This window comes from Vibrio sp. MMH1-50 (assembly GCF_022347645.1).
Taxonomy (GTDB): domain Bacteria; phylum Pseudomonadota; class Gammaproteobacteria; order Enterobacterales; family Vibrionaceae; genus Vibrio; species Vibrio harveyi.
Genome location: NZ_JAKRGG010000013.1, coordinates 1 through 115,343 on the forward strand (window position 1 = coordinate 1; position 115,343 = coordinate 115,343).

Consider the following 115,343-nt stretch of genomic DNA (forward strand, 5'->3'; position numbering starts at 1 on the left):
TTCGATAAAGAAGTGACGACTCCAACAGGTTCAACTTTAGGTACTGCGGCGATCAACTGGACGCCACAGGTTGGCACTCACACCCAATGGGAAGGTTTAGTTCAAGTGGCAGCGGTAGCCGATTCAGTGAAGAGCGTGTCGTTAACGCTGCAAGGCTTTGAGGATGCAACTGGCAATGCTGGTGAATCGTTCACATCGAGTAAGGCGTTAACTATCACACCAACAATTACTCTCGAAACTATCAACGATGTATCAGGTGCGACAACGGTAATCGTCAATGGTACCAGTACTCGTTTTGAGGTAGATGACACAATCGAAATCAAAGCTGTTGATAGTGCTGGCGTAGAAGTAACAGGGAATACACTTGTGCTTGTCGGCGGAGCATGGACGATCGATTTAGACCTTTCAACCCTAAAAGATGGTGTCATTACTGTCTCCGCAAAAGGCACTAACGCGTTATCTGCTACAGCTGATGAGGAGAGCACAACATTCAATTACGACAGTACGACGGCTCTTGTTATTCCAACGTCTTGGGGTAAACATCATGGTGATATCCCCTTGCTTAATGCAGCCTAATTGAAAGCGAGCTCTTAGCTCGCTTTTTTTACCTAGATTTAAGTGATCTAAATCAAACGATTCGCTTTTTATAATAATTTAACCGGATGATTCAATGGTCTTTCTACAAGGTGAATTATCTAGAATACCTATAAGTATTTTGTTTTTAGATGGTGTTGGTGTGATTGTGGTGGTCAATTTAGATATGTAATGGTGAATATGCCACGTTGAGAATATGTCGCAATATTATATAGTTACGGCTGATTGCTATACCCCAAGTATAGAGTTCTGCAAACGATAGGGTACAACCTATCACTTGTGTAATCGTATTGAAGTGACACCAACCTAGCATCACGTCAAAACGGTTATGCGTTTTTGTGGGTGTGATAAGCACTCACCTTTTTATTCACGCTTTCTCAGTAGTAATTAACCAACGTATTGTTACTGGGGAAGCTGCTCCCTTTAGAGCCTTGGCTTGCCGCTATATTTTGGTCTATTGAAATTGTTAACTTCTGCCCAAAAACGAAAAAAAACCGATTTCTGAAAATATAACTTTTGAAAGGTTTGGGTGGTTATTGTGTCTTTATTGCTAGTGATAATTACCAATAAGCCTGTCTTTCTGTTGTTTTTAATGGTTTTAACCTTTTCGTCGTTTTCTCTATCTGATTGAATGTTATAAATTTAATTAGTAGCATTGAGCCACCAAATCGTACTTGTAAGCCTTATCAGCTTAAACGTCACCGCAACCATATTTACGATGTTGGTTGTGGAGAATCCAAATGCATTTAGTTTGCAAATTTATACCTAGCTCGAAGCTATCCTCCAACGAGCTATCTTATGTTCTTACGCCAGACGAGTGTATAGGGCAGCTTTCGCGTTTGCGAAATTCAGATGACATTCTTAGAAACCTCCCTAAAGAGTTTGCGCAAAAGATTTCTCTCTCTGCCAAGAAAACGACCAGCGGATTGTTAGCTGCGATCAGAGTCGAATTGGGCAAAGGTAGCTGGGTTCCATTATCTTCCTTCGCTCGTAGGTCGCCATTAACGGACTCTCAGTTGCAAAGTTTCCCTAGGCTTAAAACACTCGTTGACTCTGTTTCTGCTTCGAATGAAAGAAAAGTTTTCAAAGCGGGTTATAAGCAGGTTACTGATGATGTAGCTCTAGTCCGCAGTTACACGCATGTACCTTCTGAGCCAAGCCCAGAACAAAAAATCGTTGTCGAACTTGCAGGGCAGTGGGCTAGCAATGCAGCATGTTTGATGTTGGGTAAAACCGAAGCTCAAAAAGAAAAAGTGACTATAGGCAAGGCCGATACCGAGAGCAAACACCGCAGCCTCGCGACGTTTAAAGATCTCGATGCTGAAGGCAAAATGCTTTATATCAAAATCCCTTGTTCCGACCAGCCTCAGCCAATCTTGCTTAAACTCGCCGAAGACCTGCAGCCCGTTGATCAAGAAACTCAGATGGACGAGTGGGATAACGTGTTGGTGCCTTTGGTTCCAGTTCATAAAAGTGATTCAGGGTATGTATCTATTGAAAACGGTTATATTTATGTCGTTTGGCAATCAGAAGTTTGGCGAGAAATCCAAGTTCAAAATGACGGACGCTTTTCTGATGTCGATCTATCACTCTACCAAAGCACTAAGCCCTCGCCTCAAAGATCAGTCGATATTAGCTTATATGACGAAGACTCCGAAGCATTTCTGTCAGGGGAAGCGTTTCAGTTGTACCAAGACGGTAAAAAAGTCTATGAGGGTGTGTTGGACGAATATGCTTGCGCCCGTGTTTTTGGTCTTACTGCAGAAGAAGTTGAGGTAGTGGTCGCTGATTGGCCTAACGAAGGCGAAACATACACAGAATTACTTCAAACCGAGTTGAGTCCATTTAAGGCTGGAAGTAAAACTAAGAGAGAGCCGCTTGGTGTTCCTTTGCCTCATATTTGGCTTCCATACAAAATAAACGGCAGCGTACAAAGTGATGTTGCTCTTTATTATTCTCGGGCTCAACTCAATACTCAGCAACTCAATGAATTAAAGAGCGGGAATAACGAGAAAGCGATTAAAGTAGACCTCAGTGATTATTCTTCTGCTCATAACTTTGATGCGAGCTCCGAACCTGTGATTTCGCTGCCGAATCTAGATACTCAAGTGCTAAGCAAATCAGATTACAATGTCGTCAGTCAAAAAGAGCAGGGTGTTGCTGCTGCTGTTGTTAACTCCCCAAGTGAAGGCATTGTAATCACGTATAAAAGTAACCCTCAGTGCGATCAACCGGATGATTTTTTCCAACTGACGTGTGTTGATGAAACATGGAGCCAAAAGATTTTTTTGCGCGAGGCTGAGTTTGTTGATCAGTATTGTAAAGAAGTCGTGTTTAGTGGTTGGTTACCAGAAGTTAAAAGGGTCAATCTAACCCGTCATTGCCGATCTCATAACTCAGATAAAACGGTCTTAATGTCAGTAATTTATCAAGACATTGAACTCACGGAACTATTATAAAATGAAACGAACAACGTTAAGTATCATGCTTCTGTCGACAGCTATGTTATTAACAGGCTGTGGTGACGAAAGTAACCAAACTTCGAATACTGCAATAACACAATCCGTAGAAAAAGAACCCACTCAAAAGGCTTGTTACAATGTTGGTGAAACAACGTCATTCGAACGCAAAGATGTAACAGGACCACGCTGCCAATGGCAAAGTGAGCACAACTTTATTGTTTACTCTGAAGATCTGTCCAAGCCTGAATATCCAGGTACACTTCCCGTAAAACCAGGCTATGCTGTTCGCAGAGCAAAAGAGTGGCCCCGTGAAAATTTATCTGATGCGAGCTCTTATGACAAACCTCGAATTCAGTTTTGGTGGAATAATGTCAGCTCTCGAGACCCTCTCGTAAATGATTACGAAAATGGCTACAAGATTTGGAGCGTGAAAATTGATGGGACAGATTTACGTTTAGTTACGGATGATATGCCAAGTACGGCGTCACCACAGAATTTTACGATGAGTCGTTCACCTAACAATCGTTATGTGGCTTATGCATACAGTTATGGAGGGCCTTTGATAAAGGCAATCTTTGACTTAGAAACGCAACAGACCATTCAGCTGGGTAGCGCGAGTACTAAGCCATATTTGGTCTGGGCGGACGATTCTAGCTACATCTATTTCTCAGACGGTTTTAAGCGCTTTAAATACACACTCGCGACGGGAACCAAAGAAGAGGTAGATGTACCGTTGTCTGAAGATACGGTCATTGTAGATGGCAAGTTAATCAATGCCGCGGGCTTGGGGGTGGGAGTTTATGACGCCAAGACACTCAAACGCTTATACACGATTTTACCTGAAAAAGAGTTTGAAGACTCCATCGATATTGAGAAGCGCATCTATCGCCAAATTGCTATCAGCCCCAATGGTAAATATGTATGGGGCATAAACTCGTATCGTAAGGTGCTGATCAATGTTGAGGATCAAACTTGGCTTGCGTTTTCTAAGGAAGGCGATGAAAAGAACGTTTATGCGAAAGTTGTAAATATCAGTAACAACGGTAATGAAACACAGAGAGGAGCAGCAAAAATAACCATAAGACGTTATGGGGCAGATTACCGTTATGAAATGAATGGAAATGGCGCTCAGTCATGGAAGGTGATTCATTCTGGCAGAGTTGCTAAAACCCCGGTGCTTTATAATGCCGATGCTGACGGCGGGCGTTTTCTGGAGGTAGAAAACGATGAGTAATGACCTTAAGTATTTACCAACAGATGTCTATTTGTTTGGTGTCGATTTTCCTAATGTTGGGGATGCACAGAACCCTCGATATAAAGCACTCAATATCGAAAAAGACCTGACCTCATTGGAAGAGTTGAAAAATATCCGCCCTATGTCACGGCTTCCCATTGCAATAAATTTAGGTGAGGAAAGCGCAGCCCTTTGGGCGACAGACGATTTAGGTCGTTTACATGTACTGGGTGATTCTACTCAGAAAAACCAAAAAACCAATATCAATCAGGTTTTGGTACTGCGTTCGCCAGTACATGAGTTAGCACAGAAGACGTACAAGCTGTCTTTTCCTGAATGGTCAATGCTCACAGAGTTGGCGATTGGTGCGCAGAGTAATGCTCGCCCAATCAAAAAGGCGTGCTCAGATCTTGCCTCTATCTTAGGAAATCTAAAGGGAAATGGGAGCAAGAAAACACTGAACTCGCTAGAAAAAAAAGTGGAATACGCTGTCACAGAAGTAAAGCGCTCACAACTTGCGCCTAAATATGAAGCGGGCACTCAAGCACTAACTGATGAGCAAGTTGCGTATAACAAATGGTATGACTCTGTTCCTGAAGATAAGCCCATTCGTGGCTTTATTGTACCCACGTTCTCATTTCTCACCGTAGCATTTTCAACACAAGAGTATGCTGATGCAATTGTTAAAGTTACTCGTTTTGATGAGGAGAGCGGACAGCACCTCAACCTGCAAGACGAAGAAATCATAACGCAAGCACAACTTGACCGAAACAGTGATTCGCATCGTCCAATAGCTTTGTTTCCGTTGGCGTCGGAGGTTTTTACTGATGGCATGTACACCATTGAAGTGGTTTTTGATGTTGACCTCATCGATGAGATACCTGAGTTTGCACAGAATGCCACTAATGTAACCAAAGAGTATGATGAATTTGGTGATGCTACTAGAGTCAGCTACGAGCTACGAGAATACATCACGCTTAGCCAAACGACACCGTTTGGTAAGATCGCGGTTGTTGCGGGCGACATGATCTCACTTGAAGAGTCTTTGATATACCAATTTCCTACTCACTTTAAAGCTCTACAAGCCTTCCGGATGGGGGAGCTTGAAAACCTAGAGAATAGCGGAACGACTGCCAGTATGAGTGCAGCGCTGTGGGAGATTGGAACAAAAGTTACACCAAGTTTGGTTAATGCTGGCATTAATATTCATCAAAATCCCTCAAATAAACACGACGTGATTGGAAGTTTAGCAAATACGTTTTGGGGGCAAGTAGACAAGGGCGCTTTACCCCCAGCCATGATTTCGGCATTGGAGTTTTCATTTGGGGTATCGGCGACTGCAGCAGCTTACCAAACTCTTCAAGATTTACGCCAAGCAGCATCGGAATCTGAGCGTGCAGCTCAAGTGGGCTTAAAAACGCTTCTCAAAGAGAAAGGGTTTGATAAAAGTAAGTTCTTTACCAAGGTTATTGAACCTGCGAGAAATGGTAATGCCCACGTTGTGGCGGGGAGTGCTGCTAGAACGTGGTTGACAGGTAACGGCAGTGTCAAAAGCTTTTTGTCGCCCTTTGCTGGTGCCGGGCTCAATGCAATTAACACCTTCTATGAGATAAAAGAGATCACTGACAAAACCGAGCAATTTCGCTTAGCAGAAGAGAAAGCTAAACTCAGGAAAAGTTATTTTGAGCAGGTATCACGTGATTATCTGAACTGGGTACCAGTCTGGAAAGAAAGTCTGAAGAGCGGGGAATTACTACTTAAGCAAATCATAGATAAGTTAGGCGACAATGTAACGTTTACTGACAGCATTCCGAATGACGTTGCTGAAGACAGTGCAATGTTTGTTAAAGACCATAAAGGTGCCGGTTTACGCTTGGTTTTTCCTTTTGATAACAATCAGGTTCAAGCCCCTCACTTGTCATATTTGGCTGCTGTTGATAAAGAATTATCCAAGATTCCAAATGCCGTTGTTGAAATCGAAGGGCATGCCTGTCAAAACGGTGATTCAGAATATAACCAAAACCTTTCGCAACAGCGAGCACAGCATGTTGCTGAGTTCTTTTCTTCAGTCAGTGACATTCGATTTTTTGGCGAACGTCGACCGATAGTCGAGGTACCAAACAACGAAATCAAACGCGAAAACGCTCAACTTAATATTAACCGACGTGTTGAGGTTCGAATCTACCTACAAGAGTTTGCTGCGAGAATTCCACCGAGTCGACTCGGCTTTAAGGCTATGGAGCAAGCGCGTTTAGCTCAGTTAAATGCGAACTTGGGAGAAGAAGCAATTGCAAAAGAGCTCAAGCTAGCTATCTTCGAGATGATCGTTGGTATGGCTTGCTATGTTCCGATAATAGGACAGGCAGCAAGAGGCTTTTTCGTTGTCAAAGAAGGCGGGAAAATGCTGATGAGTGGCGCCCAGTTGCTAGACTCTGCGCTCTTCGATTATTACTTGTCTTCCTACAACGAAGTTAGAAAAAGCATATCTGCGATTGAACAACTTAGCCATGAAACCACAGAGATTATTGATTCATTGGCTGAAATTAATACTCAATTGACTGAGATGTATTTTACGTCTTCAGAGGCGTTAGTCGAGCACCTAGGAAAAGCAACGGGTGCAAAGGAGTTGATTAAGCGCTATCAACGCCGTGCACTTGCTATTAATGGTTTGGTACTTTTGATTCAAAGAGCTTGTGCTGAGGGCGAACAAGAGTTCACAAAGCAGTGGCAAGTATTAGCCATCGATGAATACATTCAGCGATATATCGAAACCGACGGCTGGATATTAAACACAGAGTTAAAAGAAAACTTGTGTAACTTGTGGCTCCAAGAACTCATGCGTCGTGAGGGACACAAGCAGTTAGTTGAAAGTTACGGTGAAGAAATCGCTGAACAAATCATCACTCGTAACAAAGCCAACTATATTGCTCCAAAAAGGAAAGACGTTTCTGGGGCGTTTAATGTCGCGTTTCCAGTGCAAGACAAGCTCTATAATCGTGATCAACAACGAGGCTTAGTGGAGTTTGCGACACAGTTTAATGTTGAGTCTAAAAAATTATCAGAAGAGGACCTAGGGTTCGTTAGGTTATTAGTCTCTGAGCCTCATGACAACTCTAAATGGGTCACCTTTGATGAGTGGGAGAAGGCACGATTAAAAGCAAATAAAAAGGTGCGATTATCGCCTTTCCACCGTTTGAAGTGGCAAATGGTGTTAGGCAAACAAAGTCTAAAACAGATGACGTCAAATGTGTTTCAGTGTGAGATGTCTTATCAGCGCACTGACGGTTTACTTAATACCAGTGGGCCTAAGTTTAATTTGATGTTCAAACCGATGAAACACGAGGAATTTAGTGTAGACCCCAAAGGTGAGTTGGCCGAATTTTTTGAGGCGGAAAAAGCAGATAGCAAAGTCCTTATTGGTTGTGAGTTTGAGCCGTATTTTTACTTTGGTGATGATGTCTTCTCTGGAGTGAAGCCTTTGATCGCCAAGCATGATTTAGTCGATTATAGCGGCTACTTATCTAAAGTTGCTCTCGGTCCGATTTTTGGGCAGGTGATAAAAATTGACTCTCAACAAGATGTACTCAAAGAATATGTAAACAGCGGTGGCTTCAAAAATATGACCTATGAGTTCACTCTCTCTGGAAGCAACTATAAGCTACCAGTACGAGTGGACAAGACAGTCGGACGATTTATTACATCACCTAGACAGATTCCTGTAGGGGTTGATACAAACCATAACTATACACTCTCTGCTAAATCGGGCTTTTTGGCGAACGGAAATAGTGTGTCAGAGAAAGATTTGTTAACGCTAGATTTTGTCTTACATAGTAAAGTTCATAAAGGCCCGACAAAGCCTGTTATCGATGACATTAAGCACAGTGCGATTGCGGTCAACTACGGGAATAAACGACAGTTTATGAACGAGGACAGTATGTTCACTACGGCAGATGAGCTAAAAGGCTTTGATTGGACTTCGAAGAAGTCATTCGCTATGGAAGTTATGCTCATTGGTGGCAAGCACAGAAAAGAGTCGTATCAGGGCCAAAATCTTGAATGGCAGAGTGTTCCAGTTTCACTAAAGCTCTCAACCACTTTTGATAATGAAGCCGTATTTGGATCTGAAACTACCTCTGGTCCTGAGCATCTAAGTAACCTTACTTATATTGGGATACTAAAGAAGGACGGTTCTAAATGGATGCTAGATGACAGCGATGTGATTAACAAAAATATAAGCGCAGATTTTGTCTCTGAGGCTCTATCCAACATAGACATGGAAGAAGATTTCGGTGGTAAGGTCGTCTACGCGTCTCGATTCGAGTTCGCATTTAAAGCGCTGAACGGGCAAGAAATCAAGGGACTTCGACCATTTGGCCCCGTTGTTTCGACATCTGGTAGATTCCAAGAAGCAGTTCTAAAGGTGTCCTCTCTAACACAACGCAATACAGCGGAAAAGACGCCGTTCAAACTTGGAAGCTTTGAGATGTCGTTAGGCAGGCAGTACAAAAATGTAGATGAATTATCTTATTTTTCTGATTGTGAAGACCCAAGCTATAAAGTTGATAAAGATATGTACATCAACTGGGCAAAACTGAAACCAGACGAGCGTACAGAACGTTTGGTAACTTGGATTAGAGACCCATACTTGGCAACCATAATTGAAGCGTCGATTCTCAACAAATAAAAAAACCGCCTTCGGGCGGTTTTTCTTTTCTTATCAATGAAAACTGAAGTAGGAGTTCTCGCTTCTCCAATCAACCCGCTGCAGAAATATCGTATTTCTTCATCTTATGGTTGAGGGTACTCATTGGTAGAGCTAACTGTTCGGCGGCTTTCTTGGTGTGCCAGTTGCAGGCATTTAAGCAGTCGATGATCACTGTGCGCTCGTACTGACTGACCACTTCCTTAAGACCCATCAAGCCATCGTCAGAATCAGAACGCCTTGGTTCTTGAACTGGCTGTTCAGGTTGCTCGGTAGCAGGGGAGACAGCATTAACTTCGAAGCTTGGCACATCTTCTAGTATTTGTTCACCAAACTCAATGTGAGTGATGGTTTCAAAATCGGACAGTAGCACTGAGCGTTCGATGATGTTTTTAAGCTCACGCACGTTACCCGGGTATGGGTAGGCAAGAAGCTGCTTTCGTACGTTGGCACTTAAGCCTGGTGCCTGTGGTAAACCTAACGTGTTAGTCGTGTGCTGAACAAAATGTTCCGCAAGTGGAATAATGTCCGACTGACGTGCTCTCAGCGGTGGTAAGGTAATCGGGAATACATTCAAACGGTAGAACAAATCGGCACGGAATTGGCCATCTTTGATTTGCTGCATGAGATTACAGTGGGTGGCCGCGATTACGCGAACGTCTACCTCAATCTCTTTGCTAGCACCGATAGGGCGAACCTTACGCTCTTGTAGCACACGCAAAAGCTTTGCTTGCAGTAGCATTGGCATATCGCCGATCTCATCTAAGAAAAGCGTACCACCATTGGCTGCTTCAAACAGACCGACTTTGTCTTTATCTGCACCAGTGAATGAGCCTTTCTTATGACCGAAGAGTTCCGATTCTAATAATTGCTCTGGGATTGCGGCACAGTTCTGAACGATCAAAGGTTGCTCTGCTCGGTTAGAGTTTTCGTGAATGTATTTCGCGATCACTTCTTTACCAGCGCCCGTTTCACCACGCAATAACACATCGACAGGAAGGGATAACACCTTATCAAGTCGATTCAAGACATTGAGCATTTCTTCGCTCTCTGCAATAGGACCCTGATAGGTTTTTTGGGTACGCTTTTTGAGTTGAGTGTTCTCACGAAGCAGTGCTTGGTTATCGGCACTCAGGCTTTTGATCACTTGCCCATATTGCTCTAACCAAACCGCTTGGCGAATATTGCTTGCGGCCATGCGACAGAACTCGGTGAGTGCGGCTTCGTTGTCGATAACACTTAAGTCGAGCAAGACCAAGAGTCCAATGGTCTTACTTTCGCTATCAATCAAAGGCCAAGCCAGTAAATTCTCGCTCTTTAATCCAAGCGTCTGCTCAGTTAGATAAATGCTGTCACAGTCGTAGCCGTTGTACTTATACAACTCGTTAATCAACACCACCTCACCATTGCGAATGGCAAAGTTAAATGGGTCGTTCTCACTAGCGGAATCTATCTGCAATGCCTCCCAAGGGTGGGAAACAATCGTTTTATCGTTATGGTGAGCGGTACTTGGAATCAACGCCTGGCCAGTCTGATCCAAAACATAAATGATGCCGTGCTTTGCGAGGGTCATTTGTCTCGCAGCAGTCAACACGGCATCTAAGGTTTGGGTAAGCTGGCTGCGATCAGCCAAAGATTGACTGATCGCAAGTAGGGCGTTGCTAAGTTCGCTATGGTTAGCTGAACGCATAGGTTAGTGTTCCTTGCTCATCGACAGACACTTCGATTTGCGTATGTGAATCATCCTTGTCATGCACTAGTAGCTGAGTCGATAGCTGAGGCAATAACTGACGGTTGATGACCGCATCAATGTTACGCGCACCTGTTTCAGCAAGACGACAGTTACCAAGTACGAACTCAACCAAGTTATCTTCGTAGCTCAAAGACAATTTATGATGGCTCTGTAGACGCTGAGAAACTTTGTTTAGCTTGTGGTGAATGATTTCTGTCATTGCTTCATCAGACAGCGGAACAAATGGTAGTACCGACATACGTGCCAATAGCGCTGGTTTGAAATGCTGGTTCAAAGTAGGGCGGATAGCCTCTGCGATGATGTTGGCATCAATGTCTTTTGATTGATGAACCAAAGATTCAATCTCATGCGTCGCAAGGTTGCTGGTCATGATGATTAGCGTGTTCTTGAAGTCGATAGTACGACCTTCACCGTCGTTCAGTGTGCCTTTATCGAACACTTGGTAGAACAGGTTCAATACTTCTGGATCCGCTTTTTCAACTTCATCAAGCAGTACAACTGAGTATGGACGTTGACGAACGGCTTCTGTGAGCATGCCACCTTCACCGTAGCCTACATAACCCGGAGGTGAACCGATTAGGCGAGATACCGTGTGCTTCTCTTGAAACTCAGACATGTTGATGGTCGTCATGAAGCGCTCACCACCAAACATTTGGTCGGCAATTGCACGAGCGGTTTCGGTTTTACCCACACCGCTTGGACCAACGAGCAGGAATACACCTGTCGGTGCGTCTGGGTTTCCTAGACCGGCTTTTGCAGTTTGGATACCTTCAGACAGTGCATCGATAGCGTATTCTTGACCTTTGATGCTTTGTGTTAGGCTTTCTTTTAGTTTAAGAGTGGTTTCTGCTTCGTCTTGAAGCATCTTACCCATTGGGATTCCAGTCCAGTCCGAGATCACGTGGCTGACTTCATCTGGACCCACTTCAAAGTGAACCAGTGGGTTGTCATTGCGGATTGCGTCTAGCTGTTCTTGGCAGGCTGAAATTGCAATGCGAACCGCTTCTTCATCCATTTCTGCGCATGGAGAAATGTCTTGCTCATGTTCTGATTCTTCATCAGTAATCTGCTGTTCTTCGTCGGTTTCACCAGACACTAACTCATGTAAACGAGAACGTAGTGCAATCATTTCTTCGATTTGCTCTTTCTCTTTGTGCCATTGTGCTTCTTGTTCTGCTAATTCTTCTTTTGTTGCTTCCATTGCCAGTTTTAGGTCTGGAATATTAGCAAGACTGTGTTTATCGCCTGTTTGTTGTAGCGCATCTCGCTCAAGGGCTTCGAGCTCGCGCTGTTGTGCAGCAAGTTCTTGTTGAAGTGTTTCTACAGACGCCGGAATGGCATTTAGGCTGATGTTCACACGTGCGCATGCTGTATCTAGAACATCAATGGCTTTATCTGGCAGTTGGCGACCCGAAATGTAACGAGCTGAGAGCGCTGCAGCTGCGGTGATGGCATCATCGCGAACATATACATTGTGTGATTTTTCGTAAGCAGGGCGCAAACCACGGATGATCAATGCTGCTTGTTCCGGAGAAGGCTCGTCGAGTTTCACAAGTTGGAAACGACGCGCAAGGGCAGGATCTTTCTCGAAGTACTTTTTGTATTCCGACCAGGTTGTTGCTGCGATTGTCTTGACTTCACCACGGGCTAGTGCAGGCTTTAGCAAGTTTGCAGCATCGCTGCCGCCTGCTTGGTTACCACCACCAACAAGTGTGTGTGCTTCATCGATGAAAAGAATGATAGGGGTTGGCGAGTTTTTCACTTCATCCAATACAGCGTTTAGGCGTTTCTCGAATTCACCTTTTACGCTTGCCCCGGCTTGTAGAAGTCCCATATCCAAGCCATAAAGCTCGACACCTTTTAGGTTGTCAGGCACATCGCCTTGCACGATCTTAAGTGCTAGTCCTTCAACGACGGCTGTTTTACCAACGCCAGGCTCACCAACCGCAATAGGGTTGTTTTTGCGACGACGGGCAAGAATGTCCACAATTTGGCGGATCTCTTGGTCACGGCAGAATACTGGATCGATTTCGCCTTTGCGTGCTTTACCAGTGAAGTCGGTCGTGAACTTGCTCAGTGCTGAGCCATCTTCACGAGCTTGAGTGTTTTCTGACGTGGCGACTTGCGCTTCGATAGAGTGGCTCGTTAGCTCTGCAAAGTTGCGTTTGAGACTATCAGGATTTAGGGCTTCAAGGATAGAGGCGTAACCGTGTTGACCGTAACGTAGAGGGTTGCTAACAAGAGTAAGGAGCAGAGCACCGGAGCGGATTTGTGTTTCAGACAGATCTAAAGAAGAAACCAGCCAGCTTTCTTGTAACCATTCAATTAATAAAGCAGAAAAAACGGGTTTGCTGCCATTCCCTTTGGCGTTGGTATCGAGAGTAGATAGAACCGATTGTCTTAATAAGTTCTCTGAACAATCAAAATGACTTAATAAGACGTCAAAATCACTATTTGGTCTTTCTAATAGACTCAATAAATAGTGCTCAATTTGAACTTCGTTTGCTTTTTCAGAAACTGCAAGTGCAGCTGCGTCTTCTAGTGCAACTTTTGCTATCGGGTGTAGACGCTGAATTAATGAAGAAAGGTTTATATTTATCATGACCATTTAATTCTTTAGAGGAAAAGATGTAATGGCTATTATACTAAAAGTGACAATGTTCTTTTTTTATCAAGATATTTTAACTAGCGTTTATTGGTGATTTTAATGAGAGTATTAGTGGTAATATTTATCGTGGCGAATCATACTTTGTTATTTTGAATTAATTATTAGTGAATATAACTAAAAGGCTAGGTTTATTAACTTTATTGTCTTGTTGTTATATGGTTATTTCCACTTTTTATATTCGAAACAATTTATTATTATTTGAATCCAATTTTTTGGTTTTTCAACCAATAAATTGTACTTAACAAATAGGTAAATAATGGCTAATTTCTTGTAAGTTATTGTATTTTATTGTTTATTTTAGTTGGCATGGAGTTTGAATATACCAAGTAGTCGCGGTGATAAGCGATTTGGTGATTAAACAAAACAGATTTTAGAAAAGGAAATAGCGATGCCAACTCCAGCATATATGTCTATCAACGGTGAAACTCAAGGTCACATTACAAAAGATACTTACTCTGCGGACTCTGTAGGTAACACATGGCAAGAAGCTCACGTTGATGAGTTCCTAGTGCAAGAGCTTGATCACGTGCTAACTGTTCCACGTGACCCACAAAGCGGTCAGCCAACTGGTCAGCGTGTACACCGCCCACTTGTTGTAACTAAAGTTCAAGACCGTTCTTCTCCACTACTATTCAACGCACTAGTATCTGGTGAAAAACTTCCTGAATGTGTGATTCGTTTCTACCGCACTTCAGTTCAAGGCAAGCAAGAGCACTACTACTCAATCAAACTGATTGATGCGCTACTTGTAGATATCCAAACTCGTATGAACCACTGTCAAGACGCAGCAACCGCTGACCGTGTGACAGAAGAAGTACTTAAGTTCACTTACCGTGCAATTGAAGTGACTCACGAAAACTGTGGTACAGCGGGTAACGACGACTGGCGTGCTCCACGCGAAGCTTAATTGCTCTTTGCGTAAAGATTCAGGGCCAACAATTGTTGGCCCTAATCCGATTATTTGTATCAGGTAAAAGATATGGTGAATGACGTAGAATTTAAATTTGAAGTGCCTGGATGTGGGCATGAATTTCGAGTAGAAAGTTTTCAAGTGAATGAAGAGCTTTCGAAACCTTTTCACATCAGTCTCTCATTACTTTCACTTGATCCAGATATCTCTTTTGATGCGTTAATACGAAAAGCGGGCACATTAACCCTTTATGGACAAGGTGTTGGTGCTGCACGTGTATTTAACGGTGTCGTGAATGAAGTTCGCTATTTGGGGACTGGGCGCCGTTTCTCTCGATACCAATTGGTTTTGGTGCCGCAAGCTTGGTTTTTATCTCAGCGTCAAGATTGTCGAATTTTCCAGCAGAAGTCTGCGCAAGATATTATTACTGAAGTGCTGGATGATGGGGCTGTCACCGATTATCGCTTCGAGCTTTCAGGCATATATCCTCCCAAAGAATACGTTCTTCAATATCGTGAATCGGACTTGCATTTCGTTCAGCGCATGATGGCTGAGCACGGTATGTGGTACTACTTCGACCATACTGATGCAAATCACACCATGGTAATAGTGGATAGTAATGATGCGATTGCACCTTTGGTGAGTTCGCCAATCAATGCTTCTTACATTGGACCGATTGTTTATCATGCTGATGGTGGTGGCGTTGCCGATCGTGAGCACATCTCCGATCTAGAGTTAGTTAACCGGGTGCGAACGGGTCAGGTTACGTACACGGATTATAACTATGAGCAACCAAAGATCCCGCAAGAGATGACGCATGCGGGCGATCTTGACCAAGACTTGAAGCAGTTTGATTACCCTGGTCGTTACGTGGATCCTGCGATGGGGCAGGTAAGAACGACGGAATGGATGTCTGAACATATTGTTGATAATCAACAGGTTGAAGCGAGCAGTGATGTGATGCGTTTAGCATCTGGTTACAGCTTTAATGTCAGTGAACATCCTCGCGCTGAAATCAACCGTGACTACCTCATGTTATCTGTCATGCACACAGGGCAAGATCCACAGGTGCATGAAGACGAAACGAGTGGTATGCCAACCACTTACTACAACCAGTTCTCTTGTATTCCACGCGATGTGGTATTTAGAGCGCCTAAATTGGCTGCACCTGTTGTTGATGGTCCACAAACCGCTGTTGTGGTTGGTCCTGCTGGTGAGGAGATCTACACCGATAAACTCGGACGAATTAAAGTTCAGTTCCATTGGGATCGCTATGGTGATAACGATGAGCACTCAAGCTGTTGGATTCGTGTAAGTCAATCGATGGCAGCGCCAACTTGGGGGGCTGTGTATTTGCCGCGTATTGGTCATGAAGTGGTCGTCACGTTCCTTGAGGGTGACCCAGATCGTCCGTTAGTGACTGGGGCTGTGTACAACGGTCTGCATTTCCCTCCTTATGCGCTACCTGAGAACAAAACGCGTACTACGTTTCGTACCCAAACACACAAGGGGACAGGCTACAACGAGCTGAGTTTTGAAGACGAAGCAAACCAAGAAGAAGTTTACATTCATGCTCAAAAAGATATGTCGACTAAAGTACTCAACAACCGTTACCGCGATATCGGTCAGGATGAGTTCTTAAAGGTAGCGCGTCATCAAACCAACGAAGTGCATGGCGACCACAAAGAAACCATTGATGGTCATAAGACTACGCAAGTAAACAGCACATTTACCGAGACTGTAGAGCAAGATGTAACCGTCACTTACAACGCCAACGAAACTCAGTATGTAAAGAATAACTCTGATTTAGAAATTGGCGATAACCGCACAACTAAGATCGGTAAAAACGACGATTTGGACGTGGGTGAAAACAGTAACCTGACGGTAGGGGCGTCTAAGAGTTCGGACATCGGTGCCGATGACAATCAAACCGTAGGCGGCAATTTAACGGTATCGGTCAAAGGTAACACATCATACAAAGCCGACGGTGCGACGCAAATCATCAGTGGTGACAAGATTGTGTTGAAAACAGGCGGCTCTTCATTAGTGATGAACAGTGATGGCTCAATCAAGCTGTCTGGCTCTTCAATCACCATTGAGGGCAGCGGTAAAGTCGTCGTGAAGGGTGGTAACGTAGCGATTAACTAATGATGGAAAAACAACCACTTACTACAGAAACCATCACGAAACAGCAAGCCGATACTCCGGCTTGCTTTTCGCGCTTTGGAACCATAGTCGCCATCAACGAATCCACAGGCAGTGTTCGAGTTGATTTTGATGGAAATCCATTTAACCAGCCACTTACCGCAAGGTTAGGGCGTGGCTTTCGTCGTTCTGAGTTACAAATGGCCATCGATAACCAGTTAAGTTGTCGAATTGAATTCCTGAACGAAGACTTAAGCTTGCCATTCGTGACGGACATATTCTTTTCCATTTTGGATGATTCTGACGAATTTGTATTAAGAGCCAAAAAGATGGTGATTGAGACAGAACAGGAGCTGATCGTTAAAAGCGGAGAGACAGAAACTCGCTATAGCGGGCGCGATGGTCGTATCACCACAAAAGCTAAGTACGTCACCTCTCAAGCAGAAAAAGCACAAAAAATTCAAGGTGGAACGATAGCAATTAACTGAGCACAACGAGCTGATTGTTAATAACTAACTAACCATTACTAACTAATTGCTACTAGTTGACTGCTATCGCGTTCTCGTACGCTAACAATGGATAAGTAGATGCGACAAAGAATCGGTGTCGAGCACCTAAAGGCACCTATAACCAATCAAGACGTTGAAGGTGCGTTGGCGAAAGCCGAACGTGCAGTGAGCGACCTTTCCCAACTGCCAGCAACATGGCTGACCTTTTGCAACGAAAAGCTTTCTATCGCCTCAGAGAGCCTCGGATTCTTAATTAGGCAAAGAGTCCAAATTCATAAACGTGGTTATCCAAGCCGTGAATTGGAGTATCTCAAGCTCATTGAGCGCCAAATTGCCGAGCTCAAGCAGGTGTACTTGTCGTTCTATCGATTAGCACCGGGGTTGATTCATCAATTAAGAAACCAAGAGCCAGAAATCTATACCTGGATCATGCTTCAAGGAGAGTTAGGCTCAGAGCTTGATAACCTTTTGTGTGGTCTGAGTTTACTCGAAGAGCTAGACAGGCATACCGCTATGGTGATTGTTACGCAATCGCCAGTAGAGCATATCGATAGTGTGATGTCTGAACTTATCGAAGGTAAAGTGAAAGCCAGCGCGTATTATTTTGAGTGCCTACGTGTCCGCCAAGCATTGAGTGTTGCATTGATTAAACGTTGGCACAAAGCGGAAATCATCCTTTCCAATATCGCTTTGCCATTACTGGCGTTGCAGGATGTGGAAGAGGGTATTGAATGGATCAACGACAATGCTAATGGCGAACAGTATCTGTTTGAACGTTTGATTACTAAACGCGACCGAGGCACTTGGTTCCGTCAGTATTTTGGTACTGAACGGAGTCAGTTGCCTTCTGATCAAATACTCACTTTTGCAAAATTATTGGAGCTTAGAGAGTTTGAAGTGTTTGATATTTCTTCTTCGTTAGCTCCTGTCGATTTTGCACTGAGTGGGGATCACAGGCTAGTACCTAGAATCATCGATCACTTGCAAAGTTTAGAAGAAGATGAAGGCGAAGTTTGGATTCAAGCATTGTATGTGGTCTACGGAAAACTTCTTCCCCTGACTCCGCAAGACATTGGCGTTGAGCATGAGTGGGGAGAGATTATCGATTTGCTTAACGAGTGGGTGGAAGATGAAAAGTATGTCCAAAACCTACCCAGTCGTATGGGTTATGCATTGAGCTTCGAATCTACTTTAGCGGCGATGCAAGATGCCAATGTTGATGTCATGTTCCGCGATTGGTTATGGCGTCAAATCTGTATTCAATCAAGAGCTTATGTGCCATGGGATATGGCTATGCCGATCCATCAGCAAGACTGGAACTTTAACAATTTAAAAGCCGCACCTTCGGCGATCGAACGATTCAACTTAAGGAATGGCAATGCAGTTATGGGATATTGAAGCGCACCCAGAGCTATCACTTAAAGGGCGTTTTCAACGTGATGAAAACGGCGATGAGGTGTGGGTTGTTGTCGCTAAACGTACTTGGCAATTCGATGGAGTGGTTTGGCACGAATTAGGTGAAAGTGAAATCTTCGATGATCCCCAATATTTGGGCGAAGAAGGCTTCTCTGCGATGAAAGTTGACCACGAGTTTGCGTATACCAAAGACAACACAGATGTACTTGTTTACGGCAAAGCGCGCAGCTACGCGAAAAAGCCAGTGACATACCAAGAGTGCCGAGTTCTGATTGATGGTCATATCGATAAGACTCTCGCTATCCACGGAGAGCGCGTGTGGGTTGAACACGGGGGGAGTATCACACTCAGTAAACCGACGCCCTTTATAGAAAGAGATATTGATTACACCTGCGCGATCGGTGGTGACTTACGTAACCGAATTGGCGGTGGTGTCGCTGATTCCAATAAAGCGTTACTTGAGCAGAAAGTGCCCTCGGTTTTCTACCCGAGAGAAGAGTGGAGTGCTACTTCAAAAAATCTGCGAGTGGCGGGCTTTGGACCTATTCCCCCATTTTTTGAGTCTCGCCAAAAACTGGCTGGCACGTTTGATGAAGATTGGATTGAAAATCGCAAACCAATGCTACCGCTGGACTTCGATAGGCGCTTTTTTCAAAGCGCGCCCACCGACCAACAATGCAAAGGTTTTCTTCATGGAGGCGAGCGTTTAATGATGAGCGGCTTTTGTCATGATGACACGCTTTCATTTCGCATTCCTAAAGAGAAGTATCGTGCAACCGCCACTTTTAAAGACGGCAGCTACCAGGTCGATATGGCGATGTATACCTTGTTCGTTGATACTGAAAAGCAAGCCGTATCAATCACTTATACAGCCGCGTTTCCCTGTCAAGGCAAAGAACATTTGTTGGTCTCTACGTCTATCACCCTATTAGAAGAGGTAAGCGAGCATGCCTAATTCAACCGGTCGTTACGTGTTAGGCATGGAAGTCATGACGCCTACAGGAATGAACCTGGACGTTGCTACTAGCGTGGCAAAGGCGGACTTAGCTAGGTTTGATCAAATGGTTGGTAAAGACGGTATTGAACGATTTACGTTTGCCACAATCGAATACACGAAAGAGAGCGAATTATTTGGAAAAACCTGTGAGCTAACGGCTCACTTACTGGATTCCCTTTTGGTTCAACTACCTCGCTCCTTGAAGCCGATTCCGTTACTTATTTCTGTGCCAACGACAATTTCATTAGTGAAGATACAAGAGTGGCTCGGTGAAAGTGACTATTCTGACTTTCTTTCTGTGGTTGAAGCCGTGCATGCAAGCGGTCCTAGCTTCGTGCTACAGGCAATGAAGTCTATGGATAAATACGACGCCATGATGTGCATTAGCGTGGACTCTACGGTGAGTTCGATACAAGAGCTTATTGACGATGCGATGGTAATGAGTACGAATAACCCATGGGGTGTTATTCCGAGTGAGGGGGGAGCGGGGTTAATTCTTTGCAGAAGAAATACTTTAGAAACGTTGAAACTTAAGCCTCAAGCACAGCTTGGTTATATCGACACAGAATTGAATACCGCAGACCGAAGAGGCATGTTTAGACTTGTGCAGCGAGTGAGTAAAAAACTTGATTCGTTTGGTGAAGTTTATTCAGACATGACAAACCTGCGCGCGCATACGGAAGATTATGGTTTTGCTCTAGGTGCTAAAGCAGAACGCTTCATTGATCCAGAACAACCTAATCTTATCAATGAGTTATGGGGAATGATGGGCAGTTGTTCGTCACTTGCGCTTATCGCGTTTACGGTTAAGAATCATCACTTTAACCAACCGGCATCGTTATTAATGTTTGATTTTAATGGCGACAAAGGGATGCTTCAATTATTGGCATGCTAGTGTGATTCTTAAAGTAATATCCTTGAAGTCTTTTCAAGAACCTTTACTCGATAAAAACAACATAATTGATGTAGTGAAAGCGTAAGTTAATGAGTCTAATAACTTAGTAATTATCACTAAAGTAATAGGTTTACCGTTCGTTTTAAATACCAGCCTTGAAACAAGGATGTTTCAGCAAATATTATTTCGGCCTAATAATATTTGTTCGATAAAAGAGTGCAAAGTGTCAGATAAGCAGGGAGCAGCCAAAGGTTATATTGATCAATTGGTTGTTAAAGCCATTGAGAAAAAGAAACAGAACGAGCAAAGATTGGCGCAAAAAAATAAGCCAAAGCTTGAGTATGTACTTTTTTCACAATTTGATGTGCTAGACACACTGTTATCGAAAAATGGTAGGACGACCGTCTATCATCTCGCCAAAAAGGGTCAACCAGAAAAACAAATCTGCTGTAAAGTCGTCAATGAAGACGCCCCAGATATTGCCAATAAAATGTTGGTCAATGAAGCAAGCAGATTAGAGCTCTCTCAGCACCCAAGCGTCGCTGATTTTATTAAGATCGGTAACGAATTCGAACGCCCATATTTAATGTACGAGTGGATTCAAGGTGAATCACTGGCAGAGAAGATGGAACGCCATTCCTCTAAAGGTTTTCGCCACGACCACATTGCTTGGTTAGTGTACCAACTTGCGGGTGCGCTGGAGTTTATGCACACCCGAGGTATTTGCCATCTTGATATTAAGCCGTCAAATGTTCTTGTTAGTGAGGGCGACTACGTTAAGTTGATCGACTTTGGTGCCGCGCGCTACATCGGTGAAAACGAGTCTCATGCTGAAGCGAGTTTGAGTTATGCGTCACCCCTGTATCTCGAGACAGGTACGACAGAACCACAAGACGATGTTTATTCGCTCGCGCTATTAACTGGCCATCTATTTATTGGTTCGATCTTTGGTGATGCTTGGCACAAACAGTTAAAAGATCGCAAACGTCCGGCATTAATTCCAAACCATATTTGGAAACTGCTTAAGCAGGTGATTAATAACCCAAGAGGGCACGGCTACACGGCAATTTCCTTTGCCCAGCAACTTGCACGTATTGACACTCAGTCTATTGATTCACAATCGAATGCACCTATTTTTAGCAGTTTACGCAATGCCGATTTATTACTGACACACTGTAAACCTCAAGATAAAGCGAGTTACGGTCGCTTTAAAGTGCTAGAAGCGAGTTTGGTATTGAGTGTGGTGGCAGTAACGGGTCACTACTTGTACCAGCAGAATCAGCCAGAGTGGAAAACGATCGTTAAGTCGCAGCCTATCTCGCAAACGGAAACACCACTGGTGAGCACCATCAAACCAGCGCAAACGGCTTCTTTTTTGGCTCAACCCCCTTGGGCGATTGAAACTGCACTTAACGATATGGAAAAAGACGTGATTTCGACTGCGCCTTATCGTGAAGCTTACCAAGTACAACAAATGAAATTGTCTAAGTTGTACAAAAAGAATCAGACTCAATTGACGTCTTATCAAGCTTTGGCGGATGAGTTACCAAAAACGCTGGTGGATTTACGCAAAGAGCTGGTCACGCTGCGAGAAAAACTCGTTGATGATGGAGCATTATTCCCATACGCAGACAAAACCTTGACCAAAGTGATGGCTGGTTTGAATGTTGCTTCGATAGATTCAATGAAGATCTCTGCTGTTGCAGGAAGTAAAGACGAACAGATTGCGAACTTAATCCTCGATGGCGAAGCAAAGCTTGCAGACGAAGAAATGAAAGCCGCTTGGTTATTAAATCAATCTGAAGCTTATTTCTATAGCCAAGTCTTGCCAAATAAAGTGATGGAAAATATCAATGCGTCTATCGATTCACACGCAAAAGATCACTTCTATACCAAAGCCATTGAAGAGGCTAAAGCCGCTAAAGCTTACTTTGGTAATACGCCAGAGCTCAACAAAAAGGTGACGGATCTCATTGTTGCTCGAAGCGAGTTCATTTTGTTTAGTACCGTCACTGAGCAATCCGTATTTGATAAGCAAAAGCTGCACGATTCACTATCCGACCTTGAGCGAAATGCCCCAAAGAAATTTGGCGAAATTACCGACCTGCTTGAGAGCATGGCTAGAGACTCCATTGATAAAAGTCATCAACTTTCTCGTCCTGCGCGTGGTGCAATCGCGGTTGAACGCGCTCTGAGAGACTACTTAGCAGAGGGGAGAAGTTAATGTCAGTCATTGAAATTGAACGCTTGCTCGCTCCCATCTCTGATTCCGCACCTGTAGGTGAGGATGCTCGCTACGAATTTTGCTATGAAATGATGGAATCCGAAGTAAAGAAATTCGGCTCATTGTTTGGTGAAACGGTAGATTGGAGCGTCGTAAAAACACATGCCACTGAAGTTCTAGAGCATCACAGCAAAGATTTAAAAGCAATTTGTTACCTCGTTCGCGCTCTAACAGAAGAGTTTGGACTGCAAGGCTTTGAACAAGGTCTGAAGCTGCTTAGTGAGGCGTTAAGTCGTTTTGGTGTTGAACTGTATCCGTCGCGAAAGCGAGGTAGAGATGGCGCAGTGGAGTGGCTGAACCATCAATTTAAGTTGGTGAGCAGCAAGTTGGCTGAAAGCCCTCAGTCTTGGGAATTAGTTTCAAGTTGTATTTCAACCATCGAAGATGTGCAGCGTCAGTACGACGACGTCTACCAAGACTCGGAAGCGGACTTCTTCGAGATTCGTACGCAGTTAAATGTGTTGTCTCAACAAGTTGCTGTCGACAATCAGAGCGACGATGCAACAGCAGCTATAGAACAAGCGACACCAGCAGCACAGCCTGCCAAAGCCGAAGTGGTAGAAACGCCAGCGCAGAGTGATGTGCAAACTACGGCATCTAACACGGTTTTGCAGACTTCTAAACCTGCACCAGTTAAGAAAGCCGTCACAAAAGAAGTCGATATCGATACGGACTTCTCGTCGCCAACCGCTTCGAAACGCACCTTGAAGAAAGTCGCGGAAGTGATGCTTCATGCCAACCCAAGTGATCCTCTGGCTTACCGAATTTATCGTCATCTAACGTGGGATGACATTGACGGTCTGCCTGATCATCAAAACAATCAAACGCCTTTGAGTTTGGCGGTATCGTCCGATCAACAAACGGAATACCGAGATAAAGCCAATCAAGAAAGCGATATCGACACCATCAAACGCTTGGAGCGCACATTAACTGATGCGCCGTTTTGGCTGACGGGTCACTACTTGGTGTCTTTGATGCTCAATAACTTGGGTTTTGATGACGCAGCAATTGCTGTGAAACAGGAAGTGAAGCGTTTTGTTGATTCGCTAGAGGGCATCGAGTACCTCACATTTAAGAATTCTTTGCCATTTGCAGATGAAGCTACCTTGAGCTGGTTATCGACTCAAGATGCAACTTCTTCGTCTTCTCAACCCGTTGTTCAAACGGTTGTGATTTCTGAAGAAGATTCGCTGCCGATGGAGGATATCACTCTAGAAAATCTAGGGGAATATGCCGCTGAACTTGCCCGCAAACTTGAGCTGGATAGCTCGGGACGTGGACAGTTCATGCTGTATTTACAATTGATAGCAGCTTACCAGTCTGTTGGATTATACCCGTTGTGTCTGCCTTATCTTGAGAAGGGTTGGGAAGTACAAAAAGCGTTTAATCTCGCGAGCTGGGAACCCCACTTATCGTCACAGTTAGAAGACCTGATTCGAAAAACACTCCATCAGTTATTCAGAAGTAAGGACCTTTTGCCTGAGAAGTATGAAGAGTGGAAAGCAATTTATGACTAATTAAAGAGTTAAATAAGGAACTAATTATGTCACGTGACGGCTCGGTGGCTCCTAAAGAGCGAATTAATATCCGTTATGTTCCAGCAACTGGTGATACGCAAGATGACGTAGAGCTGCCGCTGAGCATGATGGTTGTTGGTGATTTTACTGCACGTGCAGATGAGACACCAATCGAAGAACGTACTCCAATCAATATCGATAAAGACAACTTTAACGAAGTGCTAGAAGGCATGTCTCCAAACGTTAAAGTTAACGTTGAAAACCGTCTTTCTGATGAAGAAGGTGGTCAAATCGGCGTTGATTTGACGTTCCAAAACATGAAGGACTTCTCTCCTGAAGCGATCGCGAAAAGCGTACCAGAGCTAAACAGCCTGCTTGAGCTTCGCGAGGCCTTAGTTGCACTTAAAGGTCCTCTAGGTAACGTTCCAGCGTTCCGTAAGAAGATTGCATCGGTTCTTCAAGATGAAGAAGCGAGAAAGAAACTGTTGGATGAACTAAGCATTGGCGATGACCAAGAAGCGAAAGAAGAGTAAGGGATACCATGTCTGCAGAAGCACAAGCGCCAGAACAAGAAGCAGCCTTAGTTGAATCAGGCTCACTTCTGGATAGCATTCTTAACGAAACTCGTTTAAAGCCAAGTGATGAAGGTTTTGACGTTGCGAAACGCGGCGTAGAAGCATTCATCAGTGAGCTACTAAGCAGCTCGAACACAGAGAAAGTAGATCAATCTTTAGTTGATTTGATGATCTCTGAAATCGACCAAAAATTGTCTAAGCAGGTTGATGCGATTCTTCACAGCGAAGAAGTTCAAGCGATTGAATCAACGTGGCGTGGTCTTAAGTACCTTGTTGACCACACCGACTTCCGTGAGAACATTCAAATTGAACTGATCTCAGCGAAGAAAGATGAAGTTCTTGATGACTTCGAAGACGCACCAGAAGTGGTGAAGTCTGGTCTTTACAAACAAATCTACACGCGTGAATACGGTCAATTCGGTGGTAAACCTGTTGGTGCGGTAATCTGTGACTACGACATGTCAGCGTCGTCGCCAGACATCAAACTGATGGAATACATGGCGAACGTAGGTGCAATGTCTCATGCTCCATTTATCACGTCAGCATCGGCTAAATTCTTCGGTTTAGACAGCTACGAAGAATTACCAAACCTAAAAGATCTTAAATCTGTATTCGAAGGGCCACAGTACGCGAAATGGCGTGGTCTGCGTGAGCACGAAGATGCGCGTTATCTAGGTCTATGTACGTCTCGCTTTATGCTACGTACGCCTTACTCTGTAGAAGATAACCCAATTAAGGCGTTTGACTACGATGAGCAAGTGACAGATAGCCATGACAACTACCTATGGGGCAACTCAGCGTACGCAATGGCGTCTAAGATCAGTGAATCTTTTGCTAAGTACCGTTGGTGTCCTAACATCATTGGTCCTCAAAGTGGTGGTGCAGTTCAAGACCTACCGGTTTACAACTTTGAAGCAATGGGTCAAATCGAAACCAAGATCCCAACCGAGATCCTTGTTTCTGACCGTCGTGAGTATGAGCTAGCAGAAGAGGGCTTTATTGCGCTAACCATGCGTAAAGGTTCTGATAATGCAGCATTCTTCTCTGCAAACTCAGTTCAAAAACCAAAAGTGTTTGCGAATACGCCAGAAGGCAAACAAGCAGAGATGAACTACAAGCTGGGAACTCAGCTTCCTTACATGTTCATCATCAACCGTCTAGCACACTACATCAAAGTGCTACAACGCGAGCAAATCGGTTCTTGGAAAGAGCGTTCTGACCTAGAAATCGAACTGAACAAGTGGATTCGTCAATACGTTTCTGACCAGGAGAACCCGCCAGCGGAAGTTCGTGGTCGTCGTCCACTGCGCGCTGCTAAGGTTGAAGTATCAGACGTAGAAGGGGACCCAGGCTGGTATAAAGTATCAATGTCTGTGCGCCCTCACTTTAAGTACATGGGCGCAAGCTTCGACTTGTCTCTGGTTGGTAAACTAGACCAATAGCCCTTTGCTTAAACCAACAAGCAGCCAGTGAAGACTGGCTGCTTTTTTCGTAGGACCGAACATGGAAAAAGGTTATCGTCTTTTAGAGCGGATCGAGCTAGGTGAACCAAAGAATTGCTACGAGAAAGTGATGTCTCACAAGCATTTGATCGAGTCCATTCATTCTCATCTTGCTGATTTGCTGAACACGCATTCTGGTAACGCGATGATAGACAGTGATTATGGGCTGCCAGATTTTAACGACGTGCTTTCCAACAATACGAACCTCGTTCGTCATATTCAAAAGAACATCACATCAACCATAGAACGCTTTGAGCCGAGGCTTCTGAATGTCGAGGTTCATTACCGTGAAGATCACCATAACCCACTACAACTCGGTTTTGGTATTCACGGCGAAGTTTCCCATAACGGCGGTAAAGTCCCAATGTCGATCGATGTCTACATGGGAACCGACGGTCAATTTAACGTTTAGTAGGTGCCACTTGAGTAACAGTAAATACTTTCAAGATGAACTCACGTATTTGCGTGAGTCGGGGAGTGAGTTTGCCAAATATCACCCGAAGTTAACTCACTTTCTCTCTGAAGGAACCTTCGATCCAGATGTCGAGCGACTGCTTGAAGGTTTTGCTTTTCTGACCGGGCGTATTCGAGAAAAGATAGACGATGAGCTACCAGAGTTAACACAATCGTTAATGACGTTGCTTTGGCCCCACTACATGCGCTCGATTCCGTCTTTGTGTATCAGTGAACTCAAACCACATACGGGCAGTGTTACTGAGAAAACCCTAGTAAAACGTGGCGCAGAGATGGCAAGCGAACAGGTGGAAGGTACTCAGTGCCTTTTCCGCACTTGTTACGATGTAAATCTATACCCAATCACGATTGCCAACATTGAACAAACCAACAGTCGCACCAGCTCGGCGATTGATGTCACGGTGTCAACCGAGCATGGACTTGAATTGTCCCGCATCGGTTTGGATACGTTGCGCCTACACCTGCATGGTGAGATTCATATCACTCGCACAGTGTTTTTATGGTTATTCCGTTATTTGGATTACGTTGAACTGGATGTCGGTGGCGGCTACAAACATCGTCTTGGTCCAGAATACGTTAAGCCAGTAGGGCATGAAGAAGATGAGGCGCTGCTGCCTTATAGCAAAAACTCATTTGCGGGTTATCGTTTGCTGCAAGAGTTCTTTTCTTTGCCAGATAAGTTTATGTTCTTCGATATTAAAGGACTCGAGTGGCTAAAAGGCATCCCACAGCGCAGTACGGTGAAAATCAAATTCCACTTTAAGCGCGCATTGCCATCAGAAGTCGTGCTTAAAGATAAACATTTAAGGCTGCATTGCACACCCGCCGTAAACTTGTTCCAAAAGGATGGGGATCCAATTCGTTTAGAGCACCGCCGGAATGAATACAAAGTTCGCCCGCAGAGCAGCACCCAAGAACACTATGAAGTGTATTCGATTGAGCAAGTAGAGAGCTGGAGTAAAGATGAACGCCGTCGCAAACCGCTTATCGAATTCGAGTCTTTTGAGCACCAAATCAACCAACGTGATAAACGAGAGTTCTACAAATCGAAGGTAGGCGAGCGAGTAAGCGGAAGGGGGTTAGAGCGCTATATCTCGTTCCATACTCACAATGGTGACATTGCGGATTTAGGTACCGAAACAGTATTGATGAAACTGCAATGCAGTAACGCGGACCTAGCCGAACGTCTGTCGGTAGGTGACATCACTTATGCAACCCATAAATCACCAACGTATGCGACGTTTAGAAACATCACAAAACCGACCCAATCGGTCAGCCCTCAGGTAAACGGCGAGCTTCAATGGCAGCTGATCGCTAATATGTCGCTTAACTATTTGTCTTTAGCGAATATCGATGTGTTGAAAGTTCTGCTCTCTACTTACGACTTTCATTCTCGTGTAGACAGGCAAGCACATCGCGCGTCGATTCATCGACTTGATGGCATTATTTCTTCAGAGATGAAACCAATCGACCGTGTGTTCAGAGGCGTTTCAGTACGTGGTAATCAATTTAAGTTGGTTACTAACTCTCAATTCTTCGTAAACGAAGGCGATATGTTTCTCATGGCAACGGTACTGAACGAGTTCATTCGTCTGTATTCGAGTGTGAACTCTTTTACCGAGCTGGAAGTGTTTGATGAAGCAACCGGGGAAGTTTACAACTGGGCAAGCCTCATTGGGCAGCAGACGATTCTATGATTAATACACTTTCTGATAAGTCGAATGAGTTTAGCTTCTACCAAGCGGTGTTGCTGCTTGAGAAGCATTACCAGCTTGAACCAAATTCTAACTTTATCGCAGTCGGTGAGAACAAATACTTTCATCAAGAACGTATCGAGTTCAGTGTGTCGTCAAACCTTTGCTTTCCAAAGAGCGATATGGAATTTATCACTCATATGGAAAGAAACGGGCAGCAGTATTCACGCGTAGAAACGAACTTTCTTGGATTGCATGGTTCTAGCTCACCACTGCCAGCTTCTTATACTGAGAAACTTGCAGGGCGAGACCCAGATGACAATCCGGTAAAAGACTTTTTTGATTTCTTCCATAATCGCTATACCAGTTTGCTGTATCGCGTATGGAAGAAATACCGTTACCATGTACAGTATCAAAGTGGTGCGAACGACGCTTTTTCCGGGCGTATACTGCATTTGGCTGGTCTATCCGGCGTAATGCAAGATTGCGACGTCGCTGAGTTAGATCGAGCGAAAATTCTCTCTTACGTGAACCAACTGTCCACACGCACACGCTCTCCTAAGTTGATTTCAGGTATAGTTTCACACTACTTTTCGTTACCTAGTGTCCGTATCGAAGAGTGGGTATATAGGCGTGTTGAAATTGCTGAGAGTCAGCGAAACAAACTAAACCGTTCCAATTGTGTGTTGGGTCAAAGCTTACATTTAGGGCAAAGCATTGCAGACTTAAACGGTAAGTTTAATTTGTGCATCGACAACATTGATTTTGAAACTTTTAAGCAGTTTTCTTACGATGGTGAGTTACATAAAACCTTAGTAGGTTTGATGCGTTTTATTTTGCGTGACCCGATGTCTTGGGATCTTAAGTTAACGGTTAACCTCGATACTATCCCTGAAAACCAACTGGGGAATGGGGAAGGGAACCAGTTAGGGCAAACATTTTGGCTTGGTAATCCGGGTGACAAAGACGCCAAGATTCGCCTGATTGGCAGCATCTAATGCTTAGCTTATGATGGGGAAAACGCCAGTTACAATAAAGCCGCGAGTTGTTCGCGGCTTTTTCGTCTGTATAGAATATTTGGCGGGAACCAAAAACTTATCGGCTGATTGGTTGATGAAGAACAACCGTCGTGTCGAGCTTCTGAATACCGCTAAAAGATTCAATCTCATTACATAGATGGTGAATAGACTGAAGGTCTGGTGCTTCTATAAGCGCGATAATATCGAAGCTACCACCTACAACGCTTGTCAGTCGTACCTCTGGAATTTCTTTAAGGGCATTTGTTACGTCGTTTTTTTTGCCCTTTTCGCAAGAAATCAGCAGGTAGCTGGCAGCTTTGCGACCTTCATTTTCAACGCGGATTTGTGCAGTGTAGCCTTTTATAATCCCCGTTTTTTCCAATCTATTAATTCTTTCTGCAACAGCAGTACGAGATAAACCGATATTTCGAGATAGATTCGCAATCGACTCTCGCCCGTTAGATAACAGACTGGAAAGTATTTTACGATCTAACTTGTCTAAGCCTTGTAAAGTCATGTTTGAAATCATGTGTTCTGCCTATTCTGGTTTTTATATTGTTATTAAATCGACTCTGGGAGTGTAAAGTTATACAGCTCAGCTAGAGTGAATGGGTTTTTCTGTGTCAAAGGGGTGATACGAAGGCTCAAATCCCTTCCTGACACTTTTATGTCACTGACGAAGCTACCGTTATGAGTGTTTGTCAGGGTCGAATCACCTAGCAATCTGTATATCGCCCACTGACCACTCTTATTTAGAACGTGTTGTTTGCCTTCGTCTGTCACATCTTGGATCGTGATTCTTATATTGAAGTCACCGTTCTGCGGCGGCCACTCCATTTCACGAATTCGGCTCGGACCATGGTAGTAGTTGATATCAGTGTCTGAAATTTTCAGACTGGCTCTGATAGCACTGGAATCAAGGTCTAGTACTTTCGCACTGAACGGGATGTAAACTCGGTTTGTACTCTTATTGATTAACGTATCGCGGATAACGTTGTAGTTGCGCAATTGCACCAATAGGGCAGGAGAAAGAGGCATGGTTTCGCCATCTACCTGTTTTGGTGTCCACAAGTTAGTATCGTAGAACGGTGCGAAGTTCTTCTGAATAAACGTGTCTAATAAACCACCTGATGCGAACAACAGCTCGAAGTCTTCAATTGAGATCTCCTCTGTCGCGTTCAGATCAAATGGGTATTTACCAAGCCCTAGCTCTTTAAACTTGGTGTAAATCTCGCTGTACCATTGGGTTTGAATGCCTTTTGCTGATTCTTTGATCATCACTGACCAGCTTTGCTGAACGACATCAAGTAACCAACTGCGCACTGGCTCTGGCGATTTCTGAGCAATCTGCTTAAGTTTAATCAATGGATCGGCTTCAGTGCTGTTCATTCGGTGCTGGGCTGCAGCAAGTGCAGCCATTTGCGGGTCTGGCGCATCAGCAATGTCTTTCATATAAGTACGAACACGGCTTAATGCTGCAATCGTTTCATCCCACGGAGTAGGGGAGTTAGGTGTTTCACTGACTTGAAGTTGGTTCAACAGGTGGAAGGCTTGTTCGACACGCTTCATTAACAAGTAGTCAGGCTTCACTGCTTCTTCTACCGCTTCTGATGCCGAGTCTGCTGCTTCTGCCAGTTTCGGGTTTACTTTGGCAATCAATGCATTCTTCTCGCCGACAGGGGAGAACTGAGTGTTGGCGTAGACTTGCTTTAACACTGTGGTCATCGGCGAAGATGGACCTGAAATTAAGTCGATAGCATTGGTTAGATCACCGACATTGTTGTAATGGTGGACTTTCAGTTCACTCAGCGCATTACGCCAGTAGTTGATGTAGTCATCGGTGTACTTCTTACGGACCTGAGTTTTGAACGCTTCTTGTTCTTGTTTCGTAGGGATCACATGGTTAGATAAACCAAGAACCCAGTTGTCACTGATCACTTGTTGTGACATCAAATCCACACGAGGGCGATAGAAGGTACTAAAGCCTGTTGAAGTGTAAACCTTATCGATGACCAAGCGGTTATCGTCGAGTGGTTCGTTGAAAACGTTATTGAATTCGAAGCCAACCGCGCGTTGAAGATCGAGCGTACCAAGGTCGATGGCATCTGCTTGGTTCAATATACCAGCATAAACAAGATCTACGTTAGAGTGAGCAAGCAATGAGCGTCGAGTAGCGCGAACAATGTCCATGTTGATGTCGACAGGGGCAAACTGGGTACGGAAATAAGCATCCAAGTAACGCATTGCCTGATTCACAACATCTGGTTTGTCACTCAAATCGTTCAGTGTTTGTAGCGTCTGACGACGTAGGAATTGAATATCGCGCTTGGATGGATCATTCAGCATTAAGTAGCCTTTGAGTAAAGGCAGTGTCGCAGTAATGTCGTGCTGATTATGAGTCAGTTCCAGACGGTAGCCTTTCTCAACAACTGGCATGAGCTGTTGTGAGACTTCTTTGAGCAGTGCTTCGTAGGCCAGTCTTGTCGTTTGGTCCAAGCGGCTGATGTTCAAAGGGAGTACTTCTTCATCAAGCGCACGAGAACCTTCTAACCATGCGCTGTATGAAGGTTGAATTGCACGAGTCGCACTCACTAATAGCTGATTAAAGCTTGCTTCTTGTTCTACCTGCCCTTTGTCGTCAATGCCGAGCAGTTGGTTAATCACACGCAAGTTGCTATCTAGTGTTGTGACAAAGAAATAGCCGCCGCCAGCTAATAGAATAACTGATGCCAGCATAGCTAAATGGCTTTGGCGCTGAATCAAGCGCAGATACGTTTTGTTTTCTCCCGCAAAGTCGCTCTCCGGTAAGATCTGAGAATCAATCAAGAAACGAGAGAAGTAAGGGGTTTCTGTAAGTTGTGTGTGCTCAGAAGCAATGATCGGCAAATTGAAGTAATTGCTGCAGCTTTTCGCCAACAAGTTGTACTTACGACCGCCTTGCAAGCTAGAACAGAAGAAGATCTCACGAATATCGAGAGAGTAAACACCACTGTTTGCATCACAAAGGCGTTCAAGTACATAACTAATTTCTGCTTGGCAAAGTTCAAACTGTTTTGGGAAAGCAAGAATGGCTTGTTTTTCGTCGATATCCGCTGAGTTTGCGGATGCGTCTAACGCATTCGTTTCCAGCACTTTCACTAAGTTACGGAATCCGTCACGATAGTACTCAGTGATTACGCCTTTCGCTTCTTTTAAAGGAATGGAAAGAAACTCTACTCGAGTCTTAAGAGAACTGAAATGAACGTATTCTTTGAAACCATCTAGCTTATCAAGCTTAGACATCATCATGTAAACAGGCAGTGCTGAAGACGTTTTCTCGCTGATAGAGCTTAGTCTCTGCAACAGGGCAGTAATCGTGTAGTCTTTTTGTTCTGATTCTGAAACGATCATGAATTCAAAGTCTGTAAAGAATAGACATCCAGAAAATGGTTTTCTTGGGCGATGACGAATAACTTCATCAACGAATGTATTCCACAGTGATGCGTCGCTACTGGATACCTCTTGAAATACGAGGCGTTGGTCTGGTTTGACATAAACGGCACTGTCAGACTCATACCATTCAAAGAAGTCATTTTTTGCCGTACGAGAACGGTCCATCGGTTTAATCGCACTGGAATTAAACAAAAATTGGCGTCGTCCAGAACCTTTATTACCAATCATTAGATAAATTGGCTTTTTTCCAGCGTTAGAAAGAAGAGGGCGAATCACCATTGAAAGCGCCTCTTCTTCGGTTTCTAAACGTTGTGCTTTTGAGTTGTTCTTTTTCTTAAGCCACAGTGAAAACTGGAATATAAGATAAAAGGTAGCAATGACTCCTAGACCAATCCATAGATAAAGCTTATCTGCATCTTCGAGTAAGAATAAATATACTGCTGCAAATATTACAGCCAAGATTAAAGCCACTATGGTAGAAACCACGATCGGGTTTCTTAGTATTTTTTGTTTGAACATAAGCCTATAACTTCTTTACTTGTATTGTTATTTATTGTCGTTTGACGCAGTTTTTAACTGATTAATCTTATATAGGTAGGTGTTCAGTAAAAGGAGGGAGCGCTCAATTTCCTTTTGCTGCGCATTTTTTTCTGCAAACTCTATTCGACCCAGAAGGGGAAATAGCGAATTGCTATACTCATACGCCTTCTTAGAGTCTTTATCTGAATTCTGATTAGCGACATTAGCGAATACCGTCCTAGCATAGGTAAAGCGTTTGTATATGACATCGAATTCATTTTCGAAACGAGAACGTTGATCTAAAAAATTCTCACGAAGTTGTTGAGCCGAAGATGAGTCAGGGTAGATTTCCGTCAATTCATGAGTGAGCTCATCAATCGTATTTACTCTGCTTACTTTTACAGGATCGAGCGTCCAATCCGTCATCAACGTATCTAATCGTTCTATCGTTGCTGAACGTAAAGAGAGGGAGTGATCTTTGTTTTCAACGCTAAATGAGCCGACGATGTTCGTCAGCTCTGTCAAAGAGGCATGCTCAATCTCAACTTTTAGTGTCTGAAACTGATGTTGCTTATAAATAAAGTGAGAAGCCAAAGCCGCACCCAGTAGTCCAACCACGGAGAGCAGCACAACGCGGCTTGATTTGGATGTTTCAGGCTCTTGAGCTGGTGGTATATGTTTCGCATTGGTCTTCGGTGGTGGTGCGATATCAACTTTAATTCCAGCGACCGGTTTAGGCGGCTCTGGCTTAGTTTGCTTCGCTTCTAATGCCATGACTTCTTTGGCTTTCGCTTCCTTAATCTCTTCAATCCATTGATTCAAGATACGACGAATACGACCAAAAGATGGAGCCTTAATGCCATAGTGAAGACGCAACTCTTCCTCGATGCGTAAACATAATTGATGTGCCGCTTCGATGAGAGGAAGTTCTTCTGGTAAAACTCGTTGTTTTTTGATTCGTTTCTCGGTGTATTCAACCATCCATTCGATGGCACTGATACGAGCATTAGCCTTTGCGTGTTCAGGGTAGGCGGTGTACCAATACACGACACACAAATCAAGCAACGAGTTCAAACCCTCAACTAAGCCTTTTAAGCCATCGTTGTGGGTGGCGGCTACCGTAAAGTAACAGCTACATCGAAAGTCTTTACCTTGAGTGCTAAGAATCTTCTTTGACAGAGTCTGAACAGTCTTCCATGAGACTCTTCCGGTTACTTTATTTAAGTTATTTATTTGACGCTTTATTTCGTCAAAATCATCTAAGCCATTAGGATTTGATCCACTAGGGTTACTTTCATCGATCGGTCTTCGAGTGAAGTCGCTGAAAAACATATTTTTTTAATTCCAACTGATTATATGGAAGGCAGAAGTTGACCATTTAATTATAAATGCACTGCTATCATCTTTTTTTTGAGGGATTTTATAGGCAAAAGAAAGAATTTGAATCTTAAATAATATCTAAATCAATATAAATTAACTTAGTGTGATGTTCCTTCACAAAAAAAGTCGGTTATGTTGATTTGTTTGGTATTAGCTTTAGTGATGTATATTCCAATTGTTGAGACAAAAAATGAAATTAATGGATTTCCTAATATTAAGCGTAGTTATGAGAAAAGTTATTTTTTTGAATTAAGATCAAATTATTAAAATTAAGACAATGTCGGTCTCGAAAGTGTCTCAATATCGAAAACTAATCATTTGTTTAACATTTCTGAATCTAGATGATAGTGGGTTTTCTAATTAAGAGCGCGCTAATTTAGTTGTTTTGATTGTGACCACAATATCTGTACAAATAACCTTTGCCGATTTTATGAATATATCAGTAGTTATATTGCTTTTATTTATAGGTAATTTGCCTTATTTAATGGGGCTATTTTTAACCATATTGAAAAAGAAAAGAGACTTGATATCTTTCGTCCCTGAATATTATTACTAGGTTTTCCAAGAGGGATGAAATGCTAAAACCAAGTCAAGTTGGGCTAATCTCAGCCATGTGTTTGTTCTCTACTTTTGCTGTCGCGAAAGGTGAGCGGTATGGTGGCTCGGTCAGTATGCTTACGATTGAGAGCATTGACTATGACGAAGGTTCTAGCGGAGACGTAGATACGTTGCGGTATGGTCTTGTGCACACACGTCCGATCGACGAAAACAACAACCGCTGGCGCTGGTGGCTTGGTCTTAATTACCTTACAGAGGATGTTGACGCTCCTTCAAATGGGATTTACCAAGAGGTCACAAACTATGAGCTTCGTGTCGTTCCTCAATACGCACTGAGCTCTTGGAGTATCTTTACTCCATACGTTGGCGCCGGGCTTTCTCTTGGTTACTCGCAGTATTCGAATCGCTGGAAAGTAGACTCGGATGGCTTTCGTTACGAAAGTATTGATGACATCGACCAATTCGAACTTGGTGCAGTTGTTACTCTCGGCACTGCAATCAAACTGGGCAGTAACCCAGATGCACATATTCAGATTATTCCTCAAGCTTCCTACATTCTTCCGGTAGTCAATGACGGAGTTGGTGGGGTAGAGCTTTCTGTCTCTTTACTATTTTAAGGTTTAGCAATGCAAACACATCAGCTAGTCCTATTCATTTCAAAATGTCCAGAGGAATACACGGGTGCCAAGCATATTGAAATGCCAGAAGGTGGCGGTTCAGTAGGTAGAGCGCCAAGCTGTACTCTCGCTTTGACAGATCACAACCGTTTTATTTCTGGTACACACTGCTTGGTCAGCGTATACGGAGACACTTTTTACATCAGTGATGTGTCTACAAATGGCACTATGGTCAACGGTAACAAGATCCTCAAGAACCAGCCGGTTTCGATTGTGGACGGTGATGTGATTTCTCTTGGTCAATACGAGATTGGTGTGGCATTGGAGCATGTTTCGGCTGCTCAAGACATTGCTGCGGATATTGCTCCAGAGCGTGTTTCCAATGACCCTCTTGTTAATCTTGGCGAGGCTGTGGTCGAGGAAGAGGAAAAAGTCGGTGCATTGGAAGATTTGTTCATGGAAACAAAACAAGACGATGTGGACAGTGATGACCCGATCGCTCACCTGAAGTTTTCGATGCAACGCGACGACGACCATCTTATTCGGGACGTCGAAAAGCCAGATGCTTCTCATTCCAAACCAATCGGAAATACACGACAAGTTGTTGATGATAGCTTTAGCATTCACTCAGAATTTGATATCCCTAATTTGATTCCAGAAGATTGGATGGCAGGTACAGAGACGAGCCAGGCATCAGTTGGACCAGAAATAGTGTCCGCTCAAAATCGCACAGTTATCCCAGAGGATTTTGCCAACTCCGAACCTCTTGCATCTCAAGCAGAGAGGGGGCGACCTGAAATCCATCAGTCTGGTTCGCAACCATTCGAGCAACGCGCTAATCCCTCAATTCAGCCGTCTCCACAAAGATCAGAGCCTGCCGGTCACAAGTGGGAAGAGGTAACACAAGCCTTTATTCCTTCGACACAATCGTCTCAACAAGAAGTGAAAACTACAGAAACGAAAGTGGGCTTTGTTGGCAATGAATCGTTGAACCCAGAGAAAGAAGGCGCTTCCTCTGACATTAGTAAAGCCTTCTACGAAGGTTTAGGGATCAGTAATCCAGATTTGATCAGCGACGAAGCCTTGCTGTTTAAGCAAATGGGAACGTGTCTTCGTCTGTGTATCGACAATTTGCAAAAAGACCTTCATGAGGTGGAATCACTTAAAGGTGAACAGGGATTAAGTGAAGCGGATTCGAATCTTGCGGAACTGATGTTGACGCTAAACAGCCAGAACCTTCTATCTCCTAACGAATTGGTAGAGCAAATGTTGGATGAGCTCAACGACCATCAAATTATTTTTAATAAGGCACTCAATGAGTTGCTGATCGAGCAGTCAGAGACGAATGACCCTGTCACGTTTGCAAGCGATGTGGCAAGTAAATCTATGTTCACCACTAAATCAAAGTTGTGGGGTGAATATGTGGAGTTTTACGCCAATAACCGTCGCCAGATGAATGAGATGTCATTGAAAGGTCTGATCAAGAAAAACTACACCAAAGCGATTAAGGGAAGTCATGCGTAGTATTGCGATGTTGCTCGGATGTGCTTTGCTATCCGGTTGTTCCATGTGGGACCAATTTAAAGAGTCAACGGGAATTACACCCGAAACGTCCTCAGTCGAATTAGTGATTGAGGCATCTTCTGTGCTTAATGTTCGTGAAGGTGGTCAATCCTCCCCAGTTATTTTGCGTGTTCATGAACTGACATCACCAGTGCTATTTCGCAGCTTAGATTTCTTCGCACTGTTTGAAAACGACAAAGCGTCGTTAGGCGATGAATACATCAAACGTTACGAATACCAAATGCAACCGGGTGACAAAATCCATGAATTTTTGGAGCTTGACCCTGCCACTCGCGCTGTCGGATTTTCGGTAGCGTTTCGCGATATTGATGGCTCTTCTTGGCGCAAAGTTGAAGTGATTGAAGAGAAGAGTGAGTACTACATCAAACTTAAGTTAGAAGGCAGTGAGTTAATTTCTGACAACACTCGCGGCATTGAACAAGTTTACTTTTAAGGAATAAAAGCATGTCTTTATACAATCCAGTTGTTTGGCAAGATGGAATGTTCATGAAGCCGCAGCACTTTCAGCAACTCGATCGTTCACAAAGTAAACTATCGAGTATGCTGAGCGCCAATGCATCGCCTCTACATTGGGGAATTAAGCGTTTAGATATTAACTCGCAACTGCTGGCGTTGGGTAAAATTGGTATTACTCGCGCTGAAGGCATTCTTCAAGACCGAACCCCTTTTGATCTGCCACTGCTCGCTGAACTGCCAGAAGTAAAAGACGTTGATCCTTCGATTGCCGATAAAGTGGTTTACCTTTGCTGTCCGTTACCTTCTGAACGTTCAGAGCTATTCGGCACCAAGAAAGACGGCGCACGTTACACGATGGAATCGCAAGAAGCGGTTGACGCTTGCTATGATTCGGAAGACATGGCAAACATCGTAGTCGGTAAGCTTAACTTTTGCTTGATGTACGACCACGAAGACAAGAGTGCGTACACATCGATCCCAATTCTAAAGATTTCAGAAGTGAAGCCAGACGGCAGTGTTATCCTAGATGAGAGCTTTATTCCGACTTGTATTGATATCCATGCTTCGACCGTACTGAACAAGTTCGCAACCGAGTTTGCTTCTATGCTGAAACACCGTGCAGAGTCTATCGTTCAACGACTAGGTGTTGTCGACCAACAAGGCGTATCTTCAGTTTCTGATTTCATGCTGCTCCAAGCTTTAAACCGATACGAGCCATTATTCTGGCATTTTGCGAGTGCAGAAGGCGTTCATCCTGAATCGTTTTACCGCATTCTTCTTCAAGCAGAAGGAGAGCTTTCAACTTTGTGTTCGGCATCTCGTCGACCAGTTGAGTTTACCAAGTACAATCACGGCGATTTGACCAACTGTCTATCGCGAACCCTTGATAGTGCGAAGATGACATTAAGTGTGATGTCTGAGCAGCGTGCAATGCCACTCACGTTGAGAGACCAAAACTACGGCATTAGAACGGCAGCGATTCCAGACAGCAAGATTATTGATGCAACAACCTTTATTCTTGCGGTCAAAGCCGATGTTACTTTGGATGTGCTTCATACCCAGTTTGTTAGTCAAACGAAGATCGGTTCTATCGATAACATTCGTGACTTGATTAACCTTCAACTGCCAGGTATCGAGATAAAACCAATGCCAGTTGTACCTCGTGCATTGCCTTACCACGCTGGCTACACCTATTTCGAACTGGATAAGACAGGTGAAGAGTGGGCGGCACTGAAAAACACTGCTGCGATAGCGGTTCACGTAGCCGGCGACTTTGCTAACTTGTCGTTGCAACTATGGGCTGTTCGTCTATGAGTTATGCAGAAACCGACGTCACCGTAGTCTTATTCCAACCAGAGCCTGGCAAACCGATGGAGGTGATGCCAGCGCCTGACTTATCTCGTAACATCGCGGTACAAGACTTAAACATCGAAAACATGGGCATCAATCCTTTGGTCGATCAGTTCTCATGGTTGATCGCCAGTTTGTCTTGTATGTCCTCAATTCCTTGGCTTGATGACCCAATGCCGTTTCGTGAACAAGTGGCTCGCGAGATAAGAAAAGGTGAACGTAAGCTCAATGAAATGGAATTGGATCGCGCATCCATTTTGGTCATCCGATACTGTTTGTGTGCTGCGATTGATGAATCGGTTTGCCGACAAGAGTGGGGCGCTAATAGCCATTGGAGCCAGAACAGTTTGTTGTCAGAGTTCCACAACGAAACCTCCGGCGGTGATAAGTTCTTCGTTATTCTCGAGCGCTTAAAAGCAGACCCACGCAAATATCGTCACGTTATCGAGTTTCTGTATTTGCTGCTTCAACTTGGCTTTCAGGGCAAATACGGCCGTGAAGAACGCGGTAACGAAAAGCTCGCAGAAATTGGCAATACCATTTATCGCTTAGTACGTGATGAGCGTTTGGCAGAGCAAGAGAAAGTCTCTCTCGTTAACCTTAAGGCTAAATACCTCAAGAAACCGTTAAAAAGGGTGATTTCACCCAAACTGATTTTAGGCATCAGTGCGATTACCTTCGCAATCATGTATGCCGCGACCTACATCGTTATAGATTTAAAGTTCCAGCAATTGCTTGAAGTGTATCGATAAACAGAAGATCTCGAAATGAGATCTTCTGCCAGTTTTAAGCTTTATCGTGAGTTTCACTAGCGGTTTAGTGAAATTCACTAGTCATTTAGAGAGATTGCAATATGCGATCTCTTTTATTATTCAATCAACAAAATTCAAATGGATTGGTTATGGGCGTAACAGTTGGTGCAAATGGACTTTCGATAGTTCATAAAGGCTCAGGTGGTGAAGCGAATGCAACGCTCCCAGATGTTTGTTTAACGAAGGTCGGCAAGCCGATCGTTCCTATCCCTTATGGCAACAATGCCAAATCAGCAGATCTTGCTGGTGGCACTACGACTATCTCGATGGATGGCGGCAACAGTGTCGCAATTAAAGGCAGTACGTTTTCAAAAAGTACCGGTGATGCGGGCGGCGATAAAAAAGGCGTCGCATCCGGCACCATAGAAGCCGAAGCAAAATTCATTTCAGCCTCACCAACGGTTAAGTTTGAAGGCAAGGGCGTATGTCGTCTGTCTGACCAAATGACCATGAACAAAGCCAACACTATGTGTTTGGGTGGCGCACAAAACCCATCGGTTTCTGTTACGGAAGATCAGGAAGGGACGTATACGGTTGATTTGTACCTCTCTTACTCAGACGGTGAACCCGTTCAAGGCGCAACTTACACTCTCACAGATCAATCTGGCGCCGTATTTGAAGGAACACTAGACAACAACGGTAAGGCTTCGGTCGGTGGCGTTGCTCCGGGTGAGTTTGCCATAGAGTACGGCGAGGACAGCCGAGACTTTATGCCGAATGTCCCAACGAAGACCAATCCAAACTTTAATGCAAGTGCGAACGCTCAACTGATCATTGAAGAAACAAAGAAAGGTGAAGTTGGCTTCTGGGAAAATGCTTGGACGCGAATGTCTGGTGCCGCCAGTTGGATTTGGGGCGTGATTCTTGGTGATTTCAACGATGATGCTTCCGTTGAGCAGATCATCGCCAATACGGCGCTGACAATGATTCCTGTTGTAGACCAAGCCGCTGACGTGCGCGATTTATCTGCGAACATTATGACTTTGTTGACTGAAGAAGAGCGCGATAAGCCTGAAAACTGGTTAGCGCTTTCACTTACCCTTGTCGGCTGTGTTCCTACATTTGGTAGTGCAGTAAAAGGTACGTGTAAAGTTGCGCTAAAAGGCGGTAAAGGAACATCAAAAGATACTTTGTTAGCTGTTTTAAGAGGCATGGGTAAAGGCGATCCAGAAAAATTCTTGCGTACGTTAGATTGGATGGATTACGCCAAGCAAACCAGCCAGATTGTTAGCGATGTTCTAAAACCTTGTATTGAAGTGGCAACTGAGTTGGCTTCATACGCAAACAGAATGGGCGCAGATGAGCTTGGTGCGTATTTCTTGAAGCTAGCGGATGAGGTAAAAATCATCGATAAGATGGTACCGGATAAGCTTAAAGAAGCGATGGGCGAGTTTGATGATCTTTTTGCTCGCATCTTAGGTAAGGGCGAGAAAACGTATCCAGCAAAAGTAAAACATAATACCGGTGAGTCTGCTCAGTCAGGAAAGAACTCTGCGAAGGCAAATGAGGAGAAAGGGACTAAAACAGTTCGTTGTAGAGTGTGTAAGCGGGCAATTGCCGATAAACGACATAAGAAAAAATGTGTCCTTCCAGGAAGGAAAAAATGAGTATGAGCAATAACGGTTTTTCTCGACATGTTTCTGGTGAAGCATTATTAAAGGCCAATCATATATTAGCTGAAAAATGTGATTGTCCTCTTACTGGACATCATCTGATTAGCTTTAATTTGTTCGAAAAGCTATCAACTCAGCGAACAGAACAGATGCGAAACAAAGAATACAGTTGGAACAGTTTAGACAATATAGTAATACTTCCCAGCAGTGACAAAGGTACTGCTAAAAAGGTTGCGTGCAAGTATCGTTTGCCTTGGCATTCTAGTGGTCATACGGGTAGAAATACAGTAAGTAAACTGAATCTTAAGAGTGATGAACAAGTGTACTCTAATTCAAAGCCTACCTCGATGTTAAATGGGGGGAATCCAATGAAGAGGGCTAGTATGCTGAACAGAGACAAAAATAAGATTAAAGCATATCCTTCTAAAGCCTATCATAAGTTTGTAAAGCAAGAATTGCTAGAGACGTTGGAAAAGCTACACTGTGAAATGCCACCTCCTGTATATCGAAAAGAACTGAATGATCTTTCGGAAAGAATTTGTGACATGATAAGTGAATTTACGATATTGCTTCACAATACAGGAGATGACTTTTCTCCAAAAGGAAATGGTTGTAGAAGCTCAGATTGTCAGCAAAGAACACACAAAAATACGACTTGGCCGGAGATAGAAGAAATATGGAGTGGACTTTTTTATAAGAAAGCCCTTAAGTTCAATTATCTAAAGGTTGCTAGTAAATTATAGGTTTAAGATGGAAATAGCATACATAAATGAGGACTTTAACGAGGGTGAATCATTATTTACTGCCGTTGATAGTCGGTCGTCTTTCTATGATGATAATGATTTCACTCCCACTTCTTGTATAAGTGAGATTGTGTGGAAAGATGATGATATCTATGAAATTGAAGCATTAGATTTAATCAGAGGTGGTGCTTTTAATGTCACTAAGCCTATTGCTGAACTAATTATGAGTTTCGACCCATACGGTGTTGAAGTTTATCCCGCAAAATTAACCTGTTCCGGAGACGGAGTGTTAACTGAGCGCTACATAATAGCAGTAGATAACTTAGTAGATGTCGTTGATTATGATAAAAGCATAAAAGTGACTGACGTAACTACCCGTTTTTACTTATCTGATGAAAAGATTAAGGAACTTCCGGATAGCAAGAGGCACGTTTTTAAACCTGTCGGAATGACAAAAACGTTCTTCTCAATCGAGTTGTTTGAAGCGCTTGTCCGTTTAGATGAGGAGGGTAAAATAAGTACTAGTATCGTTGCCTTTTCATTTGATACATCCGAAGAGACGCCCCGAGTCTAGTGTAAGTAGGTAAATAGAATAATGACTAACTACATAGTTTTATCTAAACAATCTTTGACTGACTTCCCATTCCAACAAAGCCCTAAGCCAATAGTGCCGGTAGAGCCTGATCTGCTTTTGGAAATGACCTTTTCTCCAAAGCTATTTATCATCAGCGATATTGCGTCAAAAGTGGAGAAACTGGTCGTACACGGAGTAGAGTGGTTAGATGCTCGTGTCGATTGTTCTCCAAGCCAACCAACAGATGATCAAATTAAAGTTTATGAAGATTATCGTATGCCTTACATCCATCAAACTTATAAATTGACGGACAAAGAAAAACAATACGGCAAGTTAAACTGGCTAGACATTGAATCAACAGAGTTTGATTTTTCTAAACTAGACAATGTTCCTTTAGAAGAACGATTAATATTTAAGCTAGAAGAAGACTTTGGTTTAGTGTTTATTCACCAGAGTGTGATTGACCTTCTTAAAAAAGACGTTAAAGACGTTTGGGTAAGAGATGTATAGAAAGCGCCGAAAGGCGCTTTTTCATTTGTTACAAGATGGAGTCTAAAGGTAGGAAAATAAACCATTTTAATAGCTAAGATAATGCTCCCAGTACTATAGAAGTAAAAGCATTTTTCTATAGTAGTCGTCGCTGGAAAAAATAAAGTAGGGTATATATGTATTTTTCATTGATCTCCGAACACTACTTCTCTTCAAGTGTTAACTTTGCTTCTGTAGATAACAGAGAGTTGTTGTACAGTACAAACCATTATCATCCAACTTCATCGATAAACCCTGTTGTGTGGGCGGATAGTGAAGGAGGAAGTATAAAAAACGTTGGACCGATAGTTGATTGTGGTGATTTATCGGTAAGTCGTCTATTTGCTGAAATCTTAATGAGTTTCGACCCTTTTGGTATTGAATATTATCCTTCTCAGCTGAAGTTGGAGGATGGAGAAGTACAGAATCGATACATTTTAGCTATCAATAATATTATAGATGTACTAGATGAAGAGCGTTCAGATATCGAAATCTCTCCAAGAAGCGGTGAACTGATAGTCCACGAATTATTTATTTCTGAAGAAAAGTTAAAGCAAATTCCGTTATCTAATAGAGTAGCATTTCGAGTAAAAGGTGCTGAAACGGCGATGTTTTTTTGTGAAGAATTGTTTGATGTGATTGACTTTATGGCAGAATTTGACTCTTTGAGAAAAGCTAAGATTAGCACTGATGACCTTGCTCCAAAGTTTTGAGGCTTAAGATGAAAGAACAATATCATGTACTAACAAAGCAGGACATTACTAGTTTCCCGTTCCAACAAAGCGCTAAGTCAATAGGGCCAGTTGAGCCTGATTTACTGCTTGCCAAGTAGAAACACATGTTCATCGCTCCAATCACAAACGAGGTCTTGATTACGACTTCGTTTTAGATAAGTACAGCTAAGCCCAAAGAAATCCCGGATGAAGAGTGCGAGAAACTATATAGTTAATTTCGCACCTACTTGAAAGGAGCAAACAAATCAGCGAGATTAAAAAGAGAGCCGAGAAAAAATATTACTGAAGAGTCCGTTATAGAAGATGTTCAATCACTTAATGGTGCACTCGGATACCATAAAGTTGTTGCTAAAAAATTGGCTTTAAGGCTCAAATCAATCAATTGTGACACGTTACCTAAAAGCTATATTGATACAATAGATGATGTTTCTATTGAAATCCTCGGTGATATAGCAAGTTTTGACCTTTTGTTAATAAGTAAAGGGAAACTAATGGAAGAGGGTGATAAAGGGTGTGTGCGTTGTATTAAAAAAGGTGTCCGGCATACGCATTACACAAAGCGCTTTAGATCACTCTTTAAGCTCAAAAAGCGAGTTCCTGAACAAGAAACGGTAGATGCATTTAGCTATATACCTGGAAAATATCGCCTGATGAGTGTAAGAGAGCAAAGCCAGATAATTACCAAATAATAAAGAGGTATAAGATGGAATTTTCGGTAATCTCTGAGGACTTTATGAGAAGTTCATCGGCATTCCAAAGTGTGGATGACCGAGAGTTTCTATATAGTACAAATAATTTTCACCCAACGAGTTCGGAGAATCCAATAAGATGGGAGGACAAAAACATAACTTCCTCCATGGTTCACCCGATATCGGATAATGGCGACATATGTGTTTCGAAAGAACTTGCAGAACTTGTAATGAGTTTTGACCCTTATGGCGTTGAGTTTTATCCGGCATCCTTATTGACTAAAGACGGAGAAATCACTGAGCGATACATATTAGCTTTAAACAACATTCAAGATGTTGTCGACTTTGAACGAAGCGTTATAGAAGTATCACCAAACAGTGGGAACCTAATCGTCCACCGATTGTTTTTAAGTCCAGAAAAAATATTAAATATCCCTTTCCATAAACGGGTGGTGTATAGGGCTGAAGGAGCGGATACTGCAGTATTTTTTGCACCAGAAATCTATGATTTGATTAGTAATGATTCAAGATTTTCTCTAGTTAGGAAAATGAAGAAGAATACATCTACGCGTGCACCTAAGTTTTAGGGAAAAATAATGAAAGAAGACTATATTATTTTAACAAAGCAAAGCTTAACTAAGTTTCCATTCCAACAAAGCCCCAAGCCAATAGTGCCAGTAGAGCCAGATTTGCTTTTGGAAATGACCTTTTCTCCAAAGCTATTTATCATCAGTGATATTGCATCAGAAGTAGAGAAACTGGTTGTACACGGAGTAGAGTGGTTAGACGCTCGCGTGGATTGTTCTCCAAGCCAACCATCTGATGATGAAATTAAAGTTTATGAAGATTATCGTATGCCTTACATCCATCAAACTTATAAATTGACGGATAAAGAAAAACAATACGGTAAGTTGAACTGGTTAGATATCGAGTCAACAGAGTTTGACTTCTCTAAATTAGATAATATTCCCTTAGAGGAACGATTAATATTTAAACTAGAAGAAGATTTTGGCTTAGTTTTTATTCACCAAAGTGTGATTGACCTTCTGAAAAAAGACGTCAAAGACGTTTGGGTAAGAGATGTATAGAAAGCGCCGAAAGGCGCTTTTTTAATACCTATGAATAAAAATACTATATACGTTGCTCTATAAAGCCAGTGTCTTAGTGTCACATTTATTACTAAACTTCGTTTAGTTAACCACGTGATTGCTTCATACATTCTTTTTGCTGTTCGCTTTTTATACTGCCTGTAAATCAATCACAACGACTTACAGGTAGTTTTAGATTATGAGTACGAATGCAAAAGCATGGGTAGAAGAGATTGTTTTACCGACTTACCCGACGGGCAAAGTTGACTCGAATCCGTTATTTTTGGAAAACCGTGTTTATCAAGGCTCTTCTGGCTCCGTATACCCTTACGGCGTGATCGACAGTATATCTGATCATCAAATAGAACAGACATATCAAGCGGTATATATCGAAAATGATTATATAAAAATCATGCTATTGCCTGAGCTTGGTGGGCGCATTCATCGTGCGTACGACAAGATGAAAAAGCGTGATTTTATTTACTACAACGAAGTCGTTAAGCCGGCTTTAGTTGGACTACTTGGTCCTTGGATTTCTGGAGGTATCGAGTTTAATTGGCCTCAACATCATCGTCCGACAACGTTCATGCCTACAGATTTTAAGATTGAAGAGCATGAAGATGGAGCCGTTACCGTTTGGATTGGTGAAGTTGAACATATGTACGGTTTGCAAGTAACCGCTGGCTTCAAACTTTATCCGAACAAGGCGCTTGTCGAGATAACAGGCAAGGTATATAACGGCAACGATACTCCTCGACAGTTTCTATGGTGGTCTAACCCAGCGGTAAAAGGTGGTGATGATCATCAAAGTATCTTCCCACCAGATGTCACTGCGGTATATGACCATGGCAAACGAGATGTTTCGGATTTCCCAATAGCGACTGGGGAATATTACAAAGTCGACTATTCGCCGGGTACGGACATCTCGCGCTACAAGAATTTGCCTGTTCCTACTTCTTATATGGCAGATAAGTCCGCTTATGACTTTGTTGGCGCTTACAGTCATGATGAGAAAGGAGGGTTGTTGCATGTGGCTAATCACCATGTCTCTCCTGGCAAAAAGCAATGGACATGGGGAAACTGTGATTTTGGATTAGCCTGGGATCGCCAGTTGACCGACAGCAATGGACCTTACATCGAATTGATGACTGGGGTTTACACTGATAACCAACCGGATTTTACTTGGATTGATAGTCATGAAGAGAAAAAATTCACTCAACATTTCCTTCCATATAGCAATTTAGACAACGTTCATAATGCGAACACGGAAGTCGCGATTAAGTTGGATCGAAGCGGGCGTTTCGTTGAATGGGCAGTTTACGCTATTTCTGAGATTGCCAACTACGAGGTGGTTATTTCGGACAAAGCGAGTGTACTTGCTAAACACCAACTGACAATGACTCCAGGTGATGTGGTTGAAGAAAGCATAGAGCTTGCTGAGAGCACGCGCTTAACCATCACAATCTTGAATGAGGAGGGGAGAGTATGCCTGTCCTATCTAGAGCATATTGACGCTAAAGATGAACCAACGCCCGATCCTGCCTCCGCACCAGAAAAACCTGAAGATGTATCGAGTGTAGAAGAACTGTATTTCATTGGACAGCATTTACAGCAATATCACCATGCAACGAGTGATCCTGCGGACTACTACCAAGAAGCCCTCAAACGCGACCCAAATCATTATGCAACCAACGTCGCGATGGCTTCGCTTGCTTATGATCGCGCGGATTATCAAGGCACACTTAAATATTCTGATGCCGCTTTGGAGCGTGCTCACAAGCTCAACAAAAACCCTTTATGCGGCAGAGCAAGCTACCTTCGTGGCTGTGCAAATGAAAAACTGGGGCGTCTTGATTCTGCCTTTAGCGATGTATTTAAAGCAACGTGGAGTAGTAATTGTCGTGATACTGGCTTTTTCGCCGCTGCTCGCATTGCCACAAAGCAAGACCGTTTAAATGAGGCATTAGAATACGCGGAAAGAGCACTGGAACTGAATGGTACTCACTACCAAGCTGCAACATTGAAGGTGTTTTTGCTTAGTGCATTGAACCGACACGCAGAGGCTCTTCGTTTTATTGATGAACAAAGTGAGATGCAGCCTCTTGGTTATGGTATTTCATTCGAAAGGTATCAGTTAACTCGCTCTGATATTGACTTATCGGCGTTTAAGCAACTCATGAATCAAAGAGAAGCTAACACGATTCATCTTGTTAACTTTTATCTTTCGATTGATGCAAAAGAACGCGCTAAAGCGGTCTTAGCTCTGAACGAGAGCACAGGTTCAATGAGTTTGATTTATAAAGCGTATTTAGTCGATGAACCCGAACAGGCGGAAGCCTTATTAGATGTCGCTGCCGATCGATTTAACGACAATGTTTTATTTCCGAATACCTTAGCCGAAGTTGAAGTTTTAAGTGCTTTTTCAGGGCATTACTTTACCCAATATCTACTGGGTTGCTTCTTCTATGCGAAACGAAGTTATTCAAGAGCGGTATATCATTGGGAAACAGTACTAAGGCTCAACTCACACTATGCGCCCGTACTTCGAAATCTATCTGTTTATGCCTATAACAAGCGTCGAGAGCTGGATAAAGCGATTTCTTTGATGGGGTTAGCATTCGAATTGTCTCCGAGTGATGCCCGAGTTCTCTATGAACTGGATTACTTGAAAAAAGCGGCGGGTGATACGCCATTAGAACGACTTGCTTTCTTGAAGGCAAATCTAGAAGTGGTCAATCAGCGAGATGACTTAACTGCAGAGCTGCTTAATTTGTGTAACATCTGTGGTGAGCTCGAACTTGCACAGACATGCTTATCTACAAGGCAGTTCCACCCTTGGGAGGGGGGAGAAGGTAAGGTGACAGGGCAGTTCATCGTCAATAAGCTGAGATACGCATTGCAGTTTATGCAACAACGAAGCTTCAATAACGCGCTTGAGTTATTGAATGACGCTCTGACTTATTCAACAAATTTGGGTGAAGGTCGCCTCGTTGGTCAAACTGACAATGATATCCACTATTTCTTAGGGCGTTGCTACCAGGAGTTAGGCGAAAGAGAGTGTGCCAATCAGCACTTTGCTCTTGCAACTCAAGGTAAACAAGAGATTAACCAAAGCCGTTACTATAACGATCAACCTGCTGATTACTTGTTCTATCAAGCGGCTGCAATGCACCAATTGGGAGATACCGCACAAGCAGTATCACTGTTTGAGGATATGGTGTCTTGGGCGGACTCAGAATGGAATGCGCCCGTAGAGGTCGACTTTTTTGCTGTATCACTCCCAGCGTTAATTGTCTTTGATAGCAATTTAACAACAGAACATCAGCAACACTGTTTATTTGTAAAAGCAATGGGTCAATTTGGCTTAGCTTTGATAGATGAACGTCATGGATTTGAAGATTTTGAACTTACATTGCAGGCACTGTTAGGACAAGCGCCTGCTCATACAAAAGCGAATCTATTAAAAGAAATCGCACAACATCGCTATGCGTTTGGCTGTAACAGTCAAAATTAATGGATAGGTCACTCCGGGTGACCTATCACCTGGGGTGACTCTAAAACAATAACTTTAATAGATATGTACCTCTACAAGGATTTACTATGCGTAAAACAAGCGATCAACTCAATATGAGAAACATATGGCTCATCAGTCTGGTGGCCGCCTGTGGTGGATTATTATTTGGTTATGATTGGGTCGTAATCGGTGGTGCCAAACCATTCTATGAGTCTTATTTCAACATTACGAATGCGTCATTGTCTGGATGGGCAATGAGCTCAGCGTTAATCGGCTGTATGGTTGGGGCATTTATTGCCGGCACCGTGTCTGACAAATATGGGCGTAAACGTCCGTTAATTTTAGCGGCACTGTTATTTGTTATTTCTGCATGGGGAACGGCCGCTGCCGATAGTTTTAATGCGTTTGTGGTGTTCCGAATTATAGGTGGCGTTGGTATTGGCTTAGCGTCAGCATTGTCACCGATGTACATTGCTGAAATTGCACCTGCTGATAAACGAGGAAAGTTTGTCGCGATAAACCAACTGACCATCGTTATTGGTGTACTTGCTGCTCAAATCATTAACTTATTGATTGCGGAGCCTGTTGCTTCCAATGCAGCGCAAGCGGATATTTTGCAATCATGGAATGGTCAAATGGGTTGGCGTTACATGTTTGGCGCCGAACTTGTGCCTGCATTTGCGTTTTTACTGCTCATGTTTGTTGTGCCTGAATCTCCACGTTGGTTAGTAAAAATGGGCATGGTAGACAAAGCGAAAGCTACATTACTGCGTATTGGTAGCGAAAGTTATGCGTCTCGCACTGTGCAAGAGATCGAAAGTACCTTGTCTGCAGAAACTCGTTCACTTCCGTTTAGTGCGTTGTTTAAGCCAGATGTGAAGCCAATTTTGGTGATCGGTGTTGTTCTTGCTGCTTTCCAGCAGTGGTGTGGTATCAACGTCATCTTTAACTATGCACAGGAAATCTTTGCCTCTGCAGGCTTTGATATCAACGATACCTTGAAGTCGATCGTTGCAACAGGATTGATCAATCTCGTGTTCACCATTTTGGCGATTCCTTTTGTTGATAAAATTGGTCGACGTAAGTTGATGATTATCGGGTCGGCTGGCTTGACGGTGATTTATGGTTTGATGTCAGCCGCATATGCCTATGGAATGCTTGGTTTGCCGGTATTGATGCTCGTCCTTATCGCGATTTCTATCTACGCTTTGACGTTGGCACCAGTGACTTGGGTTCTTCTTTCTGAAATGTTCCCGAATAAGGTTCGTGGCACCGCGATGTCGGTCAGCACGTTGGCACTTTGGGTCGCGTGTTTCGCACTCACTTATACGTTCCCACTGCTTAATGCGGGGTTAGGTGCTTCAGGTTCCTTCCTACTTTACGGTGTTATCTGTGCCTGTGGTTTTGTGTTCATTTACAAACGCGTTCCAGAAACGAAAGGGCGCTCTTTGGAAGAACTGGAAAAAATCCTTGTTACTCGTGAAGCTGCGGTAGGTAAAGAGGTGAACGCATAACTCACTCAGTGCTCTCTATTGAGTGAAAATAACAGAGTAAGCTTCAAGAAGGTCGCTATTAAGGTGACCTTCTTTGCGTTTAAATTGGGAGTTACGTATAGAGGTTATCTAACTCTTGCTCAACCCATAGGTAGCTCATCCCGACTATTCGCTCAATTTGCGTTAAATGCCCGAACGAGACTACGGTGAGATCTTGTTTACGAGCATTCTCGTCTTCGAATGGATTAATGAGTGTTTGTTGTGTGATTGTCTTTAACCAACATTCACCTAGAGCACAAGTGTTTCCATACAAGATGATTTTGTTGATGTTGAGTGTGATAAGAAAGTTATAGAGAGATTGTCCAAGAACTGTGGCTGCGTGCATTGCGACTTCCTGTGCAATTTGGTCGTCGTTTTGATACAGCTTAATAAAATCATCGAATACAAAGTCATCGATATGTACAAGTTTGGATGCGTTTTCCTGACGGGAAAGGTATTGCTTACAAAGCGCTGTGGAACTGGCTTCCGTCTCTAAGCAGCCTTCTCGACCACAGCCACAAATGATGCCGTTATTCGCGACTTTAATGTGACCAATCTGCCCACTGCCAAACATCTTTCCTCTGTATATGTCATTGTGGATCAAGAAAGAAGAACCGATACCGTAATCAACGTTGAGTACGCAAAAATCTTCACCGTGATGCCCGTCTAACCACTTTTCAGCTAAGGCTAGCATGACGCAATCATTGTCGACTAGGACCTCAACGAGCAAGCGTTGCTCAAGAAGATATTTTAGCTCGATAGGTTGTGTCCAAGGAGCTTGCGGCATTCGCATGGAAGATCCTACATGAGTATCCACTTGCCCGTGTACGGCAATAGAGAGTCGATAACTAGTATTTGGCTTGGACTGACGGCAAGCAACAATAGCCGTCACGATATCCTCAATTAGTTCGTCAGGTGTTTGTGGGGTAATGGCTTGATCAATAAAGTCCGAAGAGGGCGTCATTTCATTATCGACCATTACCGCTTGGATACGGGTAGGAGAAACACTCATGCACACGGTGTAAGGGCGATCACTTGATACTTTGTACAAGCCGCCAAAGTTACCCTTTGTTGCTTTGGATACACTGAAGTTTTCTACTCGACCTTGCTCAACTAAAGCATCAACAATCTTACTAATAGCAGGAATGCTAAGTTGCGTTTCACGAGCTAACTCTGATTTGGTCATGCCTTTGCTTTTATACAGCAATGCCATCACAAGGCGACAGTTATAGTGTCGAACTTTTTGATTATTCAACCCCTTATGGGCGCCAGATTGAAATGGTTTGTTAGGCATTGTTCGAACATGGCTCTTGGATGATTTAATGTAGAAGGCGCTAACTAAATTCTGTTTAGTTATCTCTGTGACTTTGTTATCAGTTGTTGAATATCTAACTGCATAAAGTAGCTATAAACAAACATATCATAATGAAGTGAAGGTTTATCGATGGCTACTCACACTCTGAATAATGGCAAGTTGAAGTTGGTCGTGAATGAGACTGGAGGGTGCGTTGATTCATTTCAGTATATTAACGGATTCACCTTTGATGTGTTGAGAGCCAGAGTCAATACTTCCAACGGCTTTGCCGGAGATTCAAGTATGTTTCCCATGCTGCCAATGGCGAATCGTATTCGCGGAAATCAATTTGTTTGGCGTGGGCATAAAGTCGTGCTGCCGGTTAGTCGTGCCATCGATGATATGTTTTTCTTGCATGGAAATGGATGGATTTCTGATTGGGGATTACTGACCAAAAACGCAGGTGATGACTTTTTGGAATTAGAGTTAACGTCAAGTATCGACGGCGTATGTGAATACCATGCCAAACAGTCTTATCAACTGTGTGATGACGCCCTTATTGTTACCATGGTTCTGACCAACCTTGGGGATGATGCTTTTCCCTTCGGGGCTGGCTTCCATCCATTTTTCTCAGTTCAGCAAGATACACTTGTAGAGTTCCCGGCGACAGGTTTTTGGTTTGAAGATAAGCAGAATCTTCCTGATCGTTTCGTTAGGCATATACCTTCAGATTACAACTTCAATAGCGAAAAAACAGTGCCCAATTTATGGATCAATAATGGATATCAGATGAGCGATAGCGGAGTTATGGCGTCGCTAAGGCACAAAAATGGGGTGTCAGTATTAGTGTCGAGCCCTTGCCGTTACCTGCAAGTTTATAAGCCCTCGGGTGAAAGCAATTTCCTTTGCCTTGAGCCTCAAAGTCATTATGTTGATGCGCATAACTTTGGTTGTGAAAGCCTGAGCGTTTTATCGCCGCAAGAAAGTATGCAAATCAGTATGTGTATACGAATTGTGACATGAACTTGATGTGAAATGTGCCATAAAAAATCGGTATGAAAGCCCCTAGCGATAGGGGCTTATTCTGTGGAACCATTTATTCTGCAGAACTATTGGATAGTGAGTGTTAGAAATAGTGGAATAGTGGAGGTTCGTGCATTAAGAAGTTTTGATGAGAGATGTTCCAAGCATAGGCGCCAGCAAGCGTGAACACGACATAATCTCCAATATCGAGGTGAGTAATGTTTTGATTTCTTGCAAGAACGTCTTTTGGCGTACAAAGTTGACCGACGAATGTCGCGTGTGAGTGCGTAATCGGCTGTGATATGACTTTGGGTTTATTACTCGCTAAAATCGCAAATGGATGATCGTGACTTTGTGCCGCAGGGGTGCGGAAGTGATGTGTACCACCACGCGCAATGACAAAGTTCTCGCCTAAGTTTTGCTTGATGTCTAACACTTCCATAACGTAATAGCCGCATGGTGCAGAGATGTAACGTCCGCATTCAAATCGCAGTTTCCAATCTTGAACTTGTTCTTTCGCGATCAAAAACTCTAACTTGTCGCAAAATTCAATCCAAGGGAAGTGCTGCTCATCATTTTGGTAGTTAATGCCCATACCTCCGCCAAGGTTGATCATTACTTCATCCAGCTCAAATTGCGTTTGCCAAGCTTTAACGACTTGGAAGTAACGTTGCATTAATGCTAGGTGACGATCTACCTCGAGTTGATGAGACATTAAATGGAAGTGGAAACCTTTTAGGTGCACGTTTGGAAAATCACGCAGCAGAGTGAGGGCGTTACTTAACTCGCTTTCATCCAATCCAAAAGGCGTGGGTTTCCCACCCATGGCGAGTTTGCTTAAGGTGATATCGCCAATATCGATGTTCATTCGTAGAAAAATCGAGGCAGAATGGTTCAGCTTTTCTGTTAATGCACCAATGCGATGCAATTCAGTGAGGCTTTCGACATGAATTGCATCTACGTTGAGCTCAATCGCTTGCTTAAGTTCGCTTGGCATTTTGCCCGGACCACCGAAGATCAAGGGCATATTGAGGTGCTGTTCGTGCAGATGAGCAAGCTCTCCGCCGGACGCAGCTTCGAAACCGTCGACATAAGGCGCGAGTGTTTTCAAGATTGGCTCTGATGGGTTGGCTTTCGCGGCATAAAACAGCTCAACATTTTTGGGTAGAACGTGTTTCATCTGTTTAATGTGTTGCTCCAGCGCCTTTAGGTCATAAAGGTAGGCACATAGTGGCTGCATGTGTTGCTCTGCCAATTGCAAAACTTCTTGTTGGACGTGCAACGGAAGCTGTGAAGAATTAAGCATGATTGGCTCCTTGGTGATTCGCCCATGGCACTGGAACTTGGGTGTAGTTGGATTCTTTATCCGCTCTTTGCATTAAGCGTGTAGTAAAGTTGTTTTTGCTCGGGAAACTGCCGCCGTTTATCAAGGATTCAAGCTCAGGTTGTTTGCCATTGACGGATTGCCAGCGAACAATTGCGCTTTTAACCGAGTTCCAAAGCGTTTTCTCAAGCGTTTGGTCTCCTTCCGCAATAAAGAAAATGGCTTCACTGATGTTGTTGATGAAGGTACAGTAACCAATACGATTCCAACCTTGTTCCCGGCTGTAATAAACCGATTGGCGAGCGCGTTCAGAAAGCTGGTTCAATGACTCCGGTGACCAGAATTCTGGAAGCAATTTGGTGCCTTCTAGATCGCGTATCCACACACAGCAGGGCATGCCTTTTTCAAACCCAATGAGTGTGTTTTGCAAATGAGGCTCAAATGCGACGCCATGTTTAAAGTAGTAGTTGAATACGCCGGGAATTAAGCAGTGTAAGTAGCGCTCAAACCATAAAGTCGCGATGTCGTGGTACGTTGTTTCTGATGCTTGTGCTTTCGTTTCTAATTGAGCAGCGATACAGCTGTCGCCATTGCGATCATAGGCGAATAGTGCTCCCGCTAACGTTGGTTCTAGTACATCAATTTCACACAAGGATAGGTTTTCTCGATATAGGATACCAAACGACTCTCGGGCTTTCGTCAGATCTTCTCTTTGCTCAGAATCAATCGATTCCAAGTTGATGGTGGTGGCAAAAGGTTCCGTCATCACTTTGAAAACCGGATTCTGTAACTGCTCACTTTCTTTTATCGGATGCAAAATCGAGCTCAGTTGCACCGCACTATCGAGTTCATACCATGCGTTTTTACGGACACAATTGGTCAAGCGGACGTTAATCGAGAACTTGGCGAACCATTCTGTTTCAGGGTGGTACATGGTACGCACCGATGATGTCGGCAGCATTTTTTCTCCGCCTAGCCCTAATGGCGTCATTTTGCCTTGTTCAATCGCTCGTTGAACTAATGGGTTTTGCAAGATCGTGTAGCTCTCCCATGGATGGCAAGGGTAGAGGGTGGCGTCTCCAGAGTGCGGCTTTTCTGGTGCCAATTGCTCAATCATCGACTTAGGAGTATGACGTTCATCCGAGCGAAGCACATCGAGCAATGTATTATCCACTTCAAACCAATATAGCGGGACGCTGGCTCCCACTTCTGGTGAGCATGCTAATAGATCATCCATACTCACGCCGGAACGGCTTTTTGGCGTTGGGTGGAAGGAGTGCCCCCAAAGCAATGACTGCTCTGAAGCGATAAAAGCATTGTGCTGTTGAGGTCTTGTGTTTGCGTTTAGAAATTGCTCCGTTACCAACAGGCTGTTTTCCATTTGAGCCACAAGCTCGTTGTTGAATGGAATCGCTAACACTTGTTTTAGATAGTTCAGTAACAGTGTCAGTGTTTGGATTGCATCTAATTTATGCCATCCAGAGCCCGGCATTTTGCTCCAGGGCATATCAATCAGTTTGACTTTACCAAGCTGACTCACGTACTCAGCAGGCAACAACAAAACACCGTTTTGATGGGGAAGATGAATGCCCACGCGCTGTTGTTGTGAATAGTTACGCTTCAATGTTTGTGGTAAAGACGTTGAACGGTACTGCCATTCAACTTGCTTGTTAGGGATCGCGTATTCGCGTAGATAGCAGTTGACGACGCCCGTTATGGTGTTGAGCTGAGCTTTTCTATTGTTGAGTTGTGCTTGGCTTTTCGCAAGCGTTTCGCTTGGAGACAATGGCGTTTGTAACATGTTGATGTCCAAATTTTGAATGGATGATCAGTGCGATAAGAGTCAAAGCACTGACCAACGCAGAAAGGAGAAAAGGAACGTCGAGCGAATAGAAGCGGATAATAGAAGATGCGCTAAGACCTGCGGCAACTCCGCCCCATTTAGACATTGCATCAAAGCGAGAAAACACTTTGCCGCATTGTTGCCTATTAAGTCGGGTTGCAAGCGCTTGATGTAAACCTTGGTAACAGCAAACCATGCCACAGCCAAACACGATGCGAGCTACGATCAATAAGACTTCATGTTGAACGAGGTGCATGACGCAACTGAGGGAGAGTAAGGCAAAACCCAACCAAAGTGTACGTTGCTGCTGGTGGCGGTTGATCTTCTCTGAAAGTGCATGAATCTTGGTTGCAAACACAAGATAAACACCATGCGGAAGCGCATACAAGAAGCCGATCCATGCCGGATTCACGTTGCCGTATTGCTCAACATAAGGCGAGAAGTACGGGAAGGTCACTACCATAGCGAAAGCAAAGCTAAACTGAGCGCCAAAAACCCAATATAGAGCACGTAACGAGCAGTCCGACATAACATCAGATTTGTCTACAAGAGCGTCCGATTGGGGGGAAGGCGTTTCGGTTTGATCGACGGGTAGGGTAAGCGTGATCGCAAATGCCACAAGTGGCAATACGGCTAACCACAGGTATGCATTCAGCGGGTTGGATTCCGATAACGTCCATCCTAGCCCAATGGGTGCCACTATCAGAGCCAAACGAGCAGATAGTTGGGTTTTATTGAGCGTTTTACTCAGCGCTTTCGCATCTTCTATTTGGCTTGAAAGGTAGCTATTAGACGCTGCCATTGTTCCGCCAAACGTTCCTTGAATAATGAGACCAAACACAAACATGGGTAGCGTTGTTGCTAAGCCACACAGCATAAACCCCGCGGCGAGACCAACTTGAGCGCGCAGTAGAGAACGGCGTCTGCCGTATTGGTCGGCAAACTGCCCCCAAAAACGAGCGGCCATAGCAGTGCAGAAGGTAGGGAGAATAAACAAAACACCTGCCCAGTCTGCATTTATGTGGGCTCCAAAAGTGGGTAACACCGTCGGTAAGAACAACGGCATGCCTAACGCAGCAAATGCAGCGATAAAATGGCAAAGCAGTACGCTGTAGATGAGTTTGGTCATGATTAATTAGCCCACGCTCTGTTTAATGGCAGTGAGATAAGCATGTTGAGCGTCTTCGCTGGTTAACAACAAGAAGTTGGGCGCGGATAACCCATAATATTTGTTGATATCGCTTGCACCTGATGCTTCTTTGGAAAGTAGGCTCCCTGAGCTCAACAAATATTTGGCGTACAAATCTGGGGAATCAAACAAGAGTTCGCGTGCCAATTTTGTTTCGTGACCTTGTGCGCCTAAGTAGTCGATATAATAAGCGAGGCTTCGTGCGACTACTGCGTACAAAGAGGCGCTTGAAGCAATCCCTTTCGCTGCCATTGCCTCTACAATCGCGGCAATATCCAGTTGTAGCGTAATCGTGGTAAACATCTGACCCAAGGCGAGTTCATTATCGACCTTAATTCGTTGATCCAGTAGTTGATCGCACTGAACAGGGGAATGCTGTTCAAACGCTTTGAAACGATTTGGCCAGATACGAGCGGCGTCATTGTCCTTCATAGCTAACGTCATTTTGCCTTCTTTATTGAACGCAATGATGGCGTTTTGCTGATTGGATTCCAAAGCAATGCCATAACGCAACCAAAGAGTCAGATGCACTTTACATAACAGATCAACGTAGTCGGTAAACCAAGCCAATGTATCTTGCTGGTAGTATTGTTCAGCGAGATGCTCAAGGAACAAGCGACCATCAGGCATTGGGCTGGCAAGGGCTGCAACAGGCACTAATGCTTGGTCTTCGCAGTGGTGAACAGGGTATTCGCGCACAATGTAAGCGAACGTTTTATCATCGCCAACGTGCCCACCATGCTTTTCGTTACAGTGGAAAAGCGTGCCACTTAGCTCACTATCACTTTGTTCTAAATGCGTTAACAAACGCTCAAACCAATGACCGTCATACAGTGTCGATGGTTTAATAAGACGAATGTTCTTAGTTCCTAACGAACGCATAATAAGTGGCACTTTTATATGAACATTCGGTGTTTGGTTCACTACCACAGTGCGCACCGATAAGGTTGGTGTCACCTCAAGAAAAGCGAGTGGCGCTTCAATCACGCCTTCAGGTAGTGACTCTAAACTGCGTAAAGTTAACGGATGAGCAGGGAACAAGTCATGACTCAGTGAGAAGTCGGCAGGCAATCCAACTTGCTCCATTGTCGGCCAGCACTCAGGAGGCGCAGAGGTTAAGGTCACTAGTGATTTATCAATGGCTAACCAACGCAAAGTAAAACTCTTGGCAAACTCCGGTGCATATTGCGCTAAGTCATTATCATTCAGTCCAAATTTTGCTCGAGCTGTCGGATAGTATGGATGATCCAAATATGAAGCGATTTGGTCTGCTTGTAACAGTTTACGTTCCCAACCATTGAGTTCCGATATTGGCTGCATCAATGCTGCTGAGTTTTGCTCGAATGCTTTGTCACATAAGCCTTTATGCTTTTCCGCACATTCGAGCTCTTGTAGATATCCATCGAGTAACGAATGAGAGCTTTCGTGAGCACAAGCTTTTAATACTTCAATCCAATCGCGGTAATGTTGTTGTGATTCAACGGTTCCATTTTTCTCTACAAACCAGCAGGTTGGCGCATGGTGGTTAGTCACGCCGTAGACCCATCGCTGCATGTAATAAAAAGGCGTAACAGGTAAGTAAAGATTTAAATCTTGTGTTGAGAAGGCGAGCCAAGTTTGGTCTGCGCCATAAGCATTGATGTTCAATTTGTTGGGTAAAGCATTAATGAAAGCGCCTTGAGAAACTAAACCAAATAAATCTTCGCGTAGACACGTATCGATTAAACGCTGGGTGAGATATAAAACGTTGTCGTTCATGCCGTTACCTCTTCGACTGGCACAAGGTTGAAAGTGGCGAGAGCCTGTTTGAGTGAAGGCTGCAATGACTGTCCGGATGGTGAGCTAATGGAAATCCTGGCTAGGTAGTCTTTGTTTGAATAGCTTTGTTGGATGTGCTCTCCAGCGGGCTTAAGAACCTGTTGTTGCGTAACAATATCGCCTTCTTGATGAATGAAAGATGTTGATGTACCTGCTATGGTTCCGCTCGTGTCGGCGACAACATAGTGCACTTGAGCGCTACCTTGGATAGTGAAGTCCAGTTCAAGTTTGTCGCCAAGATGCAGTTTTAAAATGGTGCTAAACCACTGATGATGGCTCAGGTTATTAAGTAGAAACTCGCGTCCATCTCCGATACTGCGATAATTGACCTCCACCAACACGGGGCCGGAATCGGTGATAATAAATTCGCTATGGCACACGCCGAATCCGACACCAAAAACTTTCAACTGGCGGAGGCATTCGTCACGAAATTGGACGCTGTGAGTACCATTCCAACACGCCGCCATCTCGATAAAGTGCGGTGGGGCAGACAGTTCGACATCAAACCCACCAACGGCGAGTAAGTTATCGCCATCCCCTAATGTTTCTATTGTGATAAGCGGGCCCTGCAAAAACTCTTCAACCAAGACAGGAGTGGTTGGGTGTTTTTGCCAGAATGCATCGCAATAATCCCCAAGTGCGGCATCGGTGTCGCAGCGTTGAACATCCAAACTTGCAACGCCTTCCTTTGGCTTTGCGACGACAGGGAAATTGAGTGTCTTGCGAGGCGATGAGTCACCTTGATGCAGCAAGATACTTGGTGTGCTTGGCAATGATTTGTCATTGAGGACTTGGCGAGTTAGGTGCTTGTTCTTAGCTTTTAACGTCACAGTCCAGTCTTTAGCGGGCAAGTTAAAGAATTGAGCACAGATAGCCGTTGAAGTTTGCAAATGATCGCTGTTACTAAAAATAGCGCTAGGGTGTAATTCGTGCTCCGTGATGACCTCGATGAGTTCAAGTGGATTGAAAACATCACATTCTAGAATGTCATCGGGGGTGAACTGGTTATCTTCACTGGCCAACTTGAGATGGTTGAGCTTATGGTCAGTGATCAACACGACGTGAAGACCCATCGCTTTTGCTGCAGGTACGAAGCCGTGGGTGACTGCATCATTAACGACATGACTCACGATGATCATCGTTGATTTCATGGGACTTTCCTAATTTTTCTAACGTTGTTACTGCGTGCTCACAGCCGGCTTCCAATGCGTCTCTTTCGCGGTATTTTAGGGAAAGGTTTTATTATTATTCTGATTTTATTGATTATTTTGTTATTTCCCCAGTTACATGGGGCAAACAAATATAGATCATAATTTTTATATTGCAAACACAAATGATATTGGTTTACATTCGCACCTGTTGGCAATTTTATAAACTAACGGAATTAAAAAAATGGAAATGAAGTTGACCTTGTCCCCATTAGCATTAGCTATAGGTGGAACGTTAACTGCAGTGGCAGTCGTGCCGAGTGTATCGGCATCAGAAAACGTTGAAGCGAATGAAACCGTACAAGTTGTTGGTCATAGGTACGAAGGTTACGCCGAGCACATGCCACAGTCAGGCACCAAAACGGACGTTGAATGGTTAGACGTTCCGCAAGCGGTATCGGTTGTGACTAAGACTGAAATGCAAGATCGCGGAGCAGTGCGCTTAGTTGACGCGCTAGATGGTGTCGCTGGTGTGAACAATACCTTAGGCGAGGGTAGCCGAGATCAGTTTGTGATTCGTGGATTCGACGCCCTTAATGATATGTATCGTGATGGAATGAGAGATGACGGTACATTGCAGTCCTACCGTAGTCTGGCAAACATTGAACGTGTCGAGGTGGTAAAAGGACCTGCTGGTGCGCTGTATGGCAGAGGCTCGGCGGGTGGCATCATTAATTTGGTGACCAAACGTGCTAATGGTGACAATTTCACGAATGTGAATGGCAGTGTTGGCAGTAACAATCAATTTGTTGGTCAGATTGATAGTTCTATGGCATTTAGCGACAAGGTCAATGGTCGTATTAACTTAGAGTATCGCCAAGCAGACTCTTACGTAAACCATGTCGATTCTAATGATTTCTTTATTGCACCGACGATTCGCGTATTACCTGCTGATGGGCATACCATTGATTTTGATGTTGAATATGCCCATCAAGAGCTAGTTCCTTACCGAGGTGTGCCATCAAAAAACGGCAAGCCAGTTGACGTTTCAGAAAGCACGTTCTTTGGTGGAACCAATGACTACCAAGAATCGGACAGCCTTCGTATTGCAGTTAATTATGAATGGCGTTTAAACGATGAATGGGCTTGGACAAACCGTGCTTCATACAACCGCATTGAACTGGAACAAAAGGGCACTCGTCAAGGTGCTGTTGTGGGTGATGAAGTTTCTCAAACGGTGAACAATTTTGGCTACGACCCTCGCACAACAACGACTCTGCAATCTGAGTTAGTTTGGGAGACAGAATCCAACCAAATGATGATTGGCGCAGACTATAACCAGATCAATATTGATTTGACTTTAGCCAGTGACAAGACGCTGCCTCCAAAAAATATTTACAACCCTACAGTAGGACCAACGCCAAACCCTGGCTTTAAACCTTTCCGTGATAACACGACCACAACAGCGGGCATCTACATTCAAGATGTTTACACGTTTGGTGATCTTTCTGTGATTGGTAACGTGCGTTATGACTCAATGGATCTTGAGCAGCAAAAAGCCGGGGCAGCGAAAGAAGATCTCGACGATAACAAAGTCAGCTACCGTGCTGGTTTGGTCTACCGAATTAACTATGACATGTCTGTGTATGCGAGTTTAGCGCGTTCATGGCAGTTACCTTACTCTGGTATTTACATCAATCCAAAACTGGCTGAATTTTTCCATACCGACCTGAAAGAAGTTGGCGCAAAAGCCTATCTATTAGACAACGCTCTAATGCTGAACGCTGCTGTGTTCCAAATCGACCAAGAACAACCGCAAACCAATATCGATGGTGATGTGATCAATAAGATTGAAGCTCGCCATCAGGGTATCGAATTGGAAGCGCGCGGTCAGATCACGCAGCAATGGGATATCTCAGTTGGTTATAGCTACCTTGATGCGGAAGACAAAGACACGGGTAAAAAACCAAATGACGTGTCTGACCACCTGTTCTCATTGTGGAGCACGTATCAGCTTGATGACAACTGGCGTTTAGGCGGTGGTGTTAAGTACGTAGGTGACCGCTACGCTGGTAACGATGAAGCGGTAGCACTTGGTGATTACACTACAGTGGATTTGATGGCTGCTTACACAACAGGTCGTCACAAAATCCAAGCAAACGCTTACAACGTGTTTGATGAGAAATACATCCTAGGTGCCACCAATGGCAAGTCTGGATTGAACCAGATTGGTTACGGTGCGCCAGCAGAATTCATGCTCAGCTATGGATACCGATTCTAATTATTTTCGAATTCTCGCTACTTGTTAGCGAGCTTTCTTACCTCGTTTTGAGGATTGTTAGCCCATAGGGTCAAAGCCGCTTTTTTCTCTTTGACCCTTACTTCTCTTAAAGGAGACCCCCATGCTTTACCAAAATATGGATGGTAACCCCCAAGCTAAGCTGCGTTTAAGTGTGCTTGCGACCGCGATTGCTTCTGTCACCTCCATGAATGCATTTGCTGCCTCTGAACCTCAAACCACTACGATGGAGACGGTTGTTGTCACTGCGAGTGTTATCGGCAATTCAGCAATAGAAGATGTAAAAGAATACCCAGGAGCACGTACGGTCCTGACGAGTGAGCAAATTGAAAAGACGGCCGCTCATTCAATCGATTCAGCGCTGCAAAGTGTACCTGGTATTAAGGTGCAAGATGAAACTGGCACCGGTGTACTGCCTAACATTTCGGTTCGAGGCTTAAAAGCAAGTCGCAGTGGTCATGCTCAGTTCTTGATGGATGGTGTCCCTCTTACGCTGGCGCCATATGGTCACACCGGACAATCCATTTTCCCAGCAACGTTATCCATGATTGATCGCATCGATATTGTACGTGGTGGTGCGGCTGTTCAATATGGTCCAAACAACGTGGGTGGCGTCATTAACTTGGTGACTAAACCGATTCCAAACACTTGGCAGACTGAAATAAGTAACCGCTTAACTGTGTTTGAAGGCGGCGATACGCCACTGAACGACTTCTATTTAAGAACGGGCGGGTGGTTAACGGATACGTTTGCAATTCAATTAGAAGGTAACTTTTTAAAAGGCGAAAGCTTCAGAGAACATTCTGATACAGACGTAAAAAACTTCCAAGTTAAAGCAAACTGGTTGTTGAGCGACACTCAAGAGTTGCAAGCATTCATTCAAAGGTATGATGCGGACACACAAATGCCCGGCGCCTTGTCGCCAGACGATTATAAAAAAGATCGCAACCAATCTAAGCGTCCTTACGATGAATATCAGGGGAAATCAACGCGTTGGAGTTTGAAATACATTCAAGACTTAAATATTGCGGACAGTGCAGAGCTGCAAGTTCAAGCCTTTGGTCATAACTCTGAGCGTTTCTTCCAGTGGGGCTTTAATGGCGCAGGTGGTCACTGGGCAGATCCAGCTTTGCCTTCAACTGACGTGCGTACTTCTCCACGAGAGTTCAAAGTATATGGAGTAGAACCTAAGCTCGCGATGCACTTTGGCGAAGGCAGTGCGGTGACGCAAAACTGGATCGTTGGTGCTCGCTATGTAAATGAAGACATCGACTACAAGCTGACTCAAACTCCAATTGCTGGCGGTGCGACGAAAGTACCTCGTGATTGGCATTTGGATACCGATGCATTTGCTGGCTATATTAGCAATGAAGTAGGTCTGTTTAATGATGCGTTAAAAGTAACTCCGGGCATTCGCTACGAGTCTGTCGACATGACGTTTGATGACTTAGGAAAAGCACAGAGTACAGATAACAAAGTGACGGAATGGCTACCGGGTCTAACGGTCGCGTATAATCTGACTGAGCAATGGGTTGGTTATGCGAACGCTCAGAAATCGTTGCGCGCACCTCAAATTGCATACATTCGAGGTTTAGGTAAAGAGGGCAGTGAGCTTGCGTGGAACTACGAGTTGGGTGCTCGTTATACACATGATTCAACCAGCTTTAACGCTGCTTTGTACCGTATTGACTTTAAAGACCAACTACAATGGCAAAGTGCAACCCAAACCTTTGAAAACATTGGTAAGACGCTTCACCAAGGTATTGAGCTATCGGCTCGTTACGTTCCTGAATCCGTACAAGCACTTAGCCTAGGTGCAAGCTACAACTACTTAGACGCCACGCTAGAAGAAGAGGGCGCCAACAAGGGTAATCAACTTCCTTATACGTCAAAACATCAGCTTAGCTGGGATGCTACCTACGCGTTCTCAAAAGTAGATACAACACTATCTGGCTACTACTTCAGTGACGCATATTCTGACAACGCAAATACGAGTGAAGAAGACGCGACGGGTGCGAAGGGTAAAGTACCGGCTTACATGGTTTGGAACTTCAACCTTGGTACTGATCTGTACAAGGATGACAAGGGTAAGCTACGTATGAATGTTGCTGTGAACAACTTGTTTGATGAGGACTACTATTTCCGAGGTATTGATACCAGCCCTGTTGGTCGATACCCGGCGCCGGGACGTTCTTACACCTTGGACCTGAATTACCAGTTCTAGCTCGTTATTGATTGATATTAACACAATTCAAAGTCGCCAATTTACGTTGGCGACTTTCACGATCTTAGTGTTGGGGATATAAAAACATGGAAAACGAATCTCGGTTTCTATCGATGAACTTACGGCTTGCTGCATTTCTCTTATTGTTCATAAGCGTTATGTCTTTTCCAAGTTCAGCAAAAACTCGTGTCGTACAAGATGAACAAGGGACATTTAAATTAGAAAGCACACCTAAACGCGTTGTCGTTTTGGAGTTTTCTTTTGTGGATGCGTTAGCAGCAGTTGATGTGTCACCCGTCGGTGTTGCAGATGACAACGATGCATCAAGAGTGATCACAGCAGTACGTGATTTAGTTCAGCCATGGCAATCTGTTGGTATGCGTTCTCAGCCGAGTTTAGAGGCTATCGCTGTGCTAAAACCGGATTTGATCATTGCGGATGCAGAGCGCCACCGCACGATCTATCAAGACCTCAATCGCATCGCACCCACGTTGCTGCTAAAAAGCCGTGGTGAAACGTATCATGAAAATCTAGAGTCTGCGCGTAAGATAGGAATCGCACTTAACAAGCAAAAAGCGATGAACAAGCGCATTCAATTGCATCAACAAACCATGGCTGAGTATAAGCGGCATTTTGCGCTTAAACAGACGGTACAGTTTGCGGTGGTGTCAGACAAAGGTATGTGGCTCCACAGCCCTAAATCCTATGCTGGTGGTGTTCTTAGCGAGTTAGGCATTACGAGCCCACTAGTGCAGGCTACGGAAAAAGCTTATCTGCCTGCGAGCTTTGAATTGCTATTAAAAACAAACCCGGATTGGTTGCTGATTGGTGCATACTCGCAACCAAACATCATTGATGAATGGAAAAAGAACCCGTTGTTCACGTTGTTATCTTCAGCAAAAGCACAGCATATTGTTGAAGTGTCACCGGAGCTTTGGTCTCTTAATCGAGGCATGCTAGCAGCAGAGAAAATGGCGCAGAACTTAGAACAGATTTTGGGTTCGTCATGAACAAAGCAACGATATTGAAAGAAAGCCCTCATCAGCCTCAAGTGCCATGGAAAGCGATGTTTGTTGTCGCTATTGTTTTGGCTTTGGTTCTGACAGGGTACGTAGCTTCAATGCTTGGCTGGTCAAACTTTTCACTCACACTCAATGATTTAGTGGGGTATTGGTTTTCATTTGATGAAACCAACATGAGCCATCAAATCCTTGCTACGTTACGTGCTCCGAGAGCGTTTGCTGGGTTAACAATTGGAGCTTGCCTCGCTGTTGCTGGTTTATTGATGCAGGGTTTGACGCGCAACGCGTTGGCATCGCCCTCAATTTTAGGTATTAACGCTGGTGCAGCGTGTTTTATGGCTTTCGCTGCCATTGGCGTGCCGATAGTCAGCGATATCAACCCAATTCTTAATGCTGTACTTGGCGCACTACTTAGTGGCGTTTCTGTAATGATGCTTGGTGGTTTTTTTTCTATTCGCTCGCATCCTCTGCGTTTGGTTTTAGCAGGTATAGCAGTTAGCGCTCTACTGCTTGGTCTTACCCGAGCGGCGCTTATTCTTGCGGATGACATGGCTTACAGTGTATTGCATTGGCTGACGGGGTCTTTAGCAAGTGTGGACGAGGAACAATGGAACCAACTGTGGCCGCCAGCATTGACTGGATTGGTTCTCGCAATGGGGTTGGCTCGCAATCTCAATTTACTGGCTCTTGGAGAAGAAGTCGCGGTTGGATTAGGTAGCAACATCCAGATGACTCGGCTCGTTACGGGCATCACTATTGTTTTATTGGCGGGAACGTGCGTTGCCATTGCGGGGCCTATTGGCTTTGTTGGTCTTCTTGTTCCTCACTTAGTAAGACCAATAGTCGGTCATAACTATCATTTACTGATCCCATGCTCGGCACTGATCGGGGCAGCTCTGGTTGCTTGGTCTGATGCATTATCACGTGCCATCGCGTTTCCCACTGAAACACCGGTTGGCGTGCTTACTGCGTTGATTGGCACACCTTGTTTTATCCTTGTTGCGATGAGGAGGTCGTAATGCTTCATCAAACAAAACTGGCATTGTTGTTTGGGCTTGTTGCTTTGGCTGCTGTTGCGAGCTTATTAGTTGGAGCCGCTTCGCTTTCTGCTTCTCAAGTCATGACGCTCCTTGTTTCTTTTTCAAACGACGACTTTGTTATTCATCAATACCGCTTTCCTCGCACTTTACTCGCAATTGGCGTTGGAGCTGGGCTCGGGTTATCAGGATTATTAGTTCAAGGTGTTATTAGAAATCCGCTAGCTTCTCCGGACTTGATGGGAATTAGTGCAGGAGCGGGGTTAGCGGCAACGGCAAGCTTGGTATGGTTTCCTAATACCTCACTCAGTTGGCTACCTTTGATCGCAATGGCAGGAGGTCTATTTGCAGCAGGTTTCATTGCGATGCTGGCTTGGCGTTCAAAACCTACACCTGCAAGATTAGCGTTAATTGGTATCGCCGTTAGTGCTTTTCTCGCCAGTGGTATCGACTTCTTGTTGGTCACGCATCCCATTGAAATCAACACTGCGATGGTTTGGTTAACAGGTAGCCTTTGGGGGCGAAACTGGCAGCAAGTGCCTTTCATTTGGGGGGCGCTCTTATTGCTGATACCGCTAGCGCTGTGGTTAGCATGGCGATTAGATGTCATGGGGTTGGGTGAAGAAAGCGCAACCACTTTAGGGGCGAAGCCAACGCAGATCCAAGTGGTTGCGTTGTTAGCAGCGGTGCTTCTAGCCAGTATCAGTGTATCTGTTGCCGGAACGATTAGCTTCGTCGGACTATTAGCGCCACATTTGGCCCGTTTGTTGTTTGGGCATAACCATAAATTGTTGATTCCCGGATCTGCACTGGTTGGCGCATTACTGGTTACTTGTGCTGATGCCTTGGCTCGTGGGATTCAACCACCGATTGAATTACCTGCTGGAGTGCTTACGTCCGTTATCGGAGCGCCTTATTTTATTTTTCTTCTATATCGTTATCGAGGTTGGTAATCATGCTAAAGACGCAGAACCTTTCCGTCGCCTATGGCAAAAATACAATCATTCCGAATTTGTCAGTCTCAATTCCAAAAGGGAAAATTACCGCGTTGATAGGACCAAACGGCTGCGGTAAATCGACGTTATTGAAGACCTTAGTAAGGATTAACAAACCTTTATCTGGTGATGTCTTTTTTAATGAAAAACCGTTGTCGAGTTATGGAGATAAACGCCTAGCTCGCTCGTTATCACTGTTGCCCCAAATCTTAGTAAGCCCAGAAGGAATCACAGTAAGAAAACTGGTTGAGTACGGCCGTTCTCCCTATTTGTCCCATTGGGGAAGGTTAGGGAAGGATGATAAAACGATTGTGGAACAAGCAATGCATGATACAGGCGTATTCGAATTTGCCGATAAACCGGTTGAATCATTATCCGGCGGGCAACGTCAAAGAGCATGGATTGCGATGGTCATGGCACAAGATACAGAGGTCGTGATGTTAGATGAACCGACCACCTACCTTGATATGTCGCATCAAGTCGAGTTGATGAATTTGATGCAACAAATGAATGCCAATGGAAAAACCGTGGTGGTTGTCTTGCATGATCTTAACCAAGCATGCCGTTACTGCGACCATCTCATTGTCCTTGAACAAGGTCAACTTATTGCAGAGGGGTCACCGGATGAAGTGTTTACTGAGTCATTACTTGATGAGGTTTTTGACCTGAAAGCGAAAGTATTCCGTGACCCGATTTCTGATACTCCGATGTGTGTTGCTGTCTAATAGACGTAAAATAACTTGCCCTTCAACAGTGACCAATTATTGGTTGCTGTTGATTAAAAACTGCTACAAAATTAATCGTTTCGATAAAAATTACTCAGCGTAAAATAAGGTGGTTTAAAATGAACCGATAGGGTGCTAATGGTACACTGTACTCATATAGATACATTGTCATTTAGCGTTTGAACCACTCCCCCCGCTAATTAGCTAACCAAGCGTTCAAACGTTGAGAAATACCTTATGCGTTTGTCGTTCAGCTTCGTTTTTGCTTCTTCATTTGGCGTTGTTACGCCTGTGTTTGCCAACTATGACCTCGATTCTCTGTTGGAGATGCCTTTGTGCTCTCTAGCGGAAACCAAAGTGGTCTCAGCTACTCGTACCTCTCAGTCTTTGGCGGATACGCCAGCGTCCGTTTATGTTATCACCGCTAAAGAGATCAAGCGCTCAGGAGCTCGCTCTGTCGCTGATGCGTTATCTTTGGCACCCGGTCTTCATGTCGCTAAATATTCTAACTATGATTGGGGCGTGACGGTTCGAGGCAATAACGAAACGCTCAACAATAAAATGTTGGTGATGGTCGATGGACGTAGCGTGTTCAACCCGATGTCGTCTGGTGTGGATTGGGATCTCATTCCAGTCAGTATGGACAGCATTGCTCAAATCGAGATTGTACTCGGTCCTGTTGGGACGGTTTGGGGGGGAAATGCCGTCACTGGGGTAATTAACGTTATTACAAAAGAAGCAGAGGGCTCACCAAAAGGGCAGCTAGGCGCCAGCTTCGGCAACTACGATTATCGTGAGTATCAACTTCATCATGCTGGTGCAGTTGGTGAGTATGCCAATTACAGTCTGTATGGTGAATTTGTAGACCATATGCCTTGGACCAGTGAAGAGGCTAGGGTACAGACGTTTCAACATTTCAATGTATATACCGAGCGTTTTGGTGGGCGTTTGGATTACCAGAAGCGTGAACACACCCTAAGCGTCCAAGCCGGCGGTATTCGTTCTCGTGAAGATTACAACTGGGGTAATTATCAGCCGCATATGATCATGCCGGGCTCTGAACCCATGCGTACCTACGAAACAGAAATGACGATGCAGGAGTACTTCGTCGGCGGTCATCATATTTTCGATCGTGCCAATGGTGATAGCTGGGAAAACGAAGTCTGGTTTACGTACAGTTCTAATGATAGCACTCATGCCAATGCGCAGTTTTTTCGAACCGACTTAGACTCTCACTATACCTTTTCCGATCTTTGGGGAACGGAGTTTACCATTGGTGGAAACATTCGCCTTATTGACGAAAAGTTCGGTACGTTTTCAAAGTATGATGAACTCACCATGCCATATTTGCGCGTGGCAGAAGATCCTGATTTCTTAAATCAATCTTATGGTCTATACGCAAACTGGAGTGTGCCACTGACGGACAGAACCAAATTAACCCTTGGTAGTCGATGGCAATATAACAACCTTACTCATGATATCGACCCACAACCCCAAGTCCGCTTGAGCTATGAGCTTGCCGATAACCAAAGGATTTGGGCTGGCTGGGGTAAAGCAATCGTAACCCCATCGCGTTTGGAGCTGAGTACCTACATGCGTGAAAATCAGTACATGCAACATGTGCTATTTAGCAATAACCAATATTACGATTATTACTACAGTGTGCTTCTCGAAGGAAATGAAGATTTAGATGTAGAGTCAGTCTCGACTTATGAAGTGGGCTATCGTCTTTGGGATGACAATGCATTGCAATTTAGCGTGGGAGGTTTCTATACCCGCCATGAGAATATTCGAGTTTATAAGACAGAATCTACTACTCAGAACATCATCACGGGTGGTTCTTCTCCAGGTACGGTTGGCACCGTTGTGGAGCAATATACCTCCACGCTGGTTGATCCTATTTGGAGTGAAAGCTTTGGTGGTGAAGTTGCGGTCAAATGGCAGCCCCGAGATGATGTACAGATCAATGCTAACTACAGTTACAAACGCATTGTTGGTCATTGTGAAGGTGATATTTGTGGTACAAACAATGCGGTAAAACGCAGTATCGAAAACGAGCCAAATCATTTTGTGAACGCGCAAGTGATGTGGGATATCACAGCTCAATGGTGGGTGAGTGTCAGTGGGCAATATGTGTCTGAATCCAAGTTGCATAAAGACTACGAGTCTGCACTAAACCCAATCAACGTGGCGAACAAAGATTATAACTGGCCCGAAGTCGTGTCTTTTGATGCATCCATTAGCTGGCAATATAACGACTGCCTGCCAGAGATCACGGCATCAGTTGAGAATTTAGGCGCTGACCAGAGCAAAGAGTTTCCAACTAACTACAGTTCTTTTGCTAATGGCACTCAATATTGGCTAACGCTAGATTGGAATTACGCCAAATGGTAAAACGAACAGAAAAGGTTGTCGTCGTTAAATGGCTGATAGCTTTTTGGGCGCTGCTTAGCGCAACATTTGCGTTTGCTCACTACGAAGATGCGGATTTAAAAGCCGTGTATTTGTATCGTTTTGCCCTGTTGGCGGATTGGGTGGCGACGGGCGAACCTGTTGCTCCTGTAGAATATTGCGTATCTGAAAATGACTCGGTCGCAGAGCACCTCCAACGGATCGTCGCACGCAAACCTCAATTGTCACGGTTTTATGATTTATCCAAAGGCGAGACGCCAAGTTCTTGCCATATTTTATATTTAACTCAGGCGGATAGTTCAAAAATAGCCACCAGACGAAAACAGTTTCCCCATTCACTCTTAATTGGTGACGGAGATAAGTTTATTAAAAAAGGCGGTATGGTGGCATTTGTGAAAGAGAACAACCGCATCCGGCCCATGATATCTCGCAGCCACATTGCTCCAACAAAAGTCCAACTACGCGCGCAATTGTTGAGTATTTCTATCTTAGCTGAAGATGAGGTGGCTCCATGATCCGTTCTCGCCTTGCTCGGCTGCCTTTGCGCCACAAAATGATGCTTCCAACATGGTTGATGATAACTTTGATCGTGATTGGTTTAGGCACCTTAGCCATACAATACTTGGTGATTGCGCAAGAGAGTGCTTTAGATCGCCGAATCAATATCCTTGGTCAAGGCGTGGCAAATACACTTCAAGCATCTCTGATGTTTGACGATGCGTATTCTGCAAAAGAGCAATTGATTAACTTAAGCTTTGACCCAGATATTATTTCTGCTGTGGTGATCAACCAACACGACCAAACCATCGCTTCTATTGAAGATTTACCAAAAGAGTGTGCTTGGCATGGTCGTGAATTGTTGTGCGCTAATCAAAGCGTAGTCATGCGCCACAATGATGTATTGTTAGGAGGGGAGAAGCTCGGTGCACTTGAGATTTGGGTTTCGCTTGAAAGCTTGCTAATTCATGAACGTAAAATGTGGTTATCCTTGGGTGTGATTGTCCTGTTACTCTCAATCTGTGCTTGGGCATTAGCCAAATTATTGCATTCATTAATTTCGCTTCCTTTGTTGTCTTTACATCGCTCAGTTGAACATATGGGGCGGGTCGGTGTTATTCGCAAAGCATTACCGGTTTATCATCAAGATGAAGTGGGGAAACTGACCGAGTGTTTTAACGAAATGACAATGAGCCTTGCTGAGCGAGAATCTCAAGTGGCTCAAGTATTGAAACGAGTTGAAGACAAAAACCGTTATATTCGAAGCGCGCTCGATGCGATGCAACGTTGCGTTCTTGTTGTATCGTCGAATGAGCAAGTAACCTATTTCAACCCAGTGGCAGAAAGCGAACTTCGTGGCATAGAAGTGAACTCCAATGCCCGCAATTTGTTGATGAACTACTTTGAGCCTCAGCTAAAAATCGAGCGCATTATGTTTGCTATTGACACGCATACCACGGTAGAAGGAATCGAGGTACGCAGTGTCGATAAAACTAAGCGCTACCTTATTTCTTGCAACCCGATGGATACTGAAAAGAGCAGTCTGATTCAGCTTCGAGATATCACGGAGCACGCGCTGTCAGAACAAAGACGCAAACTTTTGGATTTGATGTTTGACCAAAACCAAGACGCTATTTTAGTACTCGATCGTGCTTTGAATATTAAGACGCAGAACAACTCAGCGACGCAGTGGTTTGGTGAAGTGGATGCGCTTAAAACACTGGAATTGCTTTCTCCATTTGAAGCAACAAAAGCGATCAAGTTACGCTTATTAAAAACAGGACATTACAAAACGCATGTGGAGCTGAAAAACCAGCAAGGTCGGGTGATACCATGTGAGTTGAAAGTGCGAGTATTAAAAAGTGAAACGGGCAGAGCTGAAGCCTTTGTGGTTTCCTTTACTGATTTGACGATAGATATTGAACTCAAACGTCTCAATTATCAGGCAAACCATGATCCCCTGACCGGTCTTGCCAACCGCGCTAAAGCGGTTCGTCGACTCCAAGAGAAGCATGATGTTGGCGCATCACAACACATCTTATTTGTGGACTTGGATGGTTTTAAGGCCGTTAATGACCAATATGGACATGCAATTGGAGACCAATTGTTGAAGGTCGTGGCGCAACGATTAATGAACTGCGTTGCACGACGCGATCTGGTTTCGCGCTTGGCTGGAGATGAGTTTTTAATTGGGGTCCGTGATGCGTCGAGCAGTGAGCCTATTGCTAGGAGGATCATCGAGAGCCTCGAAAAACCGTTTCTTCTGGGAGACGTGACGTGTGAAGTTTCTGCAAGCATAGGTATCAGTTATTGGTCTCGTGAAGACTCTGCGACGTTAGATGAAAAGATCAACGAAGCGGATGTTGCGATGTATTTAGCGAAAAAAGCGGGGAAAAACCGGTACCACAGCGGCGCTGAAACGGTTTGTTTACTTGATTGACGGAAAACCATGTCTTTGGGCATGGTTTTTATATTACGCAATTTGTTGAGCATGCGATAAACGTTGAGCTGTTTAGTTGTTGAACAGCACATTTCAGTTTAATGATGGGATATCCTACCCAAATATGTTGTAGTCCAAGGTGGATAATCTTGTCAGAATGTCCTGACTAAAATCAAAAAAATGCTTTTATAACAATGAAGTAAACACAATTCAAAAATTGTCGAAGTTTGACATTTATGCTGTGCAAATTAGTCTGATCTCCCAAGTTGTGGAAGTCGTTATGTTCAGCATTTTAAGAAAAACCGTCATACTTTTTGTCGTATTTATCAGCACAATCTCTCCGTCATATTCCTTTGCTAGCGATGAGTCTAGTGAAACCGTGCTTGTCGGTGTGATAGCGCTACGCTCAGAAGATCCAGAAATCGGCAACAAAATTGGCACTTATTATGGGATCAACCTCGATTACCTGACTAACATCGCCAAAGTGCTCAATCTTGAACTTGAGTTACGTTCATACAATACGATTCCAGAACTGTTCGCTGATATTGAGAATGGCACGATAGACGGTGCTGTTGGTTTTAGTAAATCACCGGACAGAGAATCTCGCTTTATCTTCTCGGATGCTTTTTTCTCTAGCACCATCGCGGTTTGGTATCGTGAAGACAGCTATTACCAACGTGATCCACGAGAACTCCAATGGGTTTGTGTTATCGGCACCGTTTACTGTGAATACCTCGAAGACATGGGGGCGACGAAAGTCCGCACAGTGGAAAGTCGCCTTAAAGCCTTTGAAGAAGTCAGAGGCGGTCGCGCAAACGCTTTGATCTCAAGTTACGTTGCTATCAACCAATATTTAGACGAGAACGACATTGTCAATGGTGCGGTTGATATTCCCAGTTGGCTGAATGAAGAAGAATCGAGATTTATAGCTTCCAAATCAAACCAAGCGCTTGTTGACCGTATTAACAAAATTTTAAGCTGGGAACGCAATGGTAAAAACATTCGCTCGGTTGCGTCTACGAACCCATATCATGTCAACGACAAACTGCTGGTGGAATACCGAAGAGATTTAGAAAACAAGCAAATCATTACCTACAGCAGCAGTGAAGAAGCGTTTCCTTTCTTATTTAGAAACCCTCACACCGATGAGTTGGACGGGTTTCTGCCTGATTTCATCGATTTGATCCAGTCTCGCACTGGTTTGAAGTTCGAATATCAAAAGCCTAGCAGCAGCTTAAACAGTGGATTGACGGCGTTCAATGCCGACTTAGTTCCTGTGGCTTATGTAGAGAATCCACCCTTATCAGATTGGTTAGTCACCAAGCCGTTCATGCACAACAACTTTGTTGCAATAGAAGCATTGGACCCGAAAGAGCATCCCGCACACGACGCGCGATCTGGCATTCTAATGAGTTTAAAAAAACAAGGTTTGGTCAATCTCGACTCATGGAAGGAAGAGCGCTTTACTCGCTATGAAGACCTTAGGCAACTGTTGACTGATCTCAAACAGGGCAAGATTGAAGTTGCGTATATCCCTGATGACATCGTGCATAGCATGATCGCGCAGGACAACATTGATGGGTTGCTGATCAGTGAAAAAGATACGCTGACCTTGTCGATTGCTTTTGCGGTAGCGGACCATAACACCAAGCTAAAGAAAATACTCGACAGCATCATTGATACCATTGATGCCAAAGAGATAGAAAAGCTTAATAGAACTTACCGAAACTTCAATCTCGTCTACGGTTACGATGAAGAACATATCTTCACCATGATACTGATTGTTGTGGTTGTGTTTGTGATCCTCTTGGCGGTTGCGTATTTCGTGTTGGCGCACCTTAAGCTCAAAGTCAATTTGGCAGAGCTAAACGCAACGAATGAGGAGAAAGAGAAGCAGTGGTTGATGGAGATTATTCAAGAAATCAACAGCATTGTTTTTATTCATGGCGAAGATAACCAAATTCAAATGAGCAATTGCTCTTTATATAAAAACCATCGTTGCAAAGGCTGCACGATTCAAAGTCGAAAAAGTGCCAAACCTTTGGTCGACAATGTGATCGAATTGCGTCAGGTGATTGCAGGTAAACGCATCGCAGATATAACAGCATCCAATGGTTGTAAGCTTGGTATTCAGCATGTTTACCGAGAACGTAAAGCCATTCTTTCTCCAAGTAGCAAAAAGAAATTTGTCCTGACCGTACTTCAAGATATCACTGAGCAAAAAGAGCGAGAGTTTGCGTTAATTGATGCGCAAGAAAAAGCGCAAACTGCGGTTCGTTCTCGAGAGAATTTCTTGGCAACCATGAGCCATGAGTTAAGAACACCACTTTCCGCTGCGCATGGTCTACTCGACTTGTTAGACCGTCAGACCAGCAGTGAGGGGAGTAAAGAGCTTATCACCCAAGCGATGCGCTCACTAAACCACTTGAACCTGCTGGTGGATGAAGTCCTTGATTATTCCAAGCTAGAAGCTGGTCAGTTGAAAGTGACGCCAGTAAAAACTCATGTTGTAAACACCTTGTGTGACGTGATTCGTAGCTTTGAACCAAAAGCGTCCAGTAAAGGGTTAGAGTATCGAGTGACCTTCAAACCATTCTTAAATCCATGGTTGAAAGTGGACGCAGTGCGCTTAGTTCAAATCGCGACCAATCTACTCTCCAATGCCGTTAAGTTTACCAACGAAGGAGAAATCAGCGTCAGCAACGCCGTTCATGAAGGGCGATTGATCTTAAAAATCGCGGACACAGGTATCGGTATGACGGAAACGCAACTCGAAGGTATTTTGCAGCCGTTTGTTCAAGCAGATGACACCATTACGCGCAGGTACGGAGGAACAGGGCTTGGCTTGAGTATTGTCGACCGCCTCGTGGACTGCATGGGAGGGGAGTTATGTATTAATTCCCAGTTCGGTCTTGGCACCACGATGGTTGTGAAGTTGCCTATTACCTTCTGTGAACCAGAGCCTCAAGCGGCACTGTCTTATACATTTTCACCGATGTTACCTGCCAATGTCCGTGATTGGTGCCTTGCGTGGGGGATGGCGTCGACAGATGTGAAGCCAAATTTGGTGGGGCAGTTTTCACCGCAAGGGAAATACCAAGGACTAAACCTTGATTGTGGTAGTAAAGGAAGTTGCGAGTTAACACTGTCAGAAGCTAAGTATCCAGATACCTTACTGGCGTTGCTGCGTCAAGATTGCACCTTAAAACCGACAGCTGAAACGGAAGACACGAATAGCAATCTTGATTGGAAGCACGGCACTGTTTTGGTCGCAGAAGATAACCCGATCAACCAAAGCGTGATCACGATGCAACTGCGAGAACTTGGCATTGAGCCTGTCATCGTAAGTAATGGTCTTGAAGCATGGCAATACGTGAATCGCGATCATCAGGTGGCGTTGGTTCTTACAGATTTTCACATGCCCGAAATGGACGGTTTTGAGTTGGTGAAGAAGCTCAAAGCAGCACCAGAGCTGGCTTCAATACCTGTTATTGGTGTCACCGCGGAAGACTCTCGCTTAGCAAACGAACGGGCTAAACACATTGGCATCGATGACATTCTTTATAAACCTTATGACCTTGAAAAGTTAAGGTCAAAACTGCTGCCGTTCTTAGGGCAAGAGAAAATGGCACAGTGGCCAGAATGGATTGAGAAATTTAGAAAGCAAGACGCTAAGGAGATAGCCAACGTTTTTAAAAGCTCAATGGCGCACGATGTGGCAAACCTAAAAGCTGCGAAAAGCAAACAAGATAAAAAACGCATTATTCACGGTATAAAAGGCGCGCTTGGCGCCATTGGAGTAACCATTTTAGCGGAGTTATGCATTGAAGCCGAGAGGACCAATGATGGTGAGTTTGAAGCTCATGTCACCGACCTTATTGAGCGCATAGAACAAGAAATCAACCTTGCAGAACATTGGATTAAAGCACATGAATAAAAATCTTAAAGCGATGGTGATTGATGACCATCCACTGCAAATCACTTTGCTAAAGCAAATGTTATCTCGGCATGGGGTTGACGTCTCGACATTCGATAATGTTGATAGCGCGATTCAGCACGTCAAAACATCGGACGTGGACATTATTTTTTGTGATTTGCAGATGCCGAATAAAGATGGTGTCGACATGATGATGATGCTCAACCAAATCGGCTACCAGGGAAAGGTTGTGTTAGTGAGCGCAATGGAACTGATGATTGTCGCCACCGTTAGAGCGATGTGCGAATCGTTCAGTTTCGAGGTTCTCGGTAAACTTCTAAAACCTTACGATGAAGAGCAAGTGGTCGAAATGCTCAACAAGTCGGGTGTTCAACCAGCGAAATTCACTTCATTTCAGCAACAAGTTTGCGTGCAAGACCAAGAGTTTTTGTTTGCTTTAGCTGAGGGGCGAGTTAAAAACTACTACCAGCCACTAGCGGACGCAAACACGGGAGAGATCATAGGCTATGAAGCCTTAGCGCGTTGGTTTCATCCCATTTACGGCGTTTTAGCTCCGTACAACTTCCTTTCTATTGTGAAGCGCTGCCATTTATCTGCGGAGTTGTTTGATGCGGTGTTTAGTAATGCGTTATACGACATGAAGAACCGTGGGCTGAGGTTACATGTTTCACTGAATGTTGATCATGACAACTTAGAAGATCCGGAATTTGCGACTCGCTTTATCGAACGTTGCCGTGAGCATGGCATCAGTCCAGACCAGTTTACGATAGAAATTACTGAGCGAGACACGTTTGAGACCAATGCCGCACTTTACAAGAACCTACTTAAATTCCGAATGAGTGGAGTAACCGTCAGTATTGATGATTTTGGTACGGGATCATCATCGTTGGAAAAGCTCGCTCAACTGCCTTTTAACGAACTGAAAATAGACCGATCTTTCATTCAAGGTTTGGTCAATGACCCTAAAAAGAAAAACATAGTATTAGCCATCTGTGCACTCGCAAAAAGCTTAAACATTAGTGTTGTCGCAGAGGGGGTGGAAGACGAACCGACGCTAAACGCGATGCGCCAATACACGGTTGACGTATGTCAGGGCTATTACATCGATAAACCAATGCCATTAGAAGCAATAACGATACTGAAATAAAAGCATGATGAATAAACTGAACTATCTGATCTTTGATGATCACCCGCTGGTTTGCATTGCCATTAAATCTTTGGTCGAGAGCCTAGGCACTGCAAATGATGTTTTAACGGTAACCAATTCAAAAGACGCCTTAAAAATATTGAAAGAGCAACAAATTGGGCTGCTCATTTTGGATGTAAATCTCGCTGATTGCGATGGCTACGATTTCTACAAGCGCATTAAATCGCACGGTTTTGCAGGAAAAGTGATCTTCTTTTCTGCGGAGACAAGTCATATGTATAGCCAAATGGCATTTCGCTCTGGTGCTGATGGTTATGTATGTAAATCAGAAAACCACGAAATCTTAAAAGACGCGATTGAGGCTGTTTCCAAAGGTTATTCGTTTTTCAAATTCAAGCAGAGTGTTGAAGAGCATCGTAATGTACCAGCGTTATCCAGCCGTGAGAGTGCCGTGATGAAGTTATTGCTGCAAGGGAAAACCAATCGAGACATCGCGGATGTACTCTCGATCAGTGATAAGACGGTAAGTACCTACAAGCGCCGAGTTTTGGATAAGTACGATGTGAAGAATATCGTTGAACTCTCTAAAGTGCTAGGTACGTAGTAGGAGAAAGAATGAACCTGAGAAACGTTTATTTGTCATTCTTCTTTGCTGTGCTTTTGTTTGTAACCTCAATGACCATGATTGGAGCCATGCTCATTTCTCATGAGGTGAAGCAATTTAAAATCTACACACAAGGCATTTCAAAAACCAAACAAAAAGTCATCATGCTAGGGCTCTTATTGGAGTCTGAGCTAGCGCGTTATGAAGGAACTTCGGCTAAGGAGATTACTGATGCGACCGAGTTCAGCTTTCAAGATGCGATTTACAAGCTTGATCCAAAGAGCGAGCTAGACTTTGTGGAAGCCGTTGCGCGTAAAGTGCTACATGAAGCTGAAGGTTATCTATCCAATGTCTACGAGCGGATTGATATCGTCCTTTATTTTCGTTCATACACAGGAAACAAGTTGATTCTTGAAAATGCTATTGATGGACTACAAGATTTGACGGAGCCTTTTGATATTGATTGGTGTAAAGAGACAAATTCTTGTTCGTTGGCGGCATGGAAAGATCAGTTGTCTGACCGTATTCTGATTTCTAAACCTTTTAAAACCACCTATTCGGATAGTCGAGCCTTTAGCATTATTAGCCCGGTCTACTTCAAAGGGGAGCTGGTTGGTGAATTTGGAGAGCAAATCTTTCTCGATTCGCTAAAGGCAGAAGGAAAGCAACTCAAAGTCGATATTAATAACGGAAATAAGCACATTGTGGTGTACTTTCCTCATTATCCTTGGCCTGAGTTTGCATACACTCAAACGTACGTAGCAGATAATAATAACCTGATTGTGTACAAATACCCGTTTAGCAAGATACTTATCGATTTTGGATGTTTGTTCTTTGTCTTTTTTGTTGTGATCTTTGCGTATTATTCAAAAGCGCAAGAGTCAAAAGAGAGCAAAATTCAACTGGCTAACGCAATCAGTGACGCAACGAAAGACGAGCTAACCGGGTTGTTTAATCGAAAAGTGTTCAAAGAGCAGGCTTTTAAGAACAAGATTAAGATGACACCGTTTACTGTGATTGCCATTGATGGCGATCGAGTTAAACGAATTAACGATAAATTTGGGCACCACGTTGGAGATGAAGTCATATCGATAATTGCTGACTCCATGAAAAAGGTCTTTCGGTCGACGGATTATCTTATTCGCACGGGAGGCGATGAGTTTATTGCGATATTACCCGATTGCAGTGAGAGCAAATCGTTAATTTTGGCGAAGAAACTACGCGCTGCAGTGAAAGAAAATCGCTTAAAAAGTATGGATGTAGAAGTGAGTGTCAGTACTGGTATTGCAATGAGCACTGAACATGAGACGCTGAACAACGTCATCATGCGCGCTGATGAGGACCTTTATGAATCTAAGCGTCACCGTAGCTAAGTAACTAACTTAAGACAGTGTCTTAAACCTGAAAATTGCTTTAACTGACTTTAATGTCATTAAGCAACGGCATAAGAGTTTGATAAACTTGACCAAAACGTGACTTTGGTCTTCTATAGTAAAGCAGCCTTACTCATTAGGCTGCTTTCTGTGTATTTGGCTGAAGGTAAATAAAGAACTCAATTTTCATCTCTGACCCTATTTGGTAGCTGTGCTGTGAATAAAGATCTCGACCTAAACCTACTTAAAATACTGGTGCTACTGGAGCGTCATCGTCAATTGAAACCCGTTGCGAAAGCATTGGGCAAGAGCGAAGCCTCTATCAGCAAATACCTAACTCGCCTGCGTACTCAATTGGAAGATGAACTCTTTATCCGCCATGCACATCACTTTGAACCAACGGATTATCTAAAGCGTAAATTACCAGAAATTACTGATGCGCTAGGGCAGTTAGAATCTTGTCTAGTTCGCCGTGAGTTCGACCCTCTCTCGTACGAGAAAAGCATCTCAATCTGCTTGCCTCAATCAGCACAACAGTCATTTGGTGATCTGCTTCTTATTGATTTAATGGAATTATTTCCTAATGCCTACATCAATGTAGAAAGCAGTACGGATAGCACAATAGACGATATCTTGGTTGATAAAGTAGATATGCAATTGCATTACTTTAACGAAGAGTATCCAAAAACCATCCATCAACAATTTATTGGTTATGCGCCAGCTGTCATCGTGGTACCCGAAGAGCTTGGGATCAACGATCTAGAAACCGCGTGTAAGCTCGATTTCATTTTGCTTGAGTTAGCCGGTTGGAAGGATAGGGAGCAGGTGACCAAGCGAGCGCTCGAACAAAGTGGGATTAATATAAACCGTGTTGCGACGATTGGTAATATCACTAGTCTACTCAAAGTCATAAGAAGCAAGGCGGCAGCGACAATATTACTTGAGTATCAAAAGCCAATTGAAGGTTATACCTTTATCCCTGTACCGGAGAGTTTTTACCCTCAAGGGAGACCAAAGGTCGTGATACAAATGAAGCAATCTCATCGCTACAACTCGATGCATCAGCTATTAACCGATGCTATCGCGAAGTACGTCATTTCTTAGCAGCACAAGCTGCCGCATTCATCTTGCGGAAGTGTATTAAGAAGCTCTACAACGGACTCGGCATGGTATTTCTTCAATATGCGAGTCTTATAAGTACTGATGGTCTTTGCACTTAATGACAGCTGTTCAGAAATCTTCTTATTTGAATAACCTTGAGCCAAATAATGGAAGACCATTGCTTCACGGTTCGATAAAGCAACGTTACCGCTTGATTGATTGTGCGTTGCTTTAAACATGGAATAACCACGCGTCACGCTAACAATCGCATCCATAATGGTCTCTTTCGATTCATTCTTATTTAAAAATCCATGCGCACCCATTTCAAACGCGGCTTTGGACAAGCTGCTGTAATCGCGAGAGGAAATAAATAAGATTCTTCCTTGATAACCAGTTGCCAGAATGTTCTTTGCCAAACGCATACCGTCTCTGTCACCTAAAACTACATCTAAAATAACCAAGTCAACAGGCTGGTTGCGAATGAGCTCCATAACTTCGGCACTGTCAGTTGATTCTACAACGTTCACAGTTTGGAAAGCGTTTTGAACAAGAGAAGCGAGCGCTTCGCTATATAACGGTTGGTCGTCGATAATAAGAACGTTATTCATATTTTGTGCCTCACCTTATATTTCAATTTACTTGCCGCTTCCATTCAGCACTCATTTAACGAGAAGGGATTGTAGGAAAAATCCTTGCCGTGTGGGTGAAAATGACAATTTCATTATTTGAAAAGGTGTGTCTCATTTTTTAGAAGGTGTCGCGTGGTAGATAATGGAATCAAAGAGATACGGCACGAAAGAATCACTGACCTCAGTTGAAGTACCAATCTTTCTTTGCCGTCGGAAAAGGCTTACATATTCGAATAAATTCAATCATAACAACAAGATAGTGTTGTTTGTGTATTGGGGCGAGTTTGCGACTTATCCGTTAGGTTTTTAGTATTTCCACTTGCTGTTGTTATGGAGTATGCGGAATGCTTAATAGAATTAAAAAAATAAAACATAAATTTTATCTGATCTTGAGTGCCGTTATTTTGGTGCTGTTTACAGTGTCTGCTGTTGGCTTTTTTACGACCAAACAGGTCAATTCAAATTTTATTCACTTTCAATCAATCGATGAGGCGGCTTTTGAAGCGACAGACGTTGAAGCAAATCTGTTGAAGGCTCGAATCAATGCATTGACGTATCGTACAAACCGCGACCCTCAATTTTTTAATCGAGCAATTGAAAGCTTGAAATTAGCGCAACAAGAGGCACAAAAGCAGGCTTTGAAGTCGACAGATAATGAACGGAAGGGGCGCTTTGAAAAAGTCACTTCGCAACTCGAAAGTTATATAACAAACTTGACTGAAGTTTCGCAATTAATGCGAGAACGTGACGCTTCTGTTCTTGAACTGGTTTCTTTTCAAAAGCAGATTGAAGCAAAAATATCGCGACGACTGAGTGAGTCAGAAGTGCTTAATAAGCAACGTGCGGAAGTTTCTCGCGTAGCTATGCTATTCAAAGCGTTGACGCAAGAAGCAACGGAGTATCTGTTAACCAATAACGAGCTAGATTACGAACAGTTTCAAGATCAGCTATCGCAATGGAAAAATGATTTGTCCAAGTTAAGCTTCGCAAGCCAAGAACAACTCATTGAACTGACAGAAGGCTTTGCTCTCTCGTTGTCTCAAGTTGCCAGCACGATTCGGACTCGAAACGATCGTTGGGAAGTACTTAAAGAGATTGGTTTTGATATTGCTGAACAACTGAATGGCATCAGAGTCGATGCCGTTAATGATCAAAATGCATTGAAAGATGAGATTCAACAATCCACTGAAGAGGCAATAATCAATGTGACGTTAGCTTTGTTGATTGGATTGCCAATCGTCACCTTCTTATCTCTGTATATTTCGCATGATATTACCGCGAATGTTCAGTTTGCTAAGCAAGTAGCTGAAAAGCTGAGTCGTGGTGAAATCGGGATGAGGCATGATCAGGTGAAAGGGAATGATGAAATCGCTGAAATGCTTGATGCGTTGCACCATATGGAAGCGCAGCTGTATAAAACGGTGTCAGGTGTGGTGTCTTGTAGTGACTTGCTTGCTTCGGCATCAGAAGAGTTGTCGGCAGTAAACGGAGAAATTCTGACGAATGCACAAGCCCAGCAATTAGAAACTGATCAAGTTGCCACCGCGGTGAACCAAATGACGGTAGCCATCACCGAAGTCGCCCAAAGTGCGAGTGGGGCATCACAAGAAGCTGCGTTGGCGACGAGTGTCTCTGAACAAGGGCAGACTGTCATGCAACGAGCCATGGAGCAGGTGGGCGGTTTAGCCACGCAAATGGGAACCATGAGCCAAGAGGTGGCTACCTTGTCCAATGGGACAGCAGAGGTTGCGGATATTACGGAAGTGATTCAAACCATTGCTGAACAGACAAACCTTCTGGCACTCAATGCAGCGATTGAGGCTGCGCGTGCTGGCGACCAAGGTCGTGGTTTTGCTGTTGTAGCAGATGAGGTGCGTCAACTGGCTCAAGAAACCCAGAAGGCAGTAGAAAAGATCGGTCATCGCATCAGTACGCTGCAACAGAATACGACTCAGGTGGTTGATTCCATTAATGCTGGGCAACGCATGCTAGAAGAAACGGTACAGCAATCAGCCTCAGCGAATGAAGCCTTTGTGAGTATTTCGGGGAATATTGAACAGACGAATGTGCTTAACACTCAAATCGCTACGGCGACGGAAGAACAAAGTGCCACGGCTGAAATGATCAATCAAAGCGTGGTATCTGTACGCGATCAAGTGGAGCAAACCGTTAATATGATTCAAGACTGCAATCAGGCAACAGATGAGCTAGCAAGAATGTCGGTTAACTTGTCTGATCAAATTCGATTCTTTAAGCTGCAATAGAGAGGTGTAAGGAGCGAAATTTTACCTGATGGTGTATTTATACTTGCAGCTAAGCAATGAATCAGTAAAGATCGCGCTTTTACCTAAGTTTTGAGTCCGTTATGAGCCAATCTTCTTTTGAATCTATTGTTCATTCACGTCGTTCCGTTAGAAAGTACGATACGAATGCTGAATTTAACCATGATGATGTAGCCAAGGCGCTCGCGTTGACCACGCTTAGCCCAAACAGCAGTAATATGCAGATGTGGGAATTTCATCGAGTGATTTCAGCGGAGAAGCGAGCGAAACTAGCCGACTTCTGCATGGGACAAAATGCGGCAAAAACGGCGAATGAGTTAGTCGTTTTTGTGGCGACTACTCATAACTGGGAAGAGCGCGCAAAGCGCAACGCAGAGACTGTGCGCCAAGCTTTTGAAGGCCGTGACGACGCTGCGGCCAAGCGCGCTCTAAAGTATTACGAAAAACTTATCCCAATGGTTTATAACAATGATGCATTTGGCATACGCGGGGCGGTACGCAAGTTATACAGCTGGTGGCTAGGTCGAAACAAACCGATGGTAAGAGAAGTCGCTAAAAGTGACGTACGTGTTTGTTTGCACAAGAGTGTTTCTTTGGCAGCGATGACTTTTATGTACGCGATGAGAGAAAAAGGCTATGACACTTGCCCAATGGAAGGCTTCGATTCAAAACGTGTAAAACAGTTGCTTAATCTAAGAGACAGTGATCAAATCACCATGGTCATCAGTTGTGGTATCAGAACCGAAGAAGGGGTTTATGGCGAGCGTCATCGCGTAGATAACGAAGCGGTCATTAAAACTCACTGATTCTTTACTAATTATGGCTAAACTTTTTGTTTTCCCTGCCGTTAACTTAAGGAACCCAGCTGCAATATTGAATACTTGAATGTGTTTTGTACAAAAATGAGACAAATTTTAAGCATTTGATATAGAAGTGTGCAGTCAGCATCCTTTTGATTATTTACAAATTCTGTCTCAACGACTACAAAAGGACTCTTGGATTTTTTCGCCTGTGAAGTGATTCTCTGTGGCATTGCATCAAGCCTTTTTCTTGGTGCGTATTTTGGATAATTGTGTTTATGAGTAACGTAACCAGCACTATATTGACTGAGAGTGGTACCAATGAGCTTGAAATCATTGAGTTCCACCTAGAAAAACAGATGCCAGATGGCAGCACAAAAACATGTTATTACGGTATTAACGTCGCTAAAGTTCGCGAAGTGATTCGCGTACCAGAGACTACCGATTATCCGAACGCACAACCGCATATGATTGGCGTGTTCTCTTCCCGTGAAGTGTTAACTCCATTGGTGGACCTTGCTGGTTGGCTTGGCGTTCCGACTCGTCGCGACTTAGAGCGTAAGTTTGTGATTGTGACGGATTTCAACAAGATGACGAATGGCTTCTTGATTGACAGCATTTCACGCATCCACCGTATCTCTTGGAATGACGTAGAATCACCGAGCCAGTTCTTAGAAGCAGGTGAACAGGACTGTGTGGTTGCTGTTGTTCGCAAAGATGGCAATCTGATCATGATCCTCGATTTCGAGAAAATCATTGCAGACATCAACCCAGAGCTGAGTATGGAAAAATACGACGTAACGGGTGATAAATCGGTTGACCTTAACCAGCGTATGGTTGGTAAGCGTAATGCGAAAACCGTTATGGTTGTGGACGATTCCGCGTTTATTCGCTCACTGATTCAAGATACTTTAGCATCAGCTGGCTATAACGTGATCACATGTAAAGACGGCGGCGAAGCTTACGAGAAGTTAATGAGTCTCATCGAAGTAGCGAAACAAGAACAACTGCCAGTACGTGAGCTGCTTGATGCAGTTGTTACCGACGTTGAAATGCCGCGTATGGATGGTATGCACTTGGTAAAACGACTACGTGAAACGGAAGCCTACAATGAAATGCCAATCGTGATGTTCTCTTCTCTAATGAGTGAAGATAACCGTGCGAAAGCACTATCACTAGGGGCAAATGACACGATTACTAAGCCAGAGATTGGTCGTATGGTCAATATGATGGATAAATACGTGTTTAACTTTGCATAAGCAGAGAACAAGATGACAAAAGGCTGCCGATTGGCAGCCTTTTTTGGTTATGAACATTTGTTTATTTTTAGAGTGTATTTGGCTTTAGCGTTTTCTGGCGGAGCGTAGATAATACTACATTCATTTTCGTTGGCGGATTTGTCATCACGAGCTGTTATGTAAGCCGTTCTGTTTGGAAGCATTCGTATCATCCAATCAGTTGATTCAACATGACTACCTAGTTCTTGCACAAGTACAGTTAATGATGTTGTATCTGCTTGCGGATAACCATATTCAAACGCGCAATGCGTGCTTGAGCTTTTTTCACATCCATCAAAGGGTAAACCTCGCATCGGGACTAGCATGCTTCCATCATGATTTTTATAGTCAGTATCATTAGAAACATAGGAGAGACCTTCGAGACCCGCGATGGCCATTTTTCCATACCCAATGTTCAGAGCTGATGCAATTGCACCTTTCATTCCTTCCAAACGCGCTTCGCGAGCATCATCTTGAATGTTTAAGAAGCGGGGTGCGGCAGTGACAGCAAGGATGCCAAGAATTACGATTACAACAACAAGCTCAATTAAAGTAAAACCTGATTTTCTTTTCATAAACCATCTTTAAGTTAGGTTGATACGATAGTCTAATATTTATTTGTTATTTAGTGTCTTAGACTGTGAAATTCTACGTGTGGTGAATTTTGATAGTGCATTCACTCTATAAAAGCCGCTGATTATAATGTCGATTTTGTGTTCTGGATAGAGGAGTATTGATAAATTAAACATTGCATCTTTGTACAAAATTCGAAGTTGCAGAAAGTGAGCCTCTAAAGTTCGGTTATTGAAATATTTTGATTGTGTTTTAGATAGGTTTGATGAATCCTACGCAGGGCGAGAGTAGGTGAATAATAGATAATTTATATTTAACTAACTCTCTAATAAATAGATAAAATATAAGAACGCATCGATGGAATTCGATTCTACTAATTTGCTTGCAATGGGGCTGATTTTCCTCGGCTCTTATGTACAAACGGCTATTGGCTTTGGCTTGGCTATTGTCGCGGCTCCACTACTTATTCTATGGGCTCCGGAATACGTTCCTGCTCCCATCTGTTTAGTTGCATTGTTTATTTCATTAATGAATGCGATGAAGCACCGCAGTAATGTTGAACTCGGTGGTTTAAAGATGGCGTTGATCGGTCGTATTCCCGGATCGTTAGCGGGTGGGGCGCTGTTGTTTTATGTTTCGACAGAAGCGTTAACGCTTTGGATTGGTTTTCTCGTGCTTTTTGCTGTGGCTGTGAGTGTTTTACCTTTTCGCATTGAGCCAACACCAGGACGCATGACGTTTGCAGGTTTCTTTTCGGGGCTCTTTGGTACAAGCTCCGCGATCGGTGGACCGCCAATGGCGTTACTACTTCAGCATCAAGAAGCGAATCAGTTACGTGGTAACCTTTCTGCTTTCTTTGTGTTTAGCTCTATTATCTCGTTGGTGGTTCAAATTCCGGTGGGATTCTTCAATCTTCATCATTTGATCATTACTTTACCCTTACTGCCTGCAGCCGCATTCGGCTATTGGTTGGCAATAAAAACAACACAGTCCTTGCCTAAAGAAAAAGTGCGTTTCGGTGCGCTAGCGCTGTGTTTTATTAGTGGAATTACCGCGGTAATTCAAGGCCTAGCCTTATAGCGAATATTGGTCCTTTTGTTTCGCTTTACAAGCCAAATTTGCTCTATAGAATCGCGTCACTTTTTTATTTGTCGAGTCAGTTATGAACAACAATCGTTACGGTAATTTTATGGCTGCACTTTCCTTTGTTATCTGGGGATTGTTGCCTGTTTACTATCGCTTTCTGCCAAATGCATCAATGGATGAACTGTTGGCGCTGCGCATCATTGGCTCTGTACCTGTGGGGTTTCTATTGGTACTGGCGATCACGCATCACATGCCGAAATGGGCTGCTATCTGGAAAGATAAAAAGTCCCTTTGGTATACCTTTGTTGCAAGTAGCCTAATGTGTATTTCTTGGGTTGCATTCACTTGGGCGTTAACCAATAACCGTGTTATTGATGCGAGCTTAGGCTTCTTTATTGGACCTTTGGTTTCTGTCGCACTGGGTGTTTTTGTCCTTGGTGATAAGCTGTCAAAAGGTCAGTTCATTGCCATTCTTTTAGCAACTATCGGTGTGGTTTATCAGGTTATCCAATATGGTCAGTTACCATTAGTAGCGCTGACAATGGGCTTATTCTTTTCTCTTTATGGCTTATTTAAGAAAAAGATTAACTTTGATTGGAGTACAACACTCTTTATTGAAGCGGTGGTGCTTACCCCAATCGCATTGGCATATCTGATGTTTAAGCAATGGACGATCGGTGAGTTATCTTCAACCGTCGATATGACCACGTTCATGCTTTATTTAGGAAGTGCGCCAGTAACTATTCTCCCACTGATTTTTTATTCGATTGCGATCCGAATTACTAACCTGTCTACAGTAGGGTTGATGCAATACATTGAACCGAGTCTTCAATTTGTATTGGCCGTCGTGTTCTTTGGTGAACTATTCGATAGTGTAAAAGCGGTGACATTTGCTTTTATTTGGGTGGGTCTGCTGTTCACGATCTGCGAAGGTATCGCCAAGCTTTCTAAGCGTAAAAAGCTCGCTAACCACTCTCTTTGATGATTTCTTTCTTTAGATTTATAGGGCTAATTTATACCCAAGCAACTTCGGGATGCCCGGTTCAGGTAGAATGCCTTGGTTTGTAGACGCGGCGGCGATTTAAAGATCTAGTCACTCTAAATCAAGAATGTATGTATTTTATAAATGTGTTTTTTATAGAATAATTAGCTCACAATAATATCTAAAGAAGGAAGTTTTATGGTTACCGCGCTTTACGCATCTATTCTCGCATTACTGCTCATCTGGCTCGCTTTTCAAGTCATCAAGCAACGCCGCAGCAACAAAATCGCTTACGCCGATGGTGGAGTTGAGGCGCTTCAAATCGCTCGCAGCGCACAAAGCAATGCAAGTGAATACGTTCCTATCACTCTCATTTTAATGGCGTTATTAGAATATAACGGCGCTTCGCTACTGTGGATACACCTTGCTGGTATTGTATTTGTGATTGGGCGTGTGATTCACGCAAAGGGAATTCTCGGTGAGGATTTAAAAGGTCGAATTACAGGGATGAAGTTAACCTTCTTTACTATGATTGGTTTAGTAGCCCTTAACTTGATCTATTTACCTTACGGGAGCTTATGGTAAAAAAATCGACATACTTACCGCCTGCATGGCTATTGGTGTTTGTTGGACTGGTTCTTAATATTGCTGCGATTATCTTAACCAGTGTTGTGTTAGATAAACTCGGTAAAGAGATCAGTTTGCTGGCTGAACAAAAAGCCGATAACCTCTATTCGATACAACTCGCTTGGAATAGTGTCGAAACATTGGAGCGAAAGCGGGAAGTATTGTTGTTGCATTTGCACCTTGCTCAGAGTGAACCTGTTTCAGAAGAAATGAACCAAGTGTTGAGAGGGCATTTGTTAGCATGGACAGGGCAGGAAGTCAGTCCAATCCAAATTGAACAGTTACCTAATCTGATGTCTGAGATCAATCAGGCGCAAAATAACTACCGTAATCGTATAGACAGCTATTACCTTGCCAACTTGGAAACCACGGAAGTGATGACAGGTTTGGAAGAAAAGATGGCTTGGTATAAAAGTATTGGTTTGTTTCTTCAAGTCTTCGGTTTGGCATTAATTTTAGCGCGAGATCTCGCCCGTAAGCCATAAATGAATTGAAGATTGCATTTGCATATTGCAAGGTCTTGTTCGCAATATGCAATGAGTGGAAAGTGGTTAGTATGATTATTCGTTCAATTTGACTGCAAATGATTAAATAACAATCGGTTTTACTGCATCGAAAAGTTGGCATGTCTAATGCTTTAGTTTATATGACCCTTTTAAGCCGAGGGTCACCTAGCCAACTGACGTTGTTAGTGAACCAGATTGTTCACAGAAATATATAGCCAATCACCCAATTGTGATTGGCTTTTTTTATTCCCGTCAGCTAGGGAAAACAGGTCCTGAAGTCTGCTGACCCTAACGAATGTTGATAGTGTTGTCGCGCCTGTCGTACATGTCTGGGGTGGTGTGCAGACCGCCAGCATATCCAGCCGCTTCCAATGTTTCTCTCACTTCTCGCACATCTGCCGCCGTCACTTCCTGCTGTTGATCCCCTAGATGCCTACGTACAAAGGTAATGAGCTCGGCTAAACGTGCGTCAGAGAGGATATCCTCAAAACTTGCCATCGGCATGAAGTTACGCTCCTGATCAATATAGGTAGGCTGCAAGCCACGCACCGTTACCGCAATAGTGTTGAATGGGTCACTGTGCATGATGATGCCATTGTTCAAGAGCGTTGGTGCAATAGGGTCTCGACCTTTACCATCGTTCCCATGACACGCGCCACACGTTTGTTTGTAAGTAGCATAGATCGGATCTTGATAGGCAGCTTCATCGAACCCTTTCGGCTCTAAAGGCACCGCATCGGCAGCAATGAAGTTGTTTACGTCACCGCTGAGTAGGTAATAGGACATGGACTCGATGTCTTCGCGCGTCATCAAACTCAAGCTGTTTTTGACCACGTCAGCCATCCCGGCAAAAGCGGTACCTTTGTCTGAGTGGCCAGTGTGCAAGAAGTCGGTTAGTGTTTTCTCATCCCAACCGCCCACATACAGCTCTGTAGACGTAATGTCAGGTGCGTTCCAACCATCTATCAAGTTGCCTTGGAAGATGCGTTCAGGGATTAGCGCTTGAGCAATGTTACGCGGCGTATGGCACTCTGAACAGTGCCCTAAACCTGCCACCCAATATTTACCTTTCTGCCACTTCTCGACGTCCTCCACCACGCCCTCAAGCTCTGAAGGTAGGTTGTAGTCGATAGGATCGGTGTCCATAAAGACAATGTTCCAACCAAGGAGACCAAGACGAATGTTCGATGGGAACATCATGTGGTTTTCATCGTTACGACGCGCCACGGCAGGGATAGACTGCATGTACTCCCACAAATCCGTCATATCTTGTTCAGTCAGATATTGATATGAGGTGTAAGGCATAGCAGGGTAGAGATAACCATGTTTGCCTTTACCTTTTACGAGTGCATCACGAAAGTCATCATAGTTATACTCACCAATACCTTCACTGGCATGAGGCGTGATGTTAGTGGAGTAGATGGTACCAAAAGGCGTAACAAACGGCAGACCGCCCGCAAAAGGTTCGCCACCTTCCGCACTATGACAAGCGACACAATCACCGGCGTTTGCCAAGTATTCGCCACGTTCGACAGACTCGGCATTAAGCGCTGAGAGTTTTTGCTCTTCCTCTTCGCCTGCTTTATGGATGTAAGCGCCAATGGCGAGGATCTCGTTTTCGGAAAGCTGGTTTTCAAACGCTGGCATCAGATTATTCAAACCGTAATTGATGGTGTGTTGAATCTCTTCGATGCTGCCGCCATGAAGCCAAACGCTGTCTGACAAATCAGGTACACCGGTTTGTTGGTTTGCGATGGAGCCATCTCCATGGCATGAAGCGCAGTATTCCACAAACAGACGTTTACCAAGTTCAACTTTTACCTCTGGCACGTCACTGTGGCGTTGATTGAGAGAGGCGAGGTAATAGGCGACTTTATTTACTTCGTCTTTTCTCATTACCTCTACCCATCCCGGCATAGCACCGTTACGCCCTTTTGCGATGGAGTGAATAATGGCATCGTCATCTCCACCATACATCCATTCTTTATCGATAAGGTTAGGAAAGTGTTTTTGCCCTTGCGCGTTATCTCTATGACAAGCGGCGCAATGGGTTTGATACAGCATGCGTCCAGTGCGTACGATGTCGGTATTTTGTGCAAGTACCGCCAAAGAGGTGTTTGTTACTTGGCTAAACTGCTGATCGAGTGTGGTCGAAGGTGAGCTGAGTTTGTCATTTCCTTGGTCATAATTCACCAATCCTTTCCATTCACCTAGCCCTGGATACAACACTAAATAGCCTGCAGAGAGTAAAAACGCGACAGCGTAACTTATAAACAGCAGCTTAGGTGGTGGGGCATCTTTCTCATCTATACCATCAAAAGAAGCAATGGTGTGGTCTTGATCTGCTCTGTGGTTGCTCCGCCAATACTTGACGATAACACTCACCATAAGGGCAAAAAATATTATGGTGCAGGCAACTGCCCACCAGTTCCAGAATGTGCTCATGGTGCCACCTCCTGTGCTGTGTCTTGACCAAGGCTTTGAAGGTAACGAATCAAAGCTTCACCCTTGGTTTTACCTCGAATTTGTAGACGTGCGTCTGATATCTCTTGGTCGGTATAGGGTACGCCTAACGTACGCAGTGTTTCCATCTTGTTGCCAATGGCATTACCAGACAGAGTTTGCTCAAACAACCAAGGGTAAGCAGGCATGATGGATGTTGGTACAACTTGGCGTGGATCGATAAGGTGTAATACATGCCATTGGTCCGAATATTTCCGACCTAGGTTGGTTAAGTCTGGTCCAGTACGTTTAGACCCCCACAAGTTTGGGAACTCGTAAATATCATCAGATTCTTGGTTAGCGCGACCATTGCGCTTGATTTCTGGTTCCAATGGGCGAACCATTTGTGTATGGCACACATGGCAACCTTCGCTGATGTAGATATCGCGCCCCGCAAGCTCAATTGCGGTTAGGGGCTTAGCTAAACTGCCTTTGGCGATGTCATCCGTGCGAAGAATATTCGGCACAACCCAAACTGCGAGTGAAAAAGAAGCTACAACCACCGTGGTGATGATTAAGATGATAACTGAGTGAGTAAAGTCTTTGCTCATCTTATGCCTCCTTTGCCACTAGTACGGATGGAGAACGCACGGTCTTATACAAGTTAAACGCCATCAGGAACAAACCAAGTACAAAGAGTGCGCCACCGAAGAAACGTAAGAACAACCATGGCGCTTTAAAGTTCATGGCTTCAATAAAGCTGTAAACCAGTTCGCCATTCTCGTTTTGGGTTAGCCACATGTAGCCTTCGCCAATGCCTGCTACCCAAAGTGCGATAGCGTAGATGGCGACACCAGCATGGGCTAGCCAGAAGTGCCACTTGATCAAACGCTGCGACCAAAGTTCGGTTTTGTTCCACAGACGAGGGATGAAGTAATAGAACACCGCAATGCCGGACATGCCCACCCAACCTAATGCGCCAGAGTGAACGTGCCCGATCACCCATTCGGTGTTATGCGCTAGCATATTGAACCAACGAATCGCCAATAGAGGTCCTTCAAATGTGGCCAAGCAGTAGTAAAGAATTGCCGAGAAGAAGAACAGGCAAATGTAGTCAGATTTGAGCTTCTCTTTGTTTTGAAGCAGCGTCATCGCACTGTTGAAAGCGCCAGCCCAAGATGGGAGCCAAAGGATGAGTGACATGATGATGCCGATGTTTTGCACCCAAATAGGTACCGATGAATAAACCAAATGATGGGTACCTGCCCAAGTGTAAAAACCAACCAAGCCCCAAAAGTGGATCACAGACAAACGGTAAGAGTAGATAGGGCGGTCAGCGGCTTTAGGTATGAAATAATAGTTCATACCAATCACACCGGCAGTCAGCAAAAAGCCCACCGCGTTGTGCCCCCACCACCATTGAACAATAGCGTCTTGGGCTCCGGCAAAGACGGAATAGGATTTCATCAAAGAGACAGGCATGGCAAGATTGTTCACGATGAAGATCATCGCAATAACAATGATAAAGGCGGCGAAGAACCAGTTCGCAACGAAGATATGGTCAACTTTCCGCTTCGCAATCGTGCCAAAAAACAGCACAGCGTAGAGCACCCAGACCAAGACGATCAGTACGTCGATTGGCCACTCTAATTCTGCATACTCCTTAGATGTCGTGTAGCCAGCTGGTAACGTAACGAGTGCTAAGAACAGCACCAATTGCCATCCCCAGAAAACCATCCAAGATAAACTTTGATTGAAGAGATTACAGCGCCCGGTGCGTTGAGCGATGTAAAGAGAAGTACCCATCAAAATGTTGACAACAAAACCGTATATCACGCCGGAAGTATGTAATGGTCTCAGGCGACCGAATTGGAAGTATTGAGAATCAAAGTTGAGCACGGGCCAATATAACTGCGCGGCAAGAATGACACCGATGATCATCCCTGCAATAGCCCACACTAACGATGCCAACACAAAATACTTCACAACTTGAGTGTTGTATTGAGTTGCTGCTTGTTCCATAAGAACGTTCCTCGTTTAAGGCTGCGGCTCGTTACCTAACTGTGAGTAGTAATGGGCGATGTCTTCGATATCTTGATCAGAAAGTGCATCAGCTTGCTGCTGCATTAATACCGCCAGACCACTTGTGCGCTCACGCGCTTTGTAATCCTTCAAAGACGAAATTAGATAGCTCTTTTTCTGACCGCGCAAATTCGGGTAGGCGTCGATAGTAGAAATTCCGTCGGTACCATGACACGTCATACATACTTTCGCCTTTTCCTTACCAACCTCAAATTGAGCATCGGTATTGGTGTCGGATGCGAAGGTGATCGGAGAGAAGCACATAGTGACGACGAGAGCCGTCTTCAGCACTGTGCTTATGCATTGTGTGTTCTTTAATCTCATCACTGATTCCCTAGTAATTTGAATGCGTTTTCACTAACTTGGGCGTTTTACAAACAGGCTCTTCGCTCTTATTCGTGAGGTGAATGAACGGGTTTGTTTTTTATTGTTGTAGGTTAAAGAGTAAGCAGGTACTGGCGATATCGCTATGTACAAGCCGATTTAGTTGTGGTTTTCATTACTAATACGCGCCAACTCGATGGATTGGACAAAATCATTACCAATAAAACTAAAGTGAAAAGAGGTGCTTAGCTTTTGCCTTTTGAAAAATGGTGAGTTTTGTTTGATTTGAGTGGGCTCAGTATTGTTTTAAGAGGTGAAGGAAATTGAAAACCGCCCTGATTTATACCCACTAGACTTTTAGATCGCCGCCGCGTCTACAAACTAAGTTATTCTCGCTGAACCTAGCATCTCGAGGCTACTTGGGTATAAGCAAGAGCGGTTAGAGAATAGGAGATCTTTCAAAACACATTATCGACCGCGGTAGATCATCATGTCGTAGATATGTGTGATGGATATTGGATCGGCTTCGATAGTACTCACGCGAAAAGAGGAGATAAGACTAAACAGAGAGCCGAGCGCAATTGGAGCAATGATAAGCAAGGCGATCAGAATGAAAAAGAGTACGGTTGAATGTCTCATAAAGCACCTCCTGACGTCTGTTTTGTTTCGTTGCTATTGTAACATTTTGCCCCGAATTTAGACTTAGGTTATTCCGTACTGTATTTGAGTTTTTACCTAAAGGATTACTTGTTATTCTGATGGTTTCAAATAACAAAATAATGACAGGGTTTCACAGTAATTTTCTCGATGATGAATTAGTCACAATGTATACTGTGAACGCTTCGCAAACGTTAACACTCCTCAGTCTAAGTACACATTTAGTCCAGCATTTGTGATGTAAATATAACTAGTAATCACACATTAAAATCAATGATATATGAACCCCTTACGAATCCTTCGTAGGGTCTTTTTTGTGAGTAATTATGTTTAACTCAGAACGCAAAGCTGCATTCGTGCTCGTCGCTACTACAATGATCGCGGCATTAGGGTGGATCTTCTCTAAAGAAACCATTCAAGGTCTCCCACCATTCGGATTTATCGGTCTGCGATTCACTATCGCTTCATTGTGTTTGTTGCCTCTGTGTATCAAACCGCTTCGTGCTGCCAATAAGAAAGATATTTTTGCCGCGGCAGGCGTTGGTGTGCTTTTGGGAGGCGCGCTGATGTGTTGGATCTATGCGATTTCAATCAGTGATACGTTAGGTGAGGGCGCATTCATCATGAGCCTATCAATGCTGTTTGTACCCATTGTCGCGTGGATTATGTTTCGTCAAAGACCTCAACGAATTTTTTGGGTGTCACTACCAATCGCGATTCTTGGCTTAGGGTGTTTGTCTTTAGCTGGTGGTTGGCAACAATCTAGCAGTCAACTTTGGTTCTTAGGCGCTGCTTTGATGCTCGCTCTGCACTTCAACGTAAACAGCAAGTATTCGCAAAAATTGCCTGTGTTGTTACTGACGTGCATCCAATTGTTTGTCACGGGTTTGATTGGTTTGTTGATTTCATCTTTGGTGGAAACGGTGCCAACTGAAGTATCGACGTCTATCTGGATTTGGTTTGCGCTGAGTACGCTTTTGGCAACCAGCTTGCGTTATGTGATGCAAACCATGGGACAAAAGTTTGTCCAAGCGGGTAACGCTGCACTGATTATGATCCTTGAACCTGTCTGGACAGTGATCTTGAGTGTGATTTGGTACGGCGAAGTGCTGACCTCCAATAAACTCGTTGGTTGTGCGCTTATCTTATTCTCTTTGGTGATCTACCGAACTGGCGGTAGACTCCGCTTTCCAAAATCTCGTTACCGTCTACAGTAGTGTAAACAACAATACCAGCACTCATTTGTAACATATTTTGTTTTTAGATGGCATGCGCAGAATCGTAAAGAAAACGACCTGAGAAATTTATCAATAAGAATTACGGTCTAGAATTAACTGGTGTTTCAACTGGGTCAGAATATGTTTATACATGAGTTAAGCGATGTTAAGAGCAATGCTATTGGAGAGGATACGAGAGTTTGGCAGTTTTCGATTATATTTGCGAATGCTGTTATAGGCTCCAACTGCAACATATGTGCTCATACTTTAATCGAGAATGATGTCGTTATAGGTGATGACGTAACGATAAAATCAGGTGTTTATGTTTGGGATGGCATCACTATTGAGGATGGGGCGTTTATTGGTCCTTCAGTGGTGTTTAGTAATGATAAATATCCACGTTCAAAAGTATATCCAGAGAAATTTATGAGGACATTGGTTCAACGAGGAGCATCAATAGGAGCCAATGCAACAATTTTACCAGGGATTACAATTGGAGAGCGTTCAATGGTTGGTGCTGGTGCCGTTGTTACAAAAGACGTTCCTTCAAAAGCTATAGTAATGGGAAACCCTGCTAAGGTAGTAGGTTACGTAGCGTAATCGCTATTAAATGTTAGATTTAACGGTGATTGCATGTGGTTGATCACCGCTCTAGATTTATACTGCTTCGGGATGTTTCTTTGATCAGTACGGCGACTCTTGATACCTCATTCTTTTTGATTCCTGTGTAGACCCAACTGTATACCCAAGTAAACTCGAGATGCTAGGTTCAGCGAGAATGACTTGGTTTGTAAACGCGGCGGTGATTTAAAAGTCTAGTGGGTCTAAATCAGGAGTCGCCAACAAAGTATACAAACCAAGACCCTTACTATTTGCAAAGAGTGCCCTTTGGAAGCGTGTCATTGACTCGCTTTTCTATTAAACCAATGGCTAAGTCAAACAACTTGGAAAGAGCTAGCTATTACGCTGCGTTGTTTTCCTTGCTTGTTTTCGGTAAATAGGGAATCAATGACAAAGCTCTGAATCCAGCGCCTTGAAGTCACTTGGTTATATTCATCAGCTGCCATAATTGGGCTGTTTTCACAAGAGGTCAATAGAGAATGTTAGGTATCTCGTTAAGAAGGTCCTTTTGCTTTTTGTGCATGATTGGTCATCGGCTTCCTGCCTTTTGCTAAGTGGCGCATGCCGTTGCACTTTGATATCGGAATCAAAGCTAACTACGAGATTTAACCCCAAGCAATCAAACTTTATGGCAAGGAATGTTCACATCTTCACTTTCGTTGGTGTTGAAGAAGAAAAGACGTTCGTCTTGAATAAAGTAATTTAAATCAGACTCAAAACCGACCAAACTATCTTTATCTCTGATAAACAGGGGGGACTCGGCTGGTGTCAGGTTCCAATCGACACTGTTAAACTTTTGCTGGATTCGCTGTCCATTGACTTCATTTTTCGCTGTGAGCACAAGTTCGTAAGGTTCTTTCAATCCCGACTTATGATTGAGCATGCCTGACTGGTAGTAAATCACACTGGTATTGGAAGGAAAGTAGATGGTCGTATACTCTTCGATGCTTTGATATTGGCGATACGCTGCTGAAGTAAATCCCGCTTTTGTTTCTGAACAACGCCATCGGGTGCCACTAAAATCGTAAGTTTCAAATTGCCAGCAATAAATGGCAAAGGCAGTTGTAATCGCTACAAACACCACCACTAAAATGCGCATATCGCCTCCTTGCTAGAGTATGAGTCGGCAATATATTCGCCCAATTGTTCTCTCTGAACATTAAAGTGGCGATACATATGGTTTTTATTCCCATCAGTTTTTTGCAACCAAATAGTCAAAGCGACCATATTTGCCTCATAGATCGAAGGGAAAAGGCGTATGTACACATCTGCATTACATTGCGATTGGGGTAATTTATTCAGTAGCAGTTTTAAATTGTCGGCCGAAATAAATCCCTGAGTGGCGTCATGTAAATAGATGTTGGTTTGTCCAACGACAAGGTGTTTATAGTTGTCCTTTTTTATATAGCTTGGCTTCTCGAAAAGTGGTTTTAAGTTTAGAAGGGTGAGCAAAGCTACAACGGTTCCAACAACATAAACCACAGCTAGAAGGATAGTACTGGTTTTCTGTCGCATTGGATGGGTGAGGCTTACTTCATCGCTCTGATTATCGCAGAAAGTTTCTGAGCCCGTTTCTTCAATTTGAGGTACTGGTTGCGTGATGGCCTTAATGGATTCGACCTGAATAAAATAACCGACTTTACTGATGGTTTTGATTTCAGCGTTTTGGGCTTTTAAAGAAAGCAGGTTACGACGTAGGCCAGAAACCACGTTGGTTAATGCTTGATCGGTCACGACCAACCCTTCCCAGCAGGTCTTGAAAAGTTCCTCTCGGGATACAGGTTCATTTTTTTGCAGGAGCAGTAAAAGAACCTCATAAGGAAGAGGCCTGAGAACGACTTTATTTCCGTTTTGATTACGTAACGTCCTTGTTGCACATTCTAAAGTTAAGTTCGAAAACTGGATCGATTTCATTGCTAAATTGGCTTTTTAGAAGGCAACTTCTATCTCTTTAGGTGAGATTAAAAAGTTATGGGAACCTAAATCTATTTTGAAAGCGGCACAGTCTACCGAGATTAATTTATAAATCAAGTTGGCAGTTTAAATGAAAATAAATCATTAAAAATCAGGGTTTTGATATTTTTCATGGCTTTTAAGCCCTTACTTTAAGTAAGGGTATAAATATAAATGTGAAAACAATTTGATTTCTGTTTAGTTATTTAAGTGGGGAGATTTTAGAGTGTGCCGACTCAAACAACACGGCAAAGATAATTCAAAATGAAAAAGGTTTTTCTTCTTACTGCACTGGTTTCTAGTTTTGCATCTGCTAACGATATGAGTGGCTTTTATCTTGGTGCGGGCATCGGTAATACCGATTTTGATGACGCAGGCTACATGAATGATGTAAGCCACGCAATCGCTCGAGACTCAGGGGCAAGCGTTCCTCTAACTTCAGATTCGGATGGCTCTGCATACAAGTTGATTGCTGGTTATCAAATCAACCGCATTGTTGCTATTGAAGCACAATACACTAAGTATGCGGATACTGATGTTAAGGTGCAGAATATTTCGGTTTTAAAGCTAAGCCACGATACGTTTACCGTAGCCGCAAATGTAGGTTACACGTTCGACAATGGCTTACGCCCATTTGCAACGCTTGGTTTAGGTTCAATCAGCTACGAAGTAAAAGAAAACTTCACAGGCAACAACTTTAAGAAAAGCGAGAGTGGCGGCACGGTTCGTTTAGGTGTTGGCTTGGAGTATGCGCCGGTAATGCTAGGTGGTCTTGCATTCCGTGCAGGTTATGAAGTTGACCATTACACGCTAGAAACTACATTTAAAGATTACGACCAGTCTGTTGGTTCTTGGTACGTTGGTTCTACTTACAAGTTTTAACGCCTTTTTGTCTAAAACTCATCGTACTTAAAAATGACAAAGCTGCCTTGTTAAGCAAGGCAGCTTTTTTGTTTTACAACGAACTTTTTGTTTTATGATTAACGTTGCTTTAATGCCATCGATACCTTCGAGGTTGGCTGACGGTTTAACTCTTCACTGATCATCCATCCGGCTTTGGCGAGCAACTCCAAATCTACTCCTGTCTCGATTCCTAAGCCTTGGCAAAGGTAGAGCACATCTTCGGTGGCGACGTTGCCCGATGCGCCATGAGCGTAAGGGCAACCACCAAGCCCAGCCACACTACTATCGATGGTATTGATGCCCATCGTTAAGGCTTGGTAGATATTCGCCAACGCTTGTCCCCATGTGTCGTGAAAATGCACCGCAAGCTTGTCGGTTGGGACTTTTACTTGCACAGCTTCTAACATTTTAGCGATGCGTATCGGCGTGCCTGTACCTATGGTGTCTCCAAGTGAAACCTCGTAGCAACCTAATTCCATTAGTAGGTTGGCAACTCTTGCGACTTGCTCGGGCTTGGTTGACCCGTCGTAAGGGCAATCTGCCACGCAAGATAAGTAACCCCGAACGGAAATGTTATGCTTTGCTGCCAATTCCATTACCGGTTCAAAGCGGGTAAGGCTATCTGCAATCGAGCAATTGATGTTGTGTTGGCAAAAGCCCTCCGATGAAGAGGTGAAGATCGCGACTTGTGTGGCGCCGGCTTCTAGTGCCTTTTCAAAGCCTTGCACATTAGGCGTTAGGGCTGAGTAGATGACGTTGTGGCGGCGGGTGATTTTCTTCATCACATCGAGTGAATCCGCCATTTGAGGTACCCATTTAGGCGAGACAAAAGATCCTGCCTCAATATGGGTGAGCCCTGTATCCGAGAGCAGGTCGATTAAGCGGATCTTGGCTAGCGTGGACACTGGTGATTCATTTTGTAATCCGTCTCTCGCACCCACTTCGACAATATTTACCTTGTTTGGCAAATTCATTTCTTGCCCTTAGCTGGCTTGTTTATCCAACCCGGTTCTCGTTTCTCCAGAAAGGCTTGCAAGCCATCTTGTCCTTGCGGCGATACGCGAATGTCGGCGATAAGTTGGCTCGTGTATTGGATAAGCTGACCATCAATCGGATTTTGGTGGCATTGATGGCACAAGGCTTTGGCTTTTCGCATCGCATCTGGGCTATTGAGAAGCAAAGAATCAATCAAGCTTTCTACCACGGCTTCGATTTTATCCAGCTTATGAACTTCATGCACAATGCCAAACTTTTCAGCTTTGGTGGCGTTAATCACTTCGGCACTGAGTATGTAACGGCGAGCTTGACGGTTGCCCATCGCTCGCATGACATAAGGAGAGATGGTTGCTGGAACCAGTCCCAGTTTGACTTCACTCAAGCAGAAGTTCGCATTCTCCGCCGCGATTGCGATATCACAGCAACAGATCAAGCCCAATGCACCACCAAAAGCGGAACCTTGCACAACCGCAATAGTAGGCTGAGGGAAAGCGTCCAGTGTACGCATCAGGCGAGCAAGGTTTTGCGCGTCTTCTAGGTTTTGCTTTCTGGTGCTACTTGCCATGGATTTCATCCAATTTAAATCAGCCCCAGAGGAGAAATGTTTGCCGTTTCCTCGAAGCACTAAGCATCGAACATCGGTGCGCAGAGCAAGGTAGTCCAGCCTGTGGATCAGCAAGTCAATCATGCAGGCATCAAACGCATTGTGCTTCTCTGTGCGATTGAGCGTAAGTGTTGCGACGCCGAATTCATCGACGTTCCAAAGTACTTCATCTTGTCGTTGGGTGTTGGGGATGATACTCGGTTGATGATCCTGCATGTGACGTCCTTTCTTCTCTACATTCTGAATATGCCAAAGTTGCTGTCAGGAATTGGCGCATTGAGCGCGGCTTTTAATGCTTGAGCCAATACTTGACGCGTCTCTTTCGGGTCGATAATGCCGTCATCCCATAAACGTGCGCTGGCGTAGTAGGGATGCCCCTGAGACTCATACAAGTCTACGATAGATTCTCGGAATGCACTTTCTTCGGGCTCTGGCCATTCTTCACCTTGGCGTTTTTTCACTTCTCGACGCACTTGAGTGAGCACGCCTGCGGCTTGTTCTCCGCCCATGACGGAGATTCGTGCGTTTGGCCACATCCACATCATGGTTGGGTCATAAGCACGACCACACATACCGTAATTGCCGGCACCGTAAGAGCCGCCAATAATCACGGTAAACTTAGGCACATCCGCACACGCAACCGCCATCACCAATTTCGCGCCGTGTTTGGCAATGCCTTCCGCCTCGAGCTTTTTGCCCACCATAAACCCAGTGATATTTTGCAAAAACAGTAGGGGAATTTTGCGTTTGACACACAGCTCAATAAAGTGCGCGCCTTTCTGTGAGGACTCAGAAAACAAGATGCCGTTGTTCGCCACAATGCCAATCAGATTGCCGTGGATTCGGGCGAAGCCACATACTAAGCTCTTGCCATAAAGTGCTTTGAATTCATCAAAATCTGAGTCATCCACCACGCGAGCGATGATCTCTCGAACATCAAAAGACAAGCGCAGATTTGCATTGACGATGCCGTACATCTCTTCGGCGTCGTAACGTGGTGGTAAAACTGGTTTGTCGCTTTGAAGTGGGAGTGATTGGTTGGTATTCGAGATGGCTTCGCGTGCCAGTTGCAATGCGTGTTGGTCGTTTTCTGCGTAGTAATCGGCAACGCCAGACTTACGACAATGCACGTCGGCACCGCCTAATTCTTCATCGGTGACGATTTCTCCCGTTGCGGCTTTTACTAACGGTGGTCCTGCCAAGAAGATGGTGCCTTGCTCTTTGACCATGATGGAAACGTCTGCCATCGCAGGTACATAAGCGCCGCCTGCGGTACAAAGCCCCATCACAACCGCGACTTGAGGAATACCTTGCGCTGACATTCTGGCTTGATTGAAGAAGATACGCCCAAAGTGCTCTTTATCAGGAAAGACTTCCGCTTGGTGAGGGAGGTTCGCGCCGCCAGAGTCCACCAAATAGACGCAAGGTAATTGGCAACGTTGAGCGATCTCTTGCGCGCGTAGATGCTTTTTCACGGTGAGCGGGTAGTAGGTGCCGCCTTTGACGGAAGGATCGTTGGCGATCACCATGCATTGAATGCCTTCTACGGTGCCAATGCCGGCGACGACACCTGCGCATGGAATTGATTCTTCGTAGACGTTCCACGCGGCGAATTGTCCGACTTCAAGAAACTCGCTGTCTTCATCTAAAAGGAGCATGACACGCTCACGAACGGGCAGTTTCCCTTTCAGGCGCTGGCGGTCAATGGCTTTTTGCCCGCCACCTTGCTTGATAGCTTTGATATTAGCATTGAGGTTGTTTACCAACTCGGTCATGACCGCTTTATTCGACAAAAATAGCTCGTCGGTTGGCTTGGTTTTACTTTTAATGATTGCCATAGTGACTTCCTTGTCGGTGGGTTATCGAGATTCTTCGAACAACTCTCGTCCAATCAGCATGCGGCGAATTTCAGAAGTGCCAGCACCAATCTCATACAGTTTGGCGTCACGGAGTAAACGCCCGGTCGCGTATTCGTTGATGTAGCCATTGCCGCCTAACAGCTGAATAGCATCGAGCGACATTTGTGTGGCAAGCTCTGCGCTGTAAAGGATCACGCCAGCGGCATCTTTACGCGTGCATTCACCTCGGTCACAGGCGGCTGCGACAGCATAAACATAAGCTTTGGCGGCGTTCATGCGTGAATACATGTCAGCGAGCTTTCCTTGCACGAGTTGGAATTCACCAATGGATTTGCCGAACTGTTTGCGGTCGTGAACATACGGAACCACTTCGTCCATACAGGCTTGCATGATCCCAAGAGGGCCAGCAGCTAATACCACGCGTTCGTAATCCAAACCGCTCATTAACACTTCGACACCACGGTTTAGTTCTCCCAATACATTCTCTTTTGGCACGACACAATCTTGGAACACTAATTCGCAGGTGTTGGAGCCGCGCATACCAAGTTTGTCGAGCTTTTGCGCATGGCTAAAGCCTTCAAAATCCCGCTCAATAATGAAGGCGGTGATGCCGCGAGACCCGCCACTGGGATCGGTTTTTGCGTAAACCACTAAGGTATCGGCATCAGGACCGTTAGTGATCCACATTTTGTTGCCGTTCATCAGAAAGTGGTCGCCTTTGTCTTCAGCACGGAGCTGCATGCTAACCACATCAGAACCTGAGTTCGGCTCACTCATGGCTAGTGCGCCGACGTGAGAACCATCGATGAGTTTAGGCAGGTATTTTTCTCGTTGAGCAGGAGAGCCATTGCGAAAGATTTGGTTAACACAAAGGTTGGAATGCGCACCGTAACTGAGCGCGACAGACGCCGAAGCTCGGCTGATCTCTTCCATCGCAACAACATGAGCAAGATAGCCCATGCCTGCACCGCCAAACTCTTCGTCGACGGTTACGCCAAGCAAGCCCATTTCTCCAAACTGGGACCACAGATGATTGGGGAATTGGTTATCGCGGTCGATGTTTGCTGCGATGGGGGCGATATGCTCGGTGGCGAACGCGTTGACGTGGTCTCGGAGCATATCGATGGTTTCACCAAGCCCAAAGTTGAGTGGGGTGTAGCTGCTTTTCATAACATTTCCCTGTTGAAAGTACTGCGGTTGTTAGTTCGAGTTACACTGCTTGGGCTTGGAAATTATGGTTATTCTTGTTTGTTTTAGTCGTTACAAGTTTTTAGTTATTGGCTGTTAGTTTTGTTGTCGCTTAGCGCTTGTTTGCATCGCTCTTTGGCGGTTTCTAGCTCGTTCATTACAACGCTAATATCATCCAGTTGCTGCTGTAATTGCGCTTGTTTTTCATCAATGATGGTTAGCATTTTAAGGAGCTGACCATCGCTTTGTTGGGTATCGTACAGCTCGAACAATTCCCGAATTTCTGCAAGCGAAAAGCCCAATCGCTTACCACGTAAAATCAGCTTGAGACGGATCTTATCTCTGCGTTGATACACGCGAATGTTGCCTTTTCGTTCCGGCTCTATCAGCCCGACATCCTCATAAAAACGAATACTTCGGGTCGTGATGTCGAACTCTTTGGCGAGGTCACTTATCTTGAATTTATCCACTCGGTTTATCCCTCTAATGAATAGTTTTGGCTTCTTAAAATCCCTTCAAGCCTTGAACTAAACGCGCTAGCTAAAAGCAGGAGAGTAAATTTGTGTTGTTATTAATGTGTTTCTTTACGTTAACGTAAATGTTAGTGCTATGCTTACGTAAACGTCAAGAAATCACAGTGCGAAAATTCATCGTTTTATGAGAGGCTGGAGCGACACCACATTCTGTGTGAAAGCTCCGTGGTAGCAGGTGTGAGGGATGAGTTCGTGAACTGTGAATTATCGTCAGAAGGGACGAGATCATGGGAAACGACATCTGGATTGTCAGTGCAAAGCGAACGCCAATCGGGCGCTTTCAAGGGCAGTTACAAGGTTATTCAGCGCCTCAATTAGGGGCATTTGCTATCAAAGCGGCAATGGATGCGAGCGGCGTTAGGGAAGTCGACGAAGTCTACATGGGCTGCGTATTACCTGCGGGATGCGGACAAGCACCATCCAGACAAGCAGCGCTAGGTGCAGATCTTCCACTGACGACAGGCTGTACCACCATCAACAAAGTGTGTGGCTCTGGCATGAAAAGCGTCATGCTGGCTCACGATCTTATCAAAGCGGGCTGCATTCGCAGCGCCGTCGCTGGTGGTATGGAAAGCATGACCAATGCGCCGTATCTGCTTAAAGAAGCGCGTAATGGCATGCGAATGGGTCACCAATCTACCTATGACCACATGTTTCTAGACGGTCTTCAAGATGCATATGAAGGGCACTTGATGGGCGTTTATGCGCAGCAAACGGCTGACCGTTCTGAGTTTACTCGTGAACAAATGGATGAATGGGCGATGCTATCCGCGACAAGAGCATTGGAAGCGCAAGATCAGCGTCTGTTTGACGACGAAATCTCGCCGATAGAAATCACGACTCGTCATAGCACTTCAACATTGGATTATGACGAGCATCCACGCTCCATCAAGCTCGACAAGATCCCTCAACTCAAACCTGCGTTCGATAAGAACGGCTCGGTGACGGCTGCGAACTCGAGTGCGATTTCCGATGGTGCGGCTGCCCTAGTGTTAATGGACTCGCAGGTAGCACAGCATCAAGGCTTAACGCCATTAGCAATCATCAAAGGGCACTCGACCCACGCCAGAAAGCCCGCCGAATTTACCCTCGCGCCAGTCTTTGCAATAGAGCAGTTGTTATCTCAACTCGATTGGTCAGTAGATGAGGTTGACCTTTGGGAGATCAACGAAGCGTTCGCCGTTGTCACGCAAATCGCGGTACGCCAATTAGGCATTGATAAAGGCAAAGTAAATATCAAAGGCGGTGCGTGTGCGCTTGGGCATCCAATTGGCGCAAGCGGAGCTCGTATTTTGGTGACCCTTATTCATAGCCTGCGTCAACTGCAATCGCTTGGTGTAGATGGTGACAACAACAATAAAAAAGTGATGCGAGGTGTTGCATCACTTTGTATCGGTGGTGGTGAAGCCACTGCTATTGGTATCGAGATACCGCTTTAATTCCAATTATCGAATAACGTAAAGAAGGACTAGATTATGACTCGCACGGTTCCCTTATTCATCGATGGTGAGTTTCGTGAATCTCAAGCAACGGATTGGGTAGAAGTGACAAACCCAGCCACTAATGATGTGATTGCGCGCTTGCCGTGCGCAACGGATGAAGAGATGCACGCGGCAATTGAGAGTGCAAAAGCCACCTTTACCTGTTGGAAAGATGTCGCTGTTTCGGAGCGTGCGCGTTTAATGCTGCGCTACCAACATTTACTTAAAGAACATCACGATGAACTGGCGACGTTACTTTCTCACGAAACAGGCAAGATCTTTGCGGACGCAAAAGGAGATGTGTGGCGTGGTATCGAAGTGGTCGAGCAAGCTGCCAATATTGCCAGCAACATGATGGGAGAAACCGTCGAGAATGTTGCGACCGATATCGACAGTTATTCGCTGATTCAACCGCTTGGGGTGTGCAGCGGTATTACGCCTTTTAACTTCCCAGCCATGATCCCTTTATGGATGTTCCCAATTGCGATTGCGAGCGGAAATACCTTTGTCCTTAAACCTTCTGAGCAAGTGCCGCTAACGTCCATTCGCTTGGCTGAGCTGTTCGAAGAAGCTGGTGCGCCAAAAGGTGTGCTGCAAATCGTGCACGGTCGTAAAGAGCAGGTCGACTTGTTGCTGAAACATCCCGATATCCAAGCCATTTCTTTCGTTGGTTCTGTACCCGTAGCGCAATACATCTACACCACAGGCACGCAGAACTTCAAACGTGTTCAAGCCTTTGCTGGCGCGAAAAACCATATGGTAGTGATGCCAGATGCGAACAAAAACCAAGTGGTGAACAACTTAGTTGGCTCTTCGGTTGGTGCGGCAGGGCAACGTTGTATGGCGATATCTGTCGCTGTGTTTGTAGGCAGTTCGAAAGAATGGATTGCCGACTTAAAACAAGAAATGGCGAAAGTGCATCCTGGCGCTTGGGATGATGAGAATGCCGCTTATGGTCCTTTGATCAGTGCACATGCAAAGCAGCGTGTGCTTGGTTTGATTGAAGAAGGCAAACAACAAGGGGCGGTGTGTGAACTTGATGGTAGCCAATGTGAAGTGGAAGGCTTCCCTGAAGGTAACTGGGTCGGTCCAACTTTATTCAGTGGCGTCACCACCGAGATGTCGATTTACACCCAAGAAATCTTCGGACCTGTTTTGGTGTGTATTGAGGTCGACACGTTACAAGAAGCGATAGAGCTCGTGAATCGCAATCCATACGGCAACGGAACCTCCATCTTCACTGCGAATGGTGCGGCGGCGAGAAAGTATCAACATGAGATTCAAGTCGGTCAGGTAGGTGTGAACGTACCGATTCCCGTGCCTTTGCCATTCTTCTCGTTTACGGGTTGGCGCGGCAGCTTTTACGGAGATTTGCACGCCTACGGAAAACAAGCGGTGCGCTTCTACACCGAGACTAAAACTGTTACGGCTCGTTGGTTTGATGATGATATCCCAACCGGTCCAAACCTCACCATTAACCTGCGCTAACGAAGTAAGGAGCTCATATGGATTTTGAACTCAACGAAGATCAACGTATGTTTGCCGACACCGCTCAGCAGTTTGCCGCAGAGCGTTTAGCGCCAATGGCAGCAGAGTGGGATGAGAAACAAATCTTCCCGAAAGACATTCTTCGAGAGGCAGGAGAACTCGGTTTCTTGAGCCTCTATACCCCAGAAGAACAAGGCGGTTTGGGCTTAAGCCGTTTGGACGCGTCTATCATTTTCGAGCAACTCTCCATGGGGTGCACATCGACTACCGCGTTTATGACCATTCACAACATGGTCACTTGGATGGTCGCGAGCTTTGCGACCGATGAAGTGAAAGCCGCGTTTTGCCCAAAACTCATTACGGGTGAATTCCTTGGATCTTACTGTTTAACCGAACCAAACGCAGGCTCGGATGCGGCGTCTCTAACGACTTCTGCGACCAAGCAAGGTGATAACTACATACTCAACGGCGGCAAAACCTTTATCTCTGGCGCAGGCGATACCGACGTTTTAGTCGTGATGGCGAGAACTGGCGATGCAGGCGCGAAAGGTGTATCCGCGTTTGTTGTCCCCGCCGATGCAGACGGCATTAGCTACGGACGTAAAGAGCCGAAAATGGGTTGGAACAGTCAGCCTACACGCGCGGTGACTTTCGACAATGTTTCTATTCCTGCCTCACATTTGCTCGGTAAAGAGGGGCAAGGGTTTGTGTTCGCCATGAAAGGTTTGGATGGCGGACGCATCAACATTGCGACCTGTTCGGTCGGTACGGCTCAGCAAGCGTTGAATCAAGCGGCGCAGTACATGCAAGAACGTAAACAGTTCGGCAAATCATTAGCTCAATTCCAAGCATTGCAGTTCAAACTGGCAGACATGGCAACCGAGCTTGTCGCTGCTCGCCAACTGGTACGTTACGCCGCCAGCAAGTTAGACCGAGGTGACCCAGACGCCACGACTTATTGTGCCATGGCAAAACGCTTTGCAACCGATGTTGGTTTTCAAGTTTGTGACCAAGCACTGCAACTTTACGGTGGCTACGGTTACATCAAAGAATACCCGATGGAGCGCTATTTCCGTGATGTTCGAGTACACCAAATTTTGGAAGGTACTAACGAGATCATGCGGTTGATCATCGCGCGTCGATTGCTCGCAGAGGAGTCGGCATTGCTATAAGTGCAGCCGACAAGCTCTGCTTTTATTCATAAAGCTCAGGTCATTTTCATCAAGAAAGGATTCAGAGATATGTCACTAACAGAACAACAAGCGATTCAACACACCATCAGCAATCATGTTGCGGTGGTGACCATGAACAACCCGCCCGCTAATACATGGACGTCACAAAGCTTAACCGCGTTGAAAGAGCTAGTGCTAGCGCTAAACGACAACAAAGACGTTTACGCTCTAGTGCTCACTGGGAGTGGAGAGAAGTTTTTCTCTGCAGGTGCAGACCTCAAGTTGTTTGCCGATGGCGATAAAGCGGTGGCGTTAGAGATGGCACGTATCTTTGGTGAAGCCTTTGAAACGCTGTCTGCATTTCGAGGGGTTTCTATCGCTGCCATCAACGGCTACGCCATGGGAGGTGGATTAGAAGTCGCATTGGCGTGTGATATTCGTGTGGTGGAAGAGCAAGCCGTGCTGGCACTACCAGAGGCGAAAGTCGGATTACTGCCTTGTGCTGGTGGTACGCAAAACCTAACCGCATTGGTCGGTGAAGGTTGGGCGAAACGCATCATATTGTGCGGTGAACAAGTCGGTGCAGCACAAGCTCGAGAACTTGGCTTAGCGGAAGAAGTGGTGGAAAAAGGTGGAGCGCTTAATAAAGCAATTGAGCTTGCAGAATCGGTTGCCAATCAATCGCCTTCTTCGGTAACCGCATGTAAAGCACTTATCCAAAACATGCGTTCAGCGCCACTCAAACATGGTCTGATTAAAGAGCGAGAGCTGTTTCTAAACTTATTCGATACCGAAGATCAAACCGAGGGAGTTCGTGCCTTCTTAGAAAAACGTAAACCCAACTGGAAGAATCAATAGGAGGTCGCATGACAGGGAAAGTAACCATTAGCGAAATAGATTGCTTAGACGGCGTGCACCGAATTGGTATCGCGACGTTAGACAACACGGCTTCTTTGAATGCGTTGACTTACGACATGTTGGCAGAGCTCAACGACCAACTTATCGAATGGCAAGATGACCCTGATTTGGTGTGTGTCATCCTCAATGGCGCGGGTGAGAAAGCGTTTTGTGCAGGGGGCGATGTACGAACCATGTACCACGTCATGCACGACAAAAGCAAAGAAGAGACAGCCGAGTTCTGTTCTAACTATTTCTCGCTTGAGTACGAATGCGATTACCTGATTCATACCTACCAAAAGCCAATCATTGGTTGGGGAGAGGGCATTGTGATGGGCGGTGGCATGGGCTTGTTTATGGGAACCAGCCATAGAGTCGTCACGCCTAAATCTCGTCTTGCGATGCCAGAGATCAATATCGGACTTTACCCAGACGTAGGTGGTACTTGGTTCTTAAGCCAAATCGACCCAGAGGTAGGTTTGTTCCTTGGGTTAACCGGTGCAATGGTGAACTCAAGTGACGCTGTCACTATCGGTTTGGCAGAATGGTTGCTGTTGGAAGAGCAATATCCGGCACTGTTAGAAGAGCTGAAACAAGTCGACTGGGGCTCTGCCGATGCCAAATCGCTTGTCAGTGCGTTACTTCAGTTGATGGAAGATCAAGTCATCGACAGTAAGCCGACGACTCAGATTTGCCCTTATCTCGACCAAATTAAAGAAGCCTGCAAAGGCTATGACTTAAATCAGATTGCCCAACGTATTCAAGCAATGGAAGGCGAGACTCAATGGCTTGAGAACGCACAAAAATCGTTTGTTGCGGGCAGTCCGATCGCCGCACATATCTGTTTTAGACAAGTCAAAGAGTACCACCGTTTGTCGTTGGCGGATTGTTTCCGTCTAGAGCTAACCTTGTCAGTTCGTAGCGCATTACTCGGTGAGTTTGAAGAGGGCGTGCGCTCTCGATTAGTTGATAAAGATGGCAATCCAAAATGGATGTTTAACAGCGTCAGTGAAGTCGATGAGATCGTTATCGATACCTTGTTCACTTCTCTTTGGTCAGAAGAGGAACATCCACTTGCACAGCTAGGAAAATAAGGAGAAACAACATGAGTACCATTGCATTTATTGGCTTGGGCAACATGGGCAGTCCAATGGCACAAAACCTATTGGCGTCAGGGTTTCACGTGCAAGTGTTCGATGTGGATGTGAACGCGGCGAAGCAACTTGAACCGTTTGGCGCGGTGGTTGCTAACACGTTAGAAGAAGCCGTAGATGGCGCGGGAACCGTCATCACCATGCTACCAGCAGGTGCACACGTGCGCGCGGTATACTTAGGGGATTTGCACGGTGGTGTCGGTCTGCTCAACATTGTGCAGGACAACGCATTGCTGATTGACTGTTCGACCATCGATCCAGATTCCGCACGCTTGGTGGCGAACGAAGCTCAGAACAAACGATTGTTGTTTGTCGATTCTCCTGTCTCTGGTGGTGTAGCAGGCGCAAAAGCAGCAACGCTGACCTTTATTGTTGGTGGCTCGGATGAAGCGTTCTCTAAAGCCAATGCGATCTTGCAATATATGGGTAAGAACGTGTTCCACGCTGGTAAAGCGGGCGACGGTCAGATGGCAAAAATCTGTAATAACCTGATGTTGGGAATTTTGATGTCGGGAACCTGTGAGGCACTCAATCTCGGTATTGACCATGGTCTCGACCCGAAAGTCTTATCCAATATCATGCTGCAAAGCTCTGGTCGAAACTGGGCGCTGGAGCTCTATAACCCATGCCCAGGCGTGATGGACTCTGCGCCAGCAAGTAATCAATACAATCCCGGCTTTATGAGCAAGTTGATGCTCAAAGATCTCGGATTAGGCTTGGATGCGGCGCTGCAAACCAACTCTTCTGTTCCGATGGGCTCTTTGGCTCGTAATCTTTATGCATTCCATAACGCAGCAGGTCATGCAGAACTCGACTTTTCAAGCTTGTTTGAATTCTATAAGAACCAGAAGGGCTAAAAGCGAGATTCCCTATCAGGCGTTTAAGCATGGAAGTTATCCAGTAATGGAGTACAGATATGGATTTAAAAAACAGTGTCATTGCAATCACAGGTGCGGGGCAAGGACTAGGGCAGATGATGGCGGTCAGCCTTGCTCAAGCGGGCGCGGATTTAGCATTGCTTGACGTTAACGAAACGGGACTGCTGAATACCCAAGAACAATGCCGCATGCTCAGTGCCAAGGCGTTGATCTATCGACTTGATGTCACTAATGAATCTGAAGTGGAGGATACCTTTAATGAGATTCTTCAAGATTTTGGGCAGCTAAACGGCTTAGTTAATAACGCAGGCGTGTTGCGAGATGGATTGTTAGTCAAAGCCAAAGACGGCGAGATCACCAAGATGTCGCTTGAGCAGTTCAACCTAGTAATGAACGTCAATGTCACGGGCACCTTCTTGTGTGGTCGAGAAGCGGCAGTCAAAATGATCGAGAGTGGCTCGAAGGGTTCCATCATTAACATCTCTAGCGTGGCGAGAGCGGGCAATATTGGGCAAACCAATTACTCTGCCTCGAAAGCTGCCGTCGCAACCATGGCAACAACATGGGCAAGAGAACTCGCCAGATATGGCATTCGCTCTGCGGCCATTGCGCCCGGAGTCGTCAAAACGGCAATGGCAGATCAAATGAAGCCAGAAGCCATAGACCGACTGCAAAAGATGATACCCGTCGGTAGGATGGGGGAGACGAGTGAGATTGCTCATGCCGTGAAATACATTCTTGAAAACGACTACTTCACAGGGCGAGTGCTCGAAGTGGATGGCGGAATGAGAATGTAGCATTGAGCCATTGGTTTCTGGCACCGAGCGCTAGTTATGTAGCGCTCGTTTCGTTTTAATGAGTTCATTCGATTAACAATTGAACCAAATATCACTCTTAAAAAGCACTTGGTATTAATCTGGCAAATTGAATCGCCTAACTAATCATTTGCTGGAAAAATGCCATGTAAATAGTATGTGAATTCATAACTATGATACTGGTCACGCTTTCCTTAATTCGCACTTTCTAATGTAGCTCACACTCTCGTGCCGAATACGCAACTGATTACTCCTCTCGTTTACATTGCTTAAGTTACTGTAAAGAAAAGAATATGCGCTGTAGTACGTTAATGTTGTGCACCTGTTTTGCTATTCCTATATCAATATAAGCTTTCATAAATGGAACGTTAGTTTCCATCTGTGGCTAATGAGCTTTCCTTTTTCCCTCCGCATAATGCGCTCGAATGTAACAATGTATTTCAAAGTGTAACAATAAACTCACGTTGTGAGTGTGGTTTTAACCATCAAGCAACTTGATACCTCCCACCAAGAAGTCCATTGCTGCACAAGCTCAACACAAAAATATTCTAATGACCAAGACAACCAATCGCAGGGCTTGCTCTGTTGTTGGCTAACCATCGAGAAAGTTAATGGAAGCTTCAAGATACAAACGCATCTTAGCGAGGATAAGTTTGGCAGGAACCATTCTTATGCTTTCAGGGTGTAACTCTGCTCTACTTGACCCGAAAGGTAGTATTGGCGTTCAGGAAAAAGAACTGATCATTACAGCGCTTTTACTGATGCTGATTGTCGTGATCCCCGTGATTTTAATGACAATCTATTTTGCTTACCGCTACCGAGAGTCGAACACTGGCGAGGAATACGCTCCAGAGTGGGCGCACTCGACCAAGATTGAAGTGGTGGTGTGGACGATTCCAATCATCATCATCGCGATTTTGGCAACCATCACTTGGCGTTCTACTCACGAGTTAGAGCCATCCAAGCCCATCGCAAGTGACGTCAAACCCATCACCATTGAGGTGGTGTCACTCGACTGGAAATGGCTGTTCATCTACCCAGAAGAGAACATTGCGACAGTGAACTACGTGGCGTTTCCGAAAGATGTTCCGGTTCAGTTCAAACTGACCTCAGATAACATCATGAACGCGTTCTTTATCCCGCGTCTCGGTACTCAGATTTACGCGATGCCAGGCATGGTGACTAAGTTAAATCTGATTGCGAACCACACAGGGGATTACAAAGGCTTTGCTTCTAACTACAGCGGTAAGGGTTTCTCGCAAATGAAATTTACCGCAGCGGCAATGGAAGAT

The 115,343-nt window shown here is 44.4% G+C and carries 89 protein-coding genes and 1 pseudogene (1 of these 90 running past the window's edge); 65 read left to right on the forward strand and 25 right to left on the reverse strand.

Annotated features, from left to right (window positions below; translation table 11 throughout):
* The 4 genes and pseudogenes from MHO32_RS12000 to MHO32_RS12015 form a co-directional block, all read left to right on the forward strand.
* Positions 1-576, forward strand: a pseudogene (locus MHO32_RS12000) (tandem large repeat); the annotation flags it as partial.
* Between the two features lie 758 nt (positions 577-1,334).
* Positions 1,335-3,053: a hypothetical protein gene (locus MHO32_RS12005; RefSeq protein ID WP_239212132.1), complete on the forward strand. Its 1,719-nt coding sequence runs from the start codon at positions 1,335-1,337 to the stop codon at positions 3,051-3,053.
* A gap of 1 nt (position 3,054) precedes the next feature.
* On the forward strand, positions 3,055-4,290 hold the full coding sequence (locus MHO32_RS12010; RefSeq protein WP_239212133.1) for a TolB family protein: 1,236 nt from the start codon (positions 3,055-3,057) through the stop codon (positions 4,288-4,290).
* The gene (locus tag MHO32_RS12015; protein WP_239212145.1) at positions 4,283-8,974 is read left to right on the forward strand and encodes an OmpA family protein; all 4,692 of its coding nucleotides are present in this window, start codon (positions 4,283-4,285) and stop codon (positions 8,972-8,974) included. Before MHO32_RS12010 ends, MHO32_RS12015 begins: the two co-directional genes overlap by 8 nt.
* Positions 8,975-9,044: 70 nt before the next feature.
* Here the strand turns inward: MHO32_RS12015 and MHO32_RS12020 are convergent, their stop codons facing one another.
* Positions 9,045-10,682, reverse strand: a complete 1,638-nt coding sequence (locus MHO32_RS12020; protein WP_239212148.1) for a sigma-54-dependent Fis family transcriptional regulator — start codon at positions 10,680-10,682, stop codon at positions 9,045-9,047.
* Positions 10,669-13,347 carry a type VI secretion system ATPase TssH gene (gene tssH, locus MHO32_RS12025; protein WP_239212160.1) on the reverse strand — a complete coding sequence of 893 codons (2,679 nt, stop codon included), beginning with the start codon at positions 13,345-13,347 and terminating at the stop codon, positions 10,669-10,671. The genes MHO32_RS12020 and tssH overlap by 14 nt, the downstream gene beginning before the upstream one ends.
* A 454-nt stretch (positions 13,348-13,801) precedes the next feature.
* Between tssH and MHO32_RS12030 the strand changes: the two genes are divergently transcribed.
* The 13 genes from MHO32_RS12030 (at position 13,802) to tssG (ending at position 29,329) form a co-directional block, all read left to right on the forward strand.
* A complete protein-coding gene (locus MHO32_RS12030) occupies positions 13,802-14,320 on the forward strand; it encodes an Hcp family type VI secretion system effector (RefSeq protein ID WP_005449492.1) in 519 nt (172 codons plus the stop codon).
* 72 nt (positions 14,321-14,392) lie between these two features.
* Entirely contained in the window at positions 14,393-16,471 is a 2,079-nt protein-coding gene (tssI, locus tag MHO32_RS12035) for a type VI secretion system Vgr family protein (RefSeq protein ID WP_239212181.1), read from the forward strand.
* A complete protein-coding gene (locus tag MHO32_RS12040; protein WP_009696466.1) occupies positions 16,471-16,956 on the forward strand; it encodes a hypothetical protein in 486 nt (161 codons plus the stop codon). Before tssI ends, MHO32_RS12040 begins: the two co-directional genes overlap by 1 nt.
* Positions 16,957-17,055: 99 nt before the next feature.
* The gene (locus MHO32_RS12045) at positions 17,056-18,375 is read left to right on the forward strand and encodes a hypothetical protein (RefSeq protein WP_053052226.1); all 1,320 of its coding nucleotides are present in this window, start codon (positions 17,056-17,058) and stop codon (positions 18,373-18,375) included.
* Positions 18,356-19,348 carry a DUF2169 family type VI secretion system accessory protein gene (locus MHO32_RS12050; RefSeq protein ID WP_239212184.1) on the forward strand — a complete coding sequence of 331 codons (993 nt, stop codon included), beginning with the start codon at positions 18,356-18,358 and terminating at the stop codon, positions 19,346-19,348. The genes MHO32_RS12045 and MHO32_RS12050 overlap by 20 nt, the downstream gene beginning before the upstream one ends.
* Complete coding sequence (locus MHO32_RS12055; protein WP_239212186.1) at positions 19,341-20,285, forward strand: hypothetical protein; 945 nt, start codon at positions 19,341-19,343, stop codon at positions 20,283-20,285. The genes MHO32_RS12050 and MHO32_RS12055 overlap by 8 nt, the downstream gene beginning before the upstream one ends.
* Before the next feature lie 223 nt (positions 20,286-20,508).
* Positions 20,509-22,509, forward strand: coding sequence for a serine/threonine protein kinase (locus MHO32_RS12060; protein WP_005449479.1), 2,001 nt, complete (start codon positions 20,509-20,511; stop codon positions 22,507-22,509).
* On the forward strand, positions 22,509-24,086 hold the full coding sequence (gene tssA / locus MHO32_RS12065; protein ID WP_050933481.1) for a type VI secretion system protein TssA: 1,578 nt from the start codon (positions 22,509-22,511) through the stop codon (positions 24,084-24,086). The genes MHO32_RS12060 and tssA overlap by 1 nt, the downstream gene beginning before the upstream one ends.
* A 26-nt stretch (positions 24,087-24,112) precedes the next feature.
* Complete coding sequence (tssB, locus tag MHO32_RS12070) at positions 24,113-24,619, forward strand: type VI secretion system contractile sheath small subunit (protein ID WP_005449476.1); 507 nt, start codon at positions 24,113-24,115, stop codon at positions 24,617-24,619.
* An 8-nt stretch (positions 24,620-24,627) separates the two neighbouring features.
* A complete protein-coding gene (gene tssC / locus MHO32_RS12075; RefSeq protein WP_005449474.1) occupies positions 24,628-26,103 on the forward strand; it encodes a type VI secretion system contractile sheath large subunit in 1,476 nt (491 codons plus the stop codon).
* Positions 26,104-26,164: 61 nt separating this feature from the next.
* A complete protein-coding gene (gene tssE / locus MHO32_RS12080; RefSeq protein WP_005449472.1) occupies positions 26,165-26,575 on the forward strand; it encodes a type VI secretion system baseplate subunit TssE in 411 nt (136 codons plus the stop codon).
* Positions 26,576-26,585: 10 nt separating this feature from the next.
* A complete protein-coding gene (tssF, locus tag MHO32_RS12085; protein ID WP_005449470.1) occupies positions 26,586-28,334 on the forward strand; it encodes a type VI secretion system baseplate subunit TssF in 1,749 nt (582 codons plus the stop codon).
* Positions 28,331-29,329: a type VI secretion system baseplate subunit TssG gene (tssG, locus tag MHO32_RS12090; RefSeq protein ID WP_009696473.1), complete on the forward strand. Its 999-nt coding sequence runs from the start codon at positions 28,331-28,333 to the stop codon at positions 29,327-29,329. Before tssF ends, tssG begins: the two co-directional genes overlap by 4 nt.
* A 97-nt stretch (positions 29,330-29,426) precedes the next feature.
* Here the strand turns inward: tssG and MHO32_RS12095 are convergent, their stop codons facing one another.
* The 3 genes from MHO32_RS12095 to MHO32_RS12105 are packed head-to-tail and all read right to left on the reverse strand — an operon-like array spanning position 29,427 to position 34,633.
* Positions 29,427-29,879 (reverse strand): Lrp/AsnC family transcriptional regulator, encoded by a 453-nt coding sequence (locus MHO32_RS12095; RefSeq protein ID WP_005449466.1) that lies wholly within the window; start codon positions 29,877-29,879, stop codon positions 29,427-29,429.
* 32 nt (positions 29,880-29,911) lie between these two features.
* Positions 29,912-33,301 carry a type VI secretion system membrane subunit TssM gene (tssM, locus tag MHO32_RS12100; RefSeq protein WP_069688178.1) on the reverse strand — a complete coding sequence of 1,130 codons (3,390 nt, stop codon included), beginning with the start codon at positions 33,299-33,301 and terminating at the stop codon, positions 29,912-29,914.
* A 27-nt stretch (positions 33,302-33,328) separates the two neighbouring features.
* The gene (locus tag MHO32_RS12105) at positions 33,329-34,633 is read right to left on the reverse strand and encodes a type VI secretion system ImpA family N-terminal domain-containing protein (protein ID WP_239212197.1); all 1,305 of its coding nucleotides are present in this window, start codon (positions 34,631-34,633) and stop codon (positions 33,329-33,331) included.
* A 623-nt stretch (positions 34,634-35,256) separates the two neighbouring features.
* Here MHO32_RS12105 and MHO32_RS12110 point away from each other — a divergent pair.
* From MHO32_RS12110 to MHO32_RS12180, 15 genes are all read left to right on the forward strand, one after another.
* Positions 35,257-35,856, forward strand: a complete 600-nt coding sequence (locus tag MHO32_RS12110; RefSeq protein WP_005449462.1) for a hypothetical protein — start codon at positions 35,257-35,259, stop codon at positions 35,854-35,856.
* Between the two features lie 9 nt (positions 35,857-35,865).
* A complete protein-coding gene (locus tag MHO32_RS12115) occupies positions 35,866-37,380 on the forward strand; it encodes a type VI secretion system-associated FHA domain protein (RefSeq protein WP_239212214.1) in 1,515 nt (504 codons plus the stop codon).
* Complete coding sequence (tssJ, locus tag MHO32_RS12120) at positions 37,373-37,873, forward strand: type VI secretion system lipoprotein TssJ (RefSeq protein WP_005449460.1); 501 nt, start codon at positions 37,373-37,375, stop codon at positions 37,871-37,873. Before MHO32_RS12115 ends, tssJ begins: the two co-directional genes overlap by 8 nt.
* An 11-nt stretch (positions 37,874-37,884) precedes the next feature.
* Positions 37,885-39,210: a type VI secretion system baseplate subunit TssK gene (gene tssK / locus MHO32_RS12125; protein ID WP_239212222.1), complete on the forward strand. Its 1,326-nt coding sequence runs from the start codon at positions 37,885-37,887 to the stop codon at positions 39,208-39,210.
* Entirely contained in the window at positions 39,207-39,998 is a 792-nt protein-coding gene (gene icmH / locus MHO32_RS12130) for a type IVB secretion system protein IcmH/DotU (RefSeq protein WP_005449458.1), read from the forward strand. Before tssK ends, icmH begins: the two co-directional genes overlap by 4 nt.
* Before the next feature lie 149 nt (positions 39,999-40,147).
* A complete protein-coding gene (locus MHO32_RS12135) occupies positions 40,148-41,665 on the forward strand; it encodes a PAAR-like domain-containing protein (RefSeq protein WP_239212225.1) in 1,518 nt (505 codons plus the stop codon).
* A 2-nt stretch (positions 41,666-41,667) separates the two neighbouring features.
* Positions 41,668-42,414, forward strand: a complete 747-nt coding sequence (locus MHO32_RS12140) for an AHH domain-containing protein (RefSeq protein WP_100224515.1) — start codon at positions 41,668-41,670, stop codon at positions 42,412-42,414.
* A gap of 7 nt (positions 42,415-42,421) precedes the next feature.
* Positions 42,422-42,988 carry an imm11 family protein gene (locus MHO32_RS12145; protein WP_005449454.1) on the forward strand — a complete coding sequence of 189 codons (567 nt, stop codon included), beginning with the start codon at positions 42,422-42,424 and terminating at the stop codon, positions 42,986-42,988.
* A gap of 21 nt (positions 42,989-43,009) precedes the next feature.
* Positions 43,010-43,498: a hypothetical protein gene (locus MHO32_RS12150; protein WP_188014264.1), complete on the forward strand. Its 489-nt coding sequence runs from the start codon at positions 43,010-43,012 to the stop codon at positions 43,496-43,498.
* Between the two features lie 155 nt (positions 43,499-43,653).
* Entirely contained in the window at positions 43,654-44,229 is a 576-nt protein-coding gene (locus tag MHO32_RS12155; protein WP_239212228.1) for an imm11 family protein, read from the forward strand.
* A gap of 248 nt (positions 44,230-44,477) precedes the next feature.
* Positions 44,478-44,939: a hypothetical protein gene (locus MHO32_RS12160; RefSeq protein ID WP_239212231.1), complete on the forward strand. Its 462-nt coding sequence runs from the start codon at positions 44,478-44,480 to the stop codon at positions 44,937-44,939.
* A gap of 14 nt (positions 44,940-44,953) precedes the next feature.
* A complete protein-coding gene (locus tag MHO32_RS12165) occupies positions 44,954-45,526 on the forward strand; it encodes a hypothetical protein (RefSeq protein ID WP_005437957.1) in 573 nt (190 codons plus the stop codon).
* A gap of 9 nt (positions 45,527-45,535) precedes the next feature.
* On the forward strand, positions 45,536-46,027 hold the full coding sequence (locus tag MHO32_RS12170) for a hypothetical protein (protein WP_239212233.1): 492 nt from the start codon (positions 45,536-45,538) through the stop codon (positions 46,025-46,027).
* Between the two features lie 199 nt (positions 46,028-46,226).
* Entirely contained in the window at positions 46,227-49,541 is a 3,315-nt protein-coding gene (locus MHO32_RS12175) for a DUF5107 domain-containing protein (RefSeq protein ID WP_239212236.1), read from the forward strand.
* 86 nt (positions 49,542-49,627) lie between these two features.
* On the forward strand, positions 49,628-51,055 hold the full coding sequence (locus MHO32_RS12180; protein ID WP_152164201.1) for a sugar porter family MFS transporter: 1,428 nt from the start codon (positions 49,628-49,630) through the stop codon (positions 51,053-51,055).
* Positions 51,056-51,146: 91 nt separating this feature from the next.
* On the opposite strand, the gene MHO32_RS12185 is transcribed toward MHO32_RS12180, so the two are convergent.
* The gene (locus MHO32_RS12185) at positions 51,147-52,367 is read right to left on the reverse strand and encodes an ROK family transcriptional regulator (protein WP_336246148.1); all 1,221 of its coding nucleotides are present in this window, start codon (positions 52,365-52,367) and stop codon (positions 51,147-51,149) included.
* A gap of 150 nt (positions 52,368-52,517) precedes the next feature.
* Between MHO32_RS12185 and MHO32_RS12190 the strand changes: the two genes are divergently transcribed.
* On the forward strand, positions 52,518-53,390 hold the full coding sequence (locus MHO32_RS12190; protein ID WP_239212242.1) for an aldose 1-epimerase: 873 nt from the start codon (positions 52,518-52,520) through the stop codon (positions 53,388-53,390).
* A gap of 103 nt (positions 53,391-53,493) precedes the next feature.
* Here the strand turns inward: MHO32_RS12190 and MHO32_RS12195 are convergent, their stop codons facing one another.
* From MHO32_RS12195 to MHO32_RS12215, 5 genes are read right to left on the reverse strand one after another with little or no spacing between them, the layout of a single operon-like run.
* Positions 53,494-54,696 (reverse strand): type III PLP-dependent enzyme, encoded by a 1,203-nt coding sequence (locus MHO32_RS12195; RefSeq protein ID WP_239212263.1) that lies wholly within the window; start codon positions 54,694-54,696, stop codon positions 53,494-53,496.
* The gene (locus tag MHO32_RS12200) at positions 54,689-56,515 is read right to left on the reverse strand and encodes an IucA/IucC family protein (protein WP_239212266.1); all 1,827 of its coding nucleotides are present in this window, start codon (positions 56,513-56,515) and stop codon (positions 54,689-54,691) included. The genes MHO32_RS12195 and MHO32_RS12200 overlap by 8 nt, the downstream gene beginning before the upstream one ends.
* The gene (locus MHO32_RS12205; protein WP_239212269.1) at positions 56,451-57,686 is read right to left on the reverse strand and encodes an MFS transporter; all 1,236 of its coding nucleotides are present in this window, start codon (positions 57,684-57,686) and stop codon (positions 56,451-56,453) included. The genes MHO32_RS12200 and MHO32_RS12205 overlap by 65 nt, the downstream gene beginning before the upstream one ends.
* A 6-nt stretch (positions 57,687-57,692) precedes the next feature.
* Positions 57,693-59,504, reverse strand: coding sequence for an IucA/IucC family protein (locus tag MHO32_RS12210; protein ID WP_239212272.1), 1,812 nt, complete (start codon positions 59,502-59,504; stop codon positions 57,693-57,695).
* Positions 59,501-60,715 carry an ATP-grasp domain-containing protein gene (locus MHO32_RS12215; protein WP_053053131.1) on the reverse strand — a complete coding sequence of 405 codons (1,215 nt, stop codon included), beginning with the start codon at positions 60,713-60,715 and terminating at the stop codon, positions 59,501-59,503. Before MHO32_RS12215 ends, MHO32_RS12210 begins: the two co-directional genes overlap by 4 nt.
* Positions 60,716-60,956: 241 nt before the next feature.
* On the opposite strand from MHO32_RS12215, the gene MHO32_RS12220 reads away from it, so the two are divergent.
* The 14 genes from MHO32_RS12220 (at position 60,957) to MHO32_RS12285 (ending at position 82,028) form a co-directional block, all read left to right on the forward strand.
* On the forward strand, positions 60,957-62,993 hold the full coding sequence (locus MHO32_RS12220; RefSeq protein WP_009696139.1) for a TonB-dependent receptor: 2,037 nt from the start codon (positions 60,957-60,959) through the stop codon (positions 62,991-62,993).
* Between the two features lie 121 nt (positions 62,994-63,114).
* Positions 63,115-65,235 (forward strand): TonB-dependent receptor family protein, encoded by a 2,121-nt coding sequence (locus MHO32_RS12225; RefSeq protein ID WP_239212275.1) that lies wholly within the window; start codon positions 63,115-63,117, stop codon positions 65,233-65,235.
* A gap of 86 nt (positions 65,236-65,321) precedes the next feature.
* Positions 65,322-66,245, forward strand: a complete 924-nt coding sequence (locus MHO32_RS12230) for a Fe(3+) dicitrate ABC transporter substrate-binding protein (RefSeq protein ID WP_050935955.1) — start codon at positions 65,322-65,324, stop codon at positions 66,243-66,245.
* A gap of 56 nt (positions 66,246-66,301) precedes the next feature.
* Positions 66,302-67,276, forward strand: a complete 975-nt coding sequence (locus MHO32_RS12235) for a FecCD family ABC transporter permease (RefSeq protein WP_053053138.1) — start codon at positions 66,302-66,304, stop codon at positions 67,274-67,276.
* A complete protein-coding gene (locus tag MHO32_RS12240) occupies positions 67,276-68,247 on the forward strand; it encodes a FecCD family ABC transporter permease (protein ID WP_017819179.1) in 972 nt (323 codons plus the stop codon). The genes MHO32_RS12235 and MHO32_RS12240 overlap by 1 nt, the downstream gene beginning before the upstream one ends.
* A 2-nt stretch (positions 68,248-68,249) precedes the next feature.
* Positions 68,250-69,014, forward strand: coding sequence for a Fe(3+) dicitrate ABC transporter ATP-binding protein FecE (gene fecE, locus MHO32_RS12245; protein ID WP_017819178.1), 765 nt, complete (start codon positions 68,250-68,252; stop codon positions 69,012-69,014).
* A 237-nt stretch (positions 69,015-69,251) separates the two neighbouring features.
* Positions 69,252-71,408, forward strand: coding sequence for a TonB-dependent receptor plug domain-containing protein (locus MHO32_RS12250; protein ID WP_239212278.1), 2,157 nt, complete (start codon positions 69,252-69,254; stop codon positions 71,406-71,408).
* Positions 71,402-71,941 carry a YfiR family protein gene (locus tag MHO32_RS12255; protein WP_017819176.1) on the forward strand — a complete coding sequence of 180 codons (540 nt, stop codon included), beginning with the start codon at positions 71,402-71,404 and terminating at the stop codon, positions 71,939-71,941. Before MHO32_RS12250 ends, MHO32_RS12255 begins: the two co-directional genes overlap by 7 nt.
* Positions 71,938-73,863, forward strand: a complete 1,926-nt coding sequence (locus MHO32_RS12260; protein ID WP_029789864.1) for a diguanylate cyclase domain-containing protein — start codon at positions 71,938-71,940, stop codon at positions 73,861-73,863. Before MHO32_RS12255 ends, MHO32_RS12260 begins: the two co-directional genes overlap by 4 nt.
* Before the next feature lie 280 nt (positions 73,864-74,143).
* Positions 74,144-77,800: an ATP-binding protein gene (locus tag MHO32_RS12265; protein ID WP_239212280.1), complete on the forward strand. Its 3,657-nt coding sequence runs from the start codon at positions 74,144-74,146 to the stop codon at positions 77,798-77,800.
* Positions 77,793-78,947: an EAL domain-containing response regulator gene (locus MHO32_RS12270; RefSeq protein ID WP_061066357.1), complete on the forward strand. Its 1,155-nt coding sequence runs from the start codon at positions 77,793-77,795 to the stop codon at positions 78,945-78,947. Before MHO32_RS12265 ends, MHO32_RS12270 begins: the two co-directional genes overlap by 8 nt.
* 4 nt (positions 78,948-78,951) lie before the next feature.
* On the forward strand, positions 78,952-79,551 hold the full coding sequence (locus MHO32_RS12275) for a response regulator transcription factor (protein ID WP_239212282.1): 600 nt from the start codon (positions 78,952-78,954) through the stop codon (positions 79,549-79,551).
* Positions 79,552-79,562: 11 nt separating this feature from the next.
* Positions 79,563-80,924, forward strand: coding sequence for a GGDEF domain-containing protein (locus MHO32_RS12280; protein WP_029789546.1), 1,362 nt, complete (start codon positions 79,563-79,565; stop codon positions 80,922-80,924).
* Between the two features lie 216 nt (positions 80,925-81,140).
* On the forward strand, positions 81,141-82,028 hold the full coding sequence (locus MHO32_RS12285) for a LysR family transcriptional regulator (RefSeq protein WP_005449401.1): 888 nt from the start codon (positions 81,141-81,143) through the stop codon (positions 82,026-82,028).
* Here MHO32_RS12285 and MHO32_RS12290 read toward each other — a convergent pair.
* Entirely contained in the window at positions 82,025-82,633 is a 609-nt protein-coding gene (locus tag MHO32_RS12290) for a response regulator transcription factor (protein WP_005449400.1), read from the reverse strand. The genes MHO32_RS12285 and MHO32_RS12290 overlap by 4 nt on opposite strands.
* Before the next feature lie 365 nt (positions 82,634-82,998).
* Between MHO32_RS12290 and MHO32_RS12295 the strand changes: the two genes are divergently transcribed.
* The 3 genes from MHO32_RS12295 (at position 82,999) to MHO32_RS12305 (ending at position 86,995) form a co-directional block, all read left to right on the forward strand.
* Positions 82,999-84,918 carry a HAMP domain-containing methyl-accepting chemotaxis protein gene (locus tag MHO32_RS12295; RefSeq protein WP_239212284.1) on the forward strand — a complete coding sequence of 640 codons (1,920 nt, stop codon included), beginning with the start codon at positions 82,999-83,001 and terminating at the stop codon, positions 84,916-84,918.
* A gap of 101 nt (positions 84,919-85,019) precedes the next feature.
* Entirely contained in the window at positions 85,020-85,742 is a 723-nt protein-coding gene (locus MHO32_RS12300) for a nitroreductase family protein (protein WP_029789548.1), read from the forward strand.
* Positions 85,743-86,014: 272 nt separating this feature from the next.
* A complete protein-coding gene (locus tag MHO32_RS12305) occupies positions 86,015-86,995 on the forward strand; it encodes a chemotaxis protein (protein WP_005449396.1) in 981 nt (326 codons plus the stop codon).
* A gap of 47 nt (positions 86,996-87,042) precedes the next feature.
* Here the strand turns inward: MHO32_RS12305 and MHO32_RS12310 are convergent, their stop codons facing one another.
* Positions 87,043-87,588, reverse strand: coding sequence for a type II secretion system protein (locus MHO32_RS12310; RefSeq protein WP_239212297.1), 546 nt, complete (start codon positions 87,586-87,588; stop codon positions 87,043-87,045).
* Between the two features lie 355 nt (positions 87,589-87,943).
* On the opposite strand from MHO32_RS12310, the gene MHO32_RS12315 reads away from it, so the two are divergent.
* From MHO32_RS12315 to MHO32_RS12330, 4 genes are all read left to right on the forward strand, one after another.
* A complete protein-coding gene (locus MHO32_RS12315) occupies positions 87,944-88,666 on the forward strand; it encodes a sulfite exporter TauE/SafE family protein (RefSeq protein ID WP_005449394.1) in 723 nt (240 codons plus the stop codon).
* 82 nt (positions 88,667-88,748) lie between these two features.
* Complete coding sequence (rarD, locus tag MHO32_RS12320) at positions 88,749-89,654, forward strand: EamA family transporter RarD (protein ID WP_009696156.1); 906 nt, start codon at positions 88,749-88,751, stop codon at positions 89,652-89,654.
* Between the two features lie 198 nt (positions 89,655-89,852).
* The gene (locus MHO32_RS12325; RefSeq protein WP_005449392.1) at positions 89,853-90,239 is read left to right on the forward strand and encodes an MAPEG family protein; all 387 of its coding nucleotides are present in this window, start codon (positions 89,853-89,855) and stop codon (positions 90,237-90,239) included.
* Positions 90,233-90,766: a hypothetical protein gene (locus tag MHO32_RS12330; RefSeq protein WP_049537149.1), complete on the forward strand. Its 534-nt coding sequence runs from the start codon at positions 90,233-90,235 to the stop codon at positions 90,764-90,766. Before MHO32_RS12325 ends, MHO32_RS12330 begins: the two co-directional genes overlap by 7 nt.
* 309 nt (positions 90,767-91,075) lie before the next feature.
* Here the strand turns inward: MHO32_RS12330 and MHO32_RS12335 are convergent, their stop codons facing one another.
* The 5 genes from MHO32_RS12335 to MHO32_RS12355 form a co-directional block, all read right to left on the reverse strand.
* Entirely contained in the window at positions 91,076-93,232 is a 2,157-nt protein-coding gene (locus tag MHO32_RS12335; protein ID WP_239212300.1) for a cytochrome c, read from the reverse strand.
* A complete protein-coding gene (locus MHO32_RS12340; RefSeq protein WP_005451574.1) occupies positions 93,229-93,840 on the reverse strand; it encodes a cbb3-type cytochrome c oxidase subunit II in 612 nt (203 codons plus the stop codon). Before MHO32_RS12340 ends, MHO32_RS12335 begins: the two co-directional genes overlap by 4 nt.
* Before the next feature lies 1 nt (position 93,841).
* Positions 93,842-95,251 carry a cytochrome-c oxidase, cbb3-type subunit I gene (ccoN, locus tag MHO32_RS12345; protein ID WP_239212303.1) on the reverse strand — a complete coding sequence of 470 codons (1,410 nt, stop codon included), beginning with the start codon at positions 95,249-95,251 and terminating at the stop codon, positions 93,842-93,844.
* Positions 95,252-95,266: 15 nt separating this feature from the next.
* Positions 95,267-95,635, reverse strand: coding sequence for a c-type cytochrome (locus MHO32_RS12350; RefSeq protein ID WP_239212306.1), 369 nt, complete (start codon positions 95,633-95,635; stop codon positions 95,267-95,269).
* A gap of 468 nt (positions 95,636-96,103) precedes the next feature.
* Positions 96,104-96,274, reverse strand: coding sequence for a hypothetical protein (locus MHO32_RS12355; RefSeq protein ID WP_009696160.1), 171 nt, complete (start codon positions 96,272-96,274; stop codon positions 96,104-96,106).
* 344 nt (positions 96,275-96,618) lie between these two features.
* On the opposite strand from MHO32_RS12355, the gene MHO32_RS12360 reads away from it, so the two are divergent.
* Entirely contained in the window at positions 96,619-97,509 is an 891-nt protein-coding gene (locus tag MHO32_RS12360; protein ID WP_017188965.1) for a DMT family transporter, read from the forward strand.
* A gap of 141 nt (positions 97,510-97,650) precedes the next feature.
* Complete coding sequence (locus tag MHO32_RS12365) at positions 97,651-98,109, forward strand: acyltransferase (protein WP_026000198.1); 459 nt, start codon at positions 97,651-97,653, stop codon at positions 98,107-98,109.
* Between the two features lie 640 nt (positions 98,110-98,749).
* Here the strand turns inward: MHO32_RS12365 and MHO32_RS12370 are convergent.
* The gene (locus tag MHO32_RS12370) at positions 98,750-99,229 is read right to left on the reverse strand and encodes a hypothetical protein (RefSeq protein WP_239212309.1); all 480 of its coding nucleotides are present in this window, start codon (positions 99,227-99,229) and stop codon (positions 98,750-98,752) included.
* Positions 99,217-100,044: a winged helix-turn-helix domain-containing protein gene (locus tag MHO32_RS12375; protein ID WP_239212312.1), complete on the reverse strand. Its 828-nt coding sequence runs from the start codon at positions 100,042-100,044 to the stop codon at positions 99,217-99,219. The genes MHO32_RS12370 and MHO32_RS12375 overlap by 13 nt, the downstream gene beginning before the upstream one ends.
* A 303-nt stretch (positions 100,045-100,347) precedes the next feature.
* Here MHO32_RS12375 and MHO32_RS12380 point away from each other — a divergent pair, with 303 nt between their 5' ends.
* Positions 100,348-100,965, forward strand: a complete 618-nt coding sequence (locus MHO32_RS12380) for a porin family protein (RefSeq protein WP_239212314.1) — start codon at positions 100,348-100,350, stop codon at positions 100,963-100,965.
* Between the two features lie 98 nt (positions 100,966-101,063).
* On the opposite strand, the gene MHO32_RS12385 is transcribed toward MHO32_RS12380, so the two are convergent.
* The 5 genes from MHO32_RS12385 to MHO32_RS12405 form a co-directional block, all read right to left on the reverse strand.
* The gene (locus MHO32_RS12385; RefSeq protein WP_239212323.1) at positions 101,064-101,960 is read right to left on the reverse strand and encodes a hydroxymethylglutaryl-CoA lyase; all 897 of its coding nucleotides are present in this window, start codon (positions 101,958-101,960) and stop codon (positions 101,064-101,066) included.
* On the reverse strand, positions 101,957-102,802 hold the full coding sequence (locus MHO32_RS12390; RefSeq protein WP_239212325.1) for an enoyl-CoA hydratase-related protein: 846 nt from the start codon (positions 102,800-102,802) through the stop codon (positions 101,957-101,959). Before MHO32_RS12390 ends, MHO32_RS12385 begins: the two co-directional genes overlap by 4 nt.
* A gap of 17 nt (positions 102,803-102,819) precedes the next feature.
* Positions 102,820-104,424 (reverse strand): carboxyl transferase domain-containing protein, encoded by a 1,605-nt coding sequence (locus tag MHO32_RS12395; protein WP_239212327.1) that lies wholly within the window; start codon positions 104,422-104,424, stop codon positions 102,820-102,822.
* Positions 104,425-104,445: 21 nt separating this feature from the next.
* Positions 104,446-105,615: an isovaleryl-CoA dehydrogenase gene (locus MHO32_RS12400; protein WP_239212328.1), complete on the reverse strand. Its 1,170-nt coding sequence runs from the start codon at positions 105,613-105,615 to the stop codon at positions 104,446-104,448.
* 104 nt (positions 105,616-105,719) lie between these two features.
* The gene (locus MHO32_RS12405) at positions 105,720-106,103 is read right to left on the reverse strand and encodes a MerR family transcriptional regulator (protein ID WP_239212330.1); all 384 of its coding nucleotides are present in this window, start codon (positions 106,101-106,103) and stop codon (positions 105,720-105,722) included.
* A gap of 290 nt (positions 106,104-106,393) precedes the next feature.
* Here MHO32_RS12405 and MHO32_RS12410 point away from each other — a divergent pair, with 290 nt between their 5' ends.
* The 8 genes from MHO32_RS12410 to cyoA all read left to right on the forward strand — a co-directional run.
* A complete protein-coding gene (locus MHO32_RS12410) occupies positions 106,394-107,605 on the forward strand; it encodes a thiolase family protein (RefSeq protein WP_239212332.1) in 1,212 nt (403 codons plus the stop codon).
* 36 nt (positions 107,606-107,641) lie between these two features.
* On the forward strand, positions 107,642-109,135 hold the full coding sequence (locus tag MHO32_RS12415; RefSeq protein ID WP_239212334.1) for a CoA-acylating methylmalonate-semialdehyde dehydrogenase: 1,494 nt from the start codon (positions 107,642-107,644) through the stop codon (positions 109,133-109,135).
* Between the two features lie 17 nt (positions 109,136-109,152).
* Positions 109,153-110,307, forward strand: a complete 1,155-nt coding sequence (locus MHO32_RS12420; protein WP_239212336.1) for an acyl-CoA dehydrogenase family protein — start codon at positions 109,153-109,155, stop codon at positions 110,305-110,307.
* Positions 110,308-110,376: 69 nt separating this feature from the next.
* Positions 110,377-111,165 carry an enoyl-CoA hydratase gene (locus tag MHO32_RS12425; RefSeq protein WP_005440685.1) on the forward strand — a complete coding sequence of 263 codons (789 nt, stop codon included), beginning with the start codon at positions 110,377-110,379 and terminating at the stop codon, positions 111,163-111,165.
* 8 nt (positions 111,166-111,173) lie between these two features.
* The gene (locus MHO32_RS12430) at positions 111,174-112,298 is read left to right on the forward strand and encodes an enoyl-CoA hydratase/isomerase family protein (RefSeq protein WP_239212338.1); all 1,125 of its coding nucleotides are present in this window, start codon (positions 111,174-111,176) and stop codon (positions 112,296-112,298) included.
* An 11-nt stretch (positions 112,299-112,309) separates the two neighbouring features.
* Positions 112,310-113,215, forward strand: a complete 906-nt coding sequence (mmsB, locus tag MHO32_RS12435) for a 3-hydroxyisobutyrate dehydrogenase (protein ID WP_050933953.1) — start codon at positions 112,310-112,312, stop codon at positions 113,213-113,215.
* 59 nt (positions 113,216-113,274) lie between these two features.
* The gene (locus MHO32_RS12440; RefSeq protein WP_050908348.1) at positions 113,275-114,033 is read left to right on the forward strand and encodes an SDR family oxidoreductase; all 759 of its coding nucleotides are present in this window, start codon (positions 113,275-113,277) and stop codon (positions 114,031-114,033) included.
* 629 nt (positions 114,034-114,662) lie between these two features.
* Positions 114,663-115,343: the 5' portion of a ubiquinol oxidase subunit II gene (cyoA, locus tag MHO32_RS12445; protein ID WP_078609229.1), read on the forward strand. The gene runs 201 nt beyond the window's last position; 681 of the gene's 882 nt are visible here — the first part of the coding sequence; it begins with the start codon at positions 114,663-114,665; its stop codon lies beyond the right edge, outside the window.

Bases quoted from the DNA above. Each gene is read 5' to 3' on its own strand.
- MHO32_RS12005 (WP_239212132.1), top strand. From the start codon at position 1,335: ATGCATTTAGTTTGCAAATTTATACCTAGCTCGAAGCTATCCTCCAAC.
- MHO32_RS12010 (WP_239212133.1), top strand. From the start codon at position 3,055: ATGAAACGAACAACGTTAAGTATCATGCTTCTGTCGACAGCTATGTTA.
- MHO32_RS12015 (WP_239212145.1), top strand. From the start codon at position 4,283: ATGAGTAATGACCTTAAGTATTTACCAACAGATGTCTATTTGTTTGGT.
- MHO32_RS12020 (WP_239212148.1), bottom strand. From the start codon at position 10,682: ATGCGTTCAGCTAACCATAGCGAACTTAGCAACGCCCTACTTGCGATC.
- tssH (WP_239212160.1), bottom strand. From the start codon at position 13,347: ATGATAAATATAAACCTTTCTTCATTAATTCAGCGTCTACACCCGATA.
- MHO32_RS12030 (WP_005449492.1), top strand. From the start codon at position 13,802: ATGCCAACTCCAGCATATATGTCTATCAACGGTGAAACTCAAGGTCAC.
- tssI (WP_239212181.1), top strand. From the start codon at position 14,393: ATGGTGAATGACGTAGAATTTAAATTTGAAGTGCCTGGATGTGGGCAT.
- MHO32_RS12040 (WP_009696466.1), top strand. From the start codon at position 16,471: ATGATGGAAAAACAACCACTTACTACAGAAACCATCACGAAACAGCAA.
- MHO32_RS12045 (WP_053052226.1), top strand. From the start codon at position 17,056: ATGCGACAAAGAATCGGTGTCGAGCACCTAAAGGCACCTATAACCAAT.
- MHO32_RS12050 (WP_239212184.1), top strand. From the start codon at position 18,356: ATGCAGTTATGGGATATTGAAGCGCACCCAGAGCTATCACTTAAAGGG.
- MHO32_RS12055 (WP_239212186.1), top strand. From the start codon at position 19,341: ATGCCTAATTCAACCGGTCGTTACGTGTTAGGCATGGAAGTCATGACG.
- tssA (WP_050933481.1), top strand. From the start codon at position 22,509: ATGTCAGTCATTGAAATTGAACGCTTGCTCGCTCCCATCTCTGATTCC.
- tssB (WP_005449476.1), top strand. From the start codon at position 24,113: ATGTCACGTGACGGCTCGGTGGCTCCTAAAGAGCGAATTAATATCCGT.
- tssC (WP_005449474.1), top strand. From the start codon at position 24,628: ATGTCTGCAGAAGCACAAGCGCCAGAACAAGAAGCAGCCTTAGTTGAA.
- tssE (WP_005449472.1), top strand. From the start codon at position 26,165: ATGGAAAAAGGTTATCGTCTTTTAGAGCGGATCGAGCTAGGTGAACCA.
- tssG (WP_009696473.1), top strand. From the start codon at position 28,331: ATGATTAATACACTTTCTGATAAGTCGAATGAGTTTAGCTTCTACCAA.
- MHO32_RS12095 (WP_005449466.1), bottom strand. From the start codon at position 29,879: ATGATTTCAAACATGACTTTACAAGGCTTAGACAAGTTAGATCGTAAA.
- tssM (WP_069688178.1), bottom strand. From the start codon at position 33,301: ATGTTCAAACAAAAAATACTAAGAAACCCGATCGTGGTTTCTACCATA.
- MHO32_RS12105 (WP_239212197.1), bottom strand. From the start codon at position 34,633: ATGTTTTTCAGCGACTTCACTCGAAGACCGATCGATGAAAGTAACCCT.
- MHO32_RS12110 (WP_005449462.1), top strand. From the start codon at position 35,257: ATGCTAAAACCAAGTCAAGTTGGGCTAATCTCAGCCATGTGTTTGTTC.
- MHO32_RS12115 (WP_239212214.1), top strand. From the start codon at position 35,866: ATGCAAACACATCAGCTAGTCCTATTCATTTCAAAATGTCCAGAGGAA.
- tssJ (WP_005449460.1), top strand. From the start codon at position 37,373: ATGCGTAGTATTGCGATGTTGCTCGGATGTGCTTTGCTATCCGGTTGT.
- tssK (WP_239212222.1), top strand. From the start codon at position 37,885: ATGTCTTTATACAATCCAGTTGTTTGGCAAGATGGAATGTTCATGAAG.
- icmH (WP_005449458.1), top strand. From the start codon at position 39,207: ATGAGTTATGCAGAAACCGACGTCACCGTAGTCTTATTCCAACCAGAG.
- MHO32_RS12135 (WP_239212225.1), top strand. From the start codon at position 40,148: ATGGGCGTAACAGTTGGTGCAAATGGACTTTCGATAGTTCATAAAGGC.
- MHO32_RS12140 (WP_100224515.1), top strand. From the start codon at position 41,668: ATGAGCAATAACGGTTTTTCTCGACATGTTTCTGGTGAAGCATTATTA.
- MHO32_RS12145 (WP_005449454.1), top strand. From the start codon at position 42,422: ATGGAAATAGCATACATAAATGAGGACTTTAACGAGGGTGAATCATTA.
- MHO32_RS12150 (WP_188014264.1), top strand. From the start codon at position 43,010: ATGACTAACTACATAGTTTTATCTAAACAATCTTTGACTGACTTCCCA.
- MHO32_RS12155 (WP_239212228.1), top strand. From the start codon at position 43,654: ATGTATTTTTCATTGATCTCCGAACACTACTTCTCTTCAAGTGTTAAC.
- MHO32_RS12165 (WP_005437957.1), top strand. From the start codon at position 44,954: ATGGAATTTTCGGTAATCTCTGAGGACTTTATGAGAAGTTCATCGGCA.
- MHO32_RS12170 (WP_239212233.1), top strand. From the start codon at position 45,536: ATGAAAGAAGACTATATTATTTTAACAAAGCAAAGCTTAACTAAGTTT.
- MHO32_RS12175 (WP_239212236.1), top strand. From the start codon at position 46,227: ATGAGTACGAATGCAAAAGCATGGGTAGAAGAGATTGTTTTACCGACT.
- MHO32_RS12180 (WP_152164201.1), top strand. From the start codon at position 49,628: ATGCGTAAAACAAGCGATCAACTCAATATGAGAAACATATGGCTCATC.
- MHO32_RS12185 (WP_336246148.1), bottom strand. From the start codon at position 52,367: ATGCCTAACAAACCATTTCAATCTGGCGCCCATAAGGGGTTGAATAAT.
- MHO32_RS12190 (WP_239212242.1), top strand. From the start codon at position 52,518: ATGGCTACTCACACTCTGAATAATGGCAAGTTGAAGTTGGTCGTGAAT.
- MHO32_RS12195 (WP_239212263.1), bottom strand. From the start codon at position 54,696: ATGCTTAATTCTTCACAGCTTCCGTTGCACGTCCAACAAGAAGTTTTG.
- MHO32_RS12200 (WP_239212266.1), bottom strand. From the start codon at position 56,515: ATGTTACAAACGCCATTGTCTCCAAGCGAAACGCTTGCGAAAAGCCAA.
- MHO32_RS12205 (WP_239212269.1), bottom strand. From the start codon at position 57,686: ATGACCAAACTCATCTACAGCGTACTGCTTTGCCATTTTATCGCTGCA.
- MHO32_RS12210 (WP_239212272.1), bottom strand. From the start codon at position 59,504: ATGAACGACAACGTTTTATATCTCACCCAGCGTTTAATCGATACGTGT.
- MHO32_RS12215 (WP_053053131.1), bottom strand. From the start codon at position 60,715: ATGAAATCAACGATGATCATCGTGAGTCATGTCGTTAATGATGCAGTC.
- MHO32_RS12220 (WP_009696139.1), top strand. From the start codon at position 60,957: ATGGAAATGAAGTTGACCTTGTCCCCATTAGCATTAGCTATAGGTGGA.
- MHO32_RS12225 (WP_239212275.1), top strand. From the start codon at position 63,115: ATGCTTTACCAAAATATGGATGGTAACCCCCAAGCTAAGCTGCGTTTA.
- MHO32_RS12230 (WP_050935955.1), top strand. From the start codon at position 65,322: ATGGAAAACGAATCTCGGTTTCTATCGATGAACTTACGGCTTGCTGCA.
- MHO32_RS12235 (WP_053053138.1), top strand. From the start codon at position 66,302: ATGTTTGTTGTCGCTATTGTTTTGGCTTTGGTTCTGACAGGGTACGTA.
- MHO32_RS12240 (WP_017819179.1), top strand. From the start codon at position 67,276: ATGCTTCATCAAACAAAACTGGCATTGTTGTTTGGGCTTGTTGCTTTG.
- fecE (WP_017819178.1), top strand. From the start codon at position 68,250: ATGCTAAAGACGCAGAACCTTTCCGTCGCCTATGGCAAAAATACAATC.
- MHO32_RS12250 (WP_239212278.1), top strand. From the start codon at position 69,252: ATGCGTTTGTCGTTCAGCTTCGTTTTTGCTTCTTCATTTGGCGTTGTT.
- MHO32_RS12255 (WP_017819176.1), top strand. From the start codon at position 71,402: ATGGTAAAACGAACAGAAAAGGTTGTCGTCGTTAAATGGCTGATAGCT.
- MHO32_RS12260 (WP_029789864.1), top strand. From the start codon at position 71,938: ATGATCCGTTCTCGCCTTGCTCGGCTGCCTTTGCGCCACAAAATGATG.
- MHO32_RS12265 (WP_239212280.1), top strand. From the start codon at position 74,144: ATGTTCAGCATTTTAAGAAAAACCGTCATACTTTTTGTCGTATTTATC.
- MHO32_RS12270 (WP_061066357.1), top strand. From the start codon at position 77,793: ATGAATAAAAATCTTAAAGCGATGGTGATTGATGACCATCCACTGCAA.
- MHO32_RS12275 (WP_239212282.1), top strand. From the start codon at position 78,952: ATGATGAATAAACTGAACTATCTGATCTTTGATGATCACCCGCTGGTT.
- MHO32_RS12280 (WP_029789546.1), top strand. From the start codon at position 79,563: ATGAACCTGAGAAACGTTTATTTGTCATTCTTCTTTGCTGTGCTTTTG.
- MHO32_RS12290 (WP_005449400.1), bottom strand. From the start codon at position 82,633: ATGAATAACGTTCTTATTATCGACGACCAACCGTTATATAGCGAAGCG.
- MHO32_RS12295 (WP_239212284.1), top strand. From the start codon at position 82,999: ATGCTTAATAGAATTAAAAAAATAAAACATAAATTTTATCTGATCTTG.
- MHO32_RS12300 (WP_029789548.1), top strand. From the start codon at position 85,020: ATGAGCCAATCTTCTTTTGAATCTATTGTTCATTCACGTCGTTCCGTT.
- MHO32_RS12305 (WP_005449396.1), top strand. From the start codon at position 86,015: ATGAGTAACGTAACCAGCACTATATTGACTGAGAGTGGTACCAATGAG.
- MHO32_RS12310 (WP_239212297.1), bottom strand. From the start codon at position 87,588: ATGAAAAGAAAATCAGGTTTTACTTTAATTGAGCTTGTTGTTGTAATC.
- MHO32_RS12315 (WP_005449394.1), top strand. From the start codon at position 87,944: ATGGAATTCGATTCTACTAATTTGCTTGCAATGGGGCTGATTTTCCTC.
- rarD (WP_009696156.1), top strand. From the start codon at position 88,749: ATGAACAACAATCGTTACGGTAATTTTATGGCTGCACTTTCCTTTGTT.
- MHO32_RS12325 (WP_005449392.1), top strand. From the start codon at position 89,853: ATGGTTACCGCGCTTTACGCATCTATTCTCGCATTACTGCTCATCTGG.
- MHO32_RS12330 (WP_049537149.1), top strand. From the start codon at position 90,233: ATGGTAAAAAAATCGACATACTTACCGCCTGCATGGCTATTGGTGTTT.
- MHO32_RS12335 (WP_239212300.1), bottom strand. From the start codon at position 93,232: ATGAGCACATTCTGGAACTGGTGGGCAGTTGCCTGCACCATAATATTT.
- MHO32_RS12340 (WP_005451574.1), bottom strand. From the start codon at position 93,840: ATGAGCAAAGACTTTACTCACTCAGTTATCATCTTAATCATCACCACG.
- ccoN (WP_239212303.1), bottom strand. From the start codon at position 95,251: ATGGAACAAGCAGCAACTCAATACAACACTCAAGTTGTGAAGTATTTT.
- MHO32_RS12350 (WP_239212306.1), bottom strand. From the start codon at position 95,635: ATGAGATTAAAGAACACACAATGCATAAGCACAGTGCTGAAGACGGCT.
- MHO32_RS12355 (WP_009696160.1), bottom strand. From the start codon at position 96,274: ATGAGACATTCAACCGTACTCTTTTTCATTCTGATCGCCTTGCTTATC.
- MHO32_RS12360 (WP_017188965.1), top strand. From the start codon at position 96,619: ATGTTTAACTCAGAACGCAAAGCTGCATTCGTGCTCGTCGCTACTACA.
- MHO32_RS12365 (WP_026000198.1), top strand. From the start codon at position 97,651: ATGTTTATACATGAGTTAAGCGATGTTAAGAGCAATGCTATTGGAGAG.
- MHO32_RS12370 (WP_239212309.1), bottom strand. From the start codon at position 99,229: ATGCGCATTTTAGTGGTGGTGTTTGTAGCGATTACAACTGCCTTTGCC.
- MHO32_RS12375 (WP_239212312.1), bottom strand. From the start codon at position 100,044: ATGAAATCGATCCAGTTTTCGAACTTAACTTTAGAATGTGCAACAAGG.
- MHO32_RS12380 (WP_239212314.1), top strand. From the start codon at position 100,348: ATGAAAAAGGTTTTTCTTCTTACTGCACTGGTTTCTAGTTTTGCATCT.
- MHO32_RS12385 (WP_239212323.1), bottom strand. From the start codon at position 101,960: ATGAATTTGCCAAACAAGGTAAATATTGTCGAAGTGGGTGCGAGAGAC.
- MHO32_RS12390 (WP_239212325.1), bottom strand. From the start codon at position 102,802: ATGCAGGATCATCAACCGAGTATCATCCCCAACACCCAACGACAAGAT.
- MHO32_RS12395 (WP_239212327.1), bottom strand. From the start codon at position 104,424: ATGGCAATCATTAAAAGTAAAACCAAGCCAACCGACGAGCTATTTTTG.
- MHO32_RS12400 (WP_239212328.1), bottom strand. From the start codon at position 105,615: ATGAAAAGCAGCTACACCCCACTCAACTTTGGGCTTGGTGAAACCATC.
- MHO32_RS12410 (WP_239212332.1), top strand. From the start codon at position 106,394: ATGGGAAACGACATCTGGATTGTCAGTGCAAAGCGAACGCCAATCGGG.
- MHO32_RS12415 (WP_239212334.1), top strand. From the start codon at position 107,642: ATGACTCGCACGGTTCCCTTATTCATCGATGGTGAGTTTCGTGAATCT.
- MHO32_RS12420 (WP_239212336.1), top strand. From the start codon at position 109,153: ATGGATTTTGAACTCAACGAAGATCAACGTATGTTTGCCGACACCGCT.
- MHO32_RS12425 (WP_005440685.1), top strand. From the start codon at position 110,377: ATGTCACTAACAGAACAACAAGCGATTCAACACACCATCAGCAATCAT.
- MHO32_RS12430 (WP_239212338.1), top strand. From the start codon at position 111,174: ATGACAGGGAAAGTAACCATTAGCGAAATAGATTGCTTAGACGGCGTG.
- mmsB (WP_050933953.1), top strand. From the start codon at position 112,310: ATGAGTACCATTGCATTTATTGGCTTGGGCAACATGGGCAGTCCAATG.
- MHO32_RS12440 (WP_050908348.1), top strand. From the start codon at position 113,275: ATGGATTTAAAAAACAGTGTCATTGCAATCACAGGTGCGGGGCAAGGA.